This window comes from Pseudomonas cichorii, from assembly GCF_003700275.1.
GTDB classification, from domain to species: Bacteria; Pseudomonadota; Gammaproteobacteria; order Pseudomonadales; family Pseudomonadaceae; genus Aquipseudomonas; species Aquipseudomonas cichorii_B.
Map to the genome: position 1 here is coordinate 1 of NZ_RBRE01000013.1, position 114,514 is coordinate 114,514.

Annotated in this window: 99 protein-coding genes and 4 pseudogenes (1 of these 103 cut by a window edge); 56 read left to right on the forward strand and 47 right to left on the reverse strand. The window is 58.8% G+C overall.

The window, feature by feature from the left end:
- Together ALQ04_RS02665 and ALQ04_RS02670 are read right to left on the reverse strand one after the other, a co-directional pair.
- Positions 1 to 414: pseudogene (locus ALQ04_RS02665) on the reverse strand (hypothetical protein); the annotation flags it as partial.
- 10 nt (positions 415 to 424) lie between these two features.
- A complete protein-coding gene (locus ALQ04_RS02670; protein WP_122314312.1) occupies positions 425 to 970 on the reverse strand; it encodes a PAAR domain-containing protein in 546 nt (181 codons plus the stop codon).
- Between the two features lie 120 nt (positions 971 to 1,090).
- On the opposite strand from ALQ04_RS02670, the gene ALQ04_RS02675 reads away from it, so the two are divergent.
- The 5 genes and pseudogenes from ALQ04_RS02675 (at position 1,091) to ALQ04_RS27570 (ending at position 5,850) form a co-directional block, all read left to right on the forward strand.
- Positions 1,091 to 1,408: a LysR substrate-binding domain-containing protein gene (locus tag ALQ04_RS02675; protein WP_183142092.1), complete on the forward strand. Its 318-nt coding sequence runs from the start codon at positions 1,091 to 1,093 to the stop codon at positions 1,406 to 1,408.
- Positions 1,409 to 1,428: 20 nt separating this feature from the next.
- Positions 1,429 to 1,668 (forward strand): DUF6434 domain-containing protein, encoded by a 240-nt coding sequence (locus tag ALQ04_RS02680; protein ID WP_122314314.1) that lies wholly within the window; start codon positions 1,429 to 1,431, stop codon positions 1,666 to 1,668.
- 272 nt (positions 1,669 to 1,940) lie between these two features.
- Positions 1,941 to 4,034: a PAS domain-containing protein gene (locus tag ALQ04_RS02685; RefSeq protein WP_183142093.1), complete on the forward strand. Its 2,094-nt coding sequence runs from the start codon at positions 1,941 to 1,943 to the stop codon at positions 4,032 to 4,034.
- A gap of 172 nt (positions 4,035 to 4,206) precedes the next feature.
- A pseudogene (locus ALQ04_RS27565) lies at positions 4,207 to 4,725 on the forward strand (MCP four helix bundle domain-containing protein); the annotation flags it as partial.
- Positions 4,726 to 5,235: 510 nt separating this feature from the next.
- Complete coding sequence (locus ALQ04_RS27570) at positions 5,236 to 5,850, forward strand: methyl-accepting chemotaxis protein (RefSeq protein ID WP_409077233.1); 615 nt, start codon at positions 5,236 to 5,238, stop codon at positions 5,848 to 5,850.
- 154 nt (positions 5,851 to 6,004) lie between these two features.
- Here the strand turns inward: ALQ04_RS27570 and ALQ04_RS02695 are convergent, their stop codons facing one another.
- Both ALQ04_RS02695 and katB read right to left on the reverse strand, forming a co-directional pair.
- Positions 6,005 to 6,568, reverse strand: coding sequence for an ankyrin repeat domain-containing protein (locus ALQ04_RS02695; RefSeq protein WP_122314316.1), 564 nt, complete (start codon positions 6,566 to 6,568; stop codon positions 6,005 to 6,007).
- 51 nt (positions 6,569 to 6,619) lie between these two features.
- Positions 6,620 to 8,122, reverse strand: a complete 1,503-nt coding sequence (gene katB / locus ALQ04_RS02700; RefSeq protein WP_183142094.1) for a catalase KatB — start codon at positions 8,120 to 8,122, stop codon at positions 6,620 to 6,622.
- A gap of 152 nt (positions 8,123 to 8,274) precedes the next feature.
- Between katB and ALQ04_RS26680 the strand changes: the two genes are divergently transcribed.
- Positions 8,275 to 8,562 (forward strand): hypothetical protein, encoded by a 288-nt coding sequence (locus ALQ04_RS26680; protein ID WP_147466555.1) that lies wholly within the window; start codon positions 8,275 to 8,277, stop codon positions 8,560 to 8,562.
- A 20-nt stretch (positions 8,563 to 8,582) separates the two neighbouring features.
- Complete coding sequence (locus tag ALQ04_RS02705; RefSeq protein WP_122314318.1) at positions 8,583 to 9,308, forward strand: GNAT family N-acetyltransferase; 726 nt, start codon at positions 8,583 to 8,585, stop codon at positions 9,306 to 9,308.
- Here the strand turns inward: ALQ04_RS02705 and ALQ04_RS02710 are convergent.
- Positions 9,305 to 9,868: a TetR/AcrR family transcriptional regulator gene (locus tag ALQ04_RS02710; protein WP_122314319.1), complete on the reverse strand. Its 564-nt coding sequence runs from the start codon at positions 9,866 to 9,868 to the stop codon at positions 9,305 to 9,307. The two genes, ALQ04_RS02705 and ALQ04_RS02710, sit on opposite strands and share 4 nt — an antisense overlap.
- Before the next feature lie 180 nt (positions 9,869 to 10,048).
- On the opposite strand from ALQ04_RS02710, the gene ALQ04_RS02715 reads away from it, so the two are divergent.
- Complete coding sequence (locus tag ALQ04_RS02715) at positions 10,049 to 10,900, forward strand: CAP domain-containing protein (protein WP_122314437.1); 852 nt, start codon at positions 10,049 to 10,051, stop codon at positions 10,898 to 10,900.
- Between the two features lie 40 nt (positions 10,901 to 10,940).
- Here ALQ04_RS02715 and ALQ04_RS02720 read toward each other — a convergent pair whose 3' ends face one another.
- Entirely contained in the window at positions 10,941 to 11,372 is a 432-nt protein-coding gene (locus tag ALQ04_RS02720) for a nuclear transport factor 2 family protein (protein WP_122314320.1), read from the reverse strand.
- A gap of 296 nt (positions 11,373 to 11,668) precedes the next feature.
- Here ALQ04_RS02720 and ALQ04_RS02725 point away from each other — a divergent pair, with 296 nt between their 5' ends.
- The 3 genes from ALQ04_RS02725 (at position 11,669) to ALQ04_RS02735 (ending at position 13,675) form a co-directional block, all read left to right on the forward strand.
- On the forward strand, positions 11,669 to 12,193 hold the full coding sequence (locus ALQ04_RS02725; RefSeq protein WP_122314321.1) for a DUF3237 domain-containing protein: 525 nt from the start codon (positions 11,669 to 11,671) through the stop codon (positions 12,191 to 12,193).
- A 283-nt stretch (positions 12,194 to 12,476) separates the two neighbouring features.
- Positions 12,477 to 13,085 (forward strand): hypothetical protein, encoded by a 609-nt coding sequence (locus tag ALQ04_RS02730; RefSeq protein WP_122314322.1) that lies wholly within the window; start codon positions 12,477 to 12,479, stop codon positions 13,083 to 13,085.
- 11 nt (positions 13,086 to 13,096) lie between these two features.
- Positions 13,097 to 13,675 (forward strand): hypothetical protein, encoded by a 579-nt coding sequence (locus tag ALQ04_RS02735; protein ID WP_122314323.1) that lies wholly within the window; start codon positions 13,097 to 13,099, stop codon positions 13,673 to 13,675.
- A gap of 40 nt (positions 13,676 to 13,715) precedes the next feature.
- Here ALQ04_RS02735 and ALQ04_RS02740 read toward each other — a convergent pair whose 3' ends face one another.
- Complete coding sequence (locus ALQ04_RS02740) at positions 13,716 to 14,660, reverse strand: alpha/beta hydrolase (RefSeq protein ID WP_183142095.1); 945 nt, start codon at positions 14,658 to 14,660, stop codon at positions 13,716 to 13,718.
- Positions 14,661 to 14,896: 236 nt separating this feature from the next.
- On the opposite strand from ALQ04_RS02740, the gene ALQ04_RS02745 reads away from it, so the two are divergent.
- The 4 genes from ALQ04_RS02745 to ALQ04_RS02760 all read left to right on the forward strand — a co-directional run bounded on the left by ALQ04_RS02745 (position 14,897) and on the right by ALQ04_RS02760 (position 18,452).
- Entirely contained in the window at positions 14,897 to 15,379 is a 483-nt protein-coding gene (locus ALQ04_RS02745) for a GNAT family N-acetyltransferase (RefSeq protein ID WP_122314324.1), read from the forward strand.
- Between the two features lie 387 nt (positions 15,380 to 15,766).
- The gene (locus ALQ04_RS02750; protein ID WP_122314325.1) at positions 15,767 to 16,048 is read left to right on the forward strand and encodes a DUF1652 domain-containing protein; all 282 of its coding nucleotides are present in this window, start codon (positions 15,767 to 15,769) and stop codon (positions 16,046 to 16,048) included.
- Between the two features lie 654 nt (positions 16,049 to 16,702).
- On the forward strand, positions 16,703 to 18,100 hold the full coding sequence (locus ALQ04_RS02755; RefSeq protein WP_122314326.1) for a pyridine nucleotide-disulfide oxidoreductase: 1,398 nt from the start codon (positions 16,703 to 16,705) through the stop codon (positions 18,098 to 18,100).
- 115 nt (positions 18,101 to 18,215) lie between these two features.
- Positions 18,216 to 18,452, forward strand: coding sequence for a DUF465 domain-containing protein (locus ALQ04_RS02760; RefSeq protein ID WP_122314327.1), 237 nt, complete (start codon positions 18,216 to 18,218; stop codon positions 18,450 to 18,452).
- Positions 18,453 to 18,524: 72 nt separating this feature from the next.
- On the opposite strand, the gene ALQ04_RS02765 is transcribed toward ALQ04_RS02760, so the two are convergent.
- The 6 genes from ALQ04_RS02765 to ALQ04_RS02790 all read right to left on the reverse strand — a co-directional run bounded on the left by ALQ04_RS02765 (position 18,525) and on the right by ALQ04_RS02790 (position 23,439).
- A complete protein-coding gene (locus tag ALQ04_RS02765; RefSeq protein ID WP_122314328.1) occupies positions 18,525 to 19,346 on the reverse strand; it encodes a DUF3618 domain-containing protein in 822 nt (273 codons plus the stop codon).
- Positions 19,343 to 19,759: a phage holin family protein gene (locus tag ALQ04_RS02770; protein WP_122314329.1), complete on the reverse strand. Its 417-nt coding sequence runs from the start codon at positions 19,757 to 19,759 to the stop codon at positions 19,343 to 19,345. The genes ALQ04_RS02765 and ALQ04_RS02770 overlap by 4 nt, the downstream gene beginning before the upstream one ends.
- The gene (locus ALQ04_RS02775; RefSeq protein WP_147466556.1) at positions 19,759 to 20,430 is read right to left on the reverse strand and encodes a hypothetical protein; all 672 of its coding nucleotides are present in this window, start codon (positions 20,428 to 20,430) and stop codon (positions 19,759 to 19,761) included. Before ALQ04_RS02775 ends, ALQ04_RS02770 begins: the two co-directional genes overlap by 1 nt.
- 244 nt (positions 20,431 to 20,674) lie before the next feature.
- On the reverse strand, positions 20,675 to 20,863 hold the full coding sequence (gene csrA / locus ALQ04_RS02780; RefSeq protein ID WP_002554157.1) for a carbon storage regulator CsrA: 189 nt from the start codon (positions 20,861 to 20,863) through the stop codon (positions 20,675 to 20,677).
- A gap of 591 nt (positions 20,864 to 21,454) precedes the next feature.
- Positions 21,455 to 22,807, reverse strand: a complete 1,353-nt coding sequence (locus tag ALQ04_RS02785) for a GntP family permease (RefSeq protein ID WP_122314331.1) — start codon at positions 22,805 to 22,807, stop codon at positions 21,455 to 21,457.
- Positions 22,808 to 22,947: 140 nt separating this feature from the next.
- The gene (locus ALQ04_RS02790; protein WP_122314332.1) at positions 22,948 to 23,439 is read right to left on the reverse strand and encodes a gluconokinase; all 492 of its coding nucleotides are present in this window, start codon (positions 23,437 to 23,439) and stop codon (positions 22,948 to 22,950) included.
- Positions 23,440 to 23,698: 259 nt separating this feature from the next.
- On the opposite strand from ALQ04_RS02790, the gene ALQ04_RS02795 reads away from it, so the two are divergent.
- A complete protein-coding gene (locus ALQ04_RS02795; protein WP_122314333.1) occupies positions 23,699 to 24,715 on the forward strand; it encodes a LacI family DNA-binding transcriptional regulator in 1,017 nt (338 codons plus the stop codon).
- A 192-nt stretch (positions 24,716 to 24,907) separates the two neighbouring features.
- On the opposite strand, the gene ALQ04_RS02800 is transcribed toward ALQ04_RS02795, so the two are convergent.
- The 5 genes from ALQ04_RS02800 to glcD all read right to left on the reverse strand — a co-directional run bounded on the left by ALQ04_RS02800 (position 24,908) and on the right by glcD (position 31,379).
- On the reverse strand, positions 24,908 to 27,085 hold the full coding sequence (locus ALQ04_RS02800) for a malate synthase G (RefSeq protein ID WP_122314334.1): 2,178 nt from the start codon (positions 27,083 to 27,085) through the stop codon (positions 24,908 to 24,910).
- A gap of 69 nt (positions 27,086 to 27,154) precedes the next feature.
- A complete protein-coding gene (locus ALQ04_RS02805; RefSeq protein ID WP_122314335.1) occupies positions 27,155 to 27,562 on the reverse strand; it encodes a heme-binding protein in 408 nt (135 codons plus the stop codon).
- 20 nt (positions 27,563 to 27,582) lie between these two features.
- On the reverse strand, positions 27,583 to 28,815 hold the full coding sequence (gene glcF / locus ALQ04_RS02810) for a glycolate oxidase subunit GlcF (protein ID WP_122314336.1): 1,233 nt from the start codon (positions 28,813 to 28,815) through the stop codon (positions 27,583 to 27,585).
- A 3-nt stretch (positions 28,816 to 28,818) separates the two neighbouring features.
- Positions 28,819 to 29,880 carry a glycolate oxidase subunit GlcE gene (gene glcE, locus ALQ04_RS02815; protein ID WP_122314337.1) on the reverse strand — a complete coding sequence of 354 codons (1,062 nt, stop codon included), beginning with the start codon at positions 29,878 to 29,880 and terminating at the stop codon, positions 28,819 to 28,821.
- The gene (glcD, locus tag ALQ04_RS02820) at positions 29,880 to 31,379 is read right to left on the reverse strand and encodes a glycolate oxidase subunit GlcD (protein ID WP_122314439.1); all 1,500 of its coding nucleotides are present in this window, start codon (positions 31,377 to 31,379) and stop codon (positions 29,880 to 29,882) included. Before glcD ends, glcE begins: the two co-directional genes overlap by 1 nt.
- 235 nt (positions 31,380 to 31,614) lie before the next feature.
- Here glcD and glcC point away from each other — a divergent pair, with 235 nt between their 5' ends.
- From glcC to hppD, 3 genes are all read left to right on the forward strand, one after another.
- Positions 31,615 to 32,382, forward strand: coding sequence for a transcriptional regulator GlcC (glcC, locus tag ALQ04_RS02825; protein ID WP_122314338.1), 768 nt, complete (start codon positions 31,615 to 31,617; stop codon positions 32,380 to 32,382).
- A 95-nt stretch (positions 32,383 to 32,477) separates the two neighbouring features.
- A complete protein-coding gene (gene maiA / locus ALQ04_RS02830; RefSeq protein WP_122314339.1) occupies positions 32,478 to 33,143 on the forward strand; it encodes a maleylacetoacetate isomerase in 666 nt (221 codons plus the stop codon).
- 145 nt (positions 33,144 to 33,288) lie between these two features.
- Entirely contained in the window at positions 33,289 to 34,365 is a 1,077-nt protein-coding gene (hppD, locus tag ALQ04_RS02835; protein ID WP_122314340.1) for a 4-hydroxyphenylpyruvate dioxygenase, read from the forward strand.
- Positions 34,366 to 34,396: 31 nt separating this feature from the next.
- Here hppD and ALQ04_RS02840 read toward each other — a convergent pair whose 3' ends face one another.
- Positions 34,397 to 35,185: an IclR family transcriptional regulator gene (locus ALQ04_RS02840; protein WP_122314341.1), complete on the reverse strand. Its 789-nt coding sequence runs from the start codon at positions 35,183 to 35,185 to the stop codon at positions 34,397 to 34,399.
- A 132-nt stretch (positions 35,186 to 35,317) separates the two neighbouring features.
- Between ALQ04_RS02840 and hmgA the strand changes: the two genes are divergently transcribed.
- Together hmgA and fahA are read left to right on the forward strand one after the other, a co-directional pair.
- On the forward strand, positions 35,318 to 36,622 hold the full coding sequence (gene hmgA, locus ALQ04_RS02845) for a homogentisate 1,2-dioxygenase (RefSeq protein ID WP_122314342.1): 1,305 nt from the start codon (positions 35,318 to 35,320) through the stop codon (positions 36,620 to 36,622).
- Complete coding sequence (gene fahA, locus ALQ04_RS02850) at positions 36,622 to 37,917, forward strand: fumarylacetoacetase (RefSeq protein WP_122314343.1); 1,296 nt, start codon at positions 36,622 to 36,624, stop codon at positions 37,915 to 37,917. The genes hmgA and fahA overlap by 1 nt, the downstream gene beginning before the upstream one ends.
- A gap of 15 nt (positions 37,918 to 37,932) precedes the next feature.
- Here the strand turns inward: fahA and ALQ04_RS02855 are convergent, their stop codons facing one another.
- Positions 37,933 to 38,553: a TetR/AcrR family transcriptional regulator gene (locus tag ALQ04_RS02855; protein ID WP_122314344.1), complete on the reverse strand. Its 621-nt coding sequence runs from the start codon at positions 38,551 to 38,553 to the stop codon at positions 37,933 to 37,935.
- A 197-nt stretch (positions 38,554 to 38,750) separates the two neighbouring features.
- On the opposite strand from ALQ04_RS02855, the gene ALQ04_RS02860 reads away from it, so the two are divergent.
- From ALQ04_RS02860 to ALQ04_RS02875, 4 genes are all read left to right on the forward strand, one after another.
- A complete protein-coding gene (locus ALQ04_RS02860; protein WP_122314345.1) occupies positions 38,751 to 39,851 on the forward strand; it encodes an MBL fold metallo-hydrolase in 1,101 nt (366 codons plus the stop codon).
- Between the two features lie 106 nt (positions 39,852 to 39,957).
- Positions 39,958 to 40,893, forward strand: coding sequence for a LysR family transcriptional regulator (locus tag ALQ04_RS02865; protein ID WP_122314346.1), 936 nt, complete (start codon positions 39,958 to 39,960; stop codon positions 40,891 to 40,893).
- Positions 40,894 to 40,974: 81 nt separating this feature from the next.
- The gene (locus ALQ04_RS02870) at positions 40,975 to 41,748 is read left to right on the forward strand and encodes a hypothetical protein (RefSeq protein WP_122314347.1); all 774 of its coding nucleotides are present in this window, start codon (positions 40,975 to 40,977) and stop codon (positions 41,746 to 41,748) included.
- An 80-nt stretch (positions 41,749 to 41,828) separates the two neighbouring features.
- Positions 41,829 to 42,596 carry a hypothetical protein gene (locus tag ALQ04_RS02875; RefSeq protein WP_122314348.1) on the forward strand — a complete coding sequence of 256 codons (768 nt, stop codon included), beginning with the start codon at positions 41,829 to 41,831 and terminating at the stop codon, positions 42,594 to 42,596.
- 119 nt (positions 42,597 to 42,715) lie between these two features.
- On the opposite strand, the gene ALQ04_RS02880 is transcribed toward ALQ04_RS02875, so the two are convergent.
- The gene (locus ALQ04_RS02880) at positions 42,716 to 43,636 is read right to left on the reverse strand and encodes a LysR family transcriptional regulator (RefSeq protein ID WP_122314349.1); all 921 of its coding nucleotides are present in this window, start codon (positions 43,634 to 43,636) and stop codon (positions 42,716 to 42,718) included.
- Positions 43,637 to 43,763: 127 nt separating this feature from the next.
- Here ALQ04_RS02880 and ALQ04_RS02885 point away from each other — a divergent pair, with 127 nt between their 5' ends.
- The 6 genes and pseudogenes from ALQ04_RS02885 to ALQ04_RS27580 form a co-directional block, all read left to right on the forward strand.
- A complete protein-coding gene (locus ALQ04_RS02885) occupies positions 43,764 to 44,924 on the forward strand; it encodes a metallophosphoesterase (RefSeq protein ID WP_122314350.1) in 1,161 nt (386 codons plus the stop codon).
- Positions 44,921 to 45,781 (forward strand): SDR family oxidoreductase, encoded by an 861-nt coding sequence (locus ALQ04_RS02890; RefSeq protein WP_122314351.1) that lies wholly within the window; start codon positions 44,921 to 44,923, stop codon positions 45,779 to 45,781. Before ALQ04_RS02885 ends, ALQ04_RS02890 begins: the two co-directional genes overlap by 4 nt.
- A gap of 184 nt (positions 45,782 to 45,965) precedes the next feature.
- Positions 45,966 to 47,111, forward strand: a complete 1,146-nt coding sequence (locus ALQ04_RS02895; RefSeq protein WP_122314352.1) for an MFS transporter — start codon at positions 45,966 to 45,968, stop codon at positions 47,109 to 47,111.
- A 34-nt stretch (positions 47,112 to 47,145) separates the two neighbouring features.
- Positions 47,146 to 47,298: a hypothetical protein gene (locus ALQ04_RS27115; protein ID WP_259644887.1), complete on the forward strand. Its 153-nt coding sequence runs from the start codon at positions 47,146 to 47,148 to the stop codon at positions 47,296 to 47,298.
- Between the two features lie 143 nt (positions 47,299 to 47,441).
- Positions 47,442 to 48,224, forward strand: a pseudogene (locus ALQ04_RS27575) (MCP four helix bundle domain-containing protein); the annotation flags it as partial.
- Between the two features lie 258 nt (positions 48,225 to 48,482).
- A pseudogene (locus ALQ04_RS27580) lies at positions 48,483 to 49,082 on the forward strand (methyl-accepting chemotaxis protein); the annotation flags it as partial.
- Between the two features lie 67 nt (positions 49,083 to 49,149).
- On the opposite strand, the gene ALQ04_RS02910 reads toward ALQ04_RS27580, so the two are convergent.
- The gene (locus ALQ04_RS02910; RefSeq protein WP_122314354.1) at positions 49,150 to 49,782 is read right to left on the reverse strand and encodes a TetR/AcrR family transcriptional regulator; all 633 of its coding nucleotides are present in this window, start codon (positions 49,780 to 49,782) and stop codon (positions 49,150 to 49,152) included.
- An 88-nt stretch (positions 49,783 to 49,870) separates the two neighbouring features.
- Between ALQ04_RS02910 and ALQ04_RS02915 the strand changes: the two genes are divergently transcribed.
- The 3 genes from ALQ04_RS02915 to ALQ04_RS02925 all read left to right on the forward strand — a co-directional run bounded on the left by ALQ04_RS02915 (position 49,871) and on the right by ALQ04_RS02925 (position 52,439).
- A complete protein-coding gene (locus ALQ04_RS02915) occupies positions 49,871 to 50,482 on the forward strand; it encodes an NAD(P)H-dependent oxidoreductase (protein WP_122314355.1) in 612 nt (203 codons plus the stop codon).
- 18 nt (positions 50,483 to 50,500) lie between these two features.
- The gene (locus tag ALQ04_RS02920; RefSeq protein WP_122314356.1) at positions 50,501 to 51,475 is read left to right on the forward strand and encodes a hypothetical protein; all 975 of its coding nucleotides are present in this window, start codon (positions 50,501 to 50,503) and stop codon (positions 51,473 to 51,475) included.
- A 61-nt stretch (positions 51,476 to 51,536) separates the two neighbouring features.
- Complete coding sequence (locus tag ALQ04_RS02925; protein WP_122314357.1) at positions 51,537 to 52,439, forward strand: LysR family transcriptional regulator; 903 nt, start codon at positions 51,537 to 51,539, stop codon at positions 52,437 to 52,439.
- Between the two features lie 56 nt (positions 52,440 to 52,495).
- Here the strand turns inward: ALQ04_RS02925 and ALQ04_RS02930 are convergent, their stop codons facing one another.
- The 11 genes from ALQ04_RS02930 to ALQ04_RS02980 form a co-directional block, all read right to left on the reverse strand.
- Complete coding sequence (locus tag ALQ04_RS02930) at positions 52,496 to 53,911, reverse strand: lipid II flippase MurJ (protein WP_122314358.1); 1,416 nt, start codon at positions 53,909 to 53,911, stop codon at positions 52,496 to 52,498.
- Between the two features lie 12 nt (positions 53,912 to 53,923).
- On the reverse strand, positions 53,924 to 54,745 hold the full coding sequence (locus ALQ04_RS02935; protein ID WP_122314359.1) for an acyltransferase: 822 nt from the start codon (positions 54,743 to 54,745) through the stop codon (positions 53,924 to 53,926).
- On the reverse strand, positions 54,742 to 56,157 hold the full coding sequence (locus ALQ04_RS02940) for an O-antigen ligase (protein ID WP_122314360.1): 1,416 nt from the start codon (positions 56,155 to 56,157) through the stop codon (positions 54,742 to 54,744). The genes ALQ04_RS02935 and ALQ04_RS02940 overlap by 4 nt, the downstream gene beginning before the upstream one ends.
- Complete coding sequence (locus tag ALQ04_RS02945; protein ID WP_122314361.1) at positions 56,157 to 57,257, reverse strand: glycosyltransferase family 1 protein; 1,101 nt, start codon at positions 57,255 to 57,257, stop codon at positions 56,157 to 56,159. The genes ALQ04_RS02940 and ALQ04_RS02945 overlap by 1 nt, the downstream gene beginning before the upstream one ends.
- The gene (locus ALQ04_RS02950; RefSeq protein ID WP_122314362.1) at positions 57,241 to 58,464 is read right to left on the reverse strand and encodes a glycosyltransferase family 4 protein; all 1,224 of its coding nucleotides are present in this window, start codon (positions 58,462 to 58,464) and stop codon (positions 57,241 to 57,243) included. Before ALQ04_RS02950 ends, ALQ04_RS02945 begins: the two co-directional genes overlap by 17 nt.
- A gap of 3 nt (positions 58,465 to 58,467) precedes the next feature.
- Positions 58,468 to 59,784: a cellulase family glycosylhydrolase gene (locus ALQ04_RS02955; RefSeq protein ID WP_122314363.1), complete on the reverse strand. Its 1,317-nt coding sequence runs from the start codon at positions 59,782 to 59,784 to the stop codon at positions 58,468 to 58,470.
- A gap of 1 nt (position 59,785) precedes the next feature.
- Positions 59,786 to 60,964 carry a glycosyltransferase gene (locus tag ALQ04_RS02960; protein WP_122314364.1) on the reverse strand — a complete coding sequence of 393 codons (1,179 nt, stop codon included), beginning with the start codon at positions 60,962 to 60,964 and terminating at the stop codon, positions 59,786 to 59,788.
- Entirely contained in the window at positions 60,964 to 62,955 is a 1,992-nt protein-coding gene (locus tag ALQ04_RS02965) for an exopolysaccharide transport family protein (protein ID WP_122314365.1), read from the reverse strand. The genes ALQ04_RS02960 and ALQ04_RS02965 overlap by 1 nt, the downstream gene beginning before the upstream one ends.
- Before the next feature lie 16 nt (positions 62,956 to 62,971).
- Positions 62,972 to 63,748, reverse strand: coding sequence for a polysaccharide biosynthesis/export family protein (locus ALQ04_RS02970; protein ID WP_122314366.1), 777 nt, complete (start codon positions 63,746 to 63,748; stop codon positions 62,972 to 62,974).
- A 141-nt stretch (positions 63,749 to 63,889) separates the two neighbouring features.
- Positions 63,890 to 65,347 (reverse strand): mannose-1-phosphate guanylyltransferase/mannose-6-phosphate isomerase, encoded by a 1,458-nt coding sequence (locus ALQ04_RS02975; protein WP_122314367.1) that lies wholly within the window; start codon positions 65,345 to 65,347, stop codon positions 63,890 to 63,892.
- Entirely contained in the window at positions 65,347 to 66,783 is a 1,437-nt protein-coding gene (locus ALQ04_RS02980; protein ID WP_122314368.1) for an undecaprenyl-phosphate glucose phosphotransferase, read from the reverse strand. Before ALQ04_RS02980 ends, ALQ04_RS02975 begins: the two co-directional genes overlap by 1 nt.
- Before the next feature lie 483 nt (positions 66,784 to 67,266).
- Between ALQ04_RS02980 and yegS the strand changes: the two genes are divergently transcribed.
- Complete coding sequence (gene yegS / locus ALQ04_RS02985) at positions 67,267 to 68,184, forward strand: lipid kinase YegS (RefSeq protein WP_122314369.1); 918 nt, start codon at positions 67,267 to 67,269, stop codon at positions 68,182 to 68,184.
- Here yegS and ALQ04_RS02990 read toward each other — a convergent pair.
- The 3 genes from ALQ04_RS02990 to ALQ04_RS03000 all read right to left on the reverse strand — a co-directional run bounded on the left by ALQ04_RS02990 (position 68,168) and on the right by ALQ04_RS03000 (position 70,423).
- Positions 68,168 to 68,827, reverse strand: coding sequence for a response regulator transcription factor (locus tag ALQ04_RS02990; RefSeq protein ID WP_122314370.1), 660 nt, complete (start codon positions 68,825 to 68,827; stop codon positions 68,168 to 68,170). The two genes, yegS and ALQ04_RS02990, sit on opposite strands and share 17 nt — an antisense overlap.
- Positions 68,824 to 69,717: a sensor histidine kinase gene (locus ALQ04_RS02995; protein ID WP_122314371.1), complete on the reverse strand. Its 894-nt coding sequence runs from the start codon at positions 69,715 to 69,717 to the stop codon at positions 68,824 to 68,826. Before ALQ04_RS02995 ends, ALQ04_RS02990 begins: the two co-directional genes overlap by 4 nt.
- Before the next feature lie 274 nt (positions 69,718 to 69,991).
- Entirely contained in the window at positions 69,992 to 70,423 is a 432-nt protein-coding gene (locus ALQ04_RS03000; RefSeq protein ID WP_122314372.1) for a hypothetical protein, read from the reverse strand.
- 582 nt (positions 70,424 to 71,005) lie between these two features.
- On the opposite strand from ALQ04_RS03000, the gene ALQ04_RS03005 reads away from it, so the two are divergent.
- Entirely contained in the window at positions 71,006 to 71,938 is a 933-nt protein-coding gene (locus ALQ04_RS03005; protein ID WP_122314373.1) for a chemotaxis protein CheV, read from the forward strand.
- Between the two features lie 94 nt (positions 71,939 to 72,032).
- Positions 72,033 to 72,842, forward strand: coding sequence for an MOSC domain-containing protein (locus tag ALQ04_RS03010; RefSeq protein ID WP_122314374.1), 810 nt, complete (start codon positions 72,033 to 72,035; stop codon positions 72,840 to 72,842).
- A 58-nt stretch (positions 72,843 to 72,900) separates the two neighbouring features.
- On the opposite strand, the gene ALQ04_RS03015 is transcribed toward ALQ04_RS03010, so the two are convergent.
- The gene (locus tag ALQ04_RS03015; protein ID WP_122314375.1) at positions 72,901 to 74,829 is read right to left on the reverse strand and encodes a transglycosylase SLT domain-containing protein; all 1,929 of its coding nucleotides are present in this window, start codon (positions 74,827 to 74,829) and stop codon (positions 72,901 to 72,903) included.
- Positions 74,830 to 75,034: 205 nt separating this feature from the next.
- On the opposite strand from ALQ04_RS03015, the gene ALQ04_RS03020 reads away from it, so the two are divergent.
- Complete coding sequence (locus ALQ04_RS03020) at positions 75,035 to 76,945, forward strand: ATP-binding cassette domain-containing protein (RefSeq protein ID WP_122314376.1); 1,911 nt, start codon at positions 75,035 to 75,037, stop codon at positions 76,943 to 76,945.
- A 72-nt stretch (positions 76,946 to 77,017) separates the two neighbouring features.
- On the opposite strand, the gene ALQ04_RS03025 is transcribed toward ALQ04_RS03020, so the two are convergent.
- A complete protein-coding gene (locus ALQ04_RS03025; protein ID WP_122314377.1) occupies positions 77,018 to 77,458 on the reverse strand; it encodes a universal stress protein in 441 nt (146 codons plus the stop codon).
- Positions 77,459 to 77,760: 302 nt separating this feature from the next.
- Between ALQ04_RS03025 and ALQ04_RS03030 the strand changes: the two genes are divergently transcribed.
- The 7 genes from ALQ04_RS03030 (at position 77,761) to ALQ04_RS03065 (ending at position 86,173) form a co-directional block, all read left to right on the forward strand.
- Positions 77,761 to 78,198: a hypothetical protein gene (locus ALQ04_RS03030; RefSeq protein ID WP_122314378.1), complete on the forward strand. Its 438-nt coding sequence runs from the start codon at positions 77,761 to 77,763 to the stop codon at positions 78,196 to 78,198.
- Positions 78,199 to 78,781: 583 nt separating this feature from the next.
- Positions 78,782 to 80,929, forward strand: a complete 2,148-nt coding sequence (fadB, locus tag ALQ04_RS03040) for a fatty acid oxidation complex subunit alpha FadB (protein ID WP_122314379.1) — start codon at positions 78,782 to 78,784, stop codon at positions 80,927 to 80,929.
- A 22-nt stretch (positions 80,930 to 80,951) separates the two neighbouring features.
- Entirely contained in the window at positions 80,952 to 82,127 is a 1,176-nt protein-coding gene (gene fadA, locus ALQ04_RS03045; RefSeq protein WP_122314380.1) for an acetyl-CoA C-acyltransferase FadA, read from the forward strand.
- Between the two features lie 130 nt (positions 82,128 to 82,257).
- Positions 82,258 to 82,494 (forward strand): DUF1653 domain-containing protein, encoded by a 237-nt coding sequence (locus ALQ04_RS03050; RefSeq protein ID WP_183142096.1) that lies wholly within the window; start codon positions 82,258 to 82,260, stop codon positions 82,492 to 82,494.
- A gap of 113 nt (positions 82,495 to 82,607) precedes the next feature.
- Positions 82,608 to 85,220 carry a type I DNA topoisomerase gene (gene topA / locus ALQ04_RS03055; RefSeq protein WP_122314382.1) on the forward strand — a complete coding sequence of 871 codons (2,613 nt, stop codon included), beginning with the start codon at positions 82,608 to 82,610 and terminating at the stop codon, positions 85,218 to 85,220.
- Positions 85,221 to 85,354: 134 nt separating this feature from the next.
- Positions 85,355 to 85,876 carry a DUF6586 family protein gene (locus tag ALQ04_RS03060; RefSeq protein ID WP_122314383.1) on the forward strand — a complete coding sequence of 174 codons (522 nt, stop codon included), beginning with the start codon at positions 85,355 to 85,357 and terminating at the stop codon, positions 85,874 to 85,876.
- Positions 85,877 to 85,939: 63 nt separating this feature from the next.
- Entirely contained in the window at positions 85,940 to 86,173 is a 234-nt protein-coding gene (locus tag ALQ04_RS03065; protein ID WP_025260738.1) for a hypothetical protein, read from the forward strand.
- A gap of 14 nt (positions 86,174 to 86,187) precedes the next feature.
- On the opposite strand, the gene sulA is transcribed toward ALQ04_RS03065, so the two are convergent.
- Together sulA and lexA are read right to left on the reverse strand one after the other, a co-directional pair.
- Entirely contained in the window at positions 86,188 to 86,658 is a 471-nt protein-coding gene (gene sulA, locus ALQ04_RS03070) for an SOS-induced cell division inhibitor SulA (protein ID WP_122314385.1), read from the reverse strand.
- 9 nt (positions 86,659 to 86,667) lie between these two features.
- Positions 86,668 to 87,276, reverse strand: coding sequence for a transcriptional repressor LexA (gene lexA / locus ALQ04_RS03075; RefSeq protein WP_122314386.1), 609 nt, complete (start codon positions 87,274 to 87,276; stop codon positions 86,668 to 86,670).
- A gap of 216 nt (positions 87,277 to 87,492) precedes the next feature.
- On the opposite strand from lexA, the gene psrA reads away from it, so the two are divergent.
- The 3 genes from psrA (at position 87,493) to ALQ04_RS03090 (ending at position 90,059) form a co-directional block, all read left to right on the forward strand.
- Entirely contained in the window at positions 87,493 to 88,209 is a 717-nt protein-coding gene (gene psrA / locus ALQ04_RS03080) for a transcriptional regulator PsrA (protein WP_122314387.1), read from the forward strand.
- Positions 88,210 to 88,310: 101 nt separating this feature from the next.
- A complete protein-coding gene (nagZ, locus tag ALQ04_RS03085; RefSeq protein WP_183142098.1) occupies positions 88,311 to 89,309 on the forward strand; it encodes a beta-N-acetylhexosaminidase in 999 nt (332 codons plus the stop codon).
- Positions 89,310 to 89,318: 9 nt separating this feature from the next.
- A complete protein-coding gene (locus ALQ04_RS03090) occupies positions 89,319 to 90,059 on the forward strand; it encodes an S-methyl-5'-thioinosine phosphorylase (RefSeq protein ID WP_122314389.1) in 741 nt (246 codons plus the stop codon).
- Between the two features lie 340 nt (positions 90,060 to 90,399).
- Here the strand turns inward: ALQ04_RS03090 and ALQ04_RS03095 are convergent, their stop codons facing one another.
- From ALQ04_RS03095 to mfd, 3 genes are all read right to left on the reverse strand, one after another.
- The gene (locus ALQ04_RS03095; protein WP_122314390.1) at positions 90,400 to 93,135 is read right to left on the reverse strand and encodes a DEAD/DEAH box helicase; all 2,736 of its coding nucleotides are present in this window, start codon (positions 93,133 to 93,135) and stop codon (positions 90,400 to 90,402) included.
- A 67-nt stretch (positions 93,136 to 93,202) separates the two neighbouring features.
- Complete coding sequence (locus ALQ04_RS03100; RefSeq protein ID WP_122314391.1) at positions 93,203 to 93,727, reverse strand: CsiV family protein; 525 nt, start codon at positions 93,725 to 93,727, stop codon at positions 93,203 to 93,205.
- 11 nt (positions 93,728 to 93,738) lie between these two features.
- Positions 93,739 to 97,191 (reverse strand): transcription-repair coupling factor, encoded by a 3,453-nt coding sequence (gene mfd, locus ALQ04_RS03105; protein ID WP_122314392.1) that lies wholly within the window; start codon positions 97,189 to 97,191, stop codon positions 93,739 to 93,741.
- 215 nt (positions 97,192 to 97,406) lie between these two features.
- Here mfd and ALQ04_RS03110 point away from each other — a divergent pair, with 215 nt between their 5' ends.
- A complete protein-coding gene (locus ALQ04_RS03110; protein WP_122314393.1) occupies positions 97,407 to 98,870 on the forward strand; it encodes a glyceraldehyde-3-phosphate dehydrogenase in 1,464 nt (487 codons plus the stop codon).
- Positions 98,871 to 99,037: 167 nt separating this feature from the next.
- Complete coding sequence (locus ALQ04_RS03115; RefSeq protein WP_122314394.1) at positions 99,038 to 100,303, forward strand: MFS transporter; 1,266 nt, start codon at positions 99,038 to 99,040, stop codon at positions 100,301 to 100,303.
- Positions 100,304 to 100,358: 55 nt separating this feature from the next.
- Here ALQ04_RS03115 and ALQ04_RS03120 read toward each other — a convergent pair whose 3' ends face one another.
- On the reverse strand, positions 100,359 to 101,651 hold the full coding sequence (locus ALQ04_RS03120) for an MFS transporter (protein ID WP_122314395.1): 1,293 nt from the start codon (positions 101,649 to 101,651) through the stop codon (positions 100,359 to 100,361).
- 283 nt (positions 101,652 to 101,934) lie between these two features.
- On the opposite strand from ALQ04_RS03120, the gene ALQ04_RS03125 reads away from it, so the two are divergent.
- The 3 genes from ALQ04_RS03125 to sthA all read left to right on the forward strand — a co-directional run bounded on the left by ALQ04_RS03125 (position 101,935) and on the right by sthA (position 109,089).
- On the forward strand, positions 101,935 to 106,509 hold the full coding sequence (locus tag ALQ04_RS03125; RefSeq protein ID WP_122314396.1) for a dermonecrotic toxin domain-containing protein: 4,575 nt from the start codon (positions 101,935 to 101,937) through the stop codon (positions 106,507 to 106,509).
- Entirely contained in the window at positions 106,506 to 107,537 is a 1,032-nt protein-coding gene (locus ALQ04_RS03130; RefSeq protein ID WP_122314397.1) for an FAD:protein FMN transferase, read from the forward strand. The genes ALQ04_RS03125 and ALQ04_RS03130 overlap by 4 nt, the downstream gene beginning before the upstream one ends.
- 157 nt (positions 107,538 to 107,694) lie before the next feature.
- The gene (gene sthA / locus ALQ04_RS03135; RefSeq protein WP_122314398.1) at positions 107,695 to 109,089 is read left to right on the forward strand and encodes a Si-specific NAD(P)(+) transhydrogenase; all 1,395 of its coding nucleotides are present in this window, start codon (positions 107,695 to 107,697) and stop codon (positions 109,087 to 109,089) included.
- A gap of 42 nt (positions 109,090 to 109,131) precedes the next feature.
- On the opposite strand, the gene ALQ04_RS03140 is transcribed toward sthA, so the two are convergent.
- Together ALQ04_RS03140 and ALQ04_RS03145 are read right to left on the reverse strand one after the other, a co-directional pair.
- Complete coding sequence (locus tag ALQ04_RS03140) at positions 109,132 to 109,854, reverse strand: glycerophosphodiester phosphodiesterase (RefSeq protein WP_122314399.1); 723 nt, start codon at positions 109,852 to 109,854, stop codon at positions 109,132 to 109,134.
- 61 nt (positions 109,855 to 109,915) lie between these two features.
- Positions 109,916 to 110,503 (reverse strand): PilZ domain-containing protein, encoded by a 588-nt coding sequence (locus ALQ04_RS03145; RefSeq protein ID WP_122314400.1) that lies wholly within the window; start codon positions 110,501 to 110,503, stop codon positions 109,916 to 109,918.
- 101 nt (positions 110,504 to 110,604) lie between these two features.
- On the opposite strand from ALQ04_RS03145, the gene ALQ04_RS03150 reads away from it, so the two are divergent.
- From ALQ04_RS03150 to ALQ04_RS03160, 3 genes are all read left to right on the forward strand, one after another.
- Positions 110,605 to 111,855, forward strand: a complete 1,251-nt coding sequence (locus tag ALQ04_RS03150) for a lipoprotein-releasing ABC transporter permease subunit (protein ID WP_122314401.1) — start codon at positions 110,605 to 110,607, stop codon at positions 111,853 to 111,855.
- Between the two features lie 7 nt (positions 111,856 to 111,862).
- Positions 111,863 to 112,546, forward strand: coding sequence for a lipoprotein-releasing ABC transporter ATP-binding protein LolD (gene lolD / locus ALQ04_RS03155; protein WP_183142097.1), 684 nt, complete (start codon positions 111,863 to 111,865; stop codon positions 112,544 to 112,546).
- Positions 112,547 to 112,609: 63 nt separating this feature from the next.
- Positions 112,610 to 113,854 (forward strand): lipoprotein-releasing ABC transporter permease subunit, encoded by a 1,245-nt coding sequence (locus ALQ04_RS03160; protein WP_122314440.1) that lies wholly within the window; start codon positions 112,610 to 112,612, stop codon positions 113,852 to 113,854.
- Positions 113,855 to 113,899: 45 nt separating this feature from the next.
- Here the strand turns inward: ALQ04_RS03160 and ALQ04_RS03165 are convergent, their stop codons facing one another.
- A protein-coding gene (locus tag ALQ04_RS03165; RefSeq protein ID WP_122314403.1) for a heavy metal sensor histidine kinase crosses the window boundary here: on the reverse strand, positions 113,900 to 114,514 show its end. The gene runs 810 nt beyond the window's last position; 615 of the gene's 1,425 nt are visible here — the last part of the coding sequence; its start codon lies beyond the right edge, outside the window; it ends in the stop codon at positions 113,900 to 113,902.

Below are 114,514 nucleotides of genomic sequence, written 5' to 3' on the forward strand. Positions count from 1 at the left end.
CTGTTGAGTCTTAGAAAGTTGCTCATAATTCTTGTTGAACTGAGTTTGAGCTTTTCCATCTAGGATTTCGCTGTATGTTTTTCCGGTTTTTTTCTTTTTTTGCACGATGGCTAGGCCCTGTGCAGAGGTCAGCTTACGGTGTTCGTACATGATTTTGTTACGCATTTCGTTGCTGAACTTTGTCGCGTCTTCGACGCTGATATTGCCGGCTCTCACCTCAGCGAATATCTGCTGTGACATTCGTCGAATATTGCCCTCGTAGCTTGCACGTACGCGTTCGTCCTTGATGGCATCGATGGAAAAACGACTCGCCGCCCCCTCCATGCCTGCAACCGCCATTTCAAGGGGAGACCGGTCGAGCGTATGTTCGCTTTTGACAACATAACTTCCGGTTACAAGATTCGGTTCCGTCACGCGAATATCCTTATCCCAAAATATCGTTCAGCAATCCGTCAATACCTGTGGTTGTGCAGGTGTTCTCGTATTGAGCAAATGCCAAGGTATGACATGTCCTTCCGGTCGGGTTGGAAAACTTAACCGAGTTGTTTACGTCAAAGACACCTGGCATGGAAGATCCGTCGTCAAAATGAGCTGTGCAGGCAAACCCTTCATAGCTCTCTTCTGCGGGAATCTTAAAGCCGATCCAGTTCCCTTGGATGGTCATAGGGGTGGGCGGAATGAACGGTGCCGGAGTGTGGGTATCACCGATGATCACCGTACCTGAGCCGCCGATCACGACATCGCCGTGGGTTCCTACAGTACCGACCAGTGCGGCGTTCTTGCCATTGATGAAGACCGTTGCTGCTACGCCCGACGCTAGCGCACTGCCGCAGGTGCAGGTGTCGCCTTTGGTCGCGGCTGCCAGTCCGTCGAAAAACACATTAGGAGAACCGGAGGCGATGGCCTTGGGGCCGTGTCCAGGCATGGGGCAACTGGTCGGGTCGGTGATACGTGCGGCTGGCTTTGCCATGCTTGACTCCCTGTCAACGAATTTAACAGGGCGACAGTATCAGACTTGCTCTGAAAAATGGCCGCGAATGGTCAGTTCTTTCACCACAATAACTTATCAATGATTCTCGGTATTCCACTTGTGCCTGACCGAACCCGCTTGAAGCTGGAGCGCAAGGGCTACGAACAGACGGTAGAGTTGAACGGGACGTTTTTTCTCAATAATGTGGGGGCCATTCACAAGGCTGTGCTTGATGGCGCAGGCATACATGCCGGTCCCAGATGGTTGTTTGACGAAGCGCTGGCCTCGGGCGAGCTGGTCGAGTTGCTTGAGGAGTGGTCGCTGCCTGCGTTGCCGGTCCATCTGGTTCGTCTGAAAGGGCGCTACGTGCCCCAGCGAGTCGAACTCCTGTGCGACTGGATTGCTCAGTGTTGGGCCGAGGCCCGTTTTCCAGAATGATTTGCCCAGGAGTCAGCAGCATGTCCTTCAACTGGCACACCGATCCCATCACCCATTCAACCCCGGTCATCCAGACCTACAAAAACACCCAGAATGTCCGCCGCTTCATGACTGAACACTGTGGCCCCGACTTCAAGTTCGACCGGCCGTTCATGGCCTGGATTGTCGACGGTTCGGCCAAGACCATGGGGGATGTGGTCGATCAATGGCTGAACCGGCGCCAGGCAAAAGAGGTCCGGGAGGCCGGTCAGCAGGTTTAAGCCCGTGAAGGATGGCTACCCGAATGGGTGGATCAAGACAGGTGCAGACCGGGAAATAGTTGTTTTTGGATGGCTGCTGCATTGCGCCAAACCTGAAGGCTGCACATTGCTCATTCATTTTGGTCCTGCAATGGAATTTGCCCGGCTTTGAATGCTCTAATGATTTCAAAGAGCCATTATTTTTTGCCAGTCACCGTTTTTTCTCGTAGCGTGCACATGTAAGCCTGCGTAATGTGAAATAGCGTAATCAATACCTCTCAGGTACAACCGCTTTGACTCCGACCGATATTGAAAGCCTGAAAAGCCAGTTGAAGGCGCTTGAGCAGGAAAATCTCAGCCTCAAAGAGCAGATCTGTGTCAGCAGGCAGAAGGCCGAAATGGAGCTGGCGTTGTCGCAGGAACGCTACCGCTTTCTGTTCAACTCCATGGACGAAGGCTTTTGCATCATCGAGTTCTTTGACGGTCCGCACGGCCCTTTGAGTGATTACATTCATATCGAGGCCAATCCGGCCTACGCTTTTCATGCCGGTATTCCCAATGTCGTCGGGCAGAAACTGCGCGAGATGGTGCCGCTGGAAGCCGATGGCTGGCTTGAGCTGTATGGCAATGTGTTGCGTACCGGCGAGCCGATCCGTTTCGAGCGTGAGCTGGTCGCGACCGGGCGTTACCTGGCGTTGACGGCCTTTCGCATCGAGCCAGTCAGTCGCAATCAGGTGGCTGTGCTGTTTCAGGACATCACCGAGCGCAAGAATGCCGAAAAGGCCTTGCGGCAACTGAACGAGACGCTGGAAGCGCGCATCGTCGAGGCTGTCACCGAGCGCAAGGTTCTGGCCGATGTGGTCAACGGCACCAATGCCTTCATTCATGTCATCGATCCCGATTACCGCTGGCTGGCGATCAATGCTTCTGCCGTGCGAGAGTTCGAGCGTCTGTTCGGCGTCACGCCCAAGGTCGGCGACAGCATGCTCAAGTTGCTTGAGCACCGGCCCGACAGTCAGGCGACCATTCAGAGTTTCTGGGCGCGGGCGCTGGCGGGGGAGGAGTTCGTCGAGGTTGTCAGTTTTGGCGATTCAAAGGATGACACCCGCCACTATGAGATCCGCTACAGCACACTGCGCAATGTCGACGGGCAGCAGATTGGCGCCTATCTGTTTGCCTATGACGTCAGCGAGCGGCTGAACGAGCAAGCCCGCTTGAGTCAGACCGAAGAAGCCTTGCGCCAGTCGCAGAAGATGGAAGCCGTCGGCCAGCTCACCGGTGGTATCGCCCACGATTTCAATAACCTGCTGACCGGCATTACCGGTTCGCTGGAACTGCTCAAGGCGCGCTTGAGTCAGGGCCGTTATAACGAGATTGACCGTTATGTCGCGGCTGCCCGGGATGCTTCCAAGCGTGCGGCTTCACTGACGCATCGCTTGCTGGCGTTTTCGCGCCGCCAGACGCTAGATCCCAAGCCTGTCGATATCAATCGACTGGTGATTGGCATGGAAGAACTGATCCGTCGTTCGGTCGGGCCGCATATTACGGTGGAAGTGGTGACGGCGGTCGGCTTGTGGTCGACCTTCATCGATGCGCCGCAACTGGAAAACGCGCTGCTGAACCTGTGTATCAATGCCCGCGATGCCATGCCCGAAGGCGGGCGCATCACCATTGAAACGGCCAACAAATGGATCGACGAGCGTGCTTCCCTGACGCGCGACCTGCCGCCCGGACAATACCTTTCGCTGTGTGTCAGCGATACCGGTACCGGGATGACTCCGGAAGTGATCAACCGCGCCTTCGACCCGTTTTTCACCACCAAGCCGCTGGGGCAGGGCACGGGCCTGGGGCTCTCGATGGTCTATGGTTTTGTGCGGCAGTCCGGCGGTCAGGTGCGCATCTACTCGGAAAAGGACCAGGGCACGACCATGTGCCTGTATCTGCCCCGTCATTATCTGGGTGCCCCGCAGGATGTGCCGGAAACCGAGCCGGCCGAGTTGATCCGCGCCAAGTGCACGCAGACGGTCATGATCGTCGATGACGAGCCGACCATTCGTATGCTGGTCAGCGAAGTGATTGAAGACCATGGCTATATTTCAGTCGAGGCCGGCGAGGGCGCTACCGCTCTGGAACTGCTGAGCACCGACATGCGCGTGGACCTGCTGGTGACCGATGTCGGCTTGCCCGGCGGCATGAATGGCCGGCAACTGGCCGACGCTGCGCGAATCATCCGTCCTGACCTGAAGGTGATGTTCATTACCGGTTATGCGGAGAATGCGATTATCGGCAACGGTCATCTTGACCCGGGCATGTGGGTGCTGACCAAGCCGTTCACCATGGAAGCTTTTGCCAGCCGCATCCATGAAATGCTCAATCTGGAAGACTGAGCCAGCCGGCGGCTGAACAGGCTGCCGGAACCTTGCGCTTTATTAAGAATATTTATGGAGTATTAGCTCCAGATTCAATTGTGCCCATCACCTGAGTGAGAGTAGATTGCGCTCGCTGGCTGGTAGCTATTTGCTATTGAGTTCGCCACTTTCACTCTCGCTGGGGTATGTCATGAAAAAACCCGTTTCATTGGCCAAGCGCATCGGATTGGGCTTTGCATCTGTGTTGTCCTTGTTGGTGCTGGTGACGGCTGTAGGCATTCAACGGGTAGGTTTCATTGACGATACCTTGCGCTATGTCAGCGACAACTCTGCGCTGATTCAACGTTATGCGATCAACTTCCGTGGCAGCGTGCATAACCGCGCCATTTCCATTCGCGACGCGGTGCTGGTCAACAATGATCAGGAACTCAATCGGCATTTGAATGAGATCGTGCGTTTGCGCAAGGACTACGACACCTCCGCAGAGCCGATGGATCGTCTGTTCGCCGAGAAGAAGAACGTTTCCAGCGAAGAGAAACGTCTGTTGCAGGACATCAAGGACATCGAGCGCAAGGCGCTGGTTTCGACCGACAAGGTCCTCGAATTGCGTCGCAGCAATGACCAGGCCGGCGCGCAGGCCATGTTGCTGGCCCAGACTTCTGCCGATTACAGCGAATGGCTCAAGCGCATCAATGCGTTGATCGATCATGAAGAAGCGCAGATCAAGGGCCTGCTCGATAACGTACAGTCGGCCGCTGGCGGTTTCATGCTGCTGATGGTGATTGCGACTACGGTCGCCCTGTTGCTCAGCATTGCTGTCTCGGCGGCGATTATCCGTTCTGTCCGGTCCACGCTGGGTGCCGAGCCTGCGGAAGTTGCCGAAGTGATTCGCCGTCTGGCGCGTGGTGAGTTGAATCAGTCGATTGATTCGGCATATCCCGACAGTGTCATGGGAACCCTGAAAAACACTTTGGGCAATCTGTCCCAGACCATTCATGAAGTGCGCTCAGCCGCCGTGCAGGTGAGCGATTCATCGGCGCGCCTGCTTTCCACTTCGGCCAGCAACAACCGGCAGATCAGCCTGCAGACCAACGAGGCCCAGCATATCGCCACAGCCATCAACCAGATGGCGGGTTCGGTCAGCCAGGTAGCGGGTTATGCCTCGCAGGCTTCGGATGCCACCAAGGTTGCAGACGGTCAGGTCGAGAACGGCCATCGCATGGTCGGTGAGGCGGCCACGACCATTCAGGAACTGGCGAGCATTCTGGAAGAGGCCACGCAAACGGTGGGGCAGGTTTCCAAGGACAGCGAAAATATCGAAACCGTGATCGAGGTGATCAACTCCATCGCCGCGCAGACCAACCTGCTGGCGCTTAACGCCGCCATCGAGGCAGCGCGTGCCGGTGAATATGGCCGGGGGTTTGCGGTGGTGGCCGATGAAGTGCGCTCGCTGGCGACGCGCACTCAGGAGTCGACCCAGGAAATTCGCGAGATGATCAGCAAGCTGCAAGGCGGCACCCAGGGCGCGACCCGGATCATGCAGCAAAGCTGCGAGCTGGCTCGCACGACCGTGGAACAAACTCGTGATGCGCAGGCGGCTCTCAGCAGGATTCGCGAAGAGGTCGGCGCGATCAATGATATGAACGCGCAGATCGCCAGCGCTTCGATTCAGCAGAATGCCGTGGCGGGCGACGTTGCCCAGAACATCAACCGCATTCACAGCTCGACTCTTGAGTCGGCAGTTGGCTCAAGGGACGTCGCTGCTTCCAGTGAAGAACTTGCTGAACTCGCCGATCGCCTGACCGGCAAGGTAGCGTTTTTCAAGGTGGCATAACCCCACCTGTCGCGAATGAATTCGCTCCCACCGTGGGAGCGGATTCATCCGTGAAGACGGCATTCCAGCCGACGCATCTTCATCTGTTCCCCATCCAGTGGGAGCGGATTCATCCGCGAAGGCGGCATTCCAGGCAATGCATTTTCATCTGTTCTCACTGAACCGCAGGCGCCTGAAACTCGCCTTTGGACAGGCTGTTCACATCATTGCCCATGCTGTCGCGAATGCTCAGGTCGGCACCCTTGGCCTCCAGGGCCTTGAGGATGTCGTTGCGCTGGAACAGCGCGGCGTACATCGAGGCGGTCTGACCTGCGTTATTACGTTGGTCCGGTGCGCAATTGGCTTCTACCAGACGTTTGGCGATGCTCAGCTCGCCTTTGAAAATGGCGCCCATCAGGGCGGTATTGCCACGTTTGTCTTCGGCGCAGGGATCCGCACCGGCATCGATCAACTGGTTAACGACTTGCTGGTGGCCGTGATAGGCCGCGAGGATCAGGCCGGTGTAGCCTTTCTCGTCCTGAATGTTCAGGTTGTAGTGAGCGTCGATGAAGGTCGCCATCATCTCGCTGTTTCCCTCTCGGGAGGCGTCGAAAAACAGGCTGCGTAACTGGTTGCTGGTCTGTTCTGAAGGGGCTTGATCGGCAGGTGGCTGATCCGAAGGTGTCTGTGCCTGAACGGCTGCGGCAAACAGCACCAGTCCGTAAAGTAGGGTGCGCATGGACGTTCTCCTGAAAACAGCCAGCCCCTCGCGGGGCTGGCCATCGACTCATCAGTCTTTGAGGTTTGCAGCCAGGGCCTTGACCTTGGCCAGATCGCCCTTGGCGACTTCGGTTACCCGAGTGCCGTAGGCTGGATCTGCCTTGTAGAGGAACGAGAGCATGATGTTCTTGCTTTCGGTGTCGGTGTCAGCCAGCGACTCGCCAAAGCTCTGGACCAGATCGCTCTGCTCCTTGGCGTTGTAGGAACGGTACAGATCGCCAGCTTGCTTGAAGTTCTGCTCGCGGGTGATCTTCGCCTGCTGGGTGGTGCCGCTCAGCGGTGCCTGGCTGTAGCGTGCCTGGGTATCGGCAGGGCGCGGGCTCAGACGGCTTGGCTCATAGTTGACGCCGCTGGTGGTGTGACCCATGTTCATCGCGCCATCCTGGTTGCCGTTGTTGACGGCGACTTTAGGCTGGTTGACTGGCAGGTTCAGGCCGTTGGCGCCCAGGCGATACATCTGCGTATCGGCATAGGAGAACACGCGACCTTGCAGCAGGCGGTCTTCGGAAGGCTCGATACCCGGTACCAGGTTGGCCGGAGCCATGGCGACCTGCTCGGTCTCCTGGAAGAAGTTATCGACGTTCTTGTTCAGCACCATCTGACCGATCTTGCGCTCTGGAACATCAGGCCAGATCTTGGTGGCATCGAGTGGATCGAACTCGAACTTTGCCAGGTCGGCAGGCTTGAGGACCTGAATGTAGAGATCCCATTTCGGGAAGTCGCCTTTCTTGATCGCGCTGACCAGATCGTTGGTCAGGTGGCTGTAGTCCTTGGACTGGACTTGAGCCACTTGTGCCGGGTCAAGGTTCTTGATGCCTTGCAGCGATTTCCAGTGGAACTTGACGTAATGCACTTCACCCTTGGCGTTGACCAGTTTGTAGGCGTGTACGCCATTGCCGTCCATGAAGCGGTAACCGGCCGGTGTCCCTTCATTGGAGTACAGCAAGGTTAAAGTACGGGTGGCTTCCGGTACGTGGGAAAAGAAATCGAAGCGGCGCGAGTCGTTATCCAGGTTGGTGCGTGGATCAGGCTTGAATGCATGAACCATATCCGGAAACTTGATGGCGTCACGGATGAAGAAAGTAGGGAAGTTGTTACCTACCAGATCCCAGTTACCATCGGCTGTGTAGAACTTGGTTGCGAAACCGTGGGGATCGCGCAATGTTTCAGGCGAGTGATTGCCATGCACAACCGAGGAAAAGCGTACGAAGACCGGCGTTGCTTCACCGGACTTGAATACCTTTGCCTTGCTCAGGTCGCTGATATCGGCGGAAGCGGTGAATTCGCCCCGAACCCCTGTACCACGGGCGTGAACCACGCGCTCAGGAATGCGCTCGCGGTCGAAACGCTGGAGTTTTTGCAGCAACTGCACATCCTGCAGCAGCACCGACCCTTGAGGGCCGGCAGTTTGCGAGTTCTGGTTATCGCCCACAGGGGCGCCATTGTCGCGGGTCAATGTATCAGCGTAAGCGGTCGGAATAATCATCAAGCCGACAGCAGTTAAACGCAGCATCTGTCCAGACCAGTTTAAAAACGGCATTTTTTGAATCCCTCAAATTTTTGTATTCGGCGCCGTTATCGTAGGCGCACGGGTATTTATCTGTAATCGTAAAAATTTATCGGGGCGATTGAGATAAATATGTGAGGGATAGTGATGCTGCGCAGATGAGAATCATTATTTACATGTGGGGTTTAATATTGTTTCATCAAGTTTCAATTTTCAATGATATTAAATTAATGGCTATTGGGGTGCCAGGGAAAGTTTCTGCCGGGGCTTTGTATGGAAGTGAGCAGACATTTATCGCTGATAAACGAGTTATCTTCCTTGAAACAGCGACGATTCAAGTTTTTGCATGTTCTGCTTCGAGGTCGGCATTTTTTATTCGTTCAACGCTTCGTCCGGGAGCCGCCAAGGCGCGTTATGATGACGCGGTCACATACTGTCATGGGTAAGCCCCGGAGCCACACGCTTGATGTCCACTGTCACCCTGTTTGAAGCCACGCCTCCTGAAGCCCTGAAAAGCCAGATCCTGCAGATGGTCGTCGATTACGTCACCGATATCAGCATGGTCGCCATCGCCCCGAGCAATCCGCTCTACAACCTTTATCAGTACGGCATCGGCTACGAGGTGCATCTGTATCTGGATGCAATGGACGGCTCCAAAGGCATTCCGGTCGAACTGATAGTGGCGCTGGATCAACAGGACCCCTCGATCGTGACCGGCTTTGCCCTTTACCTGCCGGTCAAGGATGATCCGCAAGCCTGTACCGTGGCCTACATGGCAGTTCGGGAAAACCATCGTCGCCGTGGTATTGCCCGGGCAATGCTGGACAAGGTGCGCGAGCGCTATCCCCACGCCGAATTGTGTTGCGTGGCGGGCAAGGTGCCGTGTTTCGAGTCGATGGGCTTGCAGGTCATTGGCGCACGCGGCCCTCAGGTCATCATGAACACCCGTGATCACGGCACCGATGGTCTGCTGGCAGTGCTGGATGTCGCGCCGATCTACCGTTCGCTGGAAGTGCAGCAGATCCATGCGTATCTGCTCAAACAGCATGGAAAAAGAGCCATGGTGGATGCCGAGAAACAGCGTGACCGCCATCTGGACCAGATGACCCGCCACGCCAGGACGCTGGTGCTGGAGCGCCTGGGTGAGGGCGGTCTGCAGAGCGGCGGGCGTGGCCCGGTGCTGGTGGCTTAAAGCTGCACGTGGCTGGCGGGCGCGAGGATATCCGCCTGGCAGGCCTTGAGGATTTCATCCGCCAGCGCAGAGTCATCCGGGCAGGCCCGCGAGAGCATGATCGCGCCGACTGCCTGAGCCAGTCTGTTGATCATTCTGGTCCGCGCATCACCTGTCTCTGAGCCTTCGGCCTCGGCTTTTTCGAGCAGGCTTTCGATGCCGTCGGCAAAGGTTGCCCTGACCTCTGGCGATTGCCGTGCAGCATCGCCGCAAAGCGCCGCCATGGTGCAGCCAGCATCGCGCAGGTCGCGGTGATCGCGGGACAGGTAAAGACTGAAAAACTCGTCGACGCTGAGGTTTTCATTATTGAGTCGGCTTTGGGCAAAGCTGCTCGCTGCGGTTTCGGCCATCAGGTCGGCCTTGGAAGCGAAGTGTTTGTAGAACCCGCCATGGGTGAAACCGGCAGCCGCCATCAGGTCCGCGACACCGATGCCGTCATAACCGTGTTCGCGAAACAGTCTGGAGGCGGTCTGCACAATGTGCGCCCGGTTCGCCTGTGCCTGTGCCTTGGTGACTCTCATATGCGCATGCCTTTATGCCAACACTCAGGCTGTCACTATACATTGATGTTGTTCGTCATCAAAATGCCGGGGCATTTCAGCCCGGCTGACTAAAAGCGCACCCTGCACATTGTCCGGGCAGCGTGCAATTTCACCGGCAAATCGCGCATCATGGGCGAATTCGATCTCAAGGTAGCTTTCATGCGCGCCATGCCATCTGTTTTGCGTCTTGCTGTGTTGTCACTGGGAATGGTGTTTTCCGTTGCGGCAATGGCCACTGAAGAGGCCCGGCTTGCCGACTCGATCAATCTCTATCGCAGCCAGGTCCAGCGTTGTGCGGGGCAGGTTTCCATGGAGTTGCCGCCGTTGGTGAGTGATTCGCGCCTGGTATTGCCGGCCACCGGCTCGGGCGATCTGCAGCAGTCACTGGCGCGCGCGTCTTATCCGATGGTTACGGTGCAGGCCATCAGCCTGTCCGGGCCGCGTGATGCGCAGTCTGCCATGAAGGCGGTGCAGGAAAGTTTCTGTCAGGTGGTGCTGGACCCGCAATTCGTCGATATCGGTGTCAGCCGGGAAGGGCGCGAGTGGCGCATCGTTCTGGCGCGCTCATTGCTGGCTGCGCGGTTGGGCGACTGGCAGGCCGAAGGCCAGAAGCTGCTGGAAATGATCAACACGGCTCGCAGCCAATCCCGTCAATGCGGCGCCCAGGCTTTTGCGGCCACGACGCCGTTGGCCTGGAATGCCACGCTGGGGACAGCGGCTGAGGGTCATAGCCGATCCATGGCCAATAACAGCTTCTTTGAGCATAAGGGCCGCGACGGCAGCACACCGGGCGATCGGGCCGAACTGGCCGGTTATATCGCTCAGCAGGTCGGCGAGAACATCGCTGCCGGTCAGGATACGGGACGCAAGGTGGTCGACGGCTGGCTGGCCAGCCCCGGCCACTGCGCCAATCTGATGAATCCGGGCTTTCGCGAATTGGGTGCCGCCTATGCGACTGATCCCAAGAGCGATGCGGGAATTTACTGGACGGCCATGTTCGGTTCGCAGTGAAGCCTGTCTGCTGCCTCGCCAGCCGTCCGTATTGCCTGAATCAGAAACGGAACGCTTGTCGGCCGATCAGTAGCCACTGACCGTTCTGTTTCTGCCAGATCTGGAAGTTCTCGATTTCGGTCGGCACCACCTTGCCGCTGTTCACGGCCTGGGCCGAGAAGTGATTGCGGACCATGGCGACATCGCCGGAGAGAGTGATCTTCTGGTTGAGCATTTTCAGTTCATTGAAAGCGCTTTTGCCACTTTCGATATCGGCAATGAATGCCTGTTTGTCCTGGATATTGCCGCTGGAGTGGCCGTAGGTGAGGTTGTCTGCGGTCAGGGCTTTCAGTTGGCCGATATCCTTGTGCCACATGGCCTGGGTCAGCTTGTCCACGGCAGCAGCTACATCGTTTTCGTCGGAAGAGGGTGCGGCGGATACAAACCCTGTGAAGAGGCACAGAAAACCCACAAGCAATTTGAGCTTTTTCATGAACAGGTCCTTTTTTGTAGTTAGATAGGACGGACAGCGTCTGGTGATCGGAGTCACTGCTTTAGCATTCATCCGTCATCGTACAACCTAGCCTGTTTTATTTTTATGGCAAGGGTTTATGTAAAGGTTTGTGGGCTATTCGATGAGTCTGAGTGTAATAAATGAACTTGTATGTACATTTGTTTGACAGATAAACCGCTATGCGCAGAAACTGAGCCCGCTGATACGCTTTGTAGTCTGAATTAAACACGATGTGCAGCGTGTGTCTGCATATGGATAAAGCGAGAGGGCCCGAAATGAATGTCATTGACTTTACCGACTCTCGCAAGAGAACCGAGCGTGCAGTAAGTACCACAAAGGTGCCGTTGCTGGAAAAGGTGCTGACCATCACCTTGCGCACGGATGCCCCGACGTTTCTGGGAATATGCAGTGACGGTCTGCGCAGTAACACCTCCATTGTCGGTGGTGAGTTCTACGGTCAGCAGTTTCAGGGCGTCGTGCTGCCGGGCGGTTCCGATTTCTTTATCGAGAACTCGGGGGAAGTTGCCCACCTTGATGCACGTTTTACCTTGCGTACCGATCTTGGCGAACTGATTAACGTCACCAATAAAGGCGTACTCATTCTTGATGAGATCGGCCAGCAGCAAATTCAGGACGGCGTCTGGCCTGTAACGGCAGGCCATTATGAATGCTCTTGCACGCCACGCTTCCAGGTAGCGATAGGTCCCAATGACTGGCTGGAACGCAGTGCCTTTATCGGCAAGGTGGAATATATATACGCCAATGAAACCTTGTTGAGTGTTTACCGAATCAAGCCTTGAGAGCTTTTGCACAACCATCGCCCTTCATCGCCTGGGGGCGTTTTCCTGTAATGTGTAAGTGACTATTTTCGGTGGACGGTGCGCCGTCCACGGGTGTTCCACGTTGTGCTTTCCTCGCGTCGCATCAATTCATTAGCAAGCCTGATACAGAGTGGTTACAATCGCCGCCATAGATGGCTTTCGGCCATCTTTTGCGTGCCACGGACTGGCGATAGCCTGTGGCATGCCCTCATTTCGACAGGTCAGATGGCGCTTTCGGCTACATCTCAAGGATGTTCGTTCAATGAATAAGTTGCAGTACGCCTTCATCGGCTTCATGGGGCTGATGTTGACCGGGTGTGTGTCTTTCACACCTGCTGGTCCGATTGCTCCACCCACCAGAACTATTGAACATACTTTGCCTGTCGGAGCGCTGGTCAAGGATGTCCAGGTTTCGGATGAGCGCATCCAGGCAGATCTGCGCCGTAATATCGGTGTTCAATTGACCAGCCAGATCAACACTTACATCGAGCGCGGCGAATACTTTCAGAAGATGATCGTTTTCCCGGGCAAGCTGGGTGAAAAGGATGTTGAGCTGACGTTCAACTTTACCTCTCTCAAAGGCAAACGTACGCCGCATCCTGGCTACATCCCGGGTGCCTTGCTGACGTTGACGATCTGGATCTGGGTCAATGGCCCTATTTATGTCGATACCTATGATCTTGCCGGTGAACTGAGCATTAAAGACAGCGCTGGCAAGCAATTGGCTGTGTCGCGCCAGGCCTTCAAGCGCGATCAGAACACCGGGCTATGGGATAGCAACTACATCAACTTCGCTATGGGCGCCAGCCAATTGACCGAACTGGTCGAGGCCCTTCTCAAAGACGCCACTCAGCAACTACCACAGCAATAAGGATATTTTCAGTGAACAAGTTTCTCACGCTGCTCGCCATTGTTTTCTCCCTGAGTCTGCAAGGGTGCATGACCTACTCCCATCATGAGTTGACGCCTGTCGGGCAGTGGCCGCTGGCCCAGGCCAAGCAGGACAAACCTACCGTCAATCTCAAGGTATTGGCCGAGCATTCAGTCAACGCCAACCCGGTAAACGCCAGTGCCAACATCGTCGCGCTGGAAAAACTGTTGATTCAGGAGTTTCAGGAAAGTCAGCGCTTCAGCAAGGTTCTGACCGAGCAGCAAGCCTCGGATATCTATGTCACGGCGACGCTGCGAAATCATGAAGAAGGCAATATGGCGAGTGCCTTTCTGACAGGTTTTACCCTGTTCCTGATCCCAGGTACTTTTGATAACACACTGTCGCTTGAGCTGAGTTTTCGTGACAAGGATGGCAAGAAGCTGGGACAGGTACGCAAGCACGAGAAACTGACCACCTGGATGCATCTGGTTCTGATCTTTGCCGTGCCGTTCAACGAATCGTCGGATCAGGTAGTCAAGCAACTGGTTCGCAGTGCTCTTGAAGAGGCCGCTGGCAAGGGACTGATCTAAGCTGATGGATACCGTGCCGAAGCGGTTTCGGCACGGTATCTTATCCCGCCTGTTTCTGCCTGTTCTCTTCTTTCCTGGCCTGGCCCTCTGCAGGCGGGGCTTTCAACAAGGTCTGGATCGCCTGGCTATAGGCCTGTCTGCCCAGGCGCATGCTGTTGTTATGAGTTCCGCCGGGTACCAGCAACAGATTCTTCGGCTCCTGTGCCGCCTCGAACAACTCCTCACTGAAGCGCGCCGGCACATAGCGGTCGTCGGTGCCGTGCACGATCAGCACTGGCATGTGAATCTCGGCGATCTTGTCCAGTGAATCGAATTTCTGCGACAGCAACCAGCGCACCGGCAGTGAGGTATCGGCGATTGCCGTGGCGACATCGGCGAGGTTGGTAAAGGTGGATTCGATGATCAGCCCGCGCGCCTGGACCGGTGCATCGTCTCTGCTGGCATCGCGTCCCAGTTCGGCTGCCAGATCCACCGCCACGGCGCCGCCCAGGGAGTGGCCGTAGATCAGTCGGCGTTGCGGGTCTGGCTGCAGCTGTTTAAGGCGATCCCAGGCAATCCGGGCGTCTTCATAGACCGTAGCCTCGGACGGCAGATTGCCCATGCTCTGACCAAAACCCCGGTAGTCGATGGCCAGAATCGAGAAGCCCAATGCCCGCAATTGTTCGATGCGGAACAATTGACCGGTCAGGTTCCAGCGTGAGCCATGCAGGTACAAAACCGCCGGGGCGTCCTTGCGCGTTGCGGGCCACCACCAGGCATGGATATTCTGCGATGTGCCAAAGGCCGGAGTGTTGAGTTCCAGTTCCTGCACATCCGCAGGCAAGCCGCTGTACCAACTGGCATTGCCGGGCTCGATGCGAAATACCAGCTCGCGTTCCTTGTGTTCCAGCACCGCGCAGCCCACGGGCAAACCGATAATGAGGGCCGCCATGCACGCCCAGGTAAAACGGCGGGCCCTGAGGCGAGCGAGGGAGAATATCGGCATGAGGGCGTTGTTCCGGTAAACAAAATGAAATAAATGCCGGTTCGGCTTCGCTGTTGCAAGACGCTGTGGGAAAAATCGGTTACAGGATATTGCGTCGCCAGGAGCCTGGAAATCGTGCTGCTGGCAACCGTCAGGCATTTATATCTTGAATCTGTCGTGCGGCAGATGCGGAATCTGTCGGCTTGCATATAGTCTGTATCGCCTGTCCTCCACATTTTTCAAGAGGTTACCGCTCCATGTTCCATCACCGTCCCATGGAAGAGAAAGACATCCCCATCGTGTGCGAGCTTCCTCAGAGTGCCGACGAGCTGTTTTACATGTTTCCCCGAGCGGTTTACCCATTGAGTCCGTCTCAGCTCAAGGAGGCCATGGAGAGTCGCTTCGATTCGACCGTGATCGAAATGAATGGCGAAGTGGTCGGGTTTGCCAATTTTTCTCGTGCGGACTTTCGCGGCCGCTGTTCGCTGGGCAACGTAATCATTGCACCCAAGGCCCGTTCCAAAGGCGTGGGGCGCTACATGATCAGTTGCATGATGAATCTCGCGTTCGACAAGCATGAAGCCACCGAGCTGACGGCTTCCTGCTTCAATCACAACGTGCCGGGCCTGCTGTTTTATCCGCGAATGGGGTTTCGACCTTTCGCCATTGAGGAGCGGCGAGACAAACACGGTGCCCGGGTTGCCTTGATACATCTAAGATTGTCTGCATCCACGGATTAAACAGTCGCTTTATAGTGCATTCGGGCTCTTGCGCGGTCAGGCAAGAGTCGGTGAATGCTGCTGTTTTTCGTCGCCTGTCATACCGCCTGTCTGTCTTTTCGGTGATTTAAAAGGATGCTTTTAGAGGCAGGGCTCGTAAATAGGGCTGATCATCGCTGATGAAACGTTTTTTCTGCCATTTATCCTGAATTATTTCAATTAAGTGCTATATTGATCTGCAGGCGAGAGGTTTGCCTGCTGTGAAGGAAGGGCGTATAAAAGATTTATATGCAGGAATTGATGTTAATTAGTTAGCGGGCAATGGAATGTCTTGCTTGGGCGGGAAACTAAAAAAGCATTGGCAAACTGCTGATCCCTGCAGCGCTTGATAATACAAGGAGATGGCAAATGATCGCGTGTGGACTATCGACACTGGAGTTGCGAAACATCATCGAAGTTGCTTTTTTACCGTTGAGTTGCACCTGTACGATTGTGCCTGGCCTGACGCCGGCAAGAACAACCATGACGGTGCAGATAACCGATCCATCAACGGGTCGGGTAGAGCTTTCGGTGACGGGCATCTCCCTGGACAGGCTCAAGACCAGTCGGGACATTTCCGATCTGGTGGCCGAGTTACGTGAAGAGCGTGCTCATCACGGCCAGCTTCAGCCTCAATATCGTATCGCCTGACGCACCCCGGGTTCACCCGGACACCGCAATACCCGTGACGCCTCGGCCATTTCTGTCCGGGGCGTTTCTGTTTTTGCCGGTTGTGAATCTGCAGATTATTCAATGCTGGCATGCAAAGCGTTTTCGCCAATTTGCTGGCGCTGGTCTTTTGCGAAGGTTTGGCCGGGCGATGTAAAAATAAAACAGCACGACGGGCCGGAAAGTCGGTCCGAATGCGCTATCTTGAAAGGCGTCAATATATTATTTTCATAAGGATCATGTGTTTAGGGGGCTTATGAATGTGTGGAGTGGTCAGGGTTGTTTGTTTGACACCTTGAGCATTCTTTGCAACTATCCATTCAACTCTGTTCTCTTTTGTCCGGCGTTAACTGGACAGTTCTCGGGTTTCTTGAATCTTCGCCTCACGTCCATTTAATGGGTGGGCGGTAGCATTGTGTTCAACTTTGTATAAATGAGTTCAAGTCCGGATGTTCACGTGGAGTCTGGAAGTCGAGCACGGGCATGAACGTGCGGTGGATTTCGATCGGCGACTCATTAAAGAAAAACAATAAGACTTGTCTGCTCAAGCGTCCTGCTCCTGAGCTTGTGTCCTGCGCATAACTTCCAGAAGTTCTGGATTGCACCAACGTATTTATATGACGATGGAGCCTCATCATGTTTGAAAATTACTTGGAAACAACGTGTGGATGTGTTGTAGGCGGCGCCGGACTTGCAGGGATGGGGTTTTTATTCAACGCGCTGAAAAGTGGCACGTTGGCTGAGCTTGCACACAAGGGCCTGATTGTTGTCGACGCCAGCGACAATCCCGGCACGGGAGTGTTGGGACAGTACCGCATCACCGCCAACTCGGTCGGAGATGTATTCATTGATTGCCTGCGCGACCCGGCATTGAGTGAGGTGTTCGAGCCTCTGGAGTCCTCACCGGCTTATTGGCGTATCAGAGGCCAGGCCCAGAGTGCTCCGCAGTTGTCGGACGTCGGCCAGTTGATGGCGGAAGCCTCCACGCTGCTGCTGAACTACATCGTGCGTCACTATGACGTGAAGATCTGGCGCTGCACGACCATTACCGAAGTGATCTGTGATGACGACGAGTTCTGCGTCAGGGTGGAAACCGAAGGCTGCATGCGCCTGATTCATTGCCGGACGCTGGTGCTCAACCTTGGCGGTCGCCAGGATCCACAGCATCTGATTCGTGGCCTGGCCGGTGAAGGCCTGGCGTTGCCTGCCTCGATGAATATTCAGAGTTCCGACCTGCTGCTGCGCATGAATGCCGTGCAACTGCGTGAAGTCTTCGCTCCGGTGCTGGCCAGTGGCAGGCGGATAACCGTGGTCGGCGGCTCTCACAGTGCATTTTCGGTTCTTGAGAATCTTGCAGATGCCCTGGAGTTCGCCGGCCTGCAGGAGGTGACACTGATCCACCGCACGCGAATCCGCCTGTTCTATGAAAGCGCCGAGCTGGCCATTGAGGCCGGGTACAGGTTTGATCCGCTGTCTGATGTCTGCCCTGTATCGGGCCGCATCAACCGCTCCGGCGGCTTGCGCTACCGGGCACTGGATATCGGTTGTGAGGCGCTCAAGGGCGGTCGGATCGGCAAGACCGGAGTGCGCGTGCAGTTGCTGCAGACCAGCGGCGGAACGCCAGGACACTATGAGCAGGCCGGGCAGGCACTGGCCGAGTCCGGTGTTGTGGTGCAATGCACCGGTTACCAGCCCCGCTTGCCGCTGCTGAGTTATCCGGATGGTCGCCCTGTGCGCCTTGGCGAAACCAAGGGCGGGCTGGATTCCAACGCCTCGGGCTGTCCGCTGGATCAGTTCGGCCGCCGCCTGCACGGTTTGCACCTGTTCGGCATCGGCGCCGGCCTGAAGGCCGATCCGCAACTGGGCAGCGAGCCTTCCTTCGATGGGCGGATCTATGGCGTCTGGCAATTTCATCATGATGCCAGTCGGGCAGTGCTCGATGCCGTGCTGGCAAGGTTGCAAGAAGAGACGTTGTCGCTTGAAACCATCTGTCCCGTTCAGGTATTGCAACTGGAAGAGCGTTCTTCCGTGTAATCGCCCCGGACATCGTTTGCTCTGAACTTTCAGTGCTCAAGCCTGCCTCCAGCAGTGAGACAGGTTTCAATGGCCTGGCTCCCGGTTCAAGCAGTCATACAGGAGATGAGTATTCATGCCAGTCAAACATGATCTATTCGCGGATTTGAAACTGACCAGGGAAGAGGTCGTCCAGCGCAGCAGGAGTGATGCAAGGTTGCAGCAACTGCTCACGGATTACGACGATACCGACACTCAAGTACTGGATGCCGAAAAGGGACTGGCAGGCGGCATCGCTGACGATGAACTCAAGAAGCTCAAGGAAAGGCGTCTGCTGGTAAAGGACAGGATCGTGCAATGTCTTCTCAAGTAAGAATGCACCGTTGAATTTCAATTGATGGCAACGACAAACGGCCCCGCATCAGCGGGGCCGTTTGCCTGATGCTTATCCCAGGCCGGGCGTGGTTCCTGCCGAGGTGCCCGGCAGCGGTTCAAAAGAGCTCGCAAGATGCTCATTCTGTGAACGCGACAACGGGCCATTGGGCGCAGAGACGCTGCCGGTTGACGCAGCCGGCTCATGACCTTGCGGACGTGGCTGGGGGTTGGCCAGCTTGTCACGAGCCTGGCCGATCAACTGCTTTTCACGCTCGCTTGCCGGCAAGGCAGCACCGATCAGCGCCCCGAGCGCCACACCCATGGCCGCCACGGCCAATGGCTGCTCGCGCAACAAGGTGTTGGCACTGGATTGCACGCTGAGACGTTTCTCCTGAAAGCGCTGACCGACGTCGTGGCCGGAAGGCGACGAAAATTTCTCGCCGATGCTGTCGGTCAACTGGCCGGTCTTGTCTTTCATGCGCGCGGCGGTTTCCTGCACCCTGGCCTTGGCGCTGCTCAGGCTGTCACCGACACTGCTGGCCATATCGCTGACCTTCTTGCCGGCGCCATCGATCATCGAAGGGCCGGAGGAGGGCGAGGGTGTGCGGCTGCCCATCATCAACCAGAGTACGCCCACCGATGTCAGCACGGCAGGCATCGGGTTGGCCTTGACGGTGGTGCCCAGATTGCCAAGAAACTCGCCGCCGTTTTCCCGGGCGTAGGCCAGGGCCTGATCGACCCATTGTCCGGGAGATATCTTTTTCTCGAGCGCATCGACGATGTTGCCGATGCTGGAGCGTTGCTCGTCGATTTCCTGCTCCAGGGTTTCCGGGCTTTTATGCGATTGTGCTTCAAAGTTTTCCGGGGTATCAAAGCTGCTGTCGATGCTCATGAGACTTTCCTCTGGATGGCTTCCTTGTCTTTCTGCAAGGTGCTGGCGGTGCGTTCAGGTGCAAGGTTGCCGAGCTCAAGCTTCTTGTTGCCGGCCATGATCATCAGCGTTCCCACGATCATCACCACCACTGCAACAAGCAATGCCGCCAGCCATGAGGCCATGAAGTGGGTCAGCACATAGACTGCTGCCATCAACAGCATGATGAAGCCGCCCAGAATCATCACCGCGCCAATGCCGATGGTCATCATTGCCTGTCTGGATGTCTGTACTGACTCCCTGAGTTCAGCCTTGGCCAGGGCTATTTCCTTGTTGATCAGGGCGGGCACTTCATGCGCCAGTTTCCTGATCAGGCCCAGTACCGAGGTTTCGCTTTCAGGTGTTGCTTCTGGAATGTCGGGGGGCGTTTTCATTACACGTCTCCTTTTGACAGGCCTGTCCTGAAAGAGCCGTCCCGAGCCAGTTCATCGATAGGGTCATCGTTGAATTCGGAGGCAGGAGGGCTATCGGGAATACCCATGCCGGGCCTGGCGCTATGCAACACATCGTCGCTCAGCGGGTGAGTGGCCGCCATCTCTTCGGCGGCGAGGGCCGACGGGCTGATGGGGTCGTAAGCCGCGGGAGGTTCCTCGAAGGGTTGTGAGCTGCTGGCGTCGCTTGCTGCGGGCATCGAGGCCTTGAGCACACGCGACAGCCCCAGGCCCAGCGCGACACTGCCGCAGATGAACAGCAACGGGTTATCACGTGCCAGCTTTCCGGCGTCCTGCAGTAATTCATCGGTACTCTTGCCCCGCAGCTTCTCCGCCAGCCCGGTCATGTTCTGCGCCATGTCCGCCACATAGCCGGAAAGCCCCAGAGTGTCGTTATCCGACAGCTGTCTTGCGGCCGACTGAGCGTTCTGCGCCAGGTTCTCGATCTGATCTGCAGCATTGTCTCGGTACTGCTCGAAGGGCGCGCTTGCTCGTTCGCTGCTGTCCTCCATCGGGTTCAACGGATCGTCCTGCAATCCTTGCAGAGGCTCCTGGCCAATGGGTCTGCCAGTCGGGGCGCTGCCGCTGATCGAGGGGTCGTTAGTGGTTGCCATCATCATTCACCGTATTCGTGTAGTCAGGTAAAGAGAATGCTCGGCTCACTACGCACAACGGGCTGGCATTGATCTGAGTGCTTGCTTGGGGTGGACTGGCGGGGTTCGGGCGATGTTCCGGGTGAATGACAAGTGGTCAACAGCGGGGCAGGCGGGAATAAAAAACGGCGCCTTCAAGGCGCCGTATGGCTGATCTGCCGACCGGGCGGCAGATCAACTGAAATAGAGGGGGGTGTTGCCGGTGTTATTGTGGGTCCTGGTTTGGAGCCAGTTCAGCCTGGATGCGTTTGTAGATCTCTTCACGATGCACTGAGACATTTTTCGGAGCGTTGATACCTAGCCGGACTTGAAGCCCTTGAACGCCAAGAATCGTCACGGTGATTTCGTCACCGATGTTTATGCTTTCGCCTACTTTGCGAGTGAGTATCAACATAATCTTTTCCTTGATGGCCTCTTGAAACGCCTCTCTCAAGAGGCTGGCGTTTGCCTTTGCGTGGTGATTGTTGCCGAGTACATCCAAATGCATCCATCGTAAGACGTTGCAGCGTTGAAATTAATTCCCTCGGTTCATTTTCTTGTCATCGAGATTTGCATCAACGATACGACGAGTGCGCCAATTCTGCCCGTTTTGGCACGAAAATGCCCGTAATTACTGGTGGAAAGTAAAAAGTAACGTGAGCCGCAGCATACCTCGCCATTGCCGCCGACTTTCAAGAGGGTGTTGAGAGGGCCACCTCCCCGACATATGTAAGCGTAGGCATTAGTTTGAAACATTGCCTGAGCTTTCGGATATTTCAAAATGAAAGTGCGTAGTTGAGCGTAGGAAATCGGATCTGACCGGGGTTTGCCACGTCATGCAGGCCTGCGTAACACCCGGCAGGCGGCACCGGCCAAGGCTTTGGGCAGGTTTCTCAAGTGTCGGACGGGTATAAACGGGCGCATGTAAGCGAGGACATGCCGGGAGCGGGGAGTCGTCTTCGCGGGCAGTAGCTGCCCGCGAGACTTGATTACTGCGGACGGGGTGTCAGACCACCATCGACAGCAGCAGGACAAAGATCAGGCCAACCACCGAGAGGATGGTTTCCATGACGGTCCAGGTCTTGAAGGTTTCAGCCACGGTCATGTTGAAGTACTGCTTGACCAGCCAGAAACCGGCGTCGTTCACGTGCGACAGGATCAGCGAGCCTGCACCGGTAGCCAATACCAGCAACTCGCGGTTGACGCCTGGAATCAGGCCTACCACAGGTGCGACGATACCGGCGCCGGTAATGGTTGCCACTGTTGCCGAACCGGTTGCGATACGAATCACCGCAGCTACCAGCCAGGCCAGCATGATCGGGTTGATCTGTGCCTGCACCGCCATGTGGCCGATGACATCGCCCACACCGCTGGCTACCAGCATTTGCTTGAAGCCACCACCGGCACCGACGATCAGAACGATGGCCGCGACTGGCGCCAGGCTCTGGTCCAGCAGTTTCATGATCTTGGAACGGTCAAAGCCGCGTGCCGCACCGAAGGTGTAGAACGCCAGCAGCAGTGCCGCGAGCAGGGCGCTGATCGGGTGACCGATCAGGTCCATCCAGATGCGGAACATGTTTTCTGGCGGGAATGCCACGTCGGCAAAGGTCTTGAGCAGCATCAGGAACACCGGCAACAGGATCGTCACCAGCGTGATGCCGAAGCCCGGCAGGTTTTCAGTGCTCGATTCCTTGGCGATCTGATCCATCAGTTCCTGGGAAGGGGTGCCCGGAATGTGTTTGGCAATCCATTTACCGTAGATCGGACCTGCGATGACAGCGGTTGGCAGGGCAATGATCAGGCCGTAGAAAATGGTCTTGCCGATGTCTGCGCCGAAAATGCCGATGGCCAGCAGCGGACCCGGATGCGGCGGGACCAGGCCGTGAACGGCGGACAGACCGGCCAGCAGCGGGATACCGATCTTGACGATCGATACGCCGGTACGCCGCGCCACGATGAACACCAGTGGAATCAGCAGTACGAAGCCGATCTCGAAGAACAGCGGAATGCCGACCAGAAATGCGGACAGCATCATCGCCCAATGCACTTTCTGCTTGCCGAAGGTGCGAATCAGGGTTTGCGCGATCTGATCCGCGCCGCCCGAGTCGGCCATCAGCTTGCCGAGCATGGTGCCCAGGCCGAGGATGATACCGACGAAGCCCAGTACGCCGCCGAAGCCGTCCTGGAACGATTTCATGACCTTTTCCACCGGCATCCCGGAAGTCAGGCCCAGGAAGCCCGCTGCGATGGTCAACGCAACGAAAGGGTGGACTTTGTACTTGGTAATCAACAGCACAAGGCCGACGATGGTTACCAACGCATTGATCAGCAGGTACGTCTCATGGGTCATACCGAACATGGGGTATCTCTCCGGTTATCTTTGTTTTATGGGAGCCATTCAAAAACGTGATCGTTCCCCGGCAGGGTGAAAACCATCACGTTCTAACAATCCAGCGCCGTCCTGTTTCCAAGACAGCGCTGTCTTTTGCGCTCACGCCTTTAGTTGCCTAGCGAAGCTTTCCACCATGCTGCCGCTTGCTTGCCGATGGTATCGACAGACTGGGTTGCATCGACGACCAGAGTCCGTGGTTCGCCATGTGGCGGTTCGAGGGTTGCGAACTGGCTGTCCACCAGGCTGGCCGGCATGAAGTGACCCGGGCGGTGGGCACAGCGGTCGGTGGCGACTTCCTTGCTCAACTCCAGAAACACAAATCCCAGGCCCGGCACGGCTTCGCGCAGGCGTTCACGGTAGATGAGCTTGAGGGACGAGCAGGTCAGGATCGGGCGTTCGCCGTTGCGCAGGGCAGCAGCCACTTCCTCGCCCAGGCGGGTCAGCCAGCCGGCGCGGTCTTCGTCGTTGAGGGGAGTGCCCGCGCTCATCTTTTCGATATTGGCGGGTGGATGGAAGGCATCGCCTTCGATCAGGCGGCCGCCGCTGTTGAGGGCAATCTCTGCACCTACCACGCTCTTGCCGCAGCCGGAAACACCCATGACCACGAGGGCGGAAATAGCAGTTTTCGCAGTTGTCACATTAGATACCTCATCTGGAGACAGCGCTGTCTTTGTCCAGCGGACATAAGGTCCAGCCTGTGCCGTTCCAGTTCTTGTCGTTGTTTTGGGTGTATCCCTTTCATTGCAGGCTGTTCTGCGCAGTGAGCAACAGCGATAAAGCATTGTCACGGTCCATGAGACAGCGCTACCTTAGGGGGCATTGAATACATTTGGCAACCCCTATGTTAGTTGGCAATACATGACCCGCATTGGTTCCCGCTCCACCGGCCGTCCAACCCTCAATGAAGTTGCCCAGCTCGCGGCTGTTTCGCCGATCACTGCATCCCGTGCGCTGCGCGGGGTTGCCACCGTTGCCCCCGAGCTGGTGGACAAGGTGCGTGCTGCGGCGCAGAGCCTGGGATATGTAGCCAATCCAGCGGCCCGCGCCCTGGCTTCATCGTGCAGCCAGACCGTTGTGGTGCTGGTGCCTTCGCTTTCCAACCAGTTGTTCATCGACACCCTGGAAGCCATTCAGGGTGTGCTGCGTACCCGTGGCCTGGAAGTGATGATCGGTAACTATCACTACTCCCCCGACGAAGAAGAAAACCTGCTGCGCAACCATCTGGTCAATCGGCCGAGAGGCATCCTGCTGACCGGTTTCGATCACACGCCGGCGGCGCGCAAGATGCTGGAGGCCAGCGGCATTCCCTGTGTGCACATGATGGAACTGGATACCCAGCGCGACGCTTATTGTGTGGGTTTTTCCCAGGAAGAAGCCGGGGCGCAGGCGGCGCGTCATCTGTTGGGGCGCGGACGCAAGCGTCTGGTGTATATGGCGGCACAGCTCGATCCGCGGGTGCTGCGGCGTGGTGCAGGGTTCCGCAAGGTGCTGGAGGAGGCCGGGTTGTTCGACCCCGAGCTGCAGGTTTCGACCCCGCAACCGTCTTCGATCGGCCTGGGCAGCGAGTTGTTCGCGCAACTGCTGGAACGGCACCCCGATGTGGACGGTATTTTCTTCTGTAACGACGACCTGGCACAGGGCGCCGCCCTGGAAGCCTTGCGACGTGGCATCGCGATACCGCAGCAGGTTTCCCTGGTGGGTTTCAATGACCTGCCCGGTTCGGCCCACATGGTCCCGCGCCTGACTTCGATCCGCACACCGCGCGAGGAAGTCGGTCAGCGTGCCGCGCAATTGTTGCTGGGCCTGCTGGAAGGGCTGGCCCAGCCAGCGCATGTGGACCTGGGGTTTGAACTGGTGGTGCGCGAGAGTTCCTGAAGGCTCTCGGTGGTGCGTTTTTCGCGGATGAATCCGCTCCCACCCGTTGGATTTGGGTATAGCGCTGGTAATGCTGTGGAGGCAGTTTGCTGGCGACAACGGTGAAGTCGCCAGCAAGCTGCCTCCCACAGTCCTCTGACGGACTTGCAACACTTGATGCAGACAGAGCCAGTTCATTCGCGAAGAGCAGGGTTACTCCTGCTTCTTGAACGCCAACCTGAACTCATGCAGCAGCGGCTCGGTATAACCGCTCGGTTGTTCACTCCCCTTGAGTACCAACGCGCAGGCGGCCTGGAATGCGGTGGAATTCTTGAGGTCCGCCGCCATCGGGCGATACTGCGAATCCCCGGCATTCTGCTTGTCGACCACACGGGCCATGCGTTCCAGAGTACCCAGCACATATTCCTGATTGATCACTTTATGGCGCAGCCAGTTGGCCATGTGCTGGCTTGAGATGCGCAGCGTGGCGCGGTCTTCCATCAGGCCCACGTTGTGGATGTCCGGGACCTTGGAGCAGCCGACACCCTGTTCGACCCAGCGCACCACATAACCGAGCAACCCCTGGGCATTGTTCTCGACTTCGACGCGGATCTGCTCGGCAGACCAGTCGGGCTTGTCGGCTACCGGAATTTGCAGCAGGTCGTCGAGCAACTGTTCGCTGATGTCGGCCAGCTTGATGCGTTGCAGCTCTTCCTGGACCTTGCTCACATTGACTTTGTGATAGTGCAGCGCGTGCAGGGTTGCGGCGGTCGGCGAGGGTACCCATGCAGTGGTAGCGCCGGCCTGTGGGTGGATGATCTTCTGTTCCAGCATGTCGGCCATGCGATCCGGCATCGCCCACATGCCCTTGCCGATCTGCGCCCGGCCACGCAGGCCGCAGGTCAGGCCGACCAGCACGTTGTTGCGTTCGTAGGCCTTGATCCATGGCGTATTTTTCATGTCGCCCTTGCGCAACACCGGACCGGCTTGCATGGCGCTGTGGATTTCATCGCCAGTGCGGTCCAGGAAGCCGGTATTGATGAATGCCACCCGCGCCGACGCTGCCTCGATACAGGCCTTGAGGTTGACGCTGGTGCGCCGCTCTTCGTCCATGATGCCCATTTTCAGGGTGTGTCGTGGCAGCTTGAGCAGGTCTTCGATACGGCTGAACAGGTGATCGGCAAAGGCTACTTCCTGCGGGCCGTGCATCTTCGGCTTGACGATATAGATACTGCCGGCCCGAGAGTTGCCGCGTCGCTTGAGGTCGTGCAGGGCGATCAGGCTGGTGATGACGCCATCGAGAATCCCTTCGGGAATCTCATGTTCCTGACGGTCGACAATCGCCGGGTTGGTCATCAGATGGCCGACGTTGCGGATGAGCAGCAGCGAGCGTCCCGGCAGCTTCAGTTCTCCGCCGCTGGCCGCCTTGTAGGCTCGATCCGGATTGAGGCGGCGGGTGATGGTCTTGCCGCCCTTGACCAGCTCTTCGCTCAGGTCGCCCTTCATCAGGCCCAGCCAGTTGCGATAGACCGTGACCTTGTCGTCGGCGTCCACGGCGGTGACCGAGTCTTCGCAGTCGATGATGGTCGAAAGTGCCGATTCGATCAGCAGATCCTTGATCCCGGCCACGTCGTTGCTGCCAATCGCATGTTTGTGATCGATCTGGATCTCGATGTGCAGGCCATTGTTCTTGAGCAGAATCGCAGTCGGGTGCTCGGCGTCACCCTGATAGCCGATATATTTTTCCGGCTGTTGCAGGCCGGTTTCGCTGTCATCGGCCAGTCTGATCTGCATCTTGCCGTCGACCACTGCGTAATGCCGTGCATCGATATGCGTGCCGCGGGTCAGGGGAATGATTTCGTCCAGCAGTTCGCGGGCAAAGACGATGACCTTGGCGCCGCGCAACGGGTTGTAGCCAGCGCTGATTTCCGCGCCCTCGCTGGTGGGGATCACATCGGTGCCGTACAGCGCGTCGTACAGCGAACCCCAGCGGGCGTTGGCGGCATTGAGCGCGTAACGCGCATTACTGGCCGGAACCACCAGTTGCGGGCCGGACTGGTCACTGATTTCCAGATCCACATTCGAGGTGGTGGCGCAGACTTGCTCCGGCACCGCAGCCAGATAACCGATCGATTGCAGGAAGCTGCGATAGGCGGGCATGTCGCTGATCGGGCCAGGATGTGCCTTGTGCCATTTATCCAGCTCGCCTTGCAGGCGATCACGTTCGGCCAGCAGGTCGCGGTTCAGCGGCGCCAGATCATGCACCAGCGTATCGAACCCTTCCCAGAACTCTTCACGATCCAGTCCGGTGCCCGGTAGCACCTCTTCATCGATGAAACGTTGCAGATTGACCGCCACTTTCAAGCGTTGGCATTTGATGAAATCAGTCATGAGCGGTCCTCGCAGGAGCATGTACATTCAGTGTGGGAGCGGCTTGAGCCGCGAAAAAGGTTCAGGCAATCAATCGGCGTTCAGCGCTGCAATCCCGGCCTTTGCCACCTGTGCATCCTGATCGGACTTGACCCCGGACACGCCCACCGCGCCGATCACCTGGCCGTCGACAATCACCGGCACGCCACCTTCCAGCGAGGTCAGCAACGGTGCGCTGAGGAACGCGGTGCGGCCGCCATTGACCATCTCTTCGTAACCTTTGGACTCACGACGGCCAAGTGCAGAGGTGCGGGCTTTTTCGATGCTGATATAGCTGCTGATCGCGGCACTGCCGTCCAGGCGCTCGAAGGCCAGCAGGTGACCGCCGTCATCGACCACGGCAATGGAAACGGCCCAGTCATTGGCCAGTGCTTCGTTGCGGGCGGCAGCGAGCATCAGGCTGACTTCGGTCTGGGTCAGAACGGCTTTTATTTTCATGGGGTTCTCCAGGTTGGTTTTCAGTGAGATTCAGAAGGATTGAGGGCCTGGTCGATCAGTTCGATCCAGTGCCGCACCGGGGTCCGGTTGGCACCCGCGAGATGAGTCTGGCAGCCGATATTGGCGGTGGCGATCACTTGCGGCTTGCCGCTTTCCAGAGCGTTCATCCGGTTGTCGCGCAGTTGGCGTGACAAGTCTGGCTGGGTGATGGAATAGGTGCCTGCCGAGCCGCAGCATAAATGCCCGTCCGGCACGGCTGTCAGGTTGAAGCCTAGACGTGATAACACTCGCTCGACTTCTCCGCCAAGTTTCTGTGCGTGCTGCAACGTGCAAGGGCAATGGAACGCCAGCCGCAGGTCGCTTTTGATGCCCAGATCCTGCAAGGGTTCATCGCGCAGCACTTCCACCAGATCCCGGGCCAGCGCGCTGACCCGCACCGCCTTTTGGGCGTAGGCGGGGTCGTGGCGTAGCAGATGACCATAGTCCTTTATGAAGGCTCCGCAACCGCTGGCAGTCTGGATGATCGATTCGGCGCCGTTTTCAATGGCTGGCCACCAGGCATCGATATTGCGCCGTGCCCGATCCAGCCCGGCGTGCTGCGCGTTCAGATGGTAGTCCACGGCGCCGCAGCAACCGGCCTCGCTGGCGGGGCTCACGCTGATGCCGAGACGATCCAGCACCCGCGCGGTGGCCGCATTGGTGTTGGGCGACAGGCCTGGCTGCACGCAGCCTTCCAGCATCAGTACCTGGCGTGAGTGGCGTGCTGGCGGACGATTCCCCGCTGGATGGATGGCGGCGGGAAGCTTGGTTTTCAGGCCATCAGGCAACAGCGGGCGAAAGGTATTGCCCAGCCTGGTCAGGGATTTGAACAGCCCGGGACGTGGCACGACGTGGCGCAGGCCGTCGCGTAACAGCCGCTGGCCCAGTGGTCGCGGCACGGCGGCATCGACCACTGCCCGCCCGATGTCCAGCAGGTTGTGATAATCCACGCCGGACGGGCAGGTGGTTTCGCAGTTGCGACAGCTCAGGCAGCGGTCCAGATGCAGTTGGGTTTTCTCGGTGACTTCATTGCCTTCCAGCACTTGCTTGATCAGGTAGATACGCCCGCGAGGGCCGTCGAGTTCATCGCCGAGCAATTGATAGGTCGGGCAGGTGGCATTGCAGAAGCCGCAATGCACGCAACTGCGCAGAATGCTTTCGGCTTCTTCGGCGCGGGGCAGTTGTCTGGCGTGTTCGCTCAAGGTGGTCTGCATGATTCAGAACTCCGCGTACATTCGGCCAGGGTTGAAGATGCCCTGCGGATCGAGCCGGGCCTTGAGTTGCTGGTGATAGCGCAGCAAGGGTGCAGTCATCGGCTGGAACGGACTGTCCTCGTGGCCAGGCTGGTAGCAGGTCGCATGTCCGCCGACAGCCGTGACCATGTCGCGAATCGTTGTGCCGGCTGCCTCGGATTTCAGCCAGCGTTGCGCGCCGCCCCAGTCGATCAGTTGCTCGCCCGGCAGGTTCAGTACGCCCGTGTTATTGGGCACCGACAGGCGCCACAGCGTTCGGCCGTCGCGAAAGAAGTCCAGACGCTGTTCGTTGAGGTCCTGCCAGTAAGCGGAGTCCAGTTCTTCGCCGCCGAGGCTGTCACGGGCAGCGCTTACCGAGCCTTCGCCGCCTTCGAGGCGCAGGCGCAATACACGTCCGTCATGACTGGCGGCGCTGATCGGTATGGGGTGCTGACCCCATTCGGCCAGGCATTGCAGGGCTCGGGCGCTGTCCATTGGCACAGCGATACTGCTGCACAGGCGTGGTTTGGGCAGGACCTTGAGTGAGACTTCGGTCAGCAGCCCCAGACAACCCAGGCTGCCCGCCATCAATCGCGAGACGTCGTAACCGGCGACGTTTTTCATGACCTCGCCGCCGAAGCGCAAGTGCTTGCCCAGCCCGGTAATCACCCTGGTGCCCAGCACGAAGTCGCGCACCGAACCGCTCCATGGCCTGCGCGGCCCGGACAGCCCGGCAGCGACCATGCCGCCGAGGGTGGCATCGCCAAACGCCGGTGGTTCGCAAGGCAGCATCTGACCGGCATCATCGAGTACCTGCAGCAGCTCGCTCAACGGGGTGCCGGCGCGAGCGGTAATCACCAGCTCCGTCGGGTCGTAGCTGACAATCCCTCTGTGCTCGCGAGTATCGAGCACTTGGCCTGCCAGGTTACGACCCAGGAACGATTTGCTGTTGCCGCCCTGAATCCGCAGCGGTGTAGTGTCGTGCAAGGCCTGGTTGACCTGATCGAGCAGGGCCTGGCTGGCATCGTGGTCATGTGTCGGCGCCATCAGAAACGCTCCAGCTCGGGGAAGGGCAACTGGCCCGCATGCACATGCATCGCGCCGAATTCCGCACAGCGATGCAGGGTCGGAATGTTCTTGCCGGGGTTGAGCAGGCCGCTGGCATCGAAGGCTGCCTTTATCGCGTGGAAAAAGGTCAGCTCATCGCTGTTGAACTGCGCGCACATCTGATTGATCTTTTCCCGGCCGACACCGTGTTCGCCGGTGATGCTGCCGCCGACTTCGACGCACAGCTCAAGGATCTTGCCGCCGAGGTTTTCGGCGCGTTCCAGCTCGCCCGGCTGGTTGGCATCGAACAGGATCAGCGGGTGCATGTTGCCGTCTCCGGCATGAAACACATTGGCAACCCGCAGGCCGTACTCCTCGGACAACCGGGCAATGCCGCGCAATACGCCGGGCAGTTCCCTGCGCGGAATGGTGCCGTCCATGCAGTAATAGTCCGGTGACAGACGCCCGACTGCCGGGAAGGCATTCTTGCGTCCGGCCCAGAAACGCACGCGCTCGGCTTCGTCCCTGGCCTGCCGCAGTTCGGTGGCGCCAGCCCTGCTCAGCACTTCGCGAACCCGCTCGCAGTCGGCATGCACATCGGCTTCGACGCCATCGAGTTCGCAGAGCAGGATGGCTTCGGCATCCACCGGATAACCGGCATGGATAAAGTCTTCGGCGGCACGAATCGCCAGGTTGTCCATCATTTCCAGGCCGCCGGGAATGATGCCGGCGGCGATGATATCGCCCACCGCCCGGCCAGCCTTTTCCACCGAATCGAAGGCCGCCAGCAGCACTTTGGCCACCTGCGGCTTGGGCAACAGTTTGACGGTTACTTCGGTAATGACCCCGAGCATGCCTTCGGAGCCGGTAAACAATGCGAGCAGATCGAAACCGGGCGAATCCAGTGCCTCGCTGCCCAGGGTCATGGGTTCACCCTCGACACTGAGCATCTCGACCTTGAGCAGGTTGTGGACGGTCAGGCCGTACTTGAGGCAATGCACGCCACCGGCATTTTCCGCGACATTGCCGCCAATGGAGCAGGCAATCTGCGAGGACGGGTCTGGCGCGTAATACAAGCCGTGTGGCGCAGCGGCCTGGGAAATTGCCAGGTTGCGGACACCGGGCTGGACCCGTGCCAGGCGGGCAGCGGGGTTGATTTCCAGTATCTGGTTGAAGCGCGCCATCACCAGCAGCACACCTTTTTCCAGCGGCAGGGCACCACCGGAAAGGCCTGTGCCTGCGCCACGCGCCACCACCGGCACATGCCGCTTGTGACACAGCCGGAGCAGGGTCTGCACTTGCTCGATATGCCGGGGCAAGGCCACCAGCATGGGCGTGGTGCGATAGGCGGACAGGCCATCGCACTCATAGGGCCGCAGCTCCTCGGGGCGATGCAGGATATCCAGATCGGGCAATTGCTGTTGCAGCTCGTCCAGCAGTTGCTGCTTGTCGACGGCAGGCAGGACGCCATCGATGCGTTCGTCGTAAAGAATATTCATGGTGCAACCCAGTATTGTTTTTGTCGGGCGTGCGTGACCGGTTTCAGGCAGCGGTTGACTTGCATCATTGGCGCTCGCGGCTTTACTGTCCATGCCTGAGATGAATGGTCGAACCAGTTTTTCAGAATCCTGAGAAGTTGACTGTTAAAAAAGCCATTTAAAAACAGTTGCTTGAAACTGGTTTGGTTGACCATCGGTTTTTATCCGTGATCTGGTCATACCAGTGGAGGCGAGGATGGACGGCTCGGTAAAGCAGCGGGTCCCGCAAGTGGCGGATGTGGTGTGTGAGCGTATCGAACGCTTGATCGTCGATGGCGTCCTGAAGGTGGGGCAGTTGTTGCCGTCCGAGCGACGCCTGACCGAAAAGCTCGGCGTGTCGCGTACCGCCTTGCGTGAAGGCCTGAAGCTGCTGCGGGCGCGGGGCATCATCGAAACCGAACAGGGCAAGGGCTCGTTTGTCGCGCAGATGAACAGCCAGCAGCAGGTGTCGCCGCTGATGCACCTGTTCGGCTCGCAACCGCGCACGCTGTACGACCTGTTTGAAGTGCGCAGCCTGCTGGAAGGCGAGTCGGCGCGACTGGCAGCGCTGCGCGGCACCGATGCGGATTTTGTCCTGATCACCCGCAGTTACGACGCGCTGGTCGCCGCCCATAGCCGGGAACTGGAGGCTGGCGAGCATGCCCGGCTCGATCACGCTTTTCATCTGGCCATCTGCGAGGCTTCGCATAATCCGGTGCTGGTGCAGACCTTGCGCTCGTTGACCGATCTGTTGCTCAACACTGTCTATGCCTCGGTCAACAACCTTTATCACCGCGAAGCACAGAAGCGTCAGATCGATCGCCAGCATGCCCGTCTGTACAACGCCGTGACCGGCCGTCTGCCGGAACAGGCACGCAAGGCCGCGTTGGCGCATATCCAGAGTATTTGCGAGAACCTGCGGGAAATCGAAAACGAAGAACAACGGCTGGTGCGCTCGACCTTGCGCCTGGAAGGGTGGGCATGAGTGAGCGCTTGACAGGCTTACAGTGAACGCGCAATTTACGCATCACGTAATTCGGTTACGAAAAATAATAATGAGTGTTTGAGGGTTGTTCGCGAATGAATTCGCTCCCCCGAGATGCGCCCCGCCTTGAGCTGTTTACCTACTATCGCTCGACGTCCAGCTATCGCGTGCGCATCGCCCTGGCCCTGAAAGGGCTGGATTACACCGCGATCCCGGTCAATCTGCTCGGCGAGGTTGGCGAACATCTCAAGCCCGGATACAAGGCCGTCAATCCGCAGGGCAGGGTGCCCGCCTTGCGGCTGGAAAGCGGTGAAATCATCACTCAGTCGCCTGCCATCATCGAATACCTCGAAGAGCGTTATCCTGATCAGCCATTGCTTTCGACGGACCTGGTATTGCGCGCCCGGCAACGGGCGGTTGCAGCGTTGATCGGTTGCGATATCCATCCACTGCACAATGTCTCGGTGCTCAACCGTTTGCGCGGCATGGGCCATGACGAGGCGGACATTTCAGGCTGGATTGGCCACTGGATCGCTGAAGGCTTGCAGGCCGTCGAGCAGTTGATTGACGGGACCGCCTTCTGTTTTGGCAATGAGCCAAGCGTGGCGGATGTGTATCTTCTGCCGCAGGTGTACGCTGCAAGACGTTTCAAGGTCGATCTGGGTGCCTGTCCGCGTATCACCCGGGTCGAGCAACGGGCGCTGACTTATCCTGCCTTTCAGAAGGCCCACCCGGATGCACAACCGGACAAGCCGGACTAGGCTGAAACTTATGAAAACTTTAGGTCTGCAACTGATTTTCGGTGATTTCCTTGCCCGCAGTGTCCGCGGCATTTCCTGTGCGCCGCCCGCAGAAAAGTGATTTGCGCTGTTTCGTTTTGTCACTTTTCCTGCAAGGAGCCAGACCATGGCTGATCTCTACGAAAACCCGATGGGCCTGATGGGCTTTGAATTCATCGAATTCGCCTCGCCAACCCCCGGCACGCTTGAGCCTGTCTTTCAGATGATGGGCTTTACCAAGGTCGCGACGCACCGCTCCAAGGATGTGGTGCTGTATCGCCAGGGTGCGATCAATCTGATTCTCAACAACGAACCCCATAGCCTGGCTTCCTATTTTGCGGCCGAACACGGACCGTCGGTGTGCGGCATGGCGTTTCGGGTCAAGGATGCGCAGAAAGCCTACAACCGCGCCCTGGAACTGGGCGCGCAGCCCGTGGAAATCGCCACCGGGCCGATGGAGTTGCGCTTGCCGGCGATCAAGGGCATTGGCGGTGCGCCGCTGTACCTGATCGACCGCTTTGGCGAGGGCACGTCGATCTATGACATCGACTTCAATTTCATCGAAGGTGTCGAGCGGCATCCGGTGGGTGCCGGCCTGCAGTTCATCGATCACCTGACCCACAACGTCTATCGCGGACGCATGGCGTATTGGGCGAATTTCTATGAAAAGCTGTTCAACTTTCGGGAAATCCGCTACTTCGACATCAAGGGTGAATACACCGGCCTGACTTCCAAGGCGATGACTGCGCCCGATGGCATGATCCGCATTCCGCTGAATGAAGAGTCTTCAAAAGGCGCCGGGCAGATCGAAGAGTTCCTGATGCAGTTCAACGGTGAGGGCATCCAGCATGTGGCGTTCTTCACCGACGACCTGATCAAGACCTGGGATGCCCTGAAAACCACCGGCATGCGCTTCATGACCGCGCCGCCAGACACTTATTACGAAATGCTTGAAGGTCGTCTGCCTGATCATGGCGAGCCCGAGGCCGAACTCAAGGCACGCGGCATTCTGCTCGATGGCACGTCCGAAGGCGGACAGCGCCGCTTGCTGTTGCAGATATTCTCTGAAACCCTGATGGGGCCGGTGTTCTTCGAGTTCATCCAGCGCAAGGGCGATGACGGGTTCGGTGAGGGCAATTTCAAGGCGTTGTTCGAGTCCATCGAGCGGGATCAGATTCGCCGTGGAGTGTTGATGGCGGAGTGATTGTTCGCTCAATTGATCCGGGTGGGCGAATTCATTCGCGAAAGTCCCCACCCATTCTTCCACTGATGGCCCGTGCCGTTTCAAGCAAACGGCCAGCAGCCAGATCCTGGGTCTGGCCCGTCAACAGCGCACCTGAACCCACCACGGTCACCACGCCTGCCAGTTTGTTGCCCATGGCGAAGACCGGGCTGGACACGGCGTTGACACCGGGCATCAACAAACCATGGATCTGGTGCACACCCTTGGCGCGAATCTGTTCGATATGCAGCTCGACGTCCTTGAGCTGCGCTTCGTTCAGGTGAGGTGTTTCCTGTTCCCTGAGTACGCCTGTTTCGCCAGCGGCCAGGAAACTGGCGAATACCAGTCCGGTTGAGGAGCCGAGCAGCGGCAATACCGAGCCGATCTGGGTTACCAGGGTGATCGCGCCGGTGGAGGGCTCGACGTAGACCACGGTCGGTCCCTTGTTGCCCCATACAGCCAGAAAACAGGTTTGATTGAGTTCGTCGCGCAAGCTGGCCAGATGAGGCGCGGCGACTTTCAGGACGTCCAGTTTGCCTAACGAAGCCAGCCCGACCTGCAAGGCTTCACGACCCAGGCCGTAGTGGTTGGTGACGCCATCCTGTTCGGCAAAACCACTGGCAATCAGCGCCTGCAGATAGCGATGGACCTTGCTGGCCGGCATGCCCAGGTGTTCAGCCAGTTTCGACAGCGAGGTCGAAGGTGTCAGTTCGGCCAGGGCCTTGAGCACGCCCAGGCCGACTTCGGCTGCCTGAACCTTTTGCTGGCGCCCGTTTGCAGGGCTTTCGATGTCATCGCTCATAAGGGATTACGTGCCAGTCCGGAAAGGCAGCTTTATAGCTTGACCACCCCGCAAACTCAAATTACGTTATGCGTAAACTGTTTACGATTTTTCGCTACGCAGCCATGTGACCAATAAAAACAAGAGGTCCAGATGCCTACTCATCCCGAACACCAACCACTGCTGTACCAGCCCGGTTTCGGTAACCACTTCAGCAGCGAAGCGCTTCCCGATGCACTGCCGGTCGGTCAGAACTCTCCGCAAAAACACCCTTTGGGACTGTATGCCGAATTGCTCTCCGGTACGGCCTTCACGGTTCCGCGGGCCGAGGCCCGGCGCACCTGGCTGTACCGGATCAAGCCATCTGCCGTCCATTCCCGGTATGAGCGTCTGGCGCAGCAGATCGTTGGTCTGGAACAAGGTCCGATTACGCCCAATCGCCTGCGCTGGAATGCCTTCGATGTTCCTGCGACAGCCACCGACTTCCTCGACGGCCTGATTGCCCTGGCCAGTACCAGCGCGGCCGATCAGGCCGATGGCGTAAGTATTTATGTGTATCGCGCCAATACCTCCATGCAGCGGGCGTTCTTCAATGCCGATGGCGAATGGCTGGTGGTGCCGCAGCAGGGCAGGCTGCGCATCGTCACGGAGTTGGGGCTGCTGGATATCGAACCACATGAAATCGCGGTACTGCCGCGCGGCATGAAATTCAGGGTGCAACTGCTGGATGCCACTGCCCGCGGCTATATCTGCGAAAACCACGGTTGTGCATTGCGTCTGCCGGATCTGGGGCCTATCGGCAGTAACGGGCTGGCCAATCCTCGCGACTTTATGGCCCCTGTCGCGTGTTTCGAGAATAGCGACACGCCGGTTGAACTGGTGCAGAAATTTCTCGGCGAACTCTGGTCCACAACCCTGGCGCATTCGCCGTTCGACGTGGTGGCCTGGCATGGCAATAACGTGCCGTACAAATATGACCTGCGCCGTTTCAATACTTTGGGAACGGTCAGCTTCGATCATCCGGACCCTTCGATTTTCACGGTGCTCACGGCGCCCGGAGCGGTTCACGGGCAGGCCAATGTCGATTTCGTGATCTTCCCGCCACGCTGGATGGTCGCGGAAAATACCTTCCGTCCACCCTGGTTTCATCGCAACCTGATGAACGAATTCATGGGCCTGATCGAGGGCGTCTACGATGCCAAGGCCGAGGGCTTCATGCCCGGCGGGGCGTCGTTGCACAACTGCATGAGCGCCCATGGGCCGGACAATGCCACCGCGCAAAAGGCCATCGCCGCCGAGCTCAAGCCGCACAAGATCGATAACACCCTGGCCTTCATGTTCGAGACCGGCAAGGTCCTGCGCCCCAGCCGTCATGCGCTGGAGTGCGAACAACTGCAAAGCGATTACGACGCTTGCTGGAATGACATGGTCAGGATTTTCAATAAGGAATTGCCTTGATGAATGCTTCTTCGACTGGCCGCAGCTGGATTGTCTCGGCCAACGGTCACCCTGATTTTCCCTTGCAGAACCTGCCGTTGGGCGTTTTCAGCCATGGCGATACCGGTCCACGTGGCGGTGTGGCGATTGGCGATCTGGTGTTCGACCTGCAGGCGGCGGTGCAGTCCGGCTTTTTTCAGGGCGCGGCACTTGAGGCCGCGCAAGTGGCCAGTCGCGAGCAACTGAATGATTTCTTCGCATTGGGCGCCACGCCACGCCAGACCTTGCGCCAAGCCTTGCTGGACCTGTTCGCCGAGGACAGCCCGCAGCGCAGCAGCCTGCAAGCCGCGAGCAATCTGCTGCTGCCCATGAATGAGTGCCGGATGCACATGCCGGCGCGGGTCGGGGATTACACCGATTTCTATGTCGGTATCCATCACGCGACCAATGTCGGCAAGTTGTTCCGTCCGGACAATCCCTTGTTGCCCAACTACAAGTACGTGCCGATTGGTTATCACGGTCGGTCTTCCACGCTGTGCATTTCCGGTACGCCTGTCAGACGCCCCAATGGCCAGACTTTGGCGCCGGGTCAGGAAGTGCCTGAGTCAGGCCCCTGCAAACGGCTGGATTACGAGCTGGAAATGGGCGTCTGGATCGGGCCGGGCAATGAACAGGGGCAGGCAATCGGAATTGATCGGGCGGCTCGGCACATTGCCGGTTTCTGCCTGCTCAATGACTGGTCGGCGCGGGATATCCAGGCCTGGGAATATCAGCCGCTGGGGCCGTTCCTGTCCAAGAGCTTTGCCACGACGATTTCTGCCTGGGTGGTGAGCCCCGAGGCTCTGGCGCCGTTTCGCAGTGCCCAGCCGCCACGCCCCGAAGGCGATCCGCAACCGTTGCCTTATCTGTTCGATCAGGCGGACCAGAGCGCTGGTGCACTGGACATTGAGCTGGAGGTGCTGTTGCTGACCGCGCAGATGAAAGCCCGGGGTGTGGCGCCGCAGCGGCTGGCGCTGAGCAACACGCTTAACATGTACTGGACCGTGGCGCAGATGGTGGCGCATCACAGCGTCAATGGCTGCAAGCTGCAATCCGGCGATCTGTTCGGCACCGGCACCTTGTCCGGTCCGCAGGCGGGGCAGTTCGGCAGCCTGCTGGAAATGACCGACGGCGGCAAGCAGTCAGTGAAGCTGCCCAATGGCGAAGAGCGGCGCTTTCTGGAGCACGGTGACGAAGTGATCCTGCGCGCGCGCTGTCATCGCGAAGGGCAGGTGTCGATCGGCTTTGGCGAGTGCCGGGGCACTGTGCTGGGCTAAGCCTGTACCGATGTTTTATTGACCCGGCTTGATCTCATACCAGCCGAGAAACATGTCGAGTGTCGATTCGATCACTTCGTTCTGTTTCTCGGGGCTGAGGATATCGGCGTTGAGGGTCAATTGTGGCCAGAAAGCAAACGCCTTGAGCATGGCGTGCATCTGCGACGCTGCGAAGCCCGGCTCGATGGGCTTCAGGCGTCCATCCTTCTGGGCGGCGCGGATCCAGACGGAGAAGGTTTCCTCACGCTCATTGATACGCGCCATCCACGCCTGGGCGCGGTCCGGAGAGTGAATGGTTGCGCCGACCACTACCCGTGCCAGATCCAGAAAATTGCTGTCGCTCAGGGAATTCATCTTGTGCCGCAACAAGTCGCGCAGTTGTTCGCGCAGGCTGGTGTCGAGTCGGTAAGGCGCATCGGGCTGCGGTGCTGCGCAGGTCCACAGGCGTTGCAGGATTTCCGCGAAAAGCTCTTCCTTGCTGGGGAAGTGGTTATAGACCGTCCGTTTTGAAACCTCGGCCCGTGCGGCGATACGATCCATACTGGTGACTTCAAAACCGCGGTCCCGAAATTCGGCAATGGCAGCCAGGACAATGGCTTCGCGTTTCTGGTCAGTAAGGCGCATGGGGGCTTTCATAGGTTCGCTTCAAACGGGCGTTTTGAGAAAATTACACTCGGCAGTTTACTTGTCGTGGGGAATCATGCAAGCTTAAAACTACACCGTGTAGTGTAATACTCTGTTACATGTATTGCGCCTATTACCGTAGGGTGAGTTTCTGGCGTAAAACAGCAGCACTGCAGGAATCTCGACCTGTTCTCAGGAGGCAGTCAATCATGGCCATGATAACCCCAAAAACCGATGTTTCCGCATTGCCGACCTTGTCTCGTCACGAGGGACGTTACCGCAATCACGCGCCGGTCAAGTCGCTGGGGTTTTTCCGCACCCTCGGGGTGTTCTGGAATGCCACGTTCAACAAGCCCAGAGAAACCCGGCCAGCCGGAGAGATTCCCGTTCAGAGCCTGTCGCGCCAGCAATTGCTGGCGGCCCCGGACAACACCGTGTTTCGCCTCGGGCATTCCACGGTGCTGCTCAAGTTGCACAACCAGTTCTGGCTGACCGATCCGGTCTTTGCCGAGCGCGCTTCGCCCGTGCAGTGGGCGGGGCCCAAGCGTTTTCATCAGCCACCAATCAGTCTCGAAGACCTGCCGCCGCTCACGGCGGTGATTCTGTCGCACAACCATTACGATCATCTCGATCACATGACCATCAAGACGCTGATGGACAAGACCAAGCATTTCCTGGCCCCGCTGGGCGTTGGCGATACCCTGATCGAGTGGGGCGTACCGGCGCACAAGGTTCGGCAACTGGATTGGTGGCAGTCAACCGAAGTGGCAGGCGTGCAGTTTGTCGCCACGCCATCGCAACATTTTTCCGGGCGGACATTGCTCGACAGCAACCAGAGCCTGTGGGCGTCCTGGGTGATTCTTGCCGATGAGCAGCGGATCTTCTTCAGTGGCGATTCGGGTTATTTCGACGGCTTCAAGACCATTGGCGAGCAATACGGGCCTTTCGACCTGACACTGATGGAAACCGGTGCCTATAACGTCCAGTGGCCGGATGTGCACATGCAGCCGGAGCAAACGCTGCAGGCCCATCTCGATCTGCGCGGTCGCTGGCTGCTGCCGATCCACAACGGCACCTTCGACCTGGCGATGCATGCCTGGCACGAACCGTTCGACCGCATTCTGGCACTGGCCTGGGAACAGAATGTTTCCATTACCACGCCGCAGATGGGCCAGCCGTTCTATCTGCAATATCCCAACCGTGGCGAAGCCTGGTGGCTGGAGGTGGATGAAATCCAGGAGTCGGTCGAACCTGCTGTTGCCCGGCATGAATCACAACCGTGCGTCGGCTGCCGTCGGCAGAATGCCTGATGGATCGAGACTTGTTACGGCATGGGAAGAGGAGACGGTATAACGGTGTTTTGATGTTATCTTGCTAGTGCTAATGATCTTCCCGTCAGTGCCACGAGACGACTCGATGCTCAACAGTAATGCCCTCAGAAAGCTCGACATGCAGGACCTGATGGTCTTTGCCTCGGTCTACGAGCAGCGCAATCTGACCCTGGTGTCGGAAGCCCTGCATGTAAGCCAGTCGACGGTCAGTTACTGTTTGAAGAAGTTGCGCAGCAACTTTGAAGACGACCTGTTCATCAGTACCCGCAACGGCATGCGTCCAACCCGCAAGGCCATTGCCATGCACAGCCATGTGCTGCAGGTCCTGGAAAAGATCAACCTGTGCCATGACGGCCTGCAACTGTTCAACCCGACCAGCCGCCAGACAACCTTCACCGTCTGCGCTCCCGAGTATTTCGAGCTGCTGGTCTTGCCGCACCTGATGCGCGATTTCATCGCCGGCGGATTTACCGTGACCGTCAACGTCCAGAAACTCGACAAGGATTTGCCTGTCCAGGCCTTGAACGAAGGCCAGTTCGATCTGGCGCTGTGTTTCGGGCCGGGTTTTCATCGTATTCCCGACAGTCTGGTCAGCCAGGTTCTGCTGGAAGACGATCTGGTCTGCGTGATGGACGCACAATTCGCACCGCTCTGTGCCAGCATCGATATCGAAACGTTCACCCGGCGCTCACATGTCTATCCGACGCCCTGGACGTCCGACACCAACATGGTGGATGGCTGGCTGCAACGCCAGGGCCGCGAACGACACATCGTCACCCGCGCCAACAGCTACCGTGCGGCGCTGCAAATGCTTGAGGGGACCGATTTCATTCTGGTCCTGCCACGCCGTATCCAGACCTTGCTGGCCAACGAACCCTGGGCCGCTGTATTTGAACTACCGCCCGATCTGCCGGGCTTTACCCTGGACATGGCCTGGAGCCGACACGCCGATGAAGATGAAGCCAGTGGCTGGTTTCGCGAGCAGGTAGTAAAGGTCTGCGCGGAACAGGGCCTGCTCTGAACCGCAGAATACGTGGACTCTGAGATTGCGTATCAGTAGCATTGCGCGCTCTTTATTCCGCGCATCTCTCAAGGACGTTTCATGTCGGTCATTCACGTTGATCCGAGCAAGGCCGCAGTGCTGCTGGGGCTGCTTGCCCTTGGCGGCTGCCAATCACCCGCGGTGGTCAAACCGACGCCCGAACAGATCAACAAGCTCGAAGAGTTTTCCATCGGCTTCAGAGTCGCGCTGGCTAGCAATGCCCGGGTGATCCGCAGCGAACTCCTCGATGGCCAGGTGAAACTGAGGGTAAAAATCAATCGTCGCAACGAAGTGGTTTTCTGCGAGGCGGAACCTTACTCCGCGGCCATCGTGCCTCCTGCGCCTCTCGACCCACGACTTTCAGCCGTCGCCAGCGAAGCCTGCTGGAACACCCTGTTCCCCATTGTGCCAAGCGATGTCTTCGATGCCGACGGCACGGCAGAAATCGTCGCTCCGCTGATCTTCTCGTCCGATGAAGACACCGAAGAGCTCAAGCTCAAACGCATGGGCAGGGTCACGCGCTATGCGCAGAGCCGCTTCTTCTGGGAACAGACCCTGCGCAATCAACCCGCGTCCAGCATCGGCTATGCCGATTTCCGCTATGTCGCCGATGCCAAAGGCCAGGTGCAGGGCTGTCTGGTCAACCTGCGACCCAGCCCCCAGCGCCCCGATGCATTCAAGCTCGATGGCGACTTGCAGGCCAGGCTGAGCGCGCAATGCAAGCAGATGAACCTGCGTCAACTGCCCGGTTTCACGCTTGATCCGCACGGCGTTGCCGAAGGGACTGTCCGGGTTGAATACATGCCATGGAAGGGCGGGCCGCAGCCGCTTTGATTCATGCAACGCCAGAGTGCTTCATTCAGCCAAGCGGCTGAGAAAGTCAAACGACAGGATAAAACCGAGTATTTACAGTTATGGATAATCCGAAAAATTTCCTGGATACCCAAATCCTGATTGCGGCCATTCAGAATGCCGAGAGTGTTGATATAGAGCGTGCGCGAGTTGCGTCGATTGTGGCCTCAGAGTTTCTTGGTGCCGTAAGCCCGGACCCCGTCAGTGCGAATTACTATGTTCCCCTGGTTTCTCAGCGCCACGCCATCATGAATATTCCGAACAGACCTTTGCGCCGAGATCATGCATTTTCAAAGATGAGCACTGACTGGGTAAAAATGGAGTTCGGAGGCGTTCATCCTCCGATCATACATTTTGGAAATTATGCGATGTCGGAAATCATAAATAATAAGTCGTCGGAGCTTTTCAATAGCGTCATATCTCACTTGCCCAAGGAAAAGCGAAAAACACTGAAGAGAAAATTCAGCTTCCTTCTGGAGCGCGAAATCGAATGTGTCCCGCTTAGCAGTGAAGCCATAGAGAAAGCTCAGGGTTTGCTGGCCTCGCTGAAGGAGCAAAACTCGCTGAAGAATAACTTCAGAAATAGCTGGAACGACTTGTTGATAGCGGCTATTGCCATTGAAAATTCAGGAACGCTGCATACGCATGACAACCTGCTTGCGCGCCAGATTGCCGAGTACATGGAAGCATCAATTGTAGAAAAAGAAAGCTTTCTGTCGGTGGATTACTCTGTGAAAGAAGAGGTTTTCAAGAAGAATAATCAGGAAAGTAAGGGGTATGTTAATCGAGGATGGCAGGTAGAGTTTAGTAAGCAATCTCGCAGAGAGTGAATTTGCTCCTCAGGGTGATGTAGAAGAGCTTCACCCCAAGAAACGTCAGGGACGTTGATCAGTCTCGAACGTTGTCCAGACTTGAGTTTTAGTGCATTGAATATTTCCGTGCTTTTTTGTCAAGCGATGAGGTTAGCGCGCAAGAGATCCACCAGTTCTCGCAGACCTGGTGGCATCTGCCGTCGCCCCGGGTAATAAAGGTAGAAGGCGGGTTCGACAGGAGCCCAGTCCGGGAGCACTATCTGCAGTTCTCCGCGGGCAATGTGCGAACGCACCCGTTCTTCAAGGCAATAGGTGATTCCCCGGTCAGCCAGCGCCATTTCAATCCCGAACGTGGTCTCGTTCACGCATAACTGTCCGGGAACGTCGATGGCTTGATGGTCGCCATCCTTCTCAAAGTCCCAGCGGTAGATGACGCCGTTTCCCGTCCGAATCCGGATGCAGTTGTGGTGCTTGAGGTCCTCGGGAACCAGGATCCGAGCGTTTGCGTTCAGGTATTTCGGTGAAGCCACTGCCACCCAGCGTAATTCTTCACTCAGCCGTACGGCGATGAAATCCTCTGGAATGGTGTCACCAAAGCGGATCCCCGCATCGAAGCCTGCCGAGACGATGTCGACCATCCTGTCATCGACTGCGACTTCTACAGACACCTCAGGGTAGGCCTCCAGAAAAGGCGGAAGTAACTTCGTGAACAGTAACCGTGCGCCATCACTCAAGACGTTGAGGCGAAGTCTGCCGGAAGGCCGGTCCCGGTGTCGGTCAAGCGCCGCCAGCGCGCCGCTGATCTCGGTAAAACCCACGGTTAGTCTTTTCGCGAGGGCAGCGCCAGCGTCTGTTGGCGAGACAGTCCTGCTGGTGCGATTCAGGAGCCTCACTCCAAGTCGGCTTTCCAGATTACGGATGGCGTGGCTGAGGGCAGAGGTGGTGATACCGAGTTCCACAGCTGCATGGGTAAAGCTGCGCATTCTTTCGACGGCGAGAAAGGAGTTCAGGTCGGCGAGGTCTGCTCGAGAAAGCCGCGTGGTAGGCAATACAGGCATGACGTATCCAGGGTTGAGCTGAATTCAATAGCTGATGCAATCTCGCTAATCAATAGCGTGATTGATCTCCTGTACTATTAATTTCATTCAACCATCACAACGTCAACCCACTCGCGGTGTTTTAATTGTGTTTCATATTTATCTGACCCTTGCCTACCTGTACGTCCTTTGCCGCTTCTTGATTCCGCTGCCTGTCGCCCTTGGGTGGCGGGTGTTGCTGGCCGTGGCGCTGTTCGTCATCTCCAAGTACCACCTCATTCTTATCGCTATCTACGGAACGATGTTTTCCCCAGAGGTGCCTCGAGCCTGTGTATTGATCGCTGGCTGGCTGTTCTGTGCCTTTGTACTGATATTGGTGTTCACGCTGTTGAGCGACCTGCTGTGCGCTGCCGTTGCGATCAGGCGCAAAGTTTCGATGAAAGAGGTTGCGGGTGGACGATTGCGCACTGCTATCGCAACTGCGGCGCTGCTGCTGTCGGCCGTGGGTGTCTATCAGGCGGTGCAGTTGCCTGGCGTTCGGCGTATCGACGTAACGGTCGAGAATCTGCCCCGGTCACTCGATGGCTTGCGCATAGTCCAGTTGACTGACTTGCATATCAGCCGCCTGTTCCAGGCTGACTGGGTAGAGGGCGTCGTATCCCGCGCCAATGCACTTGATGCCGATGCGATTCTGATTACCGGTGATCTCATAGACGGCACCGTCGAGGCCCGGAAGAAAGACGTCGCGCCACTGAGCAAACTGACTGCTCCCCTGGGGGTGATCGCCATCCCCGGGAACCACGAATATTACTTCGATGCCGATCAATGGACCGCCGAGTTCGAGCGTCTGGGAATGCGCGTTCTGGTCAATGAGCACGTCATTCTTCGCAAAGGTGCAGACCAGTTGGTGATCGCAGGCGTGACCGACGAGGCCGCTCCAGCTTTTGGCCATAAAGGCCCGGACCTGGCTCAAGCGCTTGCCGGCGTCCCGGACGATGCACCCACGATTCTGCTGAAACATCGTCCTGTTGGTGCACCGGACTCGGCGGCTGCCGGTGTCGGATTGCAACTGTCTGGGCACACCCATGGAGGCATGATCAGCGGTCTTGATCTTGTGGCTCGCTACGCCAATCAGGGTTTTGTTTCCGGCAGTTATGAGGTCGGCAAGATGAAGCTCTATGTCAGCAACGGCACTGGGTTATGGAATGGCTTCCCAATCCGCCTCGGTGTCCCCGCGGAAATTACCGAGATTGTCCTGCGTGCCAATCCGAGTCTTGACGCATATACAGCCAGGAGAACATTCCTATGAATCATCCAGCCATTCGTAAAGGTGGCGTTGCGGTCATTACCGGAGCGGCAGTTGGAATTGGTTACGCAATCGCACGGCGAGTCGCCAGCGAGGGTATGAACGTCGTTCTTTTTGATCGCGACTCCGCTGCACTGGACGCAGCAGCCAAGATTCTTGGCAACGAATTTCCTGGCGTGAAACTGCTCGCGATCAAGGGCGATGTCACGTCCGAACGCGATCTTCACCAACTTTATGAGAAGTCCTGTGAGTTCGGTGAGGTATCCCTGTTGGTGAACAACGCAGCCATCATCCAGGGCGCGGGTCCATGGGATGGCATGTCCAAATGGCGGACACTGATGGACATCAATTTCTGGAGCGTATTGATGCTTCAGCAACTGTTTGTGGAAACAATGTTTTCCCAGGGCGGTGCCGCCGCCATCGTCAACCTGGGCTCGAAGGAAGGCATCACGACTCGTCCTGGAAACGCGGCGTACTCGCTGTCCAAGACAGCGGTCAAAGTCCTCACTGAACAGTTGGCCCATGAGCTGCGGGAAAAGGTGGGCGATCGTATTTCAGCGCACCTGCTGATTCCCGGATACACGTTCACGCCCATGAACTTCCCTGGCATGACCCGCGATACCCGCAAGCCGGACAGCCCATGGACTGCCGATCAAGTCGCAGATCGTCTGATCGAGAAAATGGCCGAGGGCGACTTTTACATTTTCTGCGAAGACAACGAAGCCAGCTGGGAACTGGATCAGCGCCGCATGCAATGGGCGGCGGACGACATGATTGAAAATCGCCCGGCGCTTTCTCGCTGGCACAAGGACTACGCCAAGCAGTTCACGGCTTACATCGCAGATCTCGCCGACAAGTAGGCGTATATGCCGGCTGTATAAGCCATCAATGGCACCTCCGTTCGGCAGGTGCCATCTCTCTTCATATTCAAAGGGTGCCCACGGTACCGCTTCATCGGAGGCATCGCTGATGACCAGTCAATCCAGCATTGATACACACACGTCCCCCACCCGGCCCGCAATCGACGTTCCCCACGGCGCAGGCATGGCGATCACCATGCTTGGCCTGGGCGGTCTGTTTATCGGGACAGGTGAGTTCGCTTCCATGAGTTTGCTGCCAGGCCTGGCATCCAGCACTGATGTGTCGATACCTGTCGCAGGCGGGTATATCACGGCCTATGCCCTTGGAGTGGTGATCGGCGCACCGCTGATTGCGATTCTCGCCGCGCGCTGGCCTCGCAAGGCTCTGTTGATCGCCTTGCTTGCGCTGTTTGCTGTGGGGTACGGAGCGAGTGCGTTCGCCTGGAGTCACGCAACGTTACTGGCTGCACGGTTCCTGGCAGGTTTGCCGCATGGCGCCTATTACGGTGTCGCCTGCCTGGTGGCTGCGACCATGGTGGCTGAAAACCGCAAAGCCCAGGCTGCCGGCTACGTCATGGCGGGGCTGGCAGCGGCCAACGTCATCGGCGTTCCGGCTGCAACGTGGATCGGTCAATTGTTCGGGTGGCGGGGCGCATTTGCGGCGCTTGCTGCTGGTGGAGCCATCTCCATTATCCTGTTCTGGGTGTTTATCCCGACGATCCCGCGGGATGAGTCCGCGAGCCCGAAATCCGAACTCGGCGGCCTGAAAAGGCCCCAACTCTGGTTGACGCTGGCCACAGCCTCGATCGGCTTCGGCGGGATGTTTTCGGTGTATAGCTACATCACCCCAACGCTGACTGAAGTATCGGGGTTCAGCACCGGTCAGGTGCCCATGGTGCTGGCGCTCTTTGGCATCGGGATGATTGCTGGCAACCTGATAGGCGGGTGGCTGGCTGATCGGGCGCTGGTTCCCGCGATCTTCTACATCATGATCTGGAACGCAGTGTTCCTCGCTGCTTTCTCCATATTTACATCCTCTGGAGTCGGCACACTGGCGGTACTCTTTCTGATCGGTTGTGGATTCGCCCTGGTTCCTGCGCTTCAGGTCCGTTTGATGAATGTCGCCGGTGAGGCTCAAACCCTTGCAGCGGCACTCAACCACAGTGCGTTCAACATCTCCAATGCCGTCGGTGCCTCCCTTGGCGGGCTGGCCATTGCTGGCGGACTCGGCTGGGCATCGACGGGTTGGGTGGGGGCAGGCCTGGCGGTTCTAGGGATCGTCTTCTTCGCCATTTCCATTGCCGTGGAGAAGCGCCGCGTATCGAGATGAGACTGACCCGCTTTAAAAAACAGGAGATTGATTCATGTTAAAGCCACAACTGACCATTCAACTATCTGACGCACAGCGCATTCCTCAAGTTGGCCTGGGGGTATGGCAAGCCAGTAATGATGGTTACGGTGTGAATGACGTCGATCATGTCGTGGGGGGCGATGGGAGCTTTCAGATTCCAGGCTGATTCTCCCGCCAAAAGCAGAAATTCCAGGACCAGACAGAATATTGTGAAGTTGTGTCGAATTAATGGCGGCATAATGATGTCACAGTGAGGCTTCCTAAAAATTTCTTCATCTGGCCCCATCTCCTTCCCTGCGAGTTCGCACTATGAATATCCTGAGTCAGTCCAAATTCTCGACCAAGCTGCTGACAGCTTTCATCATTTGTGCCCTGATTACCTTGGCCGTGGGCGGTTTGGGTATGGTGGGCATCAGTCGACTTTCCGATGCACTGGCACTGACCTTTTCCAACAATCTGGTTTCGGTGGGCAACACCAATGAGACCCTGACCAGCCTGACCGCCCATAACCGTGGGCTCTATCGACTGCTGGACGCTCAGGATGGCGGTGTCTCGGAGACGGATAAAGAGCGGGTACGCCAGGCGCTGGCGGCGGATCTGGAGCGGACCCAGAAGGTTTTCGCAACCTATCGTGCCACGCCCCTGGAGGATGACGAGCGGGCTGCCGGCGATCAGCTAGAGCAGCTCATGCCTGGCTATATCGCGGGCTCCAACAAGGTGTATGAACTCATGAATGCCGGTGATTCGGTGCAGGCGCGCAGCCGTTTGAACACCCTGGCCAGCGAGGATTTTGTAAAGGCTCGCGGCCTGCTGCGCGTGATGATCGACTCCAATAATCGGCAGATCAAGGAAGGTGCCATCGCCGCAGCAGAACTCAAGGCCAGCGCCACCTGGCTGTTGATGGGCGGGGTCCTGATTGCGTTTATCGTCGCCATCACCCTGGGAATTCTGATCACCCGCATGATTACCCGTCCTCTGGCAGAGGCCGTGGCCAGTGCCGAGCGCATTGCCAAGGGTGATCTGACTCAATCGATTGCTTCCGACCGTGGCGACGAAGCCGGTCAATTGCTCAATGCGCTGTCCGATATGCAGGCTGGCCTGAAACACACCATCCATGAGATCGCCAGTGCTTCGAGTCAGTTGGCTTCGGCGGCCGAAGAGCTGAGCGCCGTCACCGACGAAAGTACTCGTGGGTTGACTCGCCAGAATGACGAGATTCAGCAGGCGGCGACGGCCGTCAATCAGATGACCGCAGCGGTCGAGGAAGTGGCGCGCAATGCCGTGTCGACTTCCGAAGCGTCGAAAACCGCTACGGAAGATGCTCTGCAGGGTCGTGGCGAGGTGGATCAGACGGTCAAGGGCATCACCACCATGGTCAGCGAAATCACCCAGTCGACCGAAGCGGTAGCGCAATTGGCCGGTAATGTCCGGGATATCAGCAAGGTGCTGGAAGTGATTCGCAGCATCGCCGAGCAGACCAACCTGCTGGCGCTGAACGCGGCCATTGAAGCGGCGCGTGCCGGCGAGCAGGGCAGGGGCTTTGCGGTAGTGGCCGATGAGGTACGTGCGCTGGCTCATCGTACCCAGGCTTCGACCGTGGAAATCGAAGGCATGATCGGCTCTGTGCAGTCCGGTGCCGATGGTGCGGTTGCGGCCATGGGCAAGAGCCTGTCACTGGCGACCAATACCCAGGAACTGGCCCAGCGCGCAGGTGCAGCGCTGATCAAGATTACCGATGGTGTGACGACCATCAACGAGCGCAATCTGGTAATTGCCTCGGCTTCTGAAGAGCAGGCGGTAGTGGCTCGGGAAGTGGACCGCAATCTGCTGAACATTCAGGATCTTTCGACCCAGAGCGCAGCAGGCGCCAACCAGACCAGTGCTTCGAGTCAGGAGCTTTCGCGTCTGGCCACATCCTTTAACGTGCTGGTAGCGAAGTTTCAGCTTTGATGAGGTAACTATCCGTATTGCTTGTCAGGGCAGTGGCACTCTTGCGGAGTGCCACTGCCCTTTTTGTTTAACCGGCCCAGAGGTTTCTGTTTCTTTCGACCATTGATGTAATGACTTCAATCAGCTCGGTCTTTGCTTGCTCAGTTGTGATTTCTGTAGTCGCAGCAGCATGCGACAAGGCTTCGGCGGCGCCATGCATTGCTCGCAGGCTTGCCTGCGAAAGGGTTCCGGAAGGTGAAAACGGGGCCAGGGCATTTCGGCATTTCTCCAGAAATATGGCTTCATACTCCTGCCTGATCTTCTCAAGCTCCGGGGAACTGGCCAATGCGGCAATCACGCCCGGTATTTCGCGGCCTTGCAGAAGGACGCAATCCACATAAGACGAGGCAATGACCTCTGCCTTGCTGGTCAGTGTGTCATCACTGGTCTGCAGGGCCGCCTCCATGAGGGCGTTCTGACGTTCATCAAAATCCTGATAGAGGATGGCCAGCAACCCGGCACGGGTGCCGAAATGGTCATAGACCACTGGTTTTGTCACGCCTGCCGATTCGGCGAGTCGTCCCAGCGTCAGCCCTTCCGTTCCTTCCTCGCGCACCAGTTGCCAGGCCACGCTGAGCAACTGGCGCTGGCGGTCGTCCCGTGACAACCGGCGACGTGGTTGCGGATCTGCAGTGGAGCCTGGTCGGTCGACGCTTGACATGGAAACCTACTAAAAGTAACTTAAGGGCTTAACTTACTAAAAGTATATAAGTCTCGTCTTTCATCCGCAATCAACAGGAGTCTTCGATATGCACGCGCTCATTGTGGTCGCTCATCATGACCCTCAATCACTGACCCATGCCCTGGCAGCACAGATCGCTGAGGGGCTGGCTATTGCCGATCCCGCACACACGTTTGAAATCGCGGATCTGTTTGCCGAGTCGTTCGATCCGCGATTCAACATGGCCGATCATGCCGTACACCGCCAGGAAGCTCCGCCACCTGCCGATGTTGCCGCAGAGCAGGCCCGGATCGAACGGGCTGATGCCCTGGTGCTGGTGTATCCGGTCTATTGGTGGTCAATGCCGGGATTGCTCAAAGGCTGGATTGACCGGGTATTCGTCAACGGCTGGGCGTTTGATTTCAGCCCCGACGGCAAGCTGACCAAAAAGCTTGGCCACTTGAATGTGCACCTGGTCGGTTTGGGTGGCGCGGATGCGGGGACCTATGAGCGGCATGGTTATTCAACGGCAATGAAGACCCAGATCGATCATGGGATTTTCAATTACTGCGGTGCCCGCGTCCTGACCTCGGAACTCTTGCTGGACTCCGAAACCCTGGATCCGGCTGTTCATCTTGAGGCGGCGCGGCGCGTAGGGCATGAAATTTTCGGAGTCAGGGCTCCAGGTGATCTCCTTTAAGGCAGGGTATTGCGTCAGATGCAGATTCAGAAAATCCAGGAAGATATCGGTGAGCACCGCAAGTTGTTTGTGCGTTTGCCGTTCGCACGCCTGTTCAGGCGGCGAGAATATGCAGTCACTGCAGGTTATTTGCTGATCATTTCCATCTTCATGCTGTACATGACCGGCCGTGATGGCGTGACATGGTTTGTCGATACCCTGCCGTGGATGTCGTATTGCATGGTCGTGCTGATGATTTCCCTGATGCGTTGCGTGGATGTCATTGCGATGACCCGTTCTGACGCCATTGAGCGATTGACGGGCATCGTCAGGCCTGCGGGTTGTACGGCGCATATCGGGCTGCAAGTGCAGGAGCAGCAGTGGTTTGTCCAGCGCTATCAATGTCCGGGCGAGCAGTTGTCCAGTCAAGCGCTGGCTCTGGAAGAACAGTGGTGCAGTTGGCAGCGCATCCGTTCCAGGGCCGGTGACGATCAGGCCGGTGACTTCAAAAGGTTCTATTTCAGCTTTCCGGAGTCAGGGCGCTTCATGACCCTGCTGGTGGGTTTCTTTGCAATTGTCGCCAGCCTGATCATTACTCTGGGGGCCACCCCGACAGCGTATTTCGAGCTGCTTGACGACTGGCGCGGATACACGGTTTTTGTCATCCAGGTGACGCTGTTATTGGCTTACGCTGCTTTGCCTTTGCTGGGCGCAAAAGTCATGTTGCGGGAGTTGTTCCTGACCCTGCTGGATTACATCAATGCCATGGAAATCACCGATCGGGGTTTCTATCGCTATATTCGGCAAATGATCTGGAGTGCCGGGGTCAAGCCCGGCCCATCGCGGTTCGATGGCAAGGTTCTGGCGGCCGTTGAGCAGGTAGTGGATTTCTTCCATCTCTCACCATTCGCCGCCTTGCGAGCATCCACGGGTTTTCCGGGCTGGTATATCCGCAAGGTGCCTTTTGTCCTGAACTTTGTGTTCGGCTTCCTGGTGTTGTGGTTACTTTCATGAGAAGGAATAAGCCGGTCATGGCGTTATCATCCCCTCGTCCCAGACAACTGAACGGTCAGCCATGCAACTCCCGGATCTGAATCTATTGATCGCGCTCGATGCCTTGCTTGAAGAGGGCAGTGTCGTAGGCGCTGCGCGGCGCATGCATCTGAGCCCGGCAGCGATGAGCCGCACCTTGACACGGATTCGCGAAGCGCTGGAAGACCCGGTGCTGGTGCGCGCCGGACGCGGGCTGGTGCCCACGCCTCGGGCCCTTGCAATGCAGGCTCAGGTCCGCGAACTGCTGGAACAGGCGGCCCAGGTGTTTCAGGCCCGTGATGAAGTGGACATGCTGACGCTGGAGCGCTGTTTCAATGTGCGCTCCAACGATGTGTTCTTTGGCTCCTTTGGCGCAAAAGTACTGGAAGCCATGCGTGTCGGCGCTCCGGGTTGTATGTTGCGGTTTGTGCCGGAGGGCGTCGGTGATGACGATGCCTTGCGCGAAGGACGCATCGATCTGCACATCACCTCGCGGCCCAATTTCGGGCCGGAGATCAAGGCGCAGACCTTGTTTCGCACCCGTTTCTGCGGCCTGGCCCGGGAAGGCCATCCGATCTTCGACGCGCCGATTACCCCGCAACGATTCGCCGCCTATGACCATATCAGTGTGTCGCGCCGCGGCCTGGCCCGCGGGCCTATCGATCCTGCACTGGCGGAGCTGGGGCTTGAGCGGCGTATTGCAATGATTACCCCGAACTTTCATTCCGCGATCTTTGGCATTGACGGTTCGGACTTGTTGTTGCCGTTGCCCGAGCCCGTTTTGTGGGGCATGAGCAGCCTGGGATTGCGCATGCGCGCCTTCGAGATTCCGCTGCCGCTTGAGACGGTCGTGGTAAGTCAGGCCTGGCATCCCCGCTTCGACAAGGACCCGGCCCATCGCTGGCTGCGCCAGACCCTGAAGGAAATCTGCAGCGTTCATCAGTAGTTGTGGGAGATGCCCTGGCCGCGACTGCAGTATTGCAGAATCAGCCTGTCGCGGATCTATTCGCCAAAGGCACGCCACGGCTTGAGCCAGAGAGCCAGCCCGACCAGCAGCGCCGCGCTATAGGCGCAGCCCAGTGCCAGTTGCAGCCAGATATCCTGCAAGGGATGCAGCAACAAGGCCGCCAGCAGCATGAACAGCGCGGCCAGCAGCCAGTGACTGCGCCATGGCACCACGGCGAGCAGGGACTGGCGGCGCATCAGCAGCAGACCGGTCACCAGTGCACCGCCAAGCGCGGCAATGGCGATGCCGGTCAGGCCCATGAAAAACGGCAGTATGCCCAGCAACACGGCATTGCACAGGCTGCCGATCAGCTCGCAATTCAATGGCAGCCGGGTATCGCCATCTGCGTAGGCATAACGTGCCAGCAAGGCGTTCCAGGCACCGAACATCAAGGGCACGGAAAACCACGCCAGCAATTCGGGTAATGGGCCGTCGTGGGTCTGGTCAGGCAGCAACAGCACCACCAGCGCACCGGCTGCGCCGATCAGTCCGGTCACTGCAGGCAGGGTCAACAGCGTGGCGCTGCCCAGTCCGCGGCGCAACAGTGACAGGCGCTGGGTATTCACGCTGCTGCTCATCAGGCCCAGCAATACCTGGTTCAGGCTCATCAAGGCAATCAATGGCAGGTTGATCAGCTTGCGCGCCAGATTGATCCAGGTCACCGCGCCTTCACCCAGCAATGACGCGACCATCCGTTCCAGCAGCGCCAGGCCCTGACTGGCCAGGTTGCTGCTCAACAGCGGGCCGATTCGTTGCAGCAGCTCGCGCACCGCACCTTGTTCGGTCTGCCAGCGCCAGGGCCGCCAGCCAGAGCGATACAGGCTCGGCAACAGCACGCCGGGCATCAGCAGGCTGCCCAGCACACAGGCCAGGGCCAGACCCGACGGCGTTGCCGCGTGGCTGAGCACAGCGAGATAGATCACCGGTGGCAGATTGAACAGCAGCGAGCCAAGCCCCGCCAGTACGAAGCGTGAACGCGCCTGCAACGGAATGCACAACAGGCCATGCAGCAGAAAACCCGGCGCACACCATGCCAGCCAGTGCAGGCCATTGCCGGCCTGAAGGTAGCCTTCGCTATCGAGCCCCGGCCCGATCAGACGCACCCAGAATCCGGCACCGAGGCTCAGCAGCAGACTGAGCAGCACGCCGAAAATCAGCAGGCGTGGTGTCAGTACCTCAAGCCAGTGCTGTTGCCGTTCGGCGGAGCGTTGCTGGTACAACGGCAACGCGGCGGCACTCAGCAGGCCGGCGGCGAGCGACATGCGCAAGGCTTCGGGCAGAAACATCGACACCAGGAACGCATCGCTCTGGCTGCCCGCGCCCCAGGCGGCAACCAGCAGCCACTCGCGGGCGAAGCCGGCCGCCAGGCCGGTCAGCGTGGCCAGGGTCAGCCACAAGGTCGAACCGAGCATGCTGCTGGCGGCTTAGTGGAACAAAGTGAACAGGCCTTTGCCGCCCACTTTGTAGTTGAGGTTGCGGGCACGCTCGCCCTTGATTTCCGCATTCGGGCCACTGACGATGGCGTAGTCCGGAATCGGCTTGGACACCACGCTGCCGCCACCGACCACGGCGCCTTCGCCGATATTGGCGCCGAACGAGAGCAGGGCGCGACTGCAGATCCAGGCGTAGTCGCCAATGAATACCGGGCCGCCCACCGCCCAGAACTCGGGTTCGTTCAGGTCGTGTCCGCCAGCGATGATCAACACATGCGACGCAATGGTCACGTGATCGCCGATCACCAGCCCGCCGCGCGCATCGAGCTGACAATGCCAGCCGACGGTGGAGTCGTTGCCGATGCGCAGGCTGTCGACGCCCAACACCTCGGTATTGCGCCAGACCGTCGAACCCTTGCCGATCTTTGCCCCGCCCATGCGCAGCCAGAGCAGGCGCAAGGTGTGGCTGGGAATCTTGCAGATCAGTATGTTGTAGATCTGCTCCCAGGTGCGCAGCATGCGGTCGCGCAGGGTCGGCCAGTTGATCCCGTACAACGGAATCAGGGCGCCGAGGGTTTCGCTGGCCAGCAGGCGATAGAAGCGCCGGGCCAGTGGGTGCTCGATTCGTGGCTCGATATTCAGGTAGCAGATGAAAGACAGCGTGGTGTTCTTGATCCGGCTTTCAAAGCACACCTCGTTGTCCAGCATCCACTGGTAGGCGGCCTGCAACTCTTCCAGTTCCACGCCCATTTTGCGGGCGTAATCGGGGAGGGCCTCTCTGAGGTTATGCGAATGCATCATGCGGTGTTTCATTGAGGTGTTCCCTGGTCGGTGGAGGCGGCGGGGGATTTCAAGTTGTGGGCAACCTTGCTGCGCAGGCGCTTGGCTTCGTGCAGGCTGATGCCGACGAAGAGCCAGAACAGCGCGATCAGTACGCTGGTGAAACTGAAGTAGTGGTCGAACAGGCCGCTGAACAGCGCCGCCAGTACACCGACTGTGCAACCCAGGCCAATCGCATTGTCGGGGGTGAGAATGATCTGCCCCGAAGCGGGCCGTACTTCCTTCCACCAGCTCCAGGTCACGGCAATGAACAACAGCATGCCGGGAATGCCCATCTTGTAGATGAAGTTCAGCCACAGGTTGGAAATACCGAATTGCGTATAGCCCGGTACCGGCGGGTCGATCTTGAAGCCGATGCCAAACGGGAACAGACCCATGGCCTGCGGGAAGTGCGTGTATTCCAGGAAACGGATCGCGGTACTGGTGTCGTCATTGCTGAACAGGCCCATCAGGCGATCCTGCAAGGGCGGATAGAACATCAGCAACAACACGCCACCGATTGCGCCGCCAATCAGCAGGCGCCCTAGATACGGCAAGCGCCGACGCGCCATCCACAGCATGACCGCCAGCAGACTGACCAGCGCGCCCCGCGAGCCGGTCAGCAGCAGACCGATGGCACCCAGTGCCGCAACCAGCAGGCCGAGCGAGCGAGGCCCGCCGCTGCGAGTGACGCCGAAGCAGAATGCAACCGGCAGGATCATCGCCATGGCACCACCGGCCACGTTGGGGTGCAGCCACGGCGAGCCCATGCGACTCGACAGCGACAGCAGGCTTTCGCTCAGCACGTCGAGGCCGCCATAGCCCATGATGGCGAGGATTGGCGTGATGGACGACGCCGAGCCGCTGAGGATGTAGGTCGGAATCGACAGCACCAGCAACATCAGGGTCCCGGTCAGCACGGCAATGATCACGTGCTCCAGTGACTTGCCATCGCTCAGCAGGCGTGGCACCAGAAACAGGATCGACAGGTTGAACAGCCAGCGTATCCAGTTGATCGGGCCGTTGCCCTCGGAAACGATGGTGAGCTGGCCGACCAGGAACGGAAATGCGCTGAACAGCATCAGCGCCAGCAACAGGCGTTCGGTGCGCATCATTTTCGGCACGCGGGCCTGCTCGAAGAACATGGCCTGCAGCAGATAGCTGGCCCAGGTCAGCATGATCAGGGCCTCGGACACCGTGGTGCGAATGCCGATCTGGATCGTGGAGTAGGGGATGAAAGCGCCGATCACACAGAACAGCAGCAGCCCGCGTATCGGTTGACGGATCACGGTAATGATCGAGGCGGTGCCGACAGCGACCAGCAGGACCTTGGACGCTGGCAGCAGCCAGATCATGACCCCGAAGGCCACGCCGAAGAACAACCCCAGAGGCATCGCTACCGGCATCAGCGCAACTCCTCAAGAGCTTCATGCACGCGCTTGTAGAAGGCTTGCGGGGCATAAGTGGCTGACCAGGCCCTGGCCGTCTCGGGGTCTTCGTTTGCAGCGGTGGACAGTTCGCCCATCAACTTGATCAGGGCCTGGCTGTCGGTGGGCGAAAAGCGCGGGCTGTCCGGCGGGGTGATTTCGTCCAGAGACGAACCGCTGGCCACCGCAACCGGTGTTCCGACCCTCAGCGCCTCGATCACCGGCAGGCCGAAACCTTCGGCATAGGATGGCTGCCAGAGGCGCTCGGCATTGCGATAGACCGCATGCAGTTCGCTGTCGCTGATGCCGCTGAGCACATGCAGCCCGGGCAAGCGGCGCTGCGATTCGTTCAAGGGTTCGCTGCCGCCGACCAGCACCAGTTCCGGTACGTCGGGGAAGCGCAGGCGGGCGTTTTGCCAGGCATCGACGAACCAGGCAATGTTCTTGCGCGGTTCGCGGGTGCCGACACACAGCCAGTAACGCTCGGGCAATTGCAGCGCGCCGATATCGGCAGGCTCGTCCTTGAAGCCTTCGACCAGCAGCGGCACTGTGCGCAGTTTGTTGCGGGCCGAGGGGAACAGGCGCAGGACTTCGTTGGCGGTGAATTGCGAGGGCACCCACACCACGTCGGCCACACGCAGCGAATGAGCAATCGAAAGGTAGTCGGTCAGGCGATAGAACGCCGCCTTGAGGCGCGAGCCGTGACTGTTCTTCTGGGTGATCTGGAACAGGTCATGCAACTGAAGTACGTAGCGCACATTGGCCGGCTTGCGCCCCAGCGGCAGGCCCATGTTGATATTGGCGACGTAGATCTGTACCTCGGCATCGCGCAAGGCCTTGGGCAGGAACAGGCCCTCGAAGCTCAGGCGGTCCGGCAGGCGATGCACCGAGTTCAGCGGAGTCGCCCATTTGGGCGCATGAATCAGGCGCCGGATCGGGTGATCGTAGGGGGCAACTCCGAACAATTGCAGTTGCACATCCGGATGTGCACGAAAGGCGTCTTCCAGCGCGAAGTTCTGGCGACCGATGCCGCTGATGGGGTAACCGGCCGCAGCGCGGTAATCAAGTCCGATACGCATGCGCGAGATCCTTGCTTGGGGGCGATAGTCGGGTGTAGATGCCTTCCAGCTGGGCGGCCGAAACCGACCAGTCGTGCCGTGAGCGCACATAGGCGCGACCGGCTTCGCCGATCTGGATGAGGCGTGCAGGGCTGTCGATATTGTCGGCGATCAGCCGTGCCAGTTGTGCAGCGTCCTCGCTGCCCAGGTAATGCTCGCCATTGTTAACGGTCAGGCCTGACACACCTTGTCCGGTGGTCACCACCGGCAGGCCGGCGGCCATGGATTCAAGAATCTTCAGTTTGGAACCACCGCCCTGGCGCAGGGGCGCGAAAAACATCGAGGCGCTGCTCTGCAAGGCCCGCAGATCCGGCACGAAGCCCAGCCATTCGATACGTGGATCCGTCCAGCGCTCGCGCCAGGCTTCCGGCAGGCCGAAGCCGCCGACGGCAAAGCGAACGGTCGGTGACAGCTCCCAGACCAGCGGCATGATTTCGTCCAGCGCCCATTCGATGGCATCCACGTTGGGGCCGTATTCATAGTTGCCGATGAACAGCAGGCGGCGGTTGTAGCGGTCCGCGTGAACATTGGCGTAGTAACTGCAATCGACGCTGTTGACCACGATGGAAGTGGCCCTGCCGCTCAGGCGCGAAAGCACCTTGGCATCATCTTCGGTGACAGCGACCAGTTCGCTGGTCTGGCGGAATACCCGCAGTTCCCAGCGCCGGTAGCGCCAGCGATCATAGACGGCAAAGAGACTGGCCCAGCCGGGCAGACGATCATAACTGGCGGCGCCCAGCGCCGATTCGACATTGTGTTCCGTCAGCACAAAAGGCTTGCCCGAACGCTTGAGCGCTCGCTCGAACGGCTGAAAGGCATAGGTGTGCTGAAGCTGAATGATGTCCCATTCTTCCTTGAGCAGTTCTTCAAAGGCCTTTTCCAGTTTCGGCGCATAGCCGTTGACGCTGGCCAGCATCGGTGGCGGCGCAAAGGCCACCGTCAGCAACGTGCGCAGGCTGAACAGCGGACGCCGGTCAATCACGATCAGGCGCTCCAGCCAGGGTTCCAGTGCGCTGCGGCAGGCATCGTCGAGTGGCACCTTGGATTGCACCAGCAGGGTTATACGGTGACCGCGGGCTGCCAGATTGCGCAGCAGATGATATTCCCGGGTCTTGCCGCCGCTGGTGGTAGGCCAGGGCAGGTAGGGCAGTGTCCATAGAATTCGCATGACTTATGGATTCCATTCCAGAATTTGCAGGGAAGGTTTGAGCGCCAGGCTGATGCCCTGGCTACCGGATAATGGAATGCGGCTGCCGGTCAGAGGGTCATGCACGATGCCTTCATTGATTTGCGGGAAATTCAGCGTGCTGCCGCTGGCGCTCCAGAACATCAGCAGGCGTTTGCCATCGCTGCGTGTCCAGGGCACCGCATACAGGTCGTTCGGAGCCTGGTTCATGGCTGGCGCGGTGGCGGGTTCCAGGCGCGGGCCGGTGATGTTGAGGAAATTCTGCAACGCGGTGTAGACCGGTTTGGGGTTGGCTTGCAGGTCGAGCAGGCCATAACCCTGGTCGCGGGCACTGGCGCGCTCATCCAGGTCGCTGAGGTTGAACAGGAAGATACGCTGGAAGTCCATGGCGCTCATCAGCGCCAGGCGGCGCAGGGTGTAGTCGGCCTGACCCTGGATGCCGATAAGCGCCTGCATTTCCACCGGGCCGTTATAGCTCGACCAGCCCCACTCGGTGGCCCAGACCTGAGCGACACCATTGCTGTGCAGCATCTGGTTCATGGCGTTGGCGCGTTTCAGGAAGTCCTGGCTTTCTGGCGAGTCGCCTTCGGGGTATTCGGAGTACGGATGATAGGCCGCGACGATGTTCTGTGAACCCAGACCGTTTTCGAGCAGTGTCTGCAGCATGTAGCCCGAGCGATGCTGCATCTGGCTGTAGTAGGCCATGCCGGCGGTCACGATGGTCTTGTTCGGCAGGACCGAGCGAATCGCCGTAGCGGTAGTGGTCAGCAGATTGCCGTAGGCGACCGGGTCGGCCTGGGGCAGCCAGATGATGTTCGGCTCGTTCCAGACCTGCCAGTTGTTCACATGCTCGTAACGCTGGGCGAGTGCGGTCATGCGTGCGGCGAAGACATTGAAGTCCTTGGGTGGATACTGATCGCGGCTTGCTGCACTGGATGCCGAGTTGCTGGCAAAGGGCGCCGAGCCCACCAGATACGCGAGGGTGTTGTAGCCATGGCTCTTGATCGCGGCCATGGCGCCGTCCAGGTCCGCGAGATTGTACTGATCCTGGGCCGGCTCGATGATCGGCCAGTGAATGGTCAGCCGTACCCAGTTCAGCCCGAGGGTGTCCAGGCGCGCCATCTGCTGCTTATAGATTTCCGGGGCGAAATACTGGAACTGCACGTTGACGCCGAGAAAATCCTTCCAGACCACTGCGCGCGGGGCTTGCAGGACGGTCGACGCCTGGGCGGCGCTGCCCAGGGTGATCGCGCTGCTCAGTACGGCCGCGATGGCCAGCCATGATCTTGATTTGCGCTGCATCTCAGTTCTCCTCGCAAGCCTGCCGGAATACATCCCTGAAACGTTCTGCCGTCTGGCTCCAGACGCGGGTCTTGCCTATGCGCAGAGCGTTTTCGGCCCAGTCGATGGCCAGCTCCGGGGCGGCGCAGATCCGGTTCAATGCTGCGGTCAGGGCTTCGACATCGCCCTGCGGGTAAATCATGCCGTTGCCATGCGAGACTTCTTCGGCAAAGGAACGGGCGTCCGAAGTGATCACCCCGCGCCCGCAGGCGGTGGCCCAGGACAGGGCGCCGCTGGTGCCGCGCAGCTTGCCCAGCAGCTTGAGCTTGCTGGACTCGCGGTAGGGCAGGACCATCACATGATGAGCCTGGATGACACTGGCGATCTGTTCGGCAGGCAAATCCAGTTGCCAGTCCACCAGATCGACCAGACCCAGTTGCCGGATGCGCAGACGCAACTGGTCCAGATAGCTGCCCGACGGCCCGAAGGCCATTTCCGGTTCGCTGCCACCGGCCAGTGTCAGGCGCACCTTGCTGCGCAGCTCCGGCTGCCTGACAAAGACATTGGCCAAGGCATCCAGAAGGTCTTCGATGCCCTTGCCGCGGTAGATGAAACCGAAATACAGCAAGCGCAAAGGCAGCAGCGGGGGCAACGACACCGGATCGATTTCCAGGTTGCCATGGTTGATCACCGCCATCTGCGTCGGTTGCAGGCCCATGCGCTGCCTCAGGCTCTGGCTGCCCGCCTGGGTCAGGGTTATCAGGCGGTTCATGCTTCTTGCCAGTTGCCGCTCCTCGCGCAGGCACAGCGGGTCGGCCAGTACCGTGGCGATCTCCGGCAGCGGCGAGCGCATGCCGCTGGCCATGGACAGCGGCCAGGGCAGTTTTTCCCGGCGCCATACCAGCCGCTCCGGATCATGCACGGTGGCAGTCAGCGGCAAATGCGCAAAACGCTGGCGCAAGGCACGCAAGGCCTGGAATTCGGCCAGCCGCCCGCCGCCGAGTTCGGCATGCACCAGCTCGATGCCGCTCCAGTCGGTTTCTGCGACACGCTTTTCGGCCAGGCGAGGATCGTTGCCGATCCCCTGCAAGGGCGTGCGCACCTGCACACCGAGATTTTCCAGGGCTTGTCTGAGGTGCCCGGCATAATCGGCGATACCGTTCTGCTCCGGCGGCAGCGGGGCGAGCAGGGCAATTTGCATCAGGCACGGCTCCCGATGCGTTTGAGAAAGCGCAGGACGCTTTCCGGTACCACGAAACGGCGGCGATTGAGGATGATGCCGTCGACTTTCTTGAACGCGGTATTCAGGGTGGTCAGCGCGTCTTCAAGCATCGGTACGGTGGTCTGTTCTGCGCGCACCACCAACACGATCTGGTCGGCATCGCGCAACAGAACAAAGGCTTCCTGGTTACCGTAGACCCCCGAGGCATTGATCAGCGCAATCTCGCCCGGTTTGGCCGGGCCGCGGCCTTCGGTGCGTACCGCATGGCCTTGTTCGGTGAGCAATGTACTCAGGCGCGAGATGACAAAGTTCACCCCTTCGCCCCGGTGCACGGAGGTGAAGCCGAGGGTCAGGCCTTTTTCCGCGACCAGGCCCAGAGGGAGGATGCCGTAGATGCGGTGCAGGTTGGCGCTCAGCGCCGCGCTGCGATCCTGAGCCCGCTCCAGATCCGGAAGGCTGGTCCAGACCGGTACGCCAAAGCGTCCTTCGATCTTGTCGCCATCGTGGATGCGCTGATCCAGCAGATAGAAGAAGTACAGCGCCAGGAAGCCCACCACAACACTCAGCGGGAAGGCCAGGAGCAGCATCAACATGCTTTTCGGGAATACCCGGCTGGCATTGAACGTGGCGTCTTCGATGGTCGCGATGTTGCTGATCTGGCTGTTGTCCAGTTCACGGTCGATACGCGCCTTTTCCAGGCTGTCGGTGTACAACGCATAGCTTTTCTGCGCCGCATCGAGTTCGTTCTGCAGGCGCGACAGCTCCGGCTCCAGCTTCAGGGCCAACTGACGGTCGCTTTCCAGCTGGTTCAGTTGGGTGTCCTGCTGCGCCAGTTGGGTTTGCAGGCGGGCGTAACTGGTCTGCTGGTCGGCATACACGTTCTGCATGCGGTTGTAGATCGGGTTGGGCGTGATGCTTTCGGAACGCTGGATAGTCGCTTCCTGTTCCTTGAGCAATTGCTTGAGGTTGGCGATTTCCTCGTTGGCAGCCCGCACCGGCGGTGCCTGTTCGCGGAACGAGCGCAGCAGTTCCTGACGCTCGACTTCCTTGCCGTTGATACGGTTCTGCAGGTCCTGGCGATTGGGGTTGAGAGCCAGTTCGCGGCCTGCCGAAACAGTCTTGGGCTGTGCGGCCAGTTGTTTTTTCAGGGTGTCGAGCCCGGCCTTGGTGGAGGCAATGGCGCGAATGGTGTTGTTGCGTTCGGTGCGCAGATCGTTGAGGCCCTGGGAGGTATCGGCCAGACGCTGGGAAATGCTCACTGCGCCCAACTGGTTCAGATAGCCCTGGATCTGTTGCTTGTAGGAAATGATATTGGCGCCAATCGCCTTGACCTCTGTTTCGTAGAAGCCGTAGAGGCTGACGCGACCGAGGGTCTTGGTACGTTGCAACTGGTACTCGTCGATCCAGGTCTTGAGCACGATCTGTGCGGTCTTCGGGTCATTCCAGGTGAAGGTCAGTTCCATCACCGAGGAGCCCGGTTCGTGGCGGACCTTGAAGTTCTTTTCCAGGTCCTCGGCCATTCTTTCGACCTGGGTACGTTTTTCCACCAGCCCGAGGAATTGCAGAATGCTGTGGCCGGCATCCAGGACCGAGCGGACTGCGTACTTGATGGCGTTTTTCACCGATACCAGGAAACCGGTTTCCTGCTGGGCGTTGGACAGCTCGTTCAGATACTTCTCGGCGACCGTGCGCATGATCGGGCGGCCGGTGAGCATGCGTTCTTCGTCGAGCAGCGGATCGCGCAGGCCACTGGGCACGACGATCGCCTGGCGATCGGACAGTTCGATAGGCACGGTGCTGCTGTCGCGGCCGGGCTTGACCAGCAGCAGCGCGGTGGACTCATAACGGTTGGGCAGCAGGAATGCGCCCAGTACCACGATGACGAAAGTCACCAGAACAGTGATCTTTACTTCGCTCTTGAAAATAAAAAAGAGGCGCAGCAGATCGCGGAATGAACGGATATTGATCATGTCTTTTCCCTGACGATTAGTTGTTGTTGCGCAACTCGTAGTTCAAGCCCAGGCCTATCGATTTCGCGAAAGGAATCAACTGGTTGAAGTACAGGTTGACACCGTCCACCTTGTTTCCGACCGAGGATTTGGGGACGAACACTACATCGCCGCGTTGCAGCAGGACCGGCGCGCGCGGGCCGCCAGCGTCTGCCCAGAGAAACTTGCTGTAGTCGAAGAAGTAGGTCTTGTAGAAACCGTTGTCTTCCAGACGCAACAGCGCTACCTGGCCGGCATCGGCATCGAGGGCGACTCCGCCGGCCCCGACCAGCGCCTGTTCCAGGTTGGTGGCCACATTCACCGGCAGCGTCACCGAGTTGCGCACCGCTCCGCCGACGAACACCGTATTGCCCGGCGACTGGGAAATATTGATGGTCAGGGCCGTCTCGCGGTAGACATCCTTGAGTTTGCTTTCCAGCAGGTCGTTGAGTTGCTGCAGGGTCAGGCCGGCCGCCTTGACCGTACCGATGTAGGGATAGGAAAAGGTCCCGTCATTGAGCACTTGAAACAGCGTCAGCTCGTAGATGGAGTTGGCGGTGAAGGCCGAGATGGACGGCGCTTCCCCGGTATTGCGCACGATACGCAAGGTATCTCCGGGGCGAATCCGTTCCGGTGGCAAGGGTTTGCCCGCCAGAGCCCTGCCGGCAGCCTTGCCTGCATCTATCTGGGCCTGGTCATCGGGCAAGCCCACCCTGGCGGGGGTATTGCAAGCGCTTAGCAGCAATACGCTGATTAACAGCAGAATGCTTTTCATCGGTCCTGAACTCCTGTCATGCACGAATAAGGCTCCCTTTACGGGTAAAGAAATCATGTTGGCCGGTACTGCCTGTCCAGTGCGTGTTGGCTCAGTTCCTCGTCATCGTTGATGTCCGTGTCATGTTGACCCTGATGTTCTTCATGCCTTGGCTACCTGCTCCGGAGCCCGGCCATAAATGTCAGTGAAGCGCACGATGTCGTCTTCTCCCAGATACTCGCCGCTTTGCACTTCGATCATTACCAGGTCGATGACGCCCGGATTGACCAGTCGATGCGTGTGTCCCGGTTTGATGAAGGTCGACTCGTTGGTATCGAGCATGAATTCGCGCTCGCCGTTGGTGACCCGCGCCATGCCGCTGACCACGATCCAGTGCTCGCTGCGATGGTGGTGCATCTGTAGTGACAGCGATCCCTGCGGACGCACCACGATGCGCTTGATCTTGAAGCGCTTGCCTTCCTCAAGCACCGTGTAGGTGCCCCATGGACGGGTAACCGTGCGGTGCAGGCGATAGGCATCATGACCCTGGCGCTTGAGCTCCTGGGCGATGATCTTCACGTCCTGGCTGCGCGCGCCGTCGGCGATCAGCAGGGCGTCCGGGGTATCGATGATGACCAGATTGTCCAGGCCCACGGCGCCCACCAGACGTTTCGGGGAGTCGATGTAGCAGTTGGTCACGTCATGCAATACGGTCTGGCCGTTGCACTGGTTGCCCTTTGCATCTGCCGGGGTGAGTTCGCGTACCGCCTGCCACGAGCCGATATCGCTCCAGCCCAGTTGGCAAGGCACTACGGCGACTTTCTGCGAGCGTTCCATCAGCGCGTAATCGATGGAGATATCCGGGACCTGGGCGAACAGATCGCTGTCCAGTTCCAGTTGCAGCTCATGGTTACCTTCCTTGCTGATGCTCTTTTCAAGGCAGGCCCTGGTTGCCTTCAACACGTCCGGGGCGTGGGTTTCCAGTTCGCGCAGCAGGGCGTCGATGCGCATGCAGAACATCCCGGCGTTCCACAAGTGCAAGCCGCCGTCCACATAACCCTGAGCCGTGGCGGCATCGGGTTTCTCGATGAAGCGGGCGACCTGATAGCCCTCGGTATTGAGTGACTGGCCCTTTTCGATATAGCCGAAGCCGGTTTCCGGTTTGGTCGGCAGAATCCCGAAGGTCACCAGCCAGCCCTGATCGGCCAGTTCCTGGGCGACACCGACCGCCCTGGAGAAGGCGGCCACATCGGTGATCAGGTGATCGGCAGGCAGCACCAGCAGCTTGGCGTTATCGCCGTACAGGCGCGATACATGCAGGGCAGCCGCCGCGATGGCTGGCGCGGTGTTGCGGCCAAAGGGTTCCAGAAGGAAATCCAGTGGCACCTTGCTCTTGTTGAGCTGGCGATAGTCGTCAGCGGTACGGAAATACACTTCACGGTTGGTGACCGTCAGCAGCCGTTCGACTTCCGGCAGGCCGGTGGCGCGCTTGAAGGTTTTTTGCAGCAGGCTTTCGCCATCGGGAAGACGCATGAAAGGCTTGGGCATGGCTTCGCGAGAGACTGGCCAGAGTCGGGTGCCGGAGCCGCCGGCGATGATGCAGGGGATGAGGTTGCTCATCAATAAGCCTCACGAGTGAAGAGCACTGCCGGAACAGTGCGCATAAGAATGTAAAGGTCGAACCAGACGGACCAGTTTTCTATGTACTCAAGATCGAATTCGACGCGCTTTTCGATTTTTTCCACGGTGTCTGTTTCACCACGATAGCCTTTGATCTGGGCCAGGCCGGTGATTCCCGGCTTGACCCTGTGGCGTGACGTGTACTCCTTCACCGCTTGCTCGAAGAGAATGCCGGCCGCTTTGGTTGCCGTTGCGTGGGGCCGAGGTCCCACCATTGACATACTGCCCGCCACCACATTGAACAACTGTGGCAGCTCATCCAGGCTGGTCTTGCGTATGAAGCGCCCGACCCGCGTGACCCTGGCGTCACCTCGGGTGGTCTGTTGCTCGGCGGTTGCATCGGCCTGATGCTGATGCATCGAACGAAACTTGAAGACCTCGATCAACCGGTTGTTGTAACCATAGCGTTTCTGCCGGAACAGCACCGGGCCCGGCGAATCGAGTTTGATCGCCAGGGCAATCAGCAGCATGATCGGCGACAGCGCCAGCACTGCGAGTGTCGACAGCACAATATCCTCGGCGCGCTTGAAGAACGGCGACCAGCCATTGAGCGGTACATCCGAGGCATTGAACATCGGCAGCTTGGCGACTTCGGTGATGCGGTTGTGGGTGTGCCTGAAGGCGATCATGTCCGGCACCAGCAAGACGTTCACCGGCAGCCTGCGCAGTTCGCGAATGATGTAGTCCATGCGGTTTTCGGCGGTCCAGGGCAGGGCGACCAGTACCTGGGTCACTTTCTCTTCGCGGATCAGCCGCTCCAGGTCGCTGGTGTTGCCCAGTAACGGCAGGTTGGCGACGGTCTTGGGCATGCGGCCGATGCGGTCATCGATAAAGCCGGTCACGCCGGAGCGGATATCCTGATGTTCCAGCAGGTATTCGGCCAGGCGCAGACCGTTTTCCGTGGCGCCGAGAATCACCGCGTTCTGCAGAAAGATGCCTTTGCGCATCTGATGCTTGAAGAACACCAGCATCAGCAGGCGCACGATGCAGAATAGGGTCAGGCTGCTGAGGTACCAGAAAATCAGTTGTTCGTTGGACAGGTGCTCGAAAAAGCCCATGGTCTGATGCATGAACAGCAACACGCCGAAAGCGGCAGACCAGGCGAAGATGATCACGCGCAAGCGCAAGGCGTTACTGAACAGTGCTTCGGAATACACCCCCAGGGCCTGGAAGATCAACACGCTGACCACGCTGAAAAACAGCGGCATCACCACGTAGTCCTGCGGGTTCTGCAAGGCACCGTCGTGCTGGAAGGCAAGGATCAAAAGCCCCGGCAGGATGCAGGAAATTCCATGTATCAGGCGGATGCCTAACAGAAAGTACTCGACCAGACTGGTGCGGGTAAGCGAAAGACTGTCGACTGGTTGCAACCGCATAAAGCTCCCTCACTGCATGACACTCATGGTCGAGTGCCGGTCCATGATCTGTCGGTCGTAATATCCTAGAGTCAAAAAAATATCTTTTCTATTTATTTCTTTTGAAAAAAGCCATTTATTTGTCGTTTTTGGGCTTTTTCAGGATTTGCTGAATTGCTGCCTATCTTTTTGAATCATCCAAAGCCTTTGATCGTGTAAGTCTTTTCGCTGATTTAAGAAGGAGAGCACCCTCGAATGGAGGTTTCTTGACAGTAAAGCTCATGAAACAAAAAAAGTTTCTTTCAAGTGATTTTATTTTGGCTTCATGTGGCGTGGCAGATGCGTTGCAGAGGTTTTGCCCCAGTATTTTCAGGTAGCACCTCGCCAGCAGGCGTATGAAAAAAATTATTCGCAGGTGGTGGGCTTTTTCTCGTATGGCGGGGGTCACATCCTCGTACTACATGGAAAGTATGTTCGTACATTCATCGATTATGGGGAGGCGTCATGACAAAGCGCAGAGCGATTCTGATTCTGCACGGCAAGCAGTCGCTGAATGAGGATGTACGCAGTGCCGTGCTGGAAAAACGCACGCAAGGCTGGGAACTGGATGTGCGTCTGACCTGGGAAGGCGGCGACGCGCAGCGTCTGGTCGCCGAGGCGCTGGACGCCGGGCATACGCACATCATCGCAGGCGGCGGGGACGGGACGGTCCGCGATATTGCCGAAGCCCTGGCACAGGCCGGGACGCAGAGCAGCATGGTCATCCTGCCGCTGGGCACCGCCAATGATTTCGCCCGGGCTGCCGGTGTGCCGCTGGAGGTGCCGGATGCGCTGGACCTGCTGGATGTAGAGCCGCGTGCGGTCGATCTCGGCGAGGTGGACGGCAAGCTGTTCCTGAACATGGCGACCGGCGGCTTTGGCAGCCAGGTGACGGCCAATACTTCCGAAGACCTGAAGAAGGTTCTGGGTGGTGCAGCCTATCTGTTTACCGGGCTGTCGCGGTTCAGCGAGCTGCATGCCGCGCACGGGGAACTGGTCGGTCCGGATTTTCACTGGCGTGGCAATCTGCTCGCCCTGGGTATCGGCAACGGTCGCCAGGCTGGAGGCGGGCACGTGCTGTGTCCGGAGGCTATGGTCGATGATGGCCTGCTCGACATCAGCATTCTTCCAGCGCCCCAGGAAGTGGTCGGAACCCTAAAGCGCCTGCTCGAAGGTGGGCTGGGGATCGACAACATGTTCGTTCGCGCACGCCTGCCGTGGGTTGAGCTGAAGTCAGCCCAGGGGCTGGACATCAATCTGGACGGTGAACCCTTGTCGGGCGAAAACCTGCGCTTCGTGGCTCGTCCCGCAGCCTTGCAGGTTCATCTGCCGAAGAATTCACCGGTGCTTGGAGCGCAGCAGGCACTCAATCGTCCAGGCTGATGATCCGTTCGCGGACACTGAACAGCACCAGTCCGGCGACATCGTAGATCTGCAGGCGCTTCATGATCTGCGAGCGATGGCTTTCCACGGTCTTGATGCTCAGGCCCAGGCCGTTGGCAATTTCCCGGGTGGATTTGCCGCGCACGACCAGGCGCAGGATTTCCAGCTGGCGAGCGGTGAGGTTGTATTTGTCCAGCGCCTCGGGCCGGTTGGTTTTCGGACCGCGCAACGCCCGGTTGATCACGGTGTGGGCAATGGCCGGGCTCAGGTAACGCTCATCGTTGCGCAGGGCTTCGAGGGCCTGTTCCAGTTCCCTGGCGGTCGCGTCCTTGAGCAGATAGCCATGGGCGCCCATTTCCAGGGCTCCCATGATCGTATCGGGGTCGGTGTGCATCGAGATGATCAGCACCTTGCTGTGCGGCTGCACCATCAGCAGTTGCTCAAGCGCGTCGAGGCCATTGGTGTCCTTCATGGTGATGTCCAGAAGGATGATGTCCGGTTGCAGTTCCAGCGCCAGACTCACCAGTTGGCTGCCATCGCAGGCTTCGCCAATGACGGCATAGCCGGGAATGTCTGAAACCAGGGCGCGCACGCCGGCCCTGATCAGTGAGTGGTCATCGATCAATAAGAGATTGCAGGTCATTGAGAGTTCTTGTGTGCGTTGGCCCGTTCGTGTGTGCGAGGAGCCCAGGGAAACAATATGTCGATCTGTGTGCCGTTGCCCGGCGCGCTGTGCAGGTTCCAGGAGCCCTTGAGCAAGGCGACCCGTTCGGCCATGCCGGCTATGCCGCGCTGGCCTTCATGCGCCGGGTTGGCAGCGGGCTCGAAGCCGATACCGTCGTCGGTAATGAACAGTGACAGTCCTTCGGGCAGGCGTTGCAGGCGCACCAGCAGGTTTTTCGCATGGGCGTGGCGCAGCATGTTGGTCACCGCTTCCTGGGTGATGCGAAAGGCAGCCACTGCCATTTCCTCGGGAATACCAGCCAGCCGCTGGTGACACTCCAGGCTCCAGCGCACCTGGCTGTCGGTCAGGGCGTTCAGCAGATGGGCACGCAGGCTGGCTTCCAGTCCCAGGCTCGACAGCTGGCGGGGATTGAGGATGCCTGACAGGTCGCGGACCTTGTCCAGGGTTTCTTCAAGGATGTCGTTCAATTGCGTGCCGTGCGATTGCAGTTCCGTCGGCAGGCGGCGTTGCAGCCAGTCGCACTGGATCCTTGCTGCGGTGAGCATCTGGCCGATGTCGTCATGCAATTCCCGGCTCAGCCGATGGCGCTCGCTTTCCTGGACTTCCAGCATCCGTTGCGCCAGTTCCTGGGGCTGGAGTTGTATCAGCTGACGGGTACGCAACTGGGCGAGCCAGACACTTACGAAGGTGATCAGGTTGAGGGCCAGCAGGGCAAGGGGCAGGGTGTCGGAGCTGACGAACAGGCCAATGTTGCCAAGGATCGCGCCAGTGCACAGCACGTTCGTGAGCCATTGGGCATTTTTCGTGTCGAGGGATCGAAACCCCGGGAGCTTCCTGCTGGCATGCATAACGAATGGCGCCACTTGATGGTCAGTGCGGATAGCCTGGCTTTATCGAGGCCAGGGCGATCTCAGGCAGTTGTATGGCAGCTCTTCAATCCGCAAGTCTGTCCATGTCCTGCTTGAGATCTTATCTCAATGCACAGGCGATTTAATGGTTAACCGGCTTTCCTGTAAACAGGAAATTGCAGGGCGATGTCGCCGGGGGCAGGAGCCGATAGAGTGTCTTGATATTTTTGGGGGTATATCTTTTCGAGTGTATCGACCGGGTTCAGGGTGGGCGTTATGTGTGGCTGGCGTCCCCGGATGACCCGGAGTGACTGGCAATATCGCCAAGTTTTGCCAATAGCTCCTGTTGCTCTTCATTGTCCAGGAGCATTTCGCCGGTCTGCGGGTCGATCAGCTCCAGTTGCCAGGACATCAGGGCCAGACAGCTTTTCAGCGTGTGCAGGACTTCCTGCGAAAACCCGCCGCTCTGGCGGGCCTGGGTGATCGACAGTCGTAGTTGCCGGGAAAAATCGGCCAGGCTTTCTACCGAAGCGCTGCGGGCCTCATGGTTCAGCTTGAGCAGATGGTTCAGCAGGGCCTCAATGGCGTCGTCATCGTCGACGATCATTTCCAGATGCGACAGGCATTCCTCCGACTTGTAGAGGAGGGTCAGCGAATCCCTGAGGAACTGATCATGCTTTTCCTGCCACTCATTGCTGTTCAACATCCTCTGTCTCCACGCAGTGTAAGTCGCGAATGTGTTTCGCCCGCAGCGAATGGACGACAGTTAATGTTGATTTCAAATGAAAGTATGTAGGTGCTTTCTGAATGTTGCTGAGCGTTGGCTTTTCGATGATGGACAGATGAGGCTTTGCAAGCCGCCAATCCGTTATCGGACCGCAATGGATGCTCCAGTTTTGCCGTGGCACTACGCCAGAGAGGCGCAGTTTTGAGCCTCAGCGGGCTGGCCGATTGCACGGACCGGTAAGCGAACAAAAGCCTGACTCCATTCATATATATGAGAATGGCGTCACAATAGTGGCTATTGAGGGTTGAGAATATCAGGTCGGCCCTGATAGGGGCTCAGGGGATCCCCTAGGCTCGAAAGTGTCGAGCCTGTTTTTGTGTGAGGGCCAAACAGGAGTTTTCTGTCATATTTGACCACGGGCTGTGCGACATCAGTAAAGCATGATGGTAATGTGACATCAATGCTTGGACATTGTATTTATGGCTATTAAGGTCCGGCTTGTTGCAGCCGATACAGGTACTGCAGACTCATCGTGATCAACGCTTCAGGAGCTATAGATAAATGGCAGGCATTCTCGACACAGTAGATCAACGCACACAGCTGGTGGGCGAGAATCGCCTGGAAATCCTCATGTTTCGCCTTGCCGGTCGTCAGTTGTTCGCGATCAACGTCTTCAAGGTCCAGGAAGTGCTCCAGTTACCCAAGCTGACCCTGATGCCGCAACGACACGCATTTGTCTGCGGTGTAGTCAACCTGCGCGGCCAGACGTTGCCGGTAATTGACCTGTCTCAGGCGATCGGCATGCGTCCGCTGGTGCCGGGTCCTGGCAGCACCATCATCGTCACCGAATACAACCGCTCCGTGCAGGCGTTCCTGGTCGGTGGCGTGGACCGTATCGTCAACATGAACTGGGACGCGATCATGCCGCCGCCGACGAGTGCCGGTCGTCAGCACTATCTGACGGCCATCAGCAAGGTCGACGATCAACTGGTCGAAATCATCGACGTGGAAAAAGTCCTCGCCGAGATCGTGCCTTACAACGCCAAGGTGTCCCGCGAGAAGCTCGAAGACCCGGTTCTGGATCACGCGCGTGGTCGCGAAATCCTCCTGGTCGACGACTCCAAGGTGGCGCTGGCCCAGTTGCGTGACACCCTGTCCCAGCTGGGGCTCAAGTTGCATGTGGCCAGCGATGGTCTCAAGGCTCTGAACATGCTCAAAGGCTGGGCGGATGCCGGTGAGAATGTCGAAGAGAAGTTGCTGATGGTCTTTACCGATGCCGAGATGCCCGAGATGGACGGCTATCGTCTGACCACGGAAATCCGCAACGACCCGCGTCTGCGCAGCCTGTACATCGTGTTGCATACCTCGCTGTCCGGTAGCTTCAACGAGTCGATGGTCAAGAAGGTCGGTTGTGACAACTTCCTCTCCAAGTTCCAGCCCGACAAACTGGTCGAAGTGGTGCGTCAGCGCCTGATCATGGTCAATGGCGGCTGAAACATTTGCGGGTTTGCAGGTGCCCTGCCGAGGCTGGCTCGTATAAGCTGCGACTTTCATGTCGCAGTTTTTCGAGCCCCCAAGGATCAGGTCCATGCTACGTCTCGCTTCTCTTTACCGCTTCCCCCTCAAATCCTGCAAACCCGAAGTGCTGCAACGTGCATCCTTCGATGAGTTGGGGCTGGCAGGTGATCGACGCTGGATGCTGGTAGATGCAGGCACCGGCCGTTTCTTTACCCAGCGCGCCTTGCCGCATATGTCCCAGCTGTCCGTCTTGTGGAATGCGGCCGGTGGCGTGACGCTTTCCGCTCCCGGTTTCCAGCCTCTGGATGTGGCGGTGCCTGCCGGTGTCGAAGCCGCTCTGCGGGGCGTGACGGTCTGGCGCGATACCTTGCAGGTGCCGGATGCGGGAGAAGAGGCGGCTGCCTGGGTCAGCGAGTTCATCGGCAAGCCGACACGCATGGTGTATGTGTCGGCAGATCGTGCCCGCTCATTGCCCGCTGGCTACGGCACGGGCAATGACAAGGTGGCGTTTGCCGATGGTTTTCCACTGCTGCTGATAGGCCAGGGATCGCTCGACGATCTGTCTGCCAGGGTAGGGCGGCCGCTGGAAATGTTGCGCTTCAGGCCGAATCTGGTGATCGAAGGCGCCGAGGCCTTTGCCGAGGACAGCTGGAAGCGTATCCGCATCGGCACGATGGAGTTTCGCCTGCTCAAGCCGTGTTCCCGTTGCATCCTGACCACCATTGATCCGGCTACCGGCCTGCGCAACGAAGACCGTGAACCCCTGACCACGCTGAAAACCTATCGCGAAGTCGAAGGTGACGTGTTGTTTGGCCAGAACATGGTCAATGACGGACCGGGCGAGCTGGAAGTGGGCATGCCGGTCGAAGTGCTGGAATAATCGTTTGGCGGGATACCCGCAGAAGGCCGCGCAAGGCTGCCTTCTGTGGGGTCAATCCTTACAGATCGTCGAAGAAGCGTTCGTGCCAGTCCACCAGTGGCTGGGGTGAGTTGAGCTTCTGGCCGTAGATCACCGAATAAGACAACACGTTCTGCACGTACTGGCGTGTTTCGTCGAAGGGAATGCTCTCTACCCAGACGTCGAATGCCAGATGGTTTGCACCCTTGAGCCATTGCCGGACACGGCCCGGTCCGGCGTTGTAGGCTGCCGAGGCGAGCACCCGGTTGCCATTGAACTGGCCGTGCACCTGACTGAGGTACGCAGCGCCGAGCTGGATATTCTTGTCCGGATCGAACACCTGCTGCGGCGAGGCCAGCGGAATGCTGAACTTGCGGGCAGTTTCCTTGGCGGTGGCCGGCATCAACTGCATCAGGCCGCTGGCGCCCACGCCTGAGCGGGCGTCATCCATGAACGCACTTTCCTGGCGGGTAATGGCAAACACCCAGCTTGAATGCAGGCCGCGTACCTTGGCTTCGCGAACCAGTGTGTCGCGGTAGGCCATCGGGAAGCGAATATCCAGGTCATCCCAGTACTGCGCCTGACTGATGGTGCGGATCGCCGGGAAATACCATTTCATGTCATAGGCCAGTCTCGCCTGGGCGACCATTTCATCGCGGCTGAACTGACGGCTGACGTGATACCACTCGCGACGACCGTCGACGATCTCGCCACGATCATGGAATTCCAGGGCGCGGCGTATGCCGGGCGTATTGCGTACCTTGTTGACCAGCGCCGGGCTGAGTACCAGAGGCTTGTTATTGAGCTGGTAAGGGTTCTGGGTACGGTCGGCCGCGAGGAAACCGTAGAAGTCACGCTCCTTGGCCACGTCTTTGTACAGCGCGGGAATCAGCGGGCTGTTCGGCTGGGCGAGTTCCAGTGCACGGGCTTCCCAGTAGCGCCAGCGGTTGGTGGTAGCCAGGTCCTGCGGCAAGCGGCGGGCAAGCTCGTAGGCATCTTCCCAGCGCCCGAGACGCAACAGCAGGCGCATGCGCCATTCGGTCACGGTATTGTCGCGCAGCTCGGGGTCATACTTGGTCATGACCTCCAGGGCGCGGTCATCGTAGCGGCGCGCCAGGGTCAGGCCGATTTCCTTGGCAATCTCGACCTGCTCTTCACGCGAGAAGTGCATGGTTGCCGCATAACTGTCGAGCATCGCCATGGCTTTTTGCGGATCCTGGCGGGCCAGACGGCGCAGGCCGAGCCCGACCACGTCGGACATGGCCTCATCCACGGGCGCGAACTGCGCCGGGTTATTGAGCATTTCCGGTTTCTGGGCCACGGCCAGCAGCAACTTGCCCTGTGGTGCGAGGGAGTTGAGGCTGTTGACCAGGCTGGTCGCCAGAGGGTAGTTGCGTGCCTGGGCAGCCAGCTTGGCGCGCTGCCAGCGTTTCTGTTCGGTCAACTGGCCGGCGGCGGCCCACTGGCCAAACAAGGCATCGCAGGCGGCTGGCTGAGTCTTGCCGGTCATCCACAGTTTTTCTGCGTTGGCATAGCCTTCGGCGCGCTGGTTGTTGTTCAACTGGTATTGGCCATACAGGCAATCCAGTTCGACAAAATTCATCTTGGGGCTGTAGTACTTGACGAAGGGCTGCCAGTCGCCGCGTTCGGCCAGCCAGCGCAACCAGCGCAGTTTCATCCAGTTGGCCTGTGGCAGGTCGTCATGCTCGGCCAGGAATCTCTCGATTTCCTGATTGCTGGCGGTCTTCAGGCGCGCGGTCAGTTCGTCGTATTCGAGATAGGGCTCCAGCGGATAGCTGGCCAGCGCCGACTTGTACATCTGATAAGGACCTGAATCGCCCTTGGCCAGTGCCCGTTTTGCTTCGTCGTAGAATTTGCGTTGTTGGCTGAGGTCGGCCGCGTGAACATTCTGGGCCGCGGTGGCAGAGAGTAGCAGGCAGGATAAAAAGCTGAACAAGCGACTGCGCATGAGACTTCCGAGCAGATGAGTCGTGAAAAGTGTCGCTAGCTTAGCCTTTTGCCAGTCCCGGGTGAAAGCATTGCCGAAGACGGTAACCGATATGAATGAAACCGGATGTTATAAGGCGTGGCGCTCTGTCGGTGCCGGGCGCCATGAATACCGACATCCATCGGTTATCTCAGGTAGAATACGCGCCCGGTTTTTGGAGAAGATCATGACCCTGCTCAAATTCAGCGATGTGTCCCTTGCTTTCGGCGCAATGCCGTTGTTGAACAAGGTGTCCTGGCAGATCGCCCGTGGTGAGCGGGTGTGCATCATCGGCCGTAACGGCACAGGCAAATCCAGCATGTTGAAGCTGGTCAAGGGCGTACAGAAGCCCGATGACGGTGCGGTCTGGCGTGCGCCCGGCCTCAAGATCGGTGAGTTGCCCCAGGAATTGCCGGTGGCCGACGAGCGGACAGTCTTCGATGTCGTCGCCGAAGGTCTGGATGGCGTAGGCGCCTTGCTCGCCGAATACCACCACCTGGCCCAGAACTGCGTGACCGAGGAAGACCTCAACAAGCTCATGCATGTCCAGCAGGACCTCGAAGCCCGTGATGGCTGGCGTCTGCAGCAACTGGTCGACAGCACCCTGAGCCGCCTGCAACTGCCGGCCGACAAGACCCTGGCCGAGTTGTCCGGTGGCTGGCGTCGCCGCGTGCTGCTGGCCCAGGCGCTGGTTTCCGAACCTGATCTGCTGCTGCTCGACGAGCCGACCAACCACCTGGATATCGGCGCAATCGCCTGGCTGGAAGAAGCCCTCAAGGATTTCCAGGGCGCTGTGTTGTTCATTACCCACGACCGGGCATTCCTGCAAAACCTGGCGACCCGTATTCTGGAGCTCGACCGTGGCGGCCTGATCGACTGGAATGGCGACTACGCCAGCTTCCTGGTCCACAAGGAAGCTGCGCTGGCAGCCGAAGAAACCGCCAACGCCCTGTTCGACAAGCGTCTGGCTCAGGAAGAAGTATGGATTCGCCAGGGCATCAAGGCCCGGCGTACCCGTAACGAAGGTCGGGTTCGTGCCCTCAAGGCGCTGCGTGTTGAGCGCAGCGAACGTCGCGAGCGCACCGGCAAGGCCAATATCCAGCTCGACACCGCCGAGAAGTCCGGCAAGCAGGTCATGGTCCTCGACGGCGTGAGTTTTGCGCATCCGGGCGGCCCGACCCTGATCAAGGATTTCTCCATGGTCCTGCAGCGCGAAGACCGCATCGGTCTGCTGGGCGCCAATGGTACCGGCAAGACCACGCTGCTCAAGCTGATGCTGGACAACCTGCAGCCGACCGAAGGCAAGGTTGAAGTCGGGACCCGTCTGGATGTCGCTTACTTCGACCAGCTCCGTCACCAGCTCGATCTGGAAAAGACCGTGATCGACAACGTGGCCGAAGGGCGTGACTTCATCGACATCGATGGCCAGAGTCGGCATGTACTGAGCTATCTGGGCGACTTCCTGTTCAGCCCGCAGCGTGCGCGTACGCCGGTCAAGGCATTGTCCGGTGGCGAGCGTGCCCGCCTGTTGCTGGCCAAGCTGTTCAGCAAGCCCGCCAACCTGCTGGTGCTCGACGAACCGACCAACGACCTGGACGTGGAAACCCTGGAACTGCTCGAAGAGGTGCTGTTGACCTTCAAGGGCACCGTGCTGATGGTCAGCCACGACCGGGCATTCCTGGATAACGTGGTAACCAGCACCCTGGTCTTCGAGGGCGAAGGCAAGGTTCGCGAGTATGTCGGCGGCTATCAGGACTGGTTGCGTCAGGGCGGTTCGCCGCGTCTGCTGGGTGTGGCTGATACCAAGTCGGGCAAGGCCGAGCTGAACAGCGCGGTGGTGCAGGCTGCACCGGTTGCTGCTCAGGAAATGCCGGTGGCGAAGAAGAAGCTCAGCTACAAGGATCAGCGTGAGCTGGAAGCCTTGCCGGCGCAGATCGATGAGGTGGAAGGGCTGATTGCGGCGCTGACTGCCGAGATGGCCGAGCCGGGTTTCTACCAGCGTTCATCCGAGCAGACCACTGCGGTGCTGGCTCAGGTGGAAAGCCTGCAGGGGCAGCTCGATGCATTGCTGGAGCGCTGGGCCGAGCTTGACGAGTAATACCGGCCAGCAGGAGCGAATTCATTCGCGAGATGTATTGAAAAGCCCGGAACGATGTCCGGGCTTTTCGCTTTATTCAGGCTTTTTGAGGCGTACAGCCAGTACGTCGCAAGGGGCGCCATGCAGGACGTCATTGGCGGTTGAACCCAGCAGCAGGGCCAGGCCGTGGCGGCCATGGCTGCCGACGACGATCAGGTCGCACTTCTGGTTCTTGGCCAACTGGTGGATTTCCTGGCGAGGCTGGCCATAGACCAGATGGCTTTCGCCGGCCTTGATCTCCGGGTACTTTTCCTTGAGTTTTTCCAGCTTTTCCTTGGCCTGGTCGAATTGCTGCTGTTGCAATTGGGACAGGTCCATCGGTACGTCGCCGCCAAAGGCCATGGCCATGGGCTCGACGATATGCACCATCGACAGGGTTGCGTCGCTGGCTTGCGCCAGTTCCCGGGCACGGCGGATGACCGGGTCGCACTCATCGGTGAGGTCAATGGCAACCAGAACGTGTTGATACGACATGAGGAGGTCCTCCGAGAGGATTGCGATAATAGTGAGTATGGCTTTTTCGCGCGCTTCTGGGCAGACCCTTTTGCAAGCCATTGTTTTTGTGATTATTTTCAGCTTCCGAAAGTCGCTGGGCGATTATCGGGCGCTATAACGGGCTGGCAGGGTTTGAATCCGGCGCTCAAGGGCGCTTTTCGTCCTGCGGTTCTGTCGGGTGATCTCCTTTTATCGGCTCGCTTGCACAGCCATTTCAATGCCGGATGTTTCTGGATGCGGCCATTTTTCGTACAGGGCCTGATCGGGCGGGGACAAGAAATATGACGACCTTGGTGGTTCTGTCAATCATTTGTGTAATGTTGAGCCCGCTGGTATGGCTGCGTCCCTCGCGCCAGCAGAGCGGCAGAATGGCCTTGCGCCTGGAGGCGCGGCGTCAGGGCATGGCCATGCAGTTGATGCCTCAGGAGTGGCCGCACTGGCTTGCCAAGGAGCCGCCAAGCCCGTGTGCTCAATATCATCGGCCTCGCTCGGCGGTGCAGATGGCGTCCTGGGCGTATTGGCAGAGCGAGCCGGGTGTATGGCTCAATCGCTGGCGCGAACCCTGTGAGGATGCCGGGTTGCTAAATCATTTCAATACGTTGCCAGCGGATGTATTCAAGGTCGAGGCCGATGCGCAGATGATTGCCTTGTACTGGGGTGAGAAGGAAGAGCCGCAGGTCTTGCAGCGAATCGATGCCGTACTCAGGGCGCTGGCCTGAGAAACATCGATTTACAGGCAATAAAAAGCCCGATAACAGCATCGGGCTGGGGGTTGGCCAGGCAGGCCGATAATTCGTGGCGCTTGCGGTGCAATGCCGGAAGTCGCCGATGGCTTGTGAGCGGTTCACCGAGTGATGAACGGCTGCATGCCGTGTCCCGACTGTAGACCTTGCGCTCCGTTTTGTCGCGTTTTTCTTGTGAATTTTTCCTCTGTGAGTCTCAACGGTGCAAAAAAGGCCGTATAGGCTTTGCTGTGAGCTTTGCATTATCACTTTTTTGAATGGGGCCAAATCAAACATTGGGCCTTGGGTGATGGTCGACCGTGCATTGCGAGCAATCTGCCGTTTTTATTGATGTTTCGTCGAATTGACAATTTTTTGGTTTTGCCTGATGGTGTGCATACCCAAATCAAACGGGCGTATGAATTGATCGTTTGGTCGTCAGACGGCTCTGACAGAACTCTGACTACCGCGTCGGCGGGTGTGCTTGATTTGGCGTGTTCATCGACGGCGACGTCGTAGTCTCGTCGGACGTTAAGGTCCGGCGAGTATTGTTCAGCTTCCCTATTGTGGAGATCAGTTGATGATTTACGAAGGTAAAGCCATCACGGTTAAGGCTCTTGAAAGTGGCATCGTCGAATTGAATTTCGACCTCAAGGGTGAGTCCGTCAACAAGTTCAATCGCCTTACCCTGAGCGAATTGCGTCAGGTTGTGGATGTCCTCAAGGCCGATGCCTCTGTCAAAGGCGTGATTGTCACCAGCGGCAAGGACGTGTTCATTGTTGGCGCCGACATCACCGAATTCGTTGACAACTTCAAGCTGCCGGATGCCGAGCTGATCGCCGGCAATCTGGAAGCCAACAGGATTTTCAGCGATTTTGAAGACCTGGGCGTTCCAACAGTGGTTGCCATCAATGGCATCGCGCTGGGCGGCGGCCTGGAAATGTGTCTGGCGGCCGATTACCGGGTCATTGCCACGACGGCGAAGATCGGTCTGCCCGAAGTGAAACTGGGCATTTACCCGGGCTTTGGCGGCACTGTGCGTCTGCCGCGCATCATCGGTGCCGACAATGCCATCGAGTGGATTGCTTCCGGCAAGGAAAACGCTGCCGAAGACGCGCTCAAGGTGGGCGCTGTCGATGCGGTGGTCGTTCCCGAGAAGCTTCAGGCTGCAGCCCTGGATCTGGTCAAGCGCGCCATCAGCGGCGAGTTCGACTACAAGGCCAAGCGTCAGCCCAAGCTGGACAAGCTCAAGCTCAATGCCATTGAACAGATGATGGCATTTGAAACGGCCAAGGGTTTTGTCGCAGGTCAAGCCGGACCGAATTATCCGGCTCCTGTCGAAGCCATCAAGACCATCCAGAAAGCCGCCAACTTCGGTCGCGACAAGGCGCTGGAGGTCGAGGCTGCCGGTTTCGTGAAGATGGCCAAGACCTCTGCCGCGCAGAGTCTGATCGGCCTGTTCCTGAACGATCAGGAACTGAAAAAGAAATCCAAGGCCTACGATGCACTGGCCAAGGGCGTGAATCAGGCGGCTGTGCTGGGCGCCGGAATCATGGGTGGCGGTATTGCTTATCAATCGGCGGTCAAGGGTACTCCGATCCTGATGAAGGATATCCGCGAGGAAGCCATCCAGCTGGGTCTTGGTGAAGCTTCCAAGCTGCTCGGCGCGCGGGTCGACAAAGGTCGCCTGACGCCTGCCAAGATGGCCGAAGCGCTCAACTCGATTCGTCCGACGCTGTCCTATGGCGATTTCGGCAATGTCGACCTGGTGGTCGAAGCTGTAGTCGAAAACCCCAAGGTCAAGCAGTCCGTACTGGCCGAAGTCGAAGCCCAGGTGGGTGAGAACACCATTCTGGCCTCCAATACCTCGACCATCTCCATCAGCCTGTTGGCCCAGGCCCTCAAGCGCCCGGAAAACTTCGTCGGCATGCACTTCTTCAACCCGGTGCACATGATGCCGCTGGTGGAAGTCATTCGTGGCGAGAAGTCCAGCGAAGAAGCCGTGGCAACGACCGTGGCCTATGCCAAGAAAATGGGCAAGAACCCGATCGTGGTCAACGATTGCCCGGGTTTTCTGGTCAACCGTGTCCTGTTCCCGTACTTCGGTGGTTTCGCCAAGCTGATCAGCGCCGGTGTGGACTTCGTGCGCATCGACAAGGTCATGGAAAAGTTCGGCTGGCCGATGGGGCCTGCGTACCTGATGGACGTGGTCGGCATCGATACCGGGCACCATGGCCGCGACGTAATGGCCGAAGGCTTCCCGGATCGCATGAAGGACGATCGTCGCTCTGCGGTGGATGTGCTGTACGAGGCCAAGCGTCTTGGGCAGAAGAACGGCAAGGGCTTCTATGCCTATGAAACGGACAAGAAGGGCAAGCCGAAGAAGGTCACCGACCCGAGTGTGCTGGACGTTCTCAAACCGATTGTCTACGAACAGCGTGAAGTGACTGACGAAGACATCATCAACTGGATGATGATCCCGTTGTGCATGGAGACTGTGCGCTGCCTGGAAGACGGTATCGTCGAGACGGCCGCCGAAGCCGACATGGGCTTGATCTACGGCATCGGTTTCCCTCCGTTCCGTGGTGGTGCGCTGCGTTACATCGACTCCATCGGCGTCGCCCAATTCGTTGCCCTCGCTGACCAATATGCCGAGCTGGGTGCCTTGTATCAACCGACCGCGAAGCTGCGCGAAATGGCCCGTAACGGCCAGAGCTTCTTCGGTTAAGCGCCTTCTGAGGAATGAACGTATGAGCTTGAATCCAAGAGACGTCGTGATTGTCGACTTCGGTCGCACCCCGATGGGCCGCTCCAAGGGCGGCATGCACCGCAACACCCGTGCCGAAGACATGTCGGCACATCTGATCAGCAAGTTGCTGGAGCGTAACGCCAACATCGATCCGGCCGAGGTCGAGGATGTCATCTGGGGCTGTGTCAACCAGACCCTGGAGCAGGGCTGGAACATTGCGCGCATGGCGTCGTTGCTGACCCAGATCCCGCACACCTCCGCAGCCCAGACCGTCAGCCGCCTGTGCGGTTCGTCGATGAGCGCGCTGCACACGGCGGCCCAGGCAATCATGACCGGTAACGGTGATGTGTTCGTGATCGGCGGTGTCGAGCACATGGGCCACGTAGGGATGATGCATGGCGTCGACCCGAACCCGCACATGTCCCTGTATGCAGCCAAGGCTTCGGGGATGATGGGCCTGACTGCCGAAATGCTCGGCAAGATGCATGGCATCACCCGCGAGCAACAGGATGCCTTCGGCCTGCGCTCCCACCAGCTCGCCCACAAGGCGACGCTGGAGGGCAAGTTCAAGGACGAGATCATCCCGATGCAGGGTTATGACGAAGACGGCTTCCTCAAGGTCTTCGACTACGACGAAACCATTCGCCCCGACACTACCCTGGAAAGCCTGGCCGCGCTCAAGCCTGCCTTCAATCCCAAGGGTGGCACCGTGACGGCAGGTACTTCGTCGCAGATCACCGACGGTGCGTCGTGCATGATCGTCATGTCTGCCCAGCGCGCCAAGGACCTGGGAATCCAGCCACTGGCGGTAATCCGCTCGATGGCCGTGGCGGGCGTTGACCCTGCAATCATGGGTTACGGTCCGGTGCCTGCAACGCAGAAAGCCCTCAAGCGCGCGGGTCTGAGCATCTCCGATATCGACTTCTTCGAGCTCAACGAAGCCTTCGCTGCACAGGCCCTGCCAGTGCTCAAGGATCTGAAAGTGCTCGACAAGATGAACGAGAAGGTTAACCTGCACGGCGGCGCTATTGCTTTGGGTCATCCATTTGGATGTTCCGGAGCGCGTATTTCGGGTACTTTGCTCAATGTCATGAAGCAGAATGGCGGCAACCTGGGTGTCTCAACCATGTGTATTGGTCTGGGGCAGGGGATTGCCACTGTTTTTGAACGCATCTGAGGGTGACGGGTCTGTTGTCGACGACAGACCCTGAAATGATGCGAGCCGGGGCCTGGTCCCCGGCTTTTGTATTTTGGAAAAGAACATTTTTTTACCCATTGTTTCAGTTATGTTTCACGAGGGCAGCAGCATGCAATTACAGCCAGGGCTCTACCGCCACTACAAAGGCCCGGAGTACCGGGTTTTCAGCGTTGCGCGGCATTCCGAGACCGAAGAAGAAGTGGTCTTCTATCAGGCGCTTTACGGTGATTACGGGATGTGGGTACGTCCTTTGAGCATGTTCCTGGAGTCTGTCGAAGTTGACGGCGAGCAAGTGCCGCGCTTTGCTTTGGTTCAGGCCGAGGCAAGTCTCTTTACCCGTCCGTGAGTCGTGATCGCACAACAGCCTGTGCTTGACCTCACCTTGTTGCCACTATATATAGCGTGGCCTTTATAGGCTCCACTCCGTCTTTCATCTAGTTTTCAGGAATTTTCTGATCCATGGGCAAATCGCTGGTCATCGTGGAATCCCCGGCTAAGGCCAAGACCATCAACAAGTATTTGGGCAACCAGTACGTGGTGAAGTCGAGTATCGGCCATATCCGAGACCTGCCCACCAGCGGTTCGGCTAGTGCTGCCAAGGAACCTGCCGCAAAGCGTGGCAAGGCAAGTGCGAGTGAAGCTCCCGCACTGAGTCCCAAGGAGAAGGCCCGGCGCCAGCTGGTGTCGCGTATGGGCGTCGACCCCGAACAGGGCTGGAAGGCCAAATACGAAATCCTTCCCGGCAAGGAAAAGGTGATCGAAGAGCTGCGCAAGCTGGCCAAGGATGCCGACACCATCTATCTCGCAACGGACTTGGACCGCGAAGGGGAAGCCATTGCCTGGCACCTGCGCGAAGCCATCGGTGGCGATGACAGCCGCTTCAAGCGTGTGGTGTTCAACGAAATCACCAAGAAAGCCATTCAGGAAGCCTTTTCCAAACCGGGCGAGCTGGATATTGCACGGGTCAATGCCCAGCAGGCTCGTCGTTTCCTCGACCGCGTCGTGGGTTACATGGTTTCGCCGCTGCTCTGGCAAAAGGTCGCTCGCGGCCTGTCTGCCGGTCGCGTGCAATCGGTTGCCGTGAAGCTGGTGGTCGAGCGTGAGCGCGAGATTCGTGCCTTCAATCCTGAAGAGTACTGGGAAATTCACGCTGACCTCGGCACCGCCAAGGGCGCCAATGTGCGCTTTGAAGTGGCCCGGGAAAACGGCGAAGCCTTCAAGCCGCTCAACGAAGCCCAGGCCATGGCGGCCCTGGAAAAGCTCAAGGCTTCCAGCTACAGCATCGTCAAGCGTGAAGACAAACCGACCAGCAGCAAGGCATCGGCACCGTTCATCACCTCCACCCTGCAACAGGCTGCCAGTAACCGCCTGGGCTTCGGGGTGAAGAAAACCATGATGATGGCCCAGCGCTTGTATGAAGCGGGCTACATCACTTACATGCGTACCGACTCGACCAACCTGTCGGCCGACGCGGTCAGCATGGCGCGTGACTACATCGAAACCGAGTTCGGCAAGAAGTACCTGCCGGAATCACCGAATGTCTACAGCAGCAAGGAAGGCGCCCAGGAGGCTCACGAAGCGATTCGTCCGTCTGACGTCAATACCGACCCAAGCAAGCTGTCGGGCATGGAGCGTGATGCCGAGCGCCTTTATGAGTTGATCTGGCGCCAGTTCGTGGCCTGCCAGATGCCACCGGCCCAATACCTGTCGACCACCGTCAGCGTTGCTGCCGGCGACTTCGAGCTGCGCGCCAAGGGCCGTATCCTGAAGTTCGACGGTTACACCCGCGTACTGCCGCAGATGTCCAAGCCGGGCGATGACGGTGTACTGCCGGACATGGCGCAGGGTGAAACCCTCAAGCTGGTCACGCTGGATCCGAGCCAGCACTTCACCAAGCCGCCTGCACGCTACTCCGAAGCCAGCCTGGTCAAGGAAATGGAAAAACGCGGCATCGGTCGTCCTTCGACCTACGCGGCGATCATTTCCACCATTCAGGACCGTGGCTACGTGGCGTTGCACAACCGCCGCTTCTACTCGGAAAAGATGGGCGATATCGTGACCGGCCGTCTGTCCGAGAGCTTTTCCAACCTGATGGACTACGGCTTTACCGCCGGAATGGAAGAGAACCTCGATGACGTGGCCCAGGGCGAGCGCGACTGGAAGAACGTTCTGGACGAGTTCTACGGCGATTTCCGCAAGAAACTGGAAGTGGCCGAAGCGCCTGACAGTGGCATGCGCGCCAACCAGCCGGTAATGACCGACATCCCGTGCAAGGTCTGTGGTCGTCCGATGCAGATCCGTACCGCGTCGACGGGCGTGTTCCTGGGCTGTTCGGGTTACAGCCTGCCGCCCAAGGAACGCTGCAAGGCTACGGTCAACCTGACGCCCGGTGACGAGATCGCCGATGATGACGAAGGTGAGTCCGAATCCCGCGTCCTGCGTGGCAAGCATCGTTGCCCGGTCTGCAGTACGGCCATGGATGCCTATCTGCTGGACGAGAAGCACAAGCTGCATATCTGCGGCAATAACCCGGATTGCTCGGGTTACGAGATTGAAGAGGGCACCTACCGGATCAAGGGCTACGAAGGTCCGAGCCTGGAGTGCGACAAGTGCGGCAGTGAAATGCAGCTCAAGACCGGACGTTTCGGCAAGTTCTTCGGCTGTACCAACTCCGAGTGCAAGAACACCCGCAAGCTGCTCAAGAGCGGTGATGCCGCGCCGCCGAAGATGGATCCGGTGAAGATGCCTGAGCTCAAATGCGACAAGGTAGACGACACCTACATCCTGCGCGACGGTGCTTCCGGGCTGTTCCTGGCCGCCAGCCAGTTCCCGAAGAACCGCGAAACCCGCGCACCGTTGGTCATTGAGATCGCCCCGCACAAGGACGAAATCGATCCCAAGTATCATTTCCTCTGCGAAGCGCCGAAAAAAGACCCCGATGGCCGTCCGGCAGTAATTCGTTACAGCCGCAAGACCAAGGAGCAATATGTCCAGACCGAAGTGGAAGGCAAGCCGACCGGCTGGCGTGCCTTCTATGATGGTGGCGCCTGGAAGGTCGAAGACAAGCGCTGATCGAGCGTGCCCGGCGCGAGTCGGGCATTGCGGTCCATGTTGGGCGTAGAGGCTCTTGGCGGGCTTGCCCTGTCGAGAGCCTTGGCGCTTGTGGCCATGCTGTTTTTATCTGACCGTCTATGGAGAATGCCGCCATGGCTCATGAACTCTATACCCGCACCAATCAGAAGATTTTCTTTGCAGGGCTGGCGCTCGAAGCGCTGGGCAAGGCCGAGAAAGGCCAGGCAGTGAATGCTCCGGCGCTTTTGCAGGCCGAGCGTGAAGCCGTATTGTTTCATTTGTATGGCGCGTTGCTGGGCTTGTGTCATGAGATTGCCGGTTTCTACCGTCTGCCTCAGGCCAATGCGCCGCGTGCTGAACTGCTGTTGACCCAGGAAGTGCTGGAGACAGTGGCGATTCCGGAAATGGCCGAGCTGGTCGAATTGGCGCAGCATCGGCAAACCTGGCTGGCGCAGCTTCTGGCCGCCTACAACGCCCTGTTCGAGCCGCCGCGTGCACCCAAAGCGCCGAAGGGTGATGTGACTCAGCCGATGATTGTGGCGGTAAATCTGGATGATGAACCTGCCCATGAGTTGAATCGTGAGGAACTGGAAGGCTGGCGACAACAACTAAAGGGTCTGGCCATTCGTTTTCGTGAAGGCTTGAGCGAGTGCTAAAACCAATGATCTACAGGCTGGCAGGCTGGTACACTGCCCGCCTTTCGCGGAGTATTTGTCCTGATGCCTACCTCTTTTCTTGAAATTGTCGAACTACCTGACGGCCGCATAGAGCTGCGTCGTGCCGATGATGAAGGGGCGCTGGTTACCCTCGATTTCTCGGCTGATGCCAAGTCCTTCATGCAGGGTCAGCACGTCGAGATTGCCAAGGCGATGCTGAGCGTAGGTGTGCAGATGGCGGGTCGTCTGGCTGAAGGCGAGCTGGAGAAGGACAGCGGACCGCGAGTCCTTCACTGACAACGACCGGGCTGTCAGCCCAGTCGGATGTTCAGGCTTTGTGCATCTCCGATGCGTGCCGCGCTGATCAATTGCTGGCGCGCTGCCGTGCCAAGCGGGTTGATCCAGCTGACCACCGTATGACTGCGCCCCAGGCGTAGTGCTTCACGGGTCAGTTCCAGTGCGCTTTGAGTCCCGCGAGGCTGAAGCAGCAGAATACGTTCCCTGTTGAGTCCGGCATCCCTCAGCCATGTCTGGGTAAGGCGCGAAGGCGGGGCAATCAGAGTCAGCCAGCGATCATGAGTGTCTTCGCTCAATTCCCTAAGGATTGGTGCCAGGAGGCTCAGGCAGTTCCCGGCAGCGCCGCGCAATGACAACTCACTGAAAAATTCCGGCTCGTTGTGCCATGGCTTTTCGACTGCATTTGCGAGTATCGGGGCGATAGGCTGGGCCAGAAACGCCTCGAACAGTGGTAATTGTGTGTGCGGTGCTTGATGGAACTGCATAACGTCTCCTTAACGGCGAATGACGCCGACACTCAGGCCTTCGATCACCAGCTCCTGATCCTTGAGGTCGACCTCGATCGGGGCGAACTCGGGATTTTCCGCGATCAGCCAGACCTTGCTGCCTTCACGCTTGAAGCGCTTGACCGTGACTTCGTCGCCGATCCGGGCCACGACGATCTGGCCGTTGCGCGCTTCGCGAGTGGTGTGCACGGCCAGCAGGTCGCCGTCGAGGATGCCGATGTCCTTCATGCTCATGCCGTGTACCCGCAGCAGGTAGTCGGCGCTGGGATGGAAGAAGGTCGGGTTGATGTTGCAGGACTCTTCGATATGCTGTTGGGCCAGGATCGGGGCGCCAGCGGCGACACGACCGATGATCGGCAGGCTGTTTTCGTCGGGCTTGGGCTCGAAGCCGGGGATGCGAATGCCGCGCGACGCCCCCGGGGTCATTTCGATGGCTCCCTTGCGGGCCAGGGCCTTGAGGTGTTCCTCGGCCGCATTGGGGGACTTGAAACCCAGCTCCTGAGCGATCTCCGCACGTGTAGGCGGGTAGCCATTGTCTTCGAGGCAGCGTTTGATGAAGCCCAGAATCTCGGCTTGGCGTGGCGTCAGTTTGATCATGGCGAGCGCTCTGTCTTTTTATACAGTGACTGGGATTATATACAGTGAAGGCGCGTTGGCAATCGTCCTTTTGATTTTCCGCGCCGGACGGTCGACTACAGCCCGTCGCCCGCTGGCCGGATACGTGACTGTTCGGCCACAATATGAACGGCTCCGCTTGACAAAGGACCCGGCTGATACGTATGTTTCAAACGTTCGTTTGTTAGGCAGAGAGCCATGGCCCAGTCGGAAACCGTTGAACGTATTCTTGATGCTGCCGAGCAGTTGTTCGCAGAAAAAGGCTTTGCCGAAACGTCCCTGCGGCTTATCACCAGCAAGGCATCGGTCAACCTGGCTGCGGTGAACTATCACTTTGGCTCCAAGAAGGCCTTGATTCAGGCGGTGTTCTCGCGGTTCCTCGGGCCGTTCTGCATCAGCCTCGACCGTGAGCTGGAGCGCCGCCAGGCCAAGCCCGATCACAAGCCAAGCCTTGAAGAGCTGCTGGAAATTCTCGTCGAACAGGCGCTGGTCGTACAGCCACGCAGCGGCAATGACCTGTCGATCTTCATGCGTTTGCTGGGGCTTGCGTTCAGCCAGAGCCAGGGCCATTTGCGGCGCTATCTGGAAGACATGTACGGCAAGGTGTTCCGTCGCTACATGACGCTGGTCAACGAAGCCGCACCGCGTATCCCGCCTATCGAGCTGTTCTGGCGCGTGCACTTCATGCTTGGCGCCGCCGCGTTCAGCATGTCCGGCATCAAGGCCTTGCGCGCCATCGCCGAAACCGACTTCGGAGTGAATACCTCCATCGAGCAGGTCATGCGCCTGATGGTGCCGTTCCTGGCCGCCGGCATGCGTGCCGAAACCGGCGTGACCGATGCCGCGATGATCGCCGCGCAACTCAAGCCACGCACCAAAAGCACTTCAAGCGCCCCGGTTCCGGCCAAGGCCTGACGATTCTGCAGTGAGCCCGCATTGCGCGAGGCTCCAGGATCAAGCACCATGCCCGGATTGATTGGCAATGGTGTGTGAAGGGTTTTTCTATGAGTTCTGGCCTGCAAGGCTCCCTGATGGTCGACGTCGCCGGTACCTGGTTGACCGCCGAAGACCGTCAGTTTCTGCGTCAGCCCGAAGTGGGCGGTCTGATTATCTTTGCCCGTAATATCGAGCATCCGCGTCAGGTACGCGAGTTGAGCGCGGCGATTCGTGCCGTTCGCCCGGACTTGCTGCTGGCGGTGGATCAGGAAGGCGGCAGGGTGCAACGGTTGCGCCAGGGTTTTGTGCGTTTGCCGGCGATGCGGGCGATTGCCGACAAGCCCGACGCCGAGTCGCTGGCCGAACACTGTGGCTGGCTGATGGCGACCGAAGTGCTGGCGGTGGGCCTGGACCTGAGTTTCGCGCCGGTGCTGGACCTCGACTTCCAGCGCAGCGCAGTGGTGGGCACCCGTTCCTTCGAGGGCGACCCAGAGCGGGCCGCCGTGCTGGCCGGTGCCTTTATCCGTGGCATGGCGGCTGCGGGCATGGCTGCCACCGGCAAACACTTTCCGGGACATGGCTGGGCTGAAGCCGATTCCCATGTCGCGATTCCCAACGATGAGCGCAGCCTGGACGAGATTCGCAGCAAGGACCTGATTCCTTTTGCGCGCCTGAGCCAACAACTGGCGGCGGTCATGCCGGCCCATGTCATCTATCCGCAAGTCGATTCGCAACCTGCCGGTTTCTCGCGTCGCTGGCTGCAGGACATCCTGCGCGGCGAACTGCAATTTGACGGGGTTATCTTCAGTGATGACCTGTCCATGGCCGGTGCCCATGTCGTGGGTGATGCGGCCAGTCGTATCGAGGCTGCGCTTGTGGCCGGTTGTGACATGGGACTGGTCTGCAATGACCGTGCGGCCGCCGAGCTGGCACTGAGCGCTGCGCAACGCCTGAAGGTCAGGCCTTCTGCGCGCATCACCCGCATGCGGGGCCAGGCACATGCCTCGACGGATTATCGGCAGCACCCGCGCTGGCTGACGGCGCTGCAAGCGCTGCGCAATGCCCAATTGATCGATTAAGGATTTGCAATGACTGTTTACGCGATTATCGGTGGTACGGGCCTGACCCAGCTGGAAGGGCTCAATATTCGCCAGTCCCTGCCCATGAATACGCCTTACGGCGTACCGTCCGGCGAAATCCAGATTGGTGATTATGCCGGTCGTGAAGTGATGTTCCTGGCTCGCCACGGTCATCCTCACCGCCTGCCGCCGCATCAGGTCAACTACCGCGCCAATATCTGGGCCTTGAAGCAGGCCGGTGCGCAAGCGATTCTGGCCGTCAACGCGGTCGGCGGCATTCATCCCGCCATGGGCACCGGGCTTTTCTGTGTGCCCCATGACCTGGTCGATTACACCAGCGGTCGCCAGCACACTTTCTTTGCCGATGATCTGGAGCAGGTCACGCATATCGATTTCAGCTACCCCTACAGCGAAGCGCTGCGCGCCCGGCTGATCGCGGCCCTGGCGGCTGAAGGTTGCGAGTTCAGTGATCGTGGCGTGTATGCCTGCACCCAGGGCCCGCGTCTGGAGACGGTGGCCGAGATCGTGCGTCTTGAGCGTGATGGCTGCGACATTGTCGGCATGACCGGCATGCCCGAAGCTGCGCTGGCTCGCGAGCTGGAACTGGATTACGCCTGTCTGGCGCTGGTGGTCAATCCGGCAGCGGGCAAGTCCACTGCGGTGATTACCATGGCCGAGATCGAGCAGGCGCTGCGTGATGGCATGGGCAAAGTGAAAGCGACCCTGGCGCGGGTCCTGTCGGCGCAGTAGTCGCGAATTTATTCGCGAAAATCGTTTCATCAGTCATTTCAGAGCCAACGTATAGCCAAAGGCTTACACGAGCTGAAGATACTTCGCTCTTTTCGCTTTTCACTGATGCTCGTAATATTGGATCCAACAACTGGTGAACAAGGAGTTCGCCAGGATCAAGGATGATCGACCATTGCCCGGAGGGCTGCTGACAGGGAGTTGGAATGGTCTTGGGAAAAACCCGCTTCGGCGGGTTTTTATTTGCCTGCAGGAGTGGATTCATCCGCGAAAGCGTTCCTTCAGGCGCCGGATGTCTTGTTGCCTGAACGTCCTCTTCGCGAATGAATTCGCTCCTGCCTGGTTATTTCTTGCCTTTCTTCGGTGCTGCCGGCAACGGCGCAAACAGCGCCTGCAGGTCTTCATCGCGTAATTTCCAGTCGCCCGTCGAACGTCCGTCGAGAACGCCGGCCGCCAGTGCGGATTTCTCCTGCTGCAAGCGCTGGATCTTTTCCTCCACGGTGCCACGGGCAATCATCTTGTAGACGAACACCGGTTTGTCCTGACCGATGCGATAGGCGCGGTCGGTGGCCTGGTTTTCGGCGGCCGGGTTCCACCATGGATCATAGTGAATCACGGTATCGGCAGCGGTCAGGTTGAGGCCGGTGCCACCAGCCTTCAGGCTGATCAGGAATACCGGCAGCTTGCCGTTCTGGAACTCGTGGATCGGCGTGCGCCGATCGCGGGTGGCGCCTGTGAGCAGCGCGTAAGGAATGCCGCGCTGCTCAAGCTCCTGCTGGATCAGGGTCAGCATCGAGGTGAATTGCGAGAACAGCAGGATCTTGCGTCCCTCGGCCAGCAGTTCCTCGAACATCTCCATCAGGCTTTGCAGTTTGGCCGAGCTGCCCTGTTTGCTGTTGACCGGCATGTCGTCATTGACCAGACGCAGATCGCAGCAGACCTGACGCAGCTTGAGCAGTGCTTCAAGAATGATGATCTGGCTGCGGGCCACGCCCTTGCGGGTGATTTCGTCGCGGACCTTCTTGTCCATGGCCAGGCGTACGGTTTCGTACACATCACGCTGTGCGTCATTGAGTTCGACCCAATGAATGATTTCGGTCTTGGGCGGCAGTTCGGTCGCGACCTGTTCCTTGGTGCGGCGCAGCAGGAATGGCTTGATGCGCGCATTGAGGTGGTGCAGGCGATCCACATTGCCGTGCTTTTCAATGGCGGTCCGGTAGTTGCTGTTGAACTCCTTGCTGCTGCCCAGCCAGCCGGGCATCAGGAAGTGAAACAGCGACCACAGCTCGCCCAGGTGATTTTCCAGCGGCGTGCCGCTCAGGCACAGGCGCTGGCGGGCATTGAGGTTACGTGCAGCCTGCGCGGCCTTGCTGTTGGGGTTCTTGATGTACTGCGCTTCATCGAGAATCAGTACGTGCAGCGGCTGCTTCTCCAGCAGTTCCAGATCCCGTGGCAGCAGGGCGTAGGTGGTCAGGATCAGGTCGTAGTCCTGAAGGTTGCTCGCTTCCTGATGACGATTGGCGCCATACAAGGCCAGAACCTTGAGTTGCGGCGTAAAGTTTTCGGCTTCGTCCAGCCAGTTGGGGATCAGGCTGGTGGGCATGACCGCCAGGGCAGGGCGGTCCAGGCGTCCGGCCTGTTTTTCCATCAGCAGATGGGTCAGGGTCTGCAGGGTCTTGCCCAGCCCCATGTCATCGGCCAGCACGCCGCCGACTTCCAGCTCGCGCAATGACTGCATCCAGCTCAGGCCTTCAAGCTGGTAAGGCCGCAAGGTGGCGTTCAGGCCTGCCGGCAGGCTCACCGGCGCATCCTTGATGTTGGTCAGGCGTTCGGCGAACTGACGCAGCCGGTCGCCGCCCTGCCAGACCAGCGGCAGGTCGTCGAGCTCGGTCAGGCGCGTCGCATCGGCGGTGCTCATGCGCAGGGTGTTGCTGTCCTGCTCGCGCCAGTAGAAGTCGCCGAGGGTCGCCAGTACCGGCTTGAGCCGCCCGTAGGGCAGTGCAACCTGAACCGGTCCGCCGCCGCTCTGGGTGAAGTGGTTGAGCTGGACCAGCAGTTGCTCTTCATCGCCGCGCTTGGCCACCGCCGAAGGGCTCATCAGTTCCGGATGGCTGCGCAGCAGATTGATCAGGATCGGCAGCAGGCTCAGGCGTTCGCCGTTGACGATGATGCCCAGCTCAAGATCGAACCAGTCGCGCTCGCTTTCCTCGTCGATGACCGCATACCAGTCATCCACTGGGGTGACGTCAAAGCCGAAGTCGTCATGTATCTCGATTTCCCAGCCTTGCTCGCGCAGCCTGGGCAGATCGTCGAGCACAAAATGCAGCCATGCCTTGTCGGTGGGCAGTTCATACATGTCGCCGGCGCTGTCGGGCAGGGCCTTGCTTTGCCGGGTAGCGACCTTGAAGCCGATGTCGTTCAGTTGCTGGCGATATTGCCGCTCCTGTTCGCCCTGGCGACGGATGCGCAGGGTTTCGGTTTCGGTGTGCTCGATGATGTCGCTCTTCTGATTGACCAGATCGCTGCCCAGGGAGCTGACCAGAATGCTGACGTTGGTGGTGCCGACCGCGTAGTGCTTGCCATAGGCGAAGGCCAGTGCCGCGCGATGCTGGATATGACGTTGCATACGCCCGTTGCGTGGCTCGTAGGCGCTGAACTCGATGCTGGCCAGGATCAGGCGCGGGATGGGTTTCAGGTCGTCGATCAGGCGCTCCGGCAGGCTGGCTTTGGGCTCGACGACCTCGCGGCTCGGCGCAACCATGGCGGCAGCGAGGGCCGGCTTGTTCAGCGGGTCCTGCAGGAAATACAGGGCCGCGACACAGTGCTTGCAGTCGTCGCGAACCGGGCAGGTGCATTTGCAGACCAGAAAGTTCTTGTAGCGATCCGGGTCCTTGAACAGCAGCGTCTGGGTGTACAGCTCGAGGCTGGAGCCGCGACAGGTCGTGCGAATGATCTGCGGGCTGGACTCTTCGAGGCTGATGCGTTTTTGCAGGGCATAGTTGTACCCCCGCTCAAGAGTCTGGGGTTTGAATAGCTGTGTCCATGCCGAGGCAAGGACTTTTTCGAGAATGGACGACACAGTTTTAGAAAGCCCTACGCCGTAGCGATGCTCAAAAGAAAGGGAGCGCAGCAGCGCTCCTGAATGCTCAAAGGGGAGACACTTTTATCAGCAAGGCCAGATTGCTGTTGTCCAGATAGATCAACTCGCCGTTCTTGACCCTGGCGGTCTGCTTCATGCGCTCGCTGCTGATCAATATGCCATGCGGGTCGAGCTGGTTGATCCAGAAATCCGCCGCGATATCGGTGAAGCGGGCGATCGCCAGGCTGACGGTGCCCTCTATCGGGAAGTGACCAAGTCGTTCCTGGCCACTGGTGACGGCCACTTTGGCCTTTTCGGTGCCGATGCTCTGTTGCCAGGCCTTTTGCAGCAGCACTTCATACTGACCGCTGCCTTGCAGCTTGCTGGCCATATCGTTCAGTGCCGGGCTGCGCTCATTGCTGGAGTCGATCCTGCGGGCGCCGGCGTTCCAGTCTTCGGGAGCGAACTGCAGCGTGGCGGCTGGCTCGCCGAGCTGGCGGAACAGGATCATTTCCACCTGATACAGGCTGTCGGCAAAAGCTGTCGGGGCGACAAGCGTCAGCAGCAGGATCAATGAACGAAACAGACGCATGGATGAATCCTTCAAGCAGTTTTCGGGGTCAGGCGCTCAAGCAGCGCTTCGATCGTATTGAAGCGCTCGTCGGGGCGCTCCATGGGGACCATGAATTTGAAGAGTGTGGCACCTTCGAATTTGTAGCGGTTGGGCTGGCCCTGGATCAGTTTGATCAGGGTCAGCGGATCAACCGGAGTATCGGCTGCAAACTCGATACGTCCACCCTGAGGCCCGGCATCGATCTTGCGGATGCCCAGCTGTTCGGCATGCAGCTTGAGCAGCGTGATGCGGATCAGGCTCTTGGTGGGTTCGGGCAGCAGGCCGAAGCGGTCGATCATCTCCACTTGCAGGTCCTTGAGACCATCTTCGTCGGCGGCATTGGCAATGCGCTTGTACAGGATCAGGCGGGTATGCACATCCGGCAGGTAGGATTCCGGAATCAGTGCCGGGACCCGCAGGTTGATTTCCGGACCGCCGCCCAGTGGCTGGTCGAGGTTCGGCTGTTCACCCTTGCGGATCGCCTTGACGGCGCGTTCGAGCATTTCCATGTACAGGGTAAAGCCTACGGCCTGGATCTGGCCGCTCTGGCCGTCGCCCAGCAGTTCGCCGGCACCGCGGATTTCCAGGTCGTTGGTGGCCAGTACAAAACCGGCACCCAGGTCCTGGGTGTTGGCGATGGCTTCCAGGCGCTTTTCGGCGTCGGGCGTGATCTGCTTGCGCGGCGGCGTGAGCAGGTAGGCATAGGCCTGGTGGTGACTGCGACCGACCCGGCCACGTAACTGGTGCAGTTGCGCCAGACCGAACTTGTCGGCGCGCTCGATGATGATGGTGTTGGCGCTGGGCACGTCGATGCCGGTCTCGATGATGGTCGAGGCAATCAGCACGTTGAAGCGCTTGTGGTAGAAATCGCTCATCACCTGTTCGAGTTCGCGTTCGCGCATCTGCCCGTGGCCGATGCCGATCCGGGCCTCGGGCACCAGTTCAGCCAGATCGGCAGCGCATTTCTCGATGGTCTTGACGTCGTTGTGCAGGTAATAGACCTGACCGCCGCGCAACAGCTCGCGCAGCAGCGCTTCCTTGATGGTCGGCTTGTTCTGCTCCATGACGAAAGTGCGCACCGAAAGTCGCCGCGCCGGAGGAGTAGCGATGATCGACAGGTCGCGCATGCCCGACACCGCCATGTTCAGCGTGCGCGGAATCGGCGTTGCGGTCAGGGTCAGGATGTCGACTTCGCTGCGCAGGGCCTTGAGCTGTTCCTTCTGGCGGACGCCGAAGCGGTGCTCTTCGTCGATGATGACCAGCCCCAGGTTTTTGATTTTTACGTCGTCTTGCAGCAGCTTGTGGGTGCCGATGACGATGTCGATCTTGCCTTCGGCCAGATCGGCGACTGCGGCGCTCACTTCCTTGGCGGACTTGAAGCGGCTCATCACCTCGACCCGCACCGGCCAGTCGGCGAAGCGGTCGCGGAAGCTGTTGTAGTGCTGCTGGGCGAGCAGGGTGGTCGGCACCAGAATCGCCACCTGACGTCCGCCATGCACGGCGATAAAGGCCGCGCGCATGGCGACTTCGGTCTTGCCGAAGCCAACGTCGCCGCATACCAGGCGGTCCATCGGCTTGGGCGCCAGCATGTCGGCGCGCACGGCTTCGATGGTGGTTTGCTGGTCCGGCGTTTCCTCGAACGGGAAGCCGGCGCTGAAAGTCGCGTAATCAGCTTTCGGGTCCTCGAAGGCATAGCCTTCGCGGGCAGCGCGGCGAGCGTAGATATCCAGCAACTCGGCGGCGACGTCGCGCACCTGTTCGGCGGCCTTGCGCTTGGCTTTCTGCCAGGTTTCCGAGCCCAGGCGATGCAGCGGTGCCATTTCGTCGTCGCTGCCGGTGTAGCGGGCGATCAGGTGCAGGTTGGCGACCGGAACGTAGAGCTTGGCGTCCTCGGCATAGGCCAGCATCAGGAATTCGGCTACCTGGTTCTCGACCTCCAGGGTCGCAAGGCCCAGGTAACGGCCAACCCCGTGATCGATATGCACCACCGGTGCGCCTTCGCGCAGCTCGGTAAGGTTCTTGATCACGGCATCGTTGTTGCCGCCGTCGGTGCGCTTCTCGCGGCGCCGACGCTGCATGACCCGCTGGCCGAACAGCGGGCTTTCGGCAACCAGTGCCAGGGCCGGTTGTTCCAGCAGCAGACCTTCGTCCAGCGGCGCGATGGTAATCGCCAGACGGTCCTTGCCGTTGACGAAATCGAGCCAGTTATCGACGGTCTTGGGGCGCAGTTTCAGGCGCTCCAGCAGTTCCAGCAAAACTTCGCGGCGTCCGGCGGATTCGGCGGTGAACAGCACGCGGCCGGGAAACTCGTCGAGAAAGGTCGACAGTGCGGCAAGCGGCTGGCTGGCCTTGGCTTCGATGGCCAGATCCGGCAAGCCTTGTGCCGGGAAGCGTTCGCGACCGACGCCGGCTTCGACATCCTGCTGGCTGGCAACGATGCGTGGCCAGCTTTTCAGGCGCGAAAAGCAGTCTTCCACCGGCAGGAACAGCTCGGCAGGCGGCAATAAAGGACGCTCCGGGTCGATGCGTCGTTCTTCGTAGCGGTTACGCACATCGTTCCAGAAGTTCTCGGCGGCCTGTTCGATGCCCGGCAGCGAGAACACCTGGGTGTCCTGCGGCAGGTAATCGAACAGGGTCGAGGTTTCCTCGAAGAACAGCGGTATGTAGTACTCGATACCGGCTGGCGTGATGCCGCTGCTCAGGTCCTGGAAGATCGGGCTGCGCCGGAAGTCCACGTCGAAGCGCTCGCGGAAGCGGGCCTTGAAGCGCGTGACTTCTTCTTTCTGCAGTGGAAATTCGCGGGCCGGCAGCAGGCGCACCGAGTCGACCTTGTCGATGGAGCGCTGGGTGTCGGGATCGAAGGTGCGCAGGGTTTCGATTTCGTCGTCGAACAGGTCGATCCGGTATGGGACCTTGCTGCCCATCGGAAACAGATCGATCAACGCGCCGCGTACCGTGAACTCGCCGTGTTCATACACCGTATCGACATAACGATAGCCGCTGGCTTCCAGGCGCGTGCGCATGGCTTCGACATCGAGCTTCTGGCCGACATCCAGCACCAGGCTGCTGCCCAGCAGGAAACGGGTCGGAGCCAGGCGATGTAGGGCCGTGGTGATCGGGACTACCAATACACCGTGATCCAGCTCCGGCAGGCTATAGAGGCTGGCGATACGCTGGGAAATGATGTCCTGGTGCGGCGAGAACAGGTCGTAGGGCAGGGTTTCCCAGTCCGGGAAATGCAGGACCGGAAGCGTCGGCGCGAAGAACTTCAGCTCCTGTTCCAGCCGCTCGGCGCTCTGGCTGTCGGCGGTCAGAAGCAGGGTGAAACGCTTGGCGGCGCTCGCGGCCTCGGCAATCGCCAGGCTCAGTGCGGCACCGGGAAGGTTGCCCCAGTGTTGTTTGCCTGCAGCAGCAGGAAGAAGCGGTAGACGCAGAACGGGCACGGAAGGTCAGACTCCAGGCGTTGCGACAGGGGCGGCGATTGTACCGGGGGAAGGTGGTGGCTGTCAGTTTTCAGGTCAGCCTGAAGCATAAAATCCCGGCACGGGGGGTTTCTTGTATATAGAGGAACAAAATGTAGTGCGCGTTGATCTGACAACGGCGCATTGCTCATAAACAAAGGCGGCGGCATAATGTAGCCCCTTTTTTCAGCCCCTACATGTGGAAGGTTCCCGTGACTCAGAAGCCCGACCAGTGTCTTGGTGAATGGATCGATCGTGAAGCGCTCGCCGAGGCGATGATTCCGCTTATCGGCCAGCTCTACCGCAATAACAATGTGGTGAGTTCGATCTATGGCCGCAGCCTGATCAATCGTTCAGTCATCGCGATTCTCAAAGCTCACCGCTTTGCCCGTCATCGCCAGTCCGATGCACTTGAGTTGTCCGTGCACGAGACTTTCCCGCTCGTCAAGGCGATGAGCGAACTTGAACTGGGTGCCGCTTCGGTGGACCTGGGCAAGCTGGCCGTGAAATTCAAGACCGAAGGCAATGGCCGTTCCGCCGAGCAGTTCGTGCGTGACGAACTGGCCAGCGTTGTCGGCAAGAAAAACGCCACTCCGTCCAAAGGCACCGATGTCGTGCTTTACGGTTTCGGCCGGATCGGTCGCCTGCTGGCCCGTATCCTGATCGAGAAGACTGGTGGCGGCGAAGGCCTGCGCCTGCGTGCCATCGTTGTCCGCAAAGGCGCGGAAAACGATCTGGTCAAGCGCGCCAGCCTGTTGCGTCGTGACTCGGTACATGGTCCGTTCGACGGCACCATCACCATCGACGAAGCCAACAGCACCCTGACTGCCAACGGCAACCTGATCCAGATCATCTACGCCAAGAACCCTGCCGAGGTGGATTACACCCAGTACGGTATCAAGGACGCCCTGCTGGTGGACAACACCGGTGTATGGCGCGATGCCGACGGCCTGGGCCAGCACCTTGCCTGCCCGGGTATCGACCGCGTCGTTCTGACTGCGCCTGGCAAAGGCAAGCTGAAGAACATCGTGCACGGTATCAACCACGGTGAAATCACCGCTGACGACAAGATCGTTTCCGCTGCTTCCTGCACCACCAACGCCATCGTGCCGGTGCTCAAGGCAGTCAACGACAAGTTCGGTATCGTCAACGGTCACGTTGAAACGGTTCACTCGTACACCAACGACCAGAACCTGATCGACAACTTCCACAAGGGCGATCGTCGTGGCCGTAGCGCCGCGCTGAACATGGTCATCACCGAAACCGGTGCTGCCACTGCTGCTGCCAAGGCGCTGCCTGAACTGGCTGGCAAGCTGACCGGCAACGCTATCCGCGTTCCGACGCCGAACGTTTCCATGGCCATTCTCAATCTCAACCTTGAGAAAGCGACCAGCCGTGAAGAGATGAACGAGTACCTGCGTCACATGGCGCTGCACTCGGACCTGCACAAGCAGATCGACTTCGTGAACTCGCTGGAAGTGGTTTCTACCGACTTCGTCGGTTCGCGTCACGCCGGTGTAGTGGATGGCGAAGCAACCATCGTCAACGATAACCGCGTTGTGCTGTACGTCTGGTACGACAACGAATTCGGTTACAGCTGCCAGGTTGTTCGCGTCATGGAAGATATTGCCGGCGTCAACCCGCCAGCGTTTCCACAGTAATAGCAATTGCCCGGTCTGACCGGGCAGTTCTGCAAACGGGCCGAATCCTGTAGCCACAGGTTCGGCCCGTTTTGTTTTTGGGATGGCTTGAAGCCTGAGCGTTATCTCTGACAGGATTACTGCCGGAGAGCGTACGACTCTTCTTGCGACTGATGGAGCAGTGCCCGATGAGCAACAGTTCGGCGATGGACAATTCGCAGAAGCAACTCAAAAGCAGTTTCCTTTTGTTGTTCCTGACGATCTTCATCCCTTTTGGCCTGGGCCACTTCGTCTCCTACATGTTCCGCACCGTCAATGCCGTGATTTATGTCGACCTGCAGGCTGACCTGAATCTGCCTGCCAGCAGTCTGGGCTTGTTGACGGGAGTCTATTTCCTGACCTTTGCCGCGGCGCAGATCCCGCTGGGCGTCATGCTCGACCGTTACGGCCCGCGCAGTGTGCAGGCGCCCATGCTGTTGCTTGCCGTGCTGGGTTCGGTGATCTTCAGCCTGTCCAGTACCGAGGCGGGTTTGTTGCTCGGACGTGGTCTGATCGGGCTCGGCGTTGCCGGATCGTTGATGAGTGCCATCAAGGCCTGCGCCATCTGGTTGCCGCCCGAGCGGTTGCCTCTGAGTACGGCGTGCCTGCTGTCGATTGGCGGGCTCGGCGCCATGGCTTCCACCACACCCTTGCACGTGTTGCTCAACTGGATCAGCTGGCGCGAGGCGTTTCTGATTCTGGCGCTGCTGACTTTCTGTGTCGCCGTGATCATTCATTTCAGTGTGCCCCGCAGCTACGAGTCCAGGAATACGCGCTACGCCGATATGTTTGCCGCCGTAGGCAGGCTTTATTCGTCATGGACTTTCTGGCGTCTGGCGCTGTACTCGGTCTTCGCCCATGCCATTTACATGTCGGTGCTGTCGTTGTGGATGGGGCCGTGGTTGCGAGATATGGCCGGCCTGAGCGATTCCGCGATGGCCAGTGTGCTGCTGTTCGGCACGGTTGCGATGGTTGCCGGCTCCCTGGCGTTTGGCGTCATTACCGATTACCTGCGCCGCTTCGGCGTGCAGCCGATCATGGTCTGCGGCAGCGGTATGCTGGTCTTTATTGTGTTCCAGATACTCATGGCCAGCGGCTTGCCGGTTTCGCCCTATCTGATTGCCATGGGCTTCAGCTTTTTCGGCACCTCGACCACCATGAACTACGCCATCGTGGCCCAGTCGGTGGCACCTGATCTGGCAGGGCGAGTGAGTTCGTCCTTCAATCTGCTGGTGTTCGTGCTGGCGTTTTTCCTGCAATGGCTGATGGGGATCGTGCTGAATCTATGGCCTGTGGGCGAGGGCGCCGGGCATCCGGTCGAGGCTTATCAGTGGTCGCTGGGCCTGATGATTGCCTTGCAGTTGCCGGGTTTGCTGCTGTGGTTGAGCTTCAAGCCATGGAAGACAAACGTCTGAAAATGAAATGCCCCGGCACGGGCCGGGGCATCTCTTTGTGGCTTGACGCGCTGAATCAGGCGGTGGCGGCAGCGCCCGGAGCTTGCAGTTGCTGCCCGCCCTTGCGGAACAGCACCAGCGTTGCGATCAGGCCCAGGATGGCCGCGCCGGTCAGCCAGATACCAGGTGCGGCCTTGTTGTCCAGCACATGGATCAGGTAAGTACAGGCCGCTGGCGTGAAGCCGCCAAAGGTCGCGGTCGCCAGGCTGTAGGCCAGGGAGAAACCGGTGGTGCGGACCTCTACAGGCATGATTTCGGTCAGGGCCACGACCATGGCGCCGTTATACGAGCCGTACAGGAACGAGAACCACAATTCGACCATCAGCAGGTTGCCGAAGCTCGGGTGTGCGACCAGCCACGACAGGGCAGGGTAGGCAGTGGCGATGGCCAGTACGGTTGCGGCTATCAGTAGCGGCTTGCGGCCGATCCGGTCGGAAAACGAACCCATGATCGGCAGCCAGATGAAGTTGGACAGGCCCACGCAGACGGTAACCAGCAAACTGTCGAGGTCCGACAGATGCAGCTCGTTCTTGCCGAAGGTCGGGGTGTAGGCGGTGATCAGGTAGAACGACACGGTGGTCATGACCACCAGCGCCATGCCGCCCAGCACCAGGCCGAAGTTCTGGCTGATCGAGCGCACGACTTCCTTCAGGTCCGGACGATGGGTGCGCGCCTCGAATTCAGGCGACTCCTCCAGCGAGCGGCGGATGATGAAAATGGCCGGTACGATCAGGCAGCCCACCAGGAACGGCACGCGCCAGCCCCATTCACCCATTTGATCCGGGCTGAGCCAGTGGTTGAGGCCGACGCCCAGCAGGCCGGCGAAAACCACCGCGGCCTGTTGGCTGGCGGATTGCCAACTGACGAAGAAGCCTTTGCGGCCCGGCGTGGAAATTTCCGCCAGATAGACCGAAACGCCACCCAGTTCCACGCCGGCGGAGAAGCCCTGCAAGAGGCGTCCCAGCAGGACCAGCAACGGTGCGGCAACGCCCAGTGTTGCGTAGCCCGGAACGCAGGCGATCAACACGGTCCCCATCGCCATCAAGGCCAGGGTGATGATCAGCCCCTTGCGACGACCGTGGCGGTCAATGTAGGCACCGAGGAAAATCGCACCCAGCGGGCGCATCAGGAAGCCAGCACCGAAAGTGGCCAGCGAAAGCATCAGGGACGCGAATGCGCTGTCGGAAGGGAAGAAGGTCTTGGCAATGGCCGTGGCGTAAAAGCCATAGACCATGAAATCGTACATTTCAAGAAAATTGCCGCTGACAACGCGAAAAATCGCCTTGCCTTTGCCTGTGTTTGAGGCCATTGGAAATACTCACTTAGGCTGTCTAACTAGGGGATCCGTTGTATTTATGTCCTGTTTTGTACTGGCGAAGGCTCAAGCCCGCACCTGATACATAATTGTAACCATATGTGTAAATGATCCCGAAAACAACCTTCAGTCATGTGAGAGTCGTTTGCGCAGCCTGTGGGATGCAGTACTGCATGAGGTATTTGTTTATGCCGTCGCGAGGGGATGTATGGCTTTAGCTCATTGAAATAGCGCCCGCTTGCCGGGCAGCCATTCAAACAAGTGAGCTGGATTTCATATGACTATTGCATTCGATGTTGCCGAACAATTTGCCGCACGTCCCACCTTGCGCGGGGTCGCCCTTGCCACCTTGCGCCAGGGGTTGAGCGAGCTGTATCCAAGGTTGCAGATCGATCCGCAGGCTGCGGTCGTTTCCCGGATCACGCCGGCTATGGGTTCTTCACCGGCCACGAGTGTCGAGGTCGGCAGCCTTCTCGATTGCCTGCTGGAAAATTTCACGGCTCAAGCCACGGTGAAATGGACCCGTGAGCAAACGGGCCTGCTCGCCGCTGCGGGTGACTCATACCCGTTGCCTGTCAATATGTTCAATATCGGCGTGCTGATGAACCGGCTGATTCTCGGTCTGTTCGAGAACGTCCAGCAGGCCCTGACCAATTACTGGAGTGAGTCCAGAGACGAAAGTGTCGATGGCCGCAGTCGTTGGGCCTGGCTGACGGAGCGCGTCAGGCAGAAACTGCTCGACGATCTGGCCGCGACAACGCCTCCGCGCCCGGTCGATGCCGAGGCTCGGGAGTGGTTGCGCACTGTAGCCCTGTTTCCGCAAAAGGCCGACCGCGAGCGCAGAGGTACAGGTCAGGCGCCTTCGCGGGCCTGTCTTGTCAGCCTGCATATCAGTAGTCCGGATGTCGTTTCGGTGTTACTGCCAGCACTGGTCATTTTCAGTGATCGGCACGCTCATGGGCGGGTCTTGATGTATCAGGTTTCGGGAAACTGTCAGGTCTGGCCGTCGCTTAGATCCTGGGAGCAAAGCCTGAGTGGATTGCTCAGTGGCCATGTCGAGACAGGCGATGTGCAATGGACGGCCCATGAGCCGCAGGAGAATATTTTCGGCGTCCTGATCCAGGCAATCCTGGAAAACCAGCTGACGGGTGTGCAAGGCCTCAAGGCTCAGCGGGTCTATAACCTTGATGCCCTGGAGCATTCGCTGGCAGCACTGACTGATGTCTGTGCGCTTTTCGGGCTGAGCGATGTGTCAGCGAAGCTGGGCATTGATCGTTTGCCCCGCTGGATGAAGAACGCCCAAGAGGCGGATCGCAGCGAGTACAGCCGCCTGATAGGTGATCTGGCGGTGGCCCAGAAACGCTCCAATGGAAAGTCCTTCAATGAAGGACTGCCGCCGATACTGGAGTTCGCTTCGCGATCCCTGGCAGTCGCCATTGCTCAGGACCACCTGGATGGCGTGGACTTTTTGCCCCGGCAGATTCAAGTGCGCATCGACAGGGTCGCGGCGGCAACGGTGGCCGGCGGCGGCGAGCCTTTTGCGGTGGGAAGCATTGATCCGCTGTACCTGACATTGCCCGAGTTTGCCCTGGAAAACCTCTCTGGCCTGCCCGTAGGAGAAATCACCGTGCAGCGCACGGATGGCAAACCATTGCCGCACTGGCTAACGGCGGATTATCTGAAGCAACTGACCGTACGTGTCGATATTGGCCAGGTCTATCCGGACCTGCTCAAGCGCTATCTGGTTACTGATACTGCCGAAGCGCAGCGGCGTCAGGCTCTGTTCGCCGATCAATTGCGCCTGCAATTGCCGTTGCAGGCGCTGGAGCAGAAGATCAAGGGTGAACTGAGCCTCAAAGGCTATCAGTCGGTCTGCGCAATCATGCAAAGCGTCGTGGCCGAACGCTGTGTCGGGCCCCGGCCAATTGTGCTGCGGCCCCTGGCTTTCGTTCGCCGCGCAGGCCAGCAAGCTGACGTGGTGAGCAATATGTTCGTCATCGGTCCACAGGACACGACTGCCGGCCCGCATCTGTTGTATCGACCCTTTGCCCGCTCGCCGCTGATCGAGTTTGCCGACTGGCCGGCGCTGCTGGCGGCGGTCAGGCGGCCCGGAACATTGCAGAACGACATACTGGCCTGGCTGAGTGACGCTGCGCGTCCGGTTTACGCCCATGGTGGTTTTGACGAGCCGCATATCACCCGTTTTGGCCTGGGCTCGGAGTTCGCCCCGCTGGAAAAACCGCTGCCTGCGGTGCTGGGTACCGAGGTGGTCGATGGTGACATCATGCAGGCCTTGTTCAATGCCAATGCACGGGCACTGATCGAGCTGGCTGACCGCAATGCCGTATCGAATGCCGAGAGCCGCTGGGCGTTTTTCAAGGAAGGCGGCTGGTTGTTGCTCAATACCGTGTTGCCGCTGCTCAGCGGGCCGGCGGCCAATGCCCTGTGGCTGGTGCAGTTGTTGTCCAGTATCAACCAGCAACTGACTGCGCCTGAAGAGGGCGCAACACAGCTGGCCGAATTGCTGCTCAATATCTCGCTGGTATTGCTGCATTACGGTGTTTCCACTGATGCGCTGGTTTCGATGAGTTTGCTGGCGCACGATCAAACAGCGCTGGAACCGGTAGTGGCTGCGGATTCCGTACCGGTTCATCAGGCTCCCGCCAGCTTTAAAACCGCGCTGGGCGATACCCGCACGGTTCTCGATTTTTCCTGGTCGCAACCGGAAAGTCGGCTGACCGAAACGCAACGTCGGGCGTTGGAAGCCTTCAAGGTCCGCTCGGTAGCACTGGCCGGTGCGCCGGTTGCAGCGGGGGAATATGCAGGTCTCTACAGCCACAATGACATCTGGCTGGCCAGGGTCGGTAGCGACCTGTTTCGGGTCCGGGTCGAAGAGGGCGAGGTCCGGGTCGTGGGGTTCTATGACCCGGCCTTGACGGGGCCGTGGCTCAAGCGTGCCGGGCAGGACTGGCGTCTGGATTTGTCACTGCATCTGCGCGGTGGCGGACCGAAGAAAAACATTCGCCTGCTGGCCGAGCAGAATGCCGCCAACATGGCTCGTATCAATCAGAGTCTGGATCAGCTCGATCAGCGCGAGATGGAACTGGTGGACAGGATTCTGGGTTATCACGCGCATTTGAATACCGCCACCGGTGAAGTGCGACAGCTGTTTTTCGATCGTCTGGAAAGTACCCTGGGCGAAGAAGTCGACGTGTTGAAGCAGCGTATCGATCTGTGGCAGCAACTGAGAGCCGGTGATCGGCCGGCCGAGCGTAACAGGGCGCAGCGGATCGTGTTGGTAACTGCCCACCTGGAGCTTCTTGAAGGTCGGTTGGCGGCGGATGACTCGAGGATTGCCAATACTGCCCTGGCGAAAATGACCGAGGCGGGAGGCCTGGCCTCGCAGAAAAACGTCGAGATTTACCTGAGCATGTTCAAGTCGTTGGTGATCAGGCAGGAAAAAGGCGTTCACTGGTCGCAGATCCGCGAGTCGCTATGGGAGCAAGTGCGCGCGCTGCCTAAAGTGGGCGAGGAAATCTGGCGTCAGCAGGTCATGGCGGCGTATGAGAGCAAAATCTTCTGCAGTCTGGAGTGGAAAATCCAGCGCATGATGTCGGTTCTGGAACTGTGTTTCAGCAAGGAACACATGATGGATGCCGATGAGCTTCGCGCTTTCAAGGACGTGCGGACAGATATTGACTTGAATAATGCATTTGCCTCGCATGCCGAGCTGGAAAAACCCAACAGCTACTCGTTGACCGAGCAGATTGATGTGCTGGAAAGCACTCTGCGGGAGTACCAGAAGACCAGAGGGGTTGCTGATGATGTCGATGTGGCGAAATTTGCCCCGGAACAGGCCGGTTATCTGGAGACGTTCAAGGCCGAGTTGAACGAGTTGTGCGAGCTGACCCAGACCCGGCTGGCACAACTGATCCAGGAGAATGTCGAGCCTCCACCGGTCGTGGTCGAGCATATGCCGCGTTTCGAGCAGCCGTCCAAGCGCGTCATCCGGACCCGCAATCATCGCTCCTTTGTCGGGCAGGTCCGCCAGGGTGAGCGGAGTTTCCCCGGCGAAGTCGCCGATATCAAGAATGCGCTGACTGGCAAGGTGATCAGTTCATGGCACCGCCATTCGGATGGCCAATGGGTGGAGATCCAGACCGAAAGCCCTGAAAGACCCGCTCCCAGTGTTCGCTCGACATCGCCGGGTGAGCTGCAAAAACGTGCCCAGGCGTCGCTGCAGGAAGTGGAACAGGCGCTCGACAAGGCTCGTCTGCAGTCGACGCGCAACTATGAGCCCGAGGACGTCGAGGATATTCTTGTCCTCAGGGCCGACAAGCTGACTGCGCTTGCCGAACAGATGAGCGACCGGGCAACGTCTGCCCAGACGCCCGCCGAGCTTTCTCTGGCGCTGGCCAGAACGGCGACACAATTGCGTGAGGCCGCTGCCCGTCTGACTGCCGAGGGCCGCAGCCTGCGTATTTCGATGATCAAGGCCCAGCCACCGACGGCGGCACGCATCAGCTATCTGCATCGCCAGGGCGAAATCAATATCTCCAGTTTCAATGGCAGAAAAAACATATCGGGTGCCAGGCAGGATGATTTTCTTCAGGAGTTTGCGATTCGTGACAAGGACAACCGGTTATTGTGGTGGGCGCATTTTCACTACAGAAATGAAACGGACAGTGCTCAAGCGTTTACCGCCGCTCATCTGAAACTGCCCGAGCAGCGGCTGCTTGGTTACAAGTCATTGATCAAGGACTCGGGAGGCGCGAAGGACGTGGTCAATATTTATCGCAGCGCCATCGGCAAGGACATCGCTCAGCGGTTGTTTCTGGTGCTGACACCATGAGTATGCGGCAACCGGCTTGGCTGCGCGTCGGTGTGTATGGGCTTTTTTCCAGCGCCATGCTCGGCTGTGATGCGGGCCCGGTCCTGGAGAATTTCGGTGGGCCGACCATGGGCAGCGGTTATTCGGTCAGTTATGTACGCCACGCTGGCCAGCCGGATGCCCGGGTGGTTCAGCCGGAGGTCGAGGCAATACTGGCCGAGGTCGATCAGCAGATGTCCACCTGGCGCAACGACTCGGATATCGAGCGTTTCAATGTCCTGCCGGCCAACAGTTGCCAGTCCATGCCGCCCGCGGTGCTGGAACTGGTTCGTGTCGGTGAGCATCTGTCCCGTGAAACGGATGGCGCTTTCGATCTGACCGTCCTGCCGCTGCTGAACCTGTGGGGCTTTGGCCCCCAGTCCCGCGGCGAGCAGGTGCCGACTGCCCGGCAACTGGCCCGGACTCTGGAGCGGGTAGGGTATCGACACCTGAGTATCGAGGGCCAGCGCCTGTGCAAGGATGCCGCGGTGGAAGTGGACCTGAGCAGCATGGCGGCCGGTTATACGGTTGATCGTATCGGCAGTCGCCTTGAAGAGCTGGGCGTGCATGACTATCTGGTGCAAGTTACTGGCGAACTGAAGACCCGGGGGCGCAAGCCCGATGGTTCGGCGTGGCGAGTGGCCCTGGAAGCGCCTCGCGACGATCAGCAGGTCGCGCAGAAAATCTTCGCCCTGGATGGTTGTGGCGTTTCGACTTCAGGCGACTATCGGCACTATTTCGAGCGCGAAGGGCGTCGCTATGCGCATACCCTCAATGCCTTGATTGGCACCCCGGTCGATCATGATCTGGCATCGGTGTCGGTGATTCATCCGTCGGCATTGATGGCAGACGGCTTATCGACGCTATTGTTGATCATGGGTGCCGAACGCGGCTGGGATTACGCACAACAGCACCGGATTGCTGCTTTTTTTGTGATTCGCGCCGATAAGCGTTTTATCATTCGCAGCAATCCGGCGTTCGATCAGCTGTGTAACGTGCCCGCGCAGTGAGTTTCGGGCAGGAAAGTCGATCAGGCCGAACAGACAAAAGTGGCCTTCAACGCGACCAAGGGGTAATGTTCGCCTCCTTAGTGCAGCGCTAGACTGCGCCCCGTGTTTTAGCCAGAGGCGCCAGAGTGGCGCCTCGGTATGTTCTAAAGGAGTACGCATGGCTGTCTACAACTACGACGTAGTGGTATTGGGTTCCGGCCCAGCCGGAGAAGGTGCGGCGATGAATGCCGCCAAGGCGGGGCGCAAGGTCGCCATGGTCGACAGCCGTCGGCAAGTCGGCGGCAACTGCACTCACCTGGGCACAATTCCTTCCAAGGCATTGCGTCATGCGGTCAAGCAGATCATCCACTTCAACACCAACCCGATGTTCCGCGCCATTGGCGAGCCGCGCTGGTTTTCGTTTCCGGATGTGTTGAAGAACGCTGAAATCGTCATCTCCAAGCAAGTGGCCTCGCGTACTGGCTACTATGCCCGCAACCGTGTCGACGTGTTCTTCGGCACCGGCAGTTTTTCCGACGAAAACAGCATCGACGTGGTATGCGCCAACGGTGTCGTTGAGAAGCTGGTGGCCAATCAGGTCATCATTGCGACCGGCTCGCGCCCTTATCGTCCTGCCGATATCGATTTCAGCCACAAGCGTATCTACGATAGCGACACCATCCTCAGCCTCGGCCATACCCCGCGCAAGCTGATCATCTATGGCGCTGGCGTGATCGGTTGCGAATATGCCTCGATCTTCAGTGGTCTGGGTGTTCTGGTCGAACTGGTGGATAACCGCGACCAGTTGCTCAGCTTCCTGGATTCGGAAATTTCCCAGGCGCTGAGTTATCACTTCAGCAACAACAACGTGATGGTTCGCCATAACGAAGAGTACGAAAAGGTCGAAGGCCTGGATAACGGTGTGATCCTGCACCTCAAGTCCGGCAAGAAGATCAAGGCCGACGCCTTGCTCTGGTGTAATGGCCGTACCGGCAACACCGACAAGCTGGGGCTGGAAAACATCGGCCTGAAGGCCAACGGTCGTGGGCAGATCGAAGTCGACGAGAACTACCGCACCAGCGTTCCGACCATCTACGGCGCGGGCGATGTGATCGGCTGGCCGAGCCTGGCCAGTGCCGCTTATGACCAGGGTCGTTCGGCTGCGGGCAGCATGGTCGACAACGGTAGCTGGCGTTACGTCAACGACGTGCCGACCGGGATCTACACGATTCCCGAGATCAGTTCGATCGGCAAGAACGAACATGAACTGACCCAGGCCCGAGTGCCTTACGAAGTCGGCAAGGCGTTCTTCAAGGGCATGGCCCGTGCGCAGATTTCCGGTGAGCGGGTCGGCATGCTGAAGATCCTGTTCCACCGCGAAACCCTGGAAGTCCTGGGCGTGCATTGCTTCGGTGACCAGGCTTCGGAAATCGTGCACATCGGTCAGGCGATCATGAACCAGGAAGGCGCGGCGAATACCATCAAGTATTTCGTCAACACCACCTTCAACTACCCGACCATGGCCGAAGCCTATCGGGTAGCCGCCTACGATGGTCTGAACCGGCTTTTTTAAGCGGCTCCGGCCGGTGGCCTGAGCCGGCCGGGGAGACCGATTTCAGCGATTCTCGAGGGTGGCGCTGGCCAAACCGGGAAAGTCTGTAATCAGGCTGTCTACGCCGAAGTCGGCGAGCCTGCGCATCAGTGCAGGTTCGTTGACGGTCCATACCGACACATGCAGACCCTGGCGTTGTGCTTTCTGCAGGCGCTCCGGGGTACACAGCGTCCAGTTCAATGCCAGAATCCCGCAACCGTAATTCTGCGCGACCTTCAACGGATCGAGCCAGGCATATTCGGCAACCAGCCCACGGCTGATGTCCGGCGTCAGTTCCGCTGCGGCGCGCAAGACTTCGCGGGAGCTGGACGTGATGGTCACCTTGTCCAGCAGACCATGGCGCTGAACCATTTCGCGAATCGCCAGCACGGTATTCGCAGCGCGAGTGCGTGAAGCACTTTTGACTTCCAGTTGCCAGTGCTCGAAATCGCACTGCTCAAACAATTGCTCCAGACGCGGGATCGGGCATGGCGTGATCCAGCCGGGCCCCCCCTTGCGAGCGTCATAGGTCACCAGATCGGCAGCCACATGTTCATTGACCTTGCCGCGTCGATCCGTGGTGCGCTTGAGGGTCGGGTCGTGAATGACCATCAGCTCGCCGTCGCGGGACAGGTGCAGATCCAGTTCGCAGCGGCGTACGCCGTGCTTGAGGCATTCCTGAAAGCTGGTGAGAGTGTTTTCCGGTGCTTCGCCCTTGGCGCCGCGATGGCCGTAGATAAGGGTCACATTTACTCCTGGCCTTGAAGGCGCCAATTACATGTGTGTGAGGTGTGCAAAAGGAATGCGCTCAGGCCTTGGGCGGACTGTCCTGTTCCAGGGCCTGACGGCGTTGCTGGGCCTGGCGTTGCAGGACGTGGCGCGCCAGCAACTGACGCTGGGCGTCGGGCAGGTCGACGAATTCGGTGCCGATATCGAACTCGCCGTTTTCCAGAGTGTTGCAGTGAATGACAATGGCGCTCAGCATCAGGCCGGCAGCCTGGGGCATCAATACCATCTTGATCGACAGCTTCTCGCCGGGGCTGTAGCTCTGGTGTGAAGTAAACAGCAGGCCGCCCTCGGAAAGCTTCACCGGTTGCGGTGCGCCCAACTTGCCCAGGGCAGTATGGGCAACCACCCGGCCCAGCAGGTCGATGCGCTTGTTCAGCGACTTGAGAAAACTGTTCAGCACCCGGTCACGCTCGTCGAGCTGACGCAGCAGGTGCTGGGACTCGAACTCGCTGACATGCAGTTCGCTGAGCAGGTCGAACAGCGCCGAAGTGTCACGCATGGCTTCCTGGCTGGCCTGGTCTGCTAGAGACAGAGGGTTAATTTCCAGTGCGACGCTGTCTTCGATACGGTAGTATTCGCGGCGTTCTTCTTCATCTAATGTCGACATGGCGAACCCATGGTAGCTGCTGTGGTCAGAGAGTTTCGAGTGTAAAGCTGCACATCAAGGCCCGCCACACGGACGTCCCCATTCCTGCGAACAATTCCCTAATGTTCAGACCTCTTTTTGTTTTCATCGGCACACGTTACACCCGTGCAAAACGACGTAACCATTTTGTTTCCTTCATTTCCCTGACTTCCATCATCGGCCTGGCGCTTGGTGTAGTGGTGATGATAGTCGTGTTATCGGTCATGAATGGCTTCGATCACGAAATGCGTACCCGCGTGCTGGGCATGGTGCCCCACGCCACCATCGAATCCGGCGAACCGATCAGCAACTGGCAGGGTCTGGCCGCTAAGGTCCAGGAAAACCCGCAGGTTCTGGCGGTAGCGCCATTCACCCAGATGCAGGGCTTGCTGACCCATGAAGGCAAGGTCCAGAAGGTGCTGCTCAACGGTATTGACCCGGCGCAGGAGCGCAAGGTTTCGATCATCGACAACTTTGTCAAACAGGGCAAACTCGACAGCCTTGCACCCGGCAGTTTCGGCATCGTGATCGGCGACAAGGCCGCCACCAAGCTGGGAGTCGGCATCGGCGACAAGCTGACCTTCGTCGCTCCGGAAGTCACGCTCACGCCGGCCGGCATGTTTCCGCGCATGAAGCGTTTCGAGGTGGTCGGCATCTTTCACGTCGGTGCCGGCGAGCTGGATGGCTATCTGGGCCTGACCAACCTCGACGACCTGGGGCGTATGCACCGCTGGAAGCCTGAGCAGGTTCAGGGCCTGCGCCTTAAGTTCGACGACCTGTTCGCTGCGCCGCGTACTTCCTGGGAAATCGCCCAGAAGCTGGGCGAGAACAACTTCTACTCGCGTGACTGGACCCGCACCCACGGCAACCTGTATCAGGCGATCCGCATGGAAAAGGCCATGATCGGCCTGCTGTTGCTGCTGATCGTTGCAGTGGCGGCGTTCAACATCATTTCCACGCTGGTCATGGTGGTCAACGACAAGAAGGGCGATATCGCCATCCTGCGCACGCTGGGCGCCACCCCAAGACAGATCATGGCCATCTTCATGGTCCAGGGTTCGGTGATCGGTGTGGTCGGAACCGTGATAGGCGCGGCGGTGGGCATTCTCGCGGCGCTCAATGTCAGTTCGGCGATTTCGGCGCTAGAAGGTCTGCTCGGCCACAAGTTTCTCAATGCCGACGTCTATTTCATCGATTATCTGCCTTCGCAACTGATGGCCCAGGACGTGTTCCAGGTCTGCGGCGCTGCGTTGGTCCTGAGTTTCCTCGCCACCCTGTATCCAGCCTGGCGTGCGGCGCGCACCCAGCCTGCGGAGGCGTTACGTTATGAGTGAGTCGGGCATGTTGGACAAAGCAGTATTGAGTTGCCGCAACCTGGGTAAATCCTACGAGGAAGGCCCGGAATCGGTCGTGGTGTTGTCGGGTTTGCAGCTTGAGTTGCATCCGGGCGAGCGGGTGGCGATCGTCGGCAGTTCGGGGTCGGGCAAGAGTACCTTGCTCAACCTGCTCGGTGGCCTGGATACGCCTTCCGAAGGCAGCGTCTGGCTGGCCGGGGAAGAGCTGTCGGCGCTGGGTGAAAAGGCCCGTGGCCTGCTGCGCAACCGGGCGCTGGGTTTCGTTTACCAGTTCCACCATCTGTTGCCGGAGTTCACCGCTCTGGAGAACGTCTGCATGCCGCTGTTGATCGGCAGTACGCCGATCCCGGAAGCCCGCCAGCGCGCAACCGCCTTGCTGGAGCGCGTAGGCCTCGGCCATCGTCTGGCGCACAAACCGGCGGAACTGTCCGGTGGCGAGCGGCAGCGGGTGGCAATTGCCCGTGCGCTGGTCAACCAGCCAGGGCTGGTGATGCTCGATGAGCCGACCGGCAACCTCGATCATCACACGGGCCAGGGCATTCAGGACCTGATGCGTGAACTGAGCACTTCGTCGCGTACGGCGTTCCTGGTGGTGACCCACGACATGAACCTGGCCCGGCAGATGGACCGTATCCTGCGCCTGGAAGACGGTCGTCTGGTCGCAGGCTGATTGACCCGCCCCGACGCAAGCCATCGCGTCGGGGTCTTCACTTTTTTCTACGGTGCTCCGCGAATGTTCAGACCGTTATCCATCTTCATCGGCGCGCGCTACACCCGCGCAAAACGCCGCAAAAGCTTTATCTCTTTCATCTCGATGACCTCGATGATCGGTCTGGCGCTGGGCGTGCTGGCCATGATCGTGGTGTTGTCGGTGATGAACGGTTTCCAGCGGGAAATGAGCTCGCGGATTCTCGGCATGGTGCCGCATGCGGTGATTGCCGGGGTCAAGCCGGTGGACGACTGGAAACCGCTGGCCGAAGCGGCCTTGAAGAACCCGGAAGTCACGGCGGCCGTGCCGTTCACTGAAATGGAAGGCATGCTGTCCTACAAGGGCTCCATGCAGCCGATTCAGGTCAGCGGCGTCGATCCTGCGCTTGAGCATGAAGTCTCGATCGTGACCCGGCATATCACCCGCGGCAATCTGCAGGACCTGAAACCGGGCGAGTTCGGCGTGGTGCTGGGCGATATCACTGCCCGGCGCTTTCGCTTGAGCGTGGGTGACAAGCTGACCCTGATCGTCCCGGAAGTCAGCAACGCGCCGGGCGGCATCACGCCGCGTCTGCAGCGCCTGACCGTGGTAGGTGTGTTCAAGGTCGGCGCCGAGCTTGATGGCTCGATGGCGTTGATCAACATTGCCGATGCCGCGCAGATGCAGCGCTGGCAGCCCAATCAGGTGCAAGGCGTGCGTCTGGCCCTGAAAGACCTGTACAAGGCGCCGCAGGTATCGGCCGCCATTGCTACGGGGCTGGGCGCCGATTATCGTGCCGATGACTGGACCCACACTCAGGGCAGTCTGTTCAGCGCCATGAAAATGGAAAAGACCATGATAGGCCTGCTGTTGCTGATGATCGTTGCGGTGGCGGCGTTCAATATCATCGCGACCCTGATCATGGTGGTGAACGACAAGGGCGCGGACATCGCGATCCTGCGCACCATCGGCGCCACGCCGCGGCAGATCATGGCGATCTTCATGGTCCAGGGCACGGTGATCGGTATCGTCGGCACCCTGATCGGCGGCGTGCTTGGGGTGATCGCGGCCTTGAACGTCAGCAGTATCGTCGGCTGGTTCGAGCGGGTCAGCGGCCAGCACGTGTTCAGCTCCGATGTGTATTTCATCAGCAATCTGCCTTCCGAACTGCAAGGCGGGGATGTGTTGCTGATCTGCAGCGCCGGTTTCATTCTGAGCTTCCTGGCCACCATCTACCCAGCATGGCGCGCTGCGCAGGTTCAGCCGGCTCATGCATTGCGCTATGAATAAATTCACCCGTGAGGGAGCGAATTCATTCGCTAAGAGCGTGTAAATTCACAGGTCAGGTGTTGCCTGGAATGGCCTCTTCGCGCATGAATCCGCTCCTGCCGGGGGGCTGAACTCAATCAGAAAGCGCGTCACTCCCCCGGCTGATTCACACCTGATCGACCCGCCATGGGCACGGACAATCGATTGGCTGATTGCCAGTCCAAGCCCCGCATGTTCACTGCTCTCCTGACGCGCCGGATCAGCCCGATAGAAACGGTCGAACAGGCGCGACAGGGCTTCGGGTGCTATGTCAGTGCCATTGTTCTCCACGCTTAGCGCAACCCCGCTGGGCAATTCGTGCAGGTCGATCTTCACGTAGCCGCCTGCCTGGGTGAAGCGCAGGGCATTATCCAGCAGGTTGGAAAGCACCCGGCGCAGTAAAGTCCGGTCCCCATGCAGGGTCGCCTGGCCTTGCCGTGACAGGCCGATACGCTTTTCTTCTGCCAGTGGCGCAAAGAACTCCAGTACTACGTCGACTTCTTCTTGCAGCTCCAGCCTGTCAAATGTCGGCGTCAGCAGGCCGTGTTCGGCCTTGGCCAGAAACAACATGTCATTGACCATCTGCGCCATGCCTTGCAGCTCTTCGAGATTGCCCGCCAGCGCATCGCGATAGTCTTCAAG

Coding starts and splice junctions, on each gene's coding strand:
- ALQ04_RS02750 (WP_122314325.1), top strand. CDS start 15,767: ATGATCGCGTGTGGACTATCGACACTGGAGTTGCGAAACATCATCGAA.
- ALQ04_RS03115 (WP_122314394.1), top strand. CDS start 99,038: ATGAGCAACAGTTCGGCGATGGACAATTCGCAGAAGCAACTCAAAAGC.
- ALQ04_RS03090 (WP_122314389.1), top strand. CDS start 89,319: ATGACTGTTTACGCGATTATCGGTGGTACGGGCCTGACCCAGCTGGAA.
- glcD (WP_122314439.1), bottom strand. CDS start 31,379: ATGAATATTCTTTACGACGAACGCATCGATGGCGTCCTGCCTGCCGTC.
- glcF (WP_122314336.1), bottom strand. CDS start 28,815: ATGCAGACCACCTTGAGCGAACACGCCAGACAACTGCCCCGCGCCGAA.
- ALQ04_RS03010 (WP_122314374.1), top strand. CDS start 72,033: ATGCTACGTCTCGCTTCTCTTTACCGCTTCCCCCTCAAATCCTGCAAA.
- ALQ04_RS02840 (WP_122314341.1), bottom strand. CDS start 35,185: ATGAGCGATGACATCGAAAGCCCTGCAAACGGGCGCCAGCAAAAGGTT.
- sthA (WP_122314398.1), top strand. CDS start 107,695: ATGGCTGTCTACAACTACGACGTAGTGGTATTGGGTTCCGGCCCAGCC.
- ALQ04_RS02695 (WP_122314316.1), bottom strand. CDS start 6,568: ATGCGCACCCTACTTTACGGACTGGTGCTGTTTGCCGCAGCCGTTCAG.
- ALQ04_RS02960 (WP_122314364.1), bottom strand. CDS start 60,964: ATGCAAATTGCCCTGCTCGCCCCGCTGCCGCCGGAGCAGAACGGTATC.
- ALQ04_RS02670 (WP_122314312.1), bottom strand. CDS start 970: ATGGCAAAGCCAGCCGCACGTATCACCGACCCGACCAGTTGCCCCATG.
- ALQ04_RS03160 (WP_122314440.1), top strand. CDS start 112,610: ATGTTCAGACCGTTATCCATCTTCATCGGCGCGCGCTACACCCGCGCA.
- glcC (WP_122314338.1), top strand. CDS start 31,615: ATGGACGGCTCGGTAAAGCAGCGGGTCCCGCAAGTGGCGGATGTGGTG.
- ALQ04_RS02860 (WP_122314345.1), top strand. CDS start 38,751: ATGGCCATGATAACCCCAAAAACCGATGTTTCCGCATTGCCGACCTTG.
- yegS (WP_122314369.1), top strand. CDS start 67,267: ATGACAAAGCGCAGAGCGATTCTGATTCTGCACGGCAAGCAGTCGCTG.
- ALQ04_RS02680 (WP_122314314.1), top strand. CDS start 1,429: ATGTCCTTCAACTGGCACACCGATCCCATCACCCATTCAACCCCGGTC.
- lexA (WP_122314386.1), bottom strand. CDS start 87,276: ATGATCAAACTGACGCCACGCCAAGCCGAGATTCTGGGCTTCATCAAA.
- psrA (WP_122314387.1), top strand. CDS start 87,493: ATGGCCCAGTCGGAAACCGTTGAACGTATTCTTGATGCTGCCGAGCAG.
- ALQ04_RS03100 (WP_122314391.1), bottom strand. CDS start 93,727: ATGCGTCTGTTTCGTTCATTGATCCTGCTGCTGACGCTTGTCGCCCCG.
- ALQ04_RS02795 (WP_122314333.1), top strand. CDS start 23,699: ATGACCCGCATTGGTTCCCGCTCCACCGGCCGTCCAACCCTCAATGAA.
- ALQ04_RS02955 (WP_122314363.1), bottom strand. CDS start 59,784: ATGCAGCGCAAATCAAGATCATGGCTGGCCATCGCGGCCGTACTGAGC.
- ALQ04_RS02710 (WP_122314319.1), bottom strand. CDS start 9,868: ATGAGAGTCACCAAGGCACAGGCACAGGCGAACCGGGCGCACATTGTG.
- ALQ04_RS02920 (WP_122314356.1), top strand. CDS start 50,501: ATGCAGATTCAGAAAATCCAGGAAGATATCGGTGAGCACCGCAAGTTG.
- ALQ04_RS02805 (WP_122314335.1), bottom strand. CDS start 27,562: ATGAAAATAAAAGCCGTTCTGACCCAGACCGAAGTCAGCCTGATGCTC.
- ALQ04_RS02755 (WP_122314326.1), top strand. CDS start 16,703: ATGTTTGAAAATTACTTGGAAACAACGTGTGGATGTGTTGTAGGCGGC.
- ALQ04_RS02745 (WP_122314324.1), top strand. CDS start 14,897: ATGTTCCATCACCGTCCCATGGAAGAGAAAGACATCCCCATCGTGTGC.
- ALQ04_RS02765 (WP_122314328.1), bottom strand. CDS start 19,346: ATGAGCATCGACAGCAGCTTTGATACCCCGGAAAACTTTGAAGCACAA.
- ALQ04_RS02945 (WP_122314361.1), bottom strand. CDS start 57,257: ATGCGTATCGGACTTGATTACCGCGCTGCGGCCGGTTACCCCATCAGC.
- ALQ04_RS03060 (WP_122314383.1), top strand. CDS start 85,355: ATGGCTCATGAACTCTATACCCGCACCAATCAGAAGATTTTCTTTGCA.
- ALQ04_RS02705 (WP_122314318.1), top strand. CDS start 8,583: ATGTCCACTGTCACCCTGTTTGAAGCCACGCCTCCTGAAGCCCTGAAA.
- ALQ04_RS02730 (WP_122314322.1), top strand. CDS start 12,477: ATGAATAAGTTGCAGTACGCCTTCATCGGCTTCATGGGGCTGATGTTG.
- ALQ04_RS03120 (WP_122314395.1), bottom strand. CDS start 101,651: ATGGCCTCAAACACAGGCAAAGGCAAGGCGATTTTTCGCGTTGTCAGC.
- ALQ04_RS03145 (WP_122314400.1), bottom strand. CDS start 110,503: ATGTCGACATTAGATGAAGAAGAACGCCGCGAATACTACCGTATCGAA.
- ALQ04_RS02935 (WP_122314359.1), bottom strand. CDS start 54,745: ATGAAACACCGCATGATGCATTCGCATAACCTCAGAGAGGCCCTCCCC.
- ALQ04_RS02725 (WP_122314321.1), top strand. CDS start 11,669: ATGAATGTCATTGACTTTACCGACTCTCGCAAGAGAACCGAGCGTGCA.
- ALQ04_RS02770 (WP_122314329.1), bottom strand. CDS start 19,759: ATGAAAACGCCCCCCGACATTCCAGAAGCAACACCTGAAAGCGAAACC.
- ALQ04_RS02870 (WP_122314347.1), top strand. CDS start 40,975: ATGTCGGTCATTCACGTTGATCCGAGCAAGGCCGCAGTGCTGCTGGGG.
- ALQ04_RS02880 (WP_122314349.1), bottom strand. CDS start 43,636: ATGCCTGTATTGCCTACCACGCGGCTTTCTCGAGCAGACCTCGCCGAC.
- ALQ04_RS03125 (WP_122314396.1), top strand. CDS start 101,935: ATGACTATTGCATTCGATGTTGCCGAACAATTTGCCGCACGTCCCACC.
- topA (WP_122314382.1), top strand. CDS start 82,608: ATGGGCAAATCGCTGGTCATCGTGGAATCCCCGGCTAAGGCCAAGACC.
- ALQ04_RS02995 (WP_122314371.1), bottom strand. CDS start 69,717: ATGCATGCCAGCAGGAAGCTCCCGGGGTTTCGATCCCTCGACACGAAA.
- fahA (WP_122314343.1), top strand. CDS start 36,622: ATGAATGCTTCTTCGACTGGCCGCAGCTGGATTGTCTCGGCCAACGGT.
- ALQ04_RS03000 (WP_122314372.1), bottom strand. CDS start 70,423: ATGTTGAACAGCAATGAGTGGCAGGAAAAGCATGATCAGTTCCTCAGG.
- ALQ04_RS03110 (WP_122314393.1), top strand. CDS start 97,407: ATGTGGAAGGTTCCCGTGACTCAGAAGCCCGACCAGTGTCTTGGTGAA.
- ALQ04_RS02980 (WP_122314368.1), bottom strand. CDS start 66,783: ATGCGGTTGCAACCAGTCGACAGTCTTTCGCTTACCCGCACCAGTCTG.
- ALQ04_RS02740 (WP_183142095.1), bottom strand. CDS start 14,660: ATGCCGATATTCTCCCTCGCTCGCCTCAGGGCCCGCCGTTTTACCTGG.
- ALQ04_RS02875 (WP_122314348.1), top strand. CDS start 41,829: ATGGATAATCCGAAAAATTTCCTGGATACCCAAATCCTGATTGCGGCC.
- ALQ04_RS03150 (WP_122314401.1), top strand. CDS start 110,605: ATGTTCAGACCTCTTTTTGTTTTCATCGGCACACGTTACACCCGTGCA.
- katB (WP_183142094.1), bottom strand. CDS start 8,122: ATGCTGCGTTTAACTGCTGTCGGCTTGATGATTATTCCGACCGCTTAC.
- ALQ04_RS27115 (WP_259644887.1), top strand. CDS start 47,146: ATGTTAAAGCCACAACTGACCATTCAACTATCTGACGCACAGCGCATT.
- ALQ04_RS03025 (WP_122314377.1), bottom strand. CDS start 77,458: ATGTCGTATCAACACGTTCTGGTTGCCATTGACCTCACCGATGAGTGC.
- hppD (WP_122314340.1), top strand. CDS start 33,289: ATGGCTGATCTCTACGAAAACCCGATGGGCCTGATGGGCTTTGAATTC.
- glcE (WP_122314337.1), bottom strand. CDS start 29,880: ATGGCGCCGACACATGACCACGATGCCAGCCAGGCCCTGCTCGATCAG.
- fadB (WP_122314379.1), top strand. CDS start 78,782: ATGATTTACGAAGGTAAAGCCATCACGGTTAAGGCTCTTGAAAGTGGC.
- ALQ04_RS02910 (WP_122314354.1), bottom strand. CDS start 49,782: ATGTCAAGCGTCGACCGACCAGGCTCCACTGCAGATCCGCAACCACGT.
- ALQ04_RS02890 (WP_122314351.1), top strand. CDS start 44,921: ATGAATCATCCAGCCATTCGTAAAGGTGGCGTTGCGGTCATTACCGGA.
- ALQ04_RS02970 (WP_122314366.1), bottom strand. CDS start 63,748: ATGAAAAGCATTCTGCTGTTAATCAGCGTATTGCTGCTAAGCGCTTGC.
- ALQ04_RS03130 (WP_122314397.1), top strand. CDS start 106,506: ATGAGTATGCGGCAACCGGCTTGGCTGCGCGTCGGTGTGTATGGGCTT.
- ALQ04_RS02990 (WP_122314370.1), bottom strand. CDS start 68,827: ATGACCTGCAATCTCTTATTGATCGATGACCACTCACTGATCAGGGCC.
- ALQ04_RS02925 (WP_122314357.1), top strand. CDS start 51,537: ATGCAACTCCCGGATCTGAATCTATTGATCGCGCTCGATGCCTTGCTT.
- ALQ04_RS02915 (WP_122314355.1), top strand. CDS start 49,871: ATGCACGCGCTCATTGTGGTCGCTCATCATGACCCTCAATCACTGACC.
- ALQ04_RS02790 (WP_122314332.1), bottom strand. CDS start 23,439: ATGGGTGTTTCCGGCTGCGGCAAGAGCGTGGTAGGTGCAGAGATTGCC.
- ALQ04_RS02975 (WP_122314367.1), bottom strand. CDS start 65,347: ATGAGCAACCTCATCCCCTGCATCATCGCCGGCGGCTCCGGCACCCGA.
- ALQ04_RS02785 (WP_122314331.1), bottom strand. CDS start 22,807: ATGTTCGGTATGACCCATGAGACGTACCTGCTGATCAATGCGTTGGTA.
- ALQ04_RS02775 (WP_147466556.1), bottom strand. CDS start 20,430: ATGGCAACCACTAACGACCCCTCGATCAGCGGCAGCGCCCCGACTGGC.
- lolD (WP_183142097.1), top strand. CDS start 111,863: ATGTTGGACAAAGCAGTATTGAGTTGCCGCAACCTGGGTAAATCCTAC.
- ALQ04_RS02760 (WP_122314327.1), top strand. CDS start 18,216: ATGCCAGTCAAACATGATCTATTCGCGGATTTGAAACTGACCAGGGAA.
- csrA (WP_002554157.1), bottom strand. CDS start 20,863: ATGTTGATACTCACTCGCAAAGTAGGCGAAAGCATAAACATCGGTGAC.
- ALQ04_RS02720 (WP_122314320.1), bottom strand. CDS start 11,372: ATGAAAAAGCTCAAATTGCTTGTGGGTTTTCTGTGCCTCTTCACAGGG.
- sulA (WP_122314385.1), bottom strand. CDS start 86,658: ATGCAGTTCCATCAAGCACCGCACACACAATTACCACTGTTCGAGGCG.
- maiA (WP_122314339.1), top strand. CDS start 32,478: ATGAATTCGCTCCCCCGAGATGCGCCCCGCCTTGAGCTGTTTACCTAC.
- ALQ04_RS27570 (WP_409077233.1), top strand. CDS start 5,236: ATGGTCGGTGAGGCGGCCACGACCATTCAGGAACTGGCGAGCATTCTG.
- ALQ04_RS03065 (WP_025260738.1), top strand. CDS start 85,940: ATGCCTACCTCTTTTCTTGAAATTGTCGAACTACCTGACGGCCGCATA.
- ALQ04_RS26680 (WP_147466555.1), top strand. CDS start 8,275: ATGAGAATCATTATTTACATGTGGGGTTTAATATTGTTTCATCAAGTT.
- ALQ04_RS03005 (WP_122314373.1), top strand. CDS start 71,006: ATGGCAGGCATTCTCGACACAGTAGATCAACGCACACAGCTGGTGGGC.
- ALQ04_RS02950 (WP_122314362.1), bottom strand. CDS start 58,464: ATGCGAATTCTATGGACACTGCCCTACCTGCCCTGGCCTACCACCAGC.
- ALQ04_RS03020 (WP_122314376.1), top strand. CDS start 75,035: ATGACCCTGCTCAAATTCAGCGATGTGTCCCTTGCTTTCGGCGCAATG.
- ALQ04_RS02855 (WP_122314344.1), bottom strand. CDS start 38,553: ATGAAAGCCCCCATGCGCCTTACTGACCAGAAACGCGAAGCCATTGTC.
- ALQ04_RS03050 (WP_183142096.1), top strand. CDS start 82,258: ATGCAATTACAGCCAGGGCTCTACCGCCACTACAAAGGCCCGGAGTAC.
- ALQ04_RS03015 (WP_122314375.1), bottom strand. CDS start 74,829: ATGCGCAGTCGCTTGTTCAGCTTTTTATCCTGCCTGCTACTCTCTGCC.
- ALQ04_RS02865 (WP_122314346.1), top strand. CDS start 39,958: ATGCTCAACAGTAATGCCCTCAGAAAGCTCGACATGCAGGACCTGATG.
- ALQ04_RS02715 (WP_122314437.1), top strand. CDS start 10,049: ATGCGCGCCATGCCATCTGTTTTGCGTCTTGCTGTGTTGTCACTGGGA.
- fadA (WP_122314380.1), top strand. CDS start 80,952: ATGAGCTTGAATCCAAGAGACGTCGTGATTGTCGACTTCGGTCGCACC.
- ALQ04_RS02895 (WP_122314352.1), top strand. CDS start 45,966: ATGGCGATCACCATGCTTGGCCTGGGCGGTCTGTTTATCGGGACAGGT.
- hmgA (WP_122314342.1), top strand. CDS start 35,318: ATGCCTACTCATCCCGAACACCAACCACTGCTGTACCAGCCCGGTTTC.
- ALQ04_RS02965 (WP_122314365.1), bottom strand. CDS start 62,955: ATGATCAATATCCGTTCATTCCGCGATCTGCTGCGCCTCTTTTTTATT.
- ALQ04_RS02800 (WP_122314334.1), bottom strand. CDS start 27,085: ATGACTGATTTCATCAAATGCCAACGCTTGAAAGTGGCGGTCAATCTG.
- ALQ04_RS03030 (WP_122314378.1), top strand. CDS start 77,761: ATGACGACCTTGGTGGTTCTGTCAATCATTTGTGTAATGTTGAGCCCG.
- ALQ04_RS02930 (WP_122314358.1), bottom strand. CDS start 53,911: ATGCTCGGTTCGACCTTGTGGCTGACCCTGGCCACGCTGACCGGCCTG.
- ALQ04_RS02940 (WP_122314360.1), bottom strand. CDS start 56,157: ATGCCGGTAGCGATGCCTCTGGGGTTGTTCTTCGGCGTGGCCTTCGGG.